This is a genomic window from Mesorhizobium sp. M2D.F.Ca.ET.226.01.1.1 (assembly GCF_004022705.2).
In the GTDB taxonomy this organism is placed as follows: Bacteria; Pseudomonadota; Alphaproteobacteria; order Rhizobiales; family Rhizobiaceae; genus Mesorhizobium.
In genome coordinates, this window is the sequence record NZ_RZOY02000007.1 from 168,086 (window position 1) to 281,014 (window position 112,929).

Sequence of the window (112,929 nt, forward strand, 5' to 3'; positions counted from 1 at the left end):
GATGAAGCCGGCCGCACCGTAGGACAGCGCCTCGGAAATGATCTTCGGCTCCTCATAGCCCGACACGATCACCACCGGCAGCCGCGGATAGCGGGTCCTGAGCTGTAAGAGCCCCTCGAAACCATGCACGTCGGGCATGCTGAGATCGAGCAGCGCGAGGTCGAACGGCTTGGCGCCGGCGAGCAGTTCGATCGCCTCGGCGATCGAGCGGGCCTCGACGGTGTCGACATCCGGATAGGCCATCTGCACGGCGCTGTGCAGCGCCTCGCGAAACAGCGGATGGTCGTCGATGATCAGGAAGCGGGCGCGATCGCTGGGAGCGGTCATGACAGGGATTCAGACGTCGGTTCGGTTTCGGTGGCCAGAGGATAGTCCCCTGAAGATGTCCAGATTATTGCCAAATAGTACATCGCCCAATGGCAAACGACGGTGCCGCCGGAACGGTAGCCCCTGTTTCGCCGGCGCAGCGCCTTGCCCAGGCGCCGAAATCGGTTGAAGGTGCAGGCGACTTCGCACCTCACAGCAGAGACATGACATGACAGATTACGTCCTTCCGCCGCCCGCGATCGCCTCGGTAGCCATCGCCGGTTCGGCGGAGCGCTTTGCCGTGCGCCGCATCTTCTGCGTCGGCCGCAATTACGCCGCGCATGCGCGCGAGCTCGGCAACGACGAGCGCGATCCGCCCTTCTTCTTCACCAAGCCCGCCGACGCGGTGGCCGACAGCGGCGCCGAGATCCCCTACCCGCCTTTGACCTCGAACCTGCATCACGAGATCGAATTGGTCGTCGCCATCGGCAAGGCCGGCTTCCGCATCCAGCGCGCCGATGCGCTAACCCATGTCTGGGGCTATGGCGTCGGCGTCGACCTGACCCGCCGTGACCTGCAGGACCAGGCCAAGAAGGCGGCGCGTCCGTGGGACTGGTCGAAGGCGTTCGACCAATCCGCGCCTTGCGGTCCGCTGGCTCCGGCCGCGAAAACCGGGCATCCGGAGAAAGGCCGCATCTGGCTCGCCGTCAACGGCAGGGTGAAACAGGACGGCGACCTTGCCGAGCTGATCTGGCCGGTCGCCGACATCGTCGCTATCTGCAGCGAAGCGGTCGAGCTCCAGCCCGGCGACCTGATCTTCACCGGCACGCCGGCGGGCGTCGGCGCGGTTCAGGCCGGAGAAGAAATCACCGGCGGCGTCGACGGCATCGGCACCATCGAGGTCACCATCGGACAGCCAAGGGCATGAGCGATCTCGTCCTCCACAATTACTACCGCTCCTCCACCTCCTACCGGGTGCGGATCGCGCTGGCGATGAAAGGGCTCGACTACACCTATGTGCCGCATCATCTGCGCCACGGCGAGCATCTCGAGCCCGCCTATCTCGCGGTCAACCCGCAAGGGCTGGTGCCGGCTCTGGTGCTGGATGACGGCCGGCTTTTGACCCAGTCGCTGGCCATCATCGAATATCTCGACGAGATCGAGCCCGAGCCGCCGCTGCTGCCGAAGGACGCGCTGGGACGCGCCCGCGTGAGAATGCTGGCGCAGATGATCGCCTGCGATATCCACCCCGTGAACAATCTGCGCGTGCTGACCTCGCTGCGCACGCTCTTCGGCGCTGGCGACGAGGATGTCGTCAATTGGTTCCGGCACTGGGTGAACGAAGGTTTCAAACCGCTTGAAAAGATTCTCGCCTCGTCGCCCGAAACCGGCGCGTTCTGCCACGGCGATGTTCCTGGCTTGGCCGATATCTGCCTTGCCGCGCAAGTCACCAACAATGCGCGCTTCGGCGTCGATATGGCGCCCTACCCGGTGATTGCGCGCATCCACGCCGCCTGCATGGCGCTGCCGGCATTCCAGAAGGCTGCGCCGCAGAACCAGATCGATGCCGAATAGGGAAGCCAGGGACGCGGACGAGGCAAAGACGCTCGCCGACATCGAAGAGTATGGCTGCCACATTCTCTACGTCCTGGAGGAGGACGACCATCCGCCCTTCGCCTACTCGGTCGGGATCGAGCACAATTTTGACGTTCCTGAACTGGTCGTCATCGGGCTCAAGCCGGAGCTCTCGCAGACCATCATCAACGAATATTGCCGACGGGTGCGCAGCGGCGAGAGGTTCAGCGTGGGTGAGCGGGCGTCGGGTTTCCTGGGAGGCGGCTTCGACTGTCAGTTCGGTGCGGTCCATCCCGACCATTACCCGGAGCATTTCGGCTGGGACATCTGGTTCTACGACGGACCGGATTTCCGGATTATGCAGCTTATCTTTCCGACAACGGCCGGTGTTTGGCCATGGGATGCCGAAGCCGATGAATGGTTTCGCCAACGGCAGCCGCTGCTTGACACCCCGCCCTAACTAGCGCCCTAACCTTAGCGTCGCGGCCAGAACGCCAGTGCAGCCAGGCCGATGCCGGCGTGCTTGCGCCCGACGACACGCGGCTGGCCGATTTCCACCAGCGCCGGTTTAGCCGCGCAACCCGCGGGCCCCGACACTGGCAGAATCGATTTCCGGTCGACCAGCGGTGGAATCGGCTATCGTCGCCTCAAAACGCGTCAATGGTGGGAGTTGCCGATGAAGGCCGTCGTCTTTGAGAAATTCGGCGAAGCGCCGGCGATCCAGACTGTGCCGGATCCGAAACCGGCCGCCGACGGTGTGGTCATCAAGGTCGAGGCGACCGGCCTTTGCCGCAGCGACTGGCATGGCTGGATGGGGCATGACGCCGGCATCACGCTGCCGCATGTGCCCGGCCACGAACTGGCCGGCGTCGTCGTCGCCGCCGGCAAGCAGGTCAGCCGCTGGAAGGCCGGCGATCGCGTCACGGTTCCCTTCGCCGTCGGCTGCGGTCGCTGCTTCGAATGCACCTCCGGCAACCATCAGGTCTGTGAGCACCAGACGCAGCCGGGCTTCACCGGCTGGGGTTCATTCGCCGAATATGTCGGCATCGAGCATGCCGACACCAATCTCGTGCGCCTGCCCGAGGAGATGGAATTCGCCACCGCCGCCAGCCTCGGCTGCCGGTTCGTCACCTCCTTTCGCGCCATTGTCGACCAGGGGCGGGTGACACCCGGCGAATGGGTGGCGGTGCATGGCTGCGGCGGCGTCGGCCTGTCGGCGATCATGATCGCCAGCGCCATGGGCGCCAACGTCATTGCGATCGATCTGACGAATGACAAATTGGACTTCGCCAAGAAGATCGGCGCGGTGGCGACCATCAACGCCTCGACGACGCCAAACGTGGTCAAGGCCGTCAAGCAGATCACCAATGGCGGCGCGCATATGTCGATGGACGCGCTGGGGCACCCGACCACATCCTTCAACTCGATCTCGAACCTGCGCCGCCGCGGCCGCCACGTTCAGGTCGGGCTGATGCTGGGCGAACATTCCCGCCCGCAGGTACCGATGGACAAGGTGATCGCCTTCGAGCTCGAAATCCTCGGCAGCCACGGCATGCAGGCCTATCGCTATTCGGCGATGATGGAGATGATCCGCACCGGCAAGCTGAAGCCCGAGCTTCTGGTCGGCAAGAGGATCAGCCTCGAGGAAGCGCCCGCGGCCCTGATGGCGATGGGCGGCTTCGAAGGGATCGGCATCGGGGTCGTGACGAAGTTTCAATAGGCGTCTACCGCGCGAACTTCTTCGCTCCGAATACGCAGGCCACGACACCCAGCGTGACGACCACCATCATCGGGCTGACCTTTTCGTGCAGCAGGCTTGCCGCCAGCGCCAGCCCGAAAAAGGGCTGCAGGAGCTGCAACTGCCCGACGGCGGCGATGCCGCCTTGCGCGAGGCCGCGATACCAGAAGATGAAGCCGATCAGCATGCTGAACAGCGAGACGTAAGCGAGACCGACCCACGCGCCTGAGCCGACGCCGGCGAAGGAGGCCGGCAGCGTCACCAAAGTCAACGCCAGCATGACCGGCAGCGACAGCGCCAGCGCCCAGCAGATCACCTGCCAGCCGCCGAGCCGGCGCGACAGCGCGGCGCCCTCGGCATAGCCGAGCCCGCAGACGATAATGGCGCCGAGCATCAGGCCGTCTCCGACTGGTGACGCGGTCACGCCTTGCGACAGGGAAAAGCCCGCGACCAAAGCGCTGCCGATGCAGGAGAACAGCCAGAAGGCCGGACGCGGACGATCGCCGCCGCGAAGCACGCCGAAGATCGCGGTGGCCAACGGCAGCAGACCGACGAAGATGATGGAGTGCGCGGTGGTGACGTGCTTCAAGGCCAGCGCCGTCAGCAGCGGAAAGCCGACGACGACGCCGAGCGCCACCACGACGAGCGAGGCGAGATCGCCGCGCTCCGGGCGCTTCTGGCGGAACACGAGCAGCATCGCCAGCCCGAGCAGGCCGGCAATCGCCGCACGTGCCGAAGTCAGGAAGGTCGGATCGAAATCTGCCACCGCCACATGCGTTGCCGGCAGCGAGCCGCTGAAGATCAGCACGCCGATGAACCCGTTCAGCCAGCCGCTCGCAGTCTTGTCCATTCGAAGCTCCGTCGTTTCGCTCTCTATCGGCTGGCCGCTATGGTCTCGCCAGAGACAATGGAGTACAATTCCGCAAAACTGTAATGGCATTGCGAGCAGTACGGATGGCGGATACTCCTCTCGAGATTGACGGCGCGCGCACGCTTGTCGAAAGCGTGATGGCGACGATCCGCCACCGCATCGCGGCGCGCACGCTGACGCCCGGCGCGCGCCTGCCGTCGATCCGGGCGCTCGCCAAATCCCTGCAGGTTTCGAAGTCGACCGCGGTGGAGGCCTATGAGCGGCTTGCCGCGGAAGGCGCGATCCGCTCGCGCCCGGGTTCCGGTTTTTTCGCCGCCGGCCAGCTTGCGCCGCTGTCGCTCGCCGAGATAGGCCCGCGCCTCGATCGAGAAGTCGATCCGCTTTGGGTCTCGAGGCAGTCGCTGGAGGCCGGCGATGAGATGCTGAAGCCCGGCTGCGGCTGGCTGCCGGCGTCCTGGATGCCGCAGGCTGCCTTGCGCCGGGCGCTACGCAGCGAGGCCCGCGCGGACGACGTGGCGCTTGCCGATTACGGCACGCCGCTCGGCCTGCCGCCGTTGCGCCAATTGCTGGCGCGGCGCATGGCCGAACATGGCGTCGAAGCCTCGCCCGACCAGATCATGCTGACCGATTGCGGCACCCAGGCGATCGACCTTTTGTGCCGCTTCCTGATCGAGCCCGGCGATACGGTTCTGGTCGACGACCCCTGCTATTTCAATTTTCACGCCCTGCTGCGCGCCCACCAAGCCAAGGTGGTCGGGGTGCCCTATACGCCTTCGGGACCGGATATCGAGCGCTTCGCTGCGGCGCTCGCCGAGCACCGGCCGCGCCTCTACATCACCAATTCCGGCATCCACAACCCGACCGGCGCGATCCTGTCGCCGGTCACCGCGCATCGGCTGCTGAAACTCGCCGACCAGGCGGAACTCACCATCGTCGAGGACGATATCTTCGCCGACTTCGAACATAGCCCCGCCCCAAGGCTCGCCGCGTTCGACGGGCTGCAGCGCGTCGTCCAGATCGGCTCCTTCTCAAAAACGCTGTCGGCCTCGGTGCGCTGCGGTTTCATCGCGGCGCCACCCGACTGGATGGAGGGCCTGACCGATCTCAAGATCGCAACGACCTTCGGCGGTGCGCGGCTGTCGGCCGAACTCGTCCTGACCCTCTTGAAGGACGGCAGCTACCGCAAGCATGTCGAGCAGTTGCGCACGCGCTTGTCGCTCGCCATGGCCGAGACGGCTGGCAGGCTGAAGGTGATGGGCATCGCGCCCTGGATCGACCAGGCTGCCGGCATGTTCCTGTGGTGCCGCCTGCCTGACGGCATCGACGCGGCCGATGTCGCCCGCCACGCTCTGTCGGACAATGTCGTGCTGGCGCCAGGCAATGCTTTCAGCCTGTCGCACACAGCCGGCCGTTTCATGCGCTTCAACGTGGCGCAATGCCAAAATCAGCGGATCTTCCAGATACTCGAAAAAGCGATGGCGGAGTGTCGTCGGAAAGCCGCGTAGATGGCGTAGCCTGTTCGGCGAACATCAGCCGGTGAACCGACAGCGCAAGGTCTGTCGAGAATCGGGTCAGGCCGAGTCGAGAACGGTGGATTCCGAGAACCGAAGCGGAACGTACTTTTCGTACGTGAGCACCAGAAGCGCAAGAAGCCGCCGTTCTTAGGCCGGCCTCACCCAAATATCGGCAGACTAGGCCCGCTTGCGGCGCTCATACATCATCACCAGCGTCTCCGCGGTCAGCGCCGGCTTCTGCTCGCCCTCGATCTCGACGGTGTTGGCGGCCTTCATCAGATACTGGCCGGGGCCGCGATCCTCCATGGAAAGCAGCGTCGTGCGCAGCCGGATGCGCGCGCCGGCCTTGACCGGCGCCAGGAAGCGCACCTTGTCGAAGCCGTAATTGAAGGCGGCCTGGGTGTTTTCCGGCACGATGCCCATCTCCAGCGCCAGCGCGCCGATGATCGACAAGGTCAGATAACCATGCGCGATCGTGGTGCGGAACGGACTCTGCCGTTTTGCCCGCTCAGGGTCGACATGGATCCACTGATGGTCGCCTGTGCACTCCGCGAACTGGTCGATGCGCTGCTGGTCGACCGTCGTCCAGTCGGACACACCGAGCTCCCGTCCGGACATCGTGCGCAACTGTTCGAAAGTCGGCGGCGTTTTCGGCCGTGTCTCCGTCATTCCTGCTTTCCCATCACTCCTGCATGTCTCCCGACCATGAAGCGGCGGCCTCTGTCAATTCGTGGCCACGCAATTTTCGCAGGTAGAGTTGATGCTTTCGCGCCAAGCCAGAACGCATTGGCGCACAAGCCGGTTGCGTATCAGCGCGGCCTGAATTGCAAGTCAGGAATACAGGATACCTATTTCTGTTCGTAGCCGGCGCGGATTTCGACCATCGCATCCCTGATCCGGTCGAGCAGGATCTCGACCGATTCGGTGCTGGATTTTCGCACCAGGTCAGCCACTTCGCTGGCATTCTTCAGCGTCGTCTCGAACGACCTGCGGGCAAATTCGGCCTGCTTGCTCATCAGCTCCTGCGGATTGCCGGGCGTCTGATAGTTCTGCGCCATCCGGGTGACCTCGTGCATGGCGTTCTGCACCATCTCATGCTGTCTCGCCAGCACCGAGGATGCGCCGGCCGCGCTCGTCCTGGCCGATTTTTCCAGCGCTTCGAGGTTCTTTCGATGATGATCGAGGGCCGCCTGGACATCGACATTCGGCAGCTTGAGATCGCGGCCGAACCTGCTGAACATGTCGAGGAACGAGTCGGATTCCGGTTGTTTTGCCATGCCTTGCCTCCCGTTTTACCACTCTCGCAGCGTCCCTGGAGCAATTCCAGAAAAAGTGTGTAGCGGTTTTTTCGTCCGGAATTGCTTCAGACCTAAGGCAGAATAGTGCGCCGTGGGCCAGCGTCAATTGACTAGAAAGAGCCGCTCCGCCGTATAGAGCGCCAGGCCGGCGAGCCCGCCGATGATCATGCCATTAAAACGGATATATTGCAGGTCCTTGCCGATGTTCATCTCGATCAGCCGCGTCAGCTGCGCCAGGTCCCAGCGCTTGACCTGATCGGCGATGAATTTCGACACGCCGCTCTTCTGGCTCTCGACGAAGGAGGCCAGCGCGACGACAAAACCCTGGTTCATGTCGGCCCTGATCTGCGCATCGTCGGCCAGATGCCGGCCGATCTCGACGAACATGTTGGCGAGGTGCTCGCGGATCGTCGAATTCTCCGCATTGGCGTCCTGCTCGATGAACAGCCGCAAGCTCGTCCACGCATCGCCCGCCAGCGCCCTCACCTCCGGGCGGCCGAGAAAATCGCGCTTCAGCTTCTCGGCACGCCTTGCATATTGCCTCGAGGTCCTGAGCCGCTCGATGAAGGCGAGCGCGAAACGATCGAATTCGGCGCGCATAGGGTGATCGGGATCGGCCCTCACCTCATCCAGCAGCGAGCCCGCCGAAGCGACGATCTTTTTCAAGAGGTAGGCATCGGCGCGGAACAGGTTGAACAGCGACGGCAATTCCTCGCGGATCTTTTCGCGCATCGTCGCCAGCGCCTGCTCGTCATTGAGGAAACGCCCGACGACCCGGGTGAACTCGTCGAACAATCTCTGATGGCGACGATCGTCGGTCAGCGCCGATAGAAGGTCGGCGGCCAAAGGCGCTAGCGGCACCTTTTCGATCTGCTCCAGCATGCGACTGGTGACGAAATCGCGCAGCCCGGACTGCTCCACCGCCGTCAGCGTCTGCGGCACCAGGCGGGCGACGAAGCGCGACAGGCCGGCGGCGCGCTCGGCGTCGGCCAGCCAGTCGGCGACCAGCGCGGCGAAGTCGACCTCGGTGAGCTTTTCGCGAACCGGCTCCGGCGCCAGGAAATTGGCCTCGATGAAGCGGCCGAGATTGTCGGCAATCCGGTGCTGGTTCTCCGGGATGATGGCCGTGTGCGGGATCGGCAGCCGGAGCGGTCGCCTGAACAGCGCCACCACAGCATACCAGTCGGCGATGCCACCGATGGTCGCCGCCTCGGCGAAGGCCGCGACAAAGCCAAGCCACGGATAGGTAGCCTGGAAGGATTTCGCCAACCCAAACACGAGAATGCAAAGGCCGAGCGCGACGGCGGCGATGAATTTGGTCCGCCGCAATGCCGAGAGCTTCGCCTGCGCGTCGGCGTCGAATCGAACCGGCGCGAGAGCCGGAGCTGATTGTGACATGGAAAGGCTGTTTCCTGTTTGCATCTGCATCTATCTAGGGCCTGCGCCGGCGAAACGCTCGCTCGAAGCTTGAGAAGGCGTATCCGCGCGGGCGCGCACAAAAAGTTGACACGATTATTCAGCTATGTACCTGTCCAGTCTGGAATTGTTCCAAACTATGGGCCATATTCGGCCTTAAGCTAATATCTTCGCGAGGATACCATGCGGCTCACGCGCCAGACCAATTACGCGATGCGCATCCTGATGTATTGCGCCGCAAACACCGACAGGCTGAGCCGCATCCCCGAGATCGCCGCCGCCTATTCGGTGTCGGAACTTTTCCTGTTCAAGATCCTGCAGCCGCTGGTCGAGGCCGGCCTTGTCGAAACCGTGCGTGGCCGCAACGGCGGTGTCAGGCTCGGCCGTCCGGCCGAGCAGATCAGCCTGTTCGATGTCGTGCGCGTCACCGAAGAGAGTTTCGCCATGGCCGAATGCTTCGAGAACGACGCCGCCGAATGCCCGCTGGTCGACAGCTGCGCCCTGAATTCGGCGCTGCGCGAAGCGCTCAACTCCTTCTTCGCCGTGCTTTCCCGCTACACGATCGCCGATCTGATCGCCGCGCGCCCCAATGTCCGGCATCTGCTCGGCATCGACCTCCTGGAGCAGCGCGCGCCGGCGGCTTAAGCCGCCGATTGCGGCAGCACGAACGGCATATTCGCGGCAGGCAGCGCGCCGACCTTCAGCCTGCAGTCGAACACCTTTTCGATCAGTTCGTCGTTCAGCACATCCGCCGGCGAGCCTGCGGCAGCCAGCTCACCACGACGCAGCACGAAAATCCGGTCGGCATACATCGCCGTCAAATTGAGGTCGTGCAGGATCGCCACGACGCCGCCGCCGCGACGGGCGAAATCCCGCGCGATGTTCATGATGATGAGCTGGTGCTTGACGTCGAGGCTGGAAACCGGCTCGTCAAGGACGAGATAGCGCGGCCGCCCTTCGAGCACCGGCGCCCAGACCTGGCAAAGCACGCGGGCAAGCTGCACGCGCTGCTGCTCGCCGCCTGAAAGCGCCTGGTAGAAGCGGCCGGCAAATCCATCGAGATCGACCCGCGCCAGCGCCCGCTCCGGCAGACGCTGATCCTCGCCGGGCAATACGCCGGAGCGTCCGCCGATCAGGCCGAGGCGCACGATCTCGCGCACGGTGAAGGGAAAGGACAGCGCCGTCGATTGCGGTAACACCGCGCGCAGCGTGGCTGCCTCGACCGGCTTCATGGCTGACAGGTCGCGACCGTCGAGCGTGACGGTGCCGGTATAGGCAAGCTCGCCGGTCAACGCCTTGAGGAGGGTTGTCTTGCCGGACCCGTTCGGTCCGACGATGACCGACACCTCGCCCGGCCGCGCCGAAAAGTCGACATGCGAGACGATGCGCTTGCCGCCGATCGCCACCGAAATGTCGCGCGCTTCGATCATGGCAAACTCACAGATCAATGACGCCGCGCTTGCGCAGCAGGATCCACAGGAAGAACGGCGCGCCTGCAATCGCGGTGACGATGCCGATCGGCAGTTCGGCCGGCGCGACGATGGTGCGGGCAACCGCATCCGCCAGCAAAAGCATCGAAGCGCCGAGCAGCGCCGAGGCCGGCAGCAGGTAGCGATTGTCCGGACCGATCGCGAGCCGCAGGACATGCGGCACGACGATGCCGACGAAGCCGATGCCGCCGCTGACCGCGACCGAGGCGCCGACCGCCGCCGACACGCCGACGATGGCTATGTATTTTTGCCGCTGCACCGGGATGCCGAGATGGCCCGCGGTCGCCTCGCCGAGCGCCAGCGCATTGAGGCCGCGCGACAGGAACGGCATCGCCGACAGCGCCAGCACGATCACCGGCCCTACGGTGCCGACCTTCTGCCATGTCGCGCCGGCCAGCGAGCCGAGCTGCCAGAAGGTCAGGTCGCGCAATTGCCGGTCGTCGGCCATGAAGATGAGAATGCCGGTGAGCGCCATGGCAAGGGCACTGATAGCGATGCCAGCAAGCAGCATCGTAGCGACCGACGTGCGGCCCTGCCGTGTGGCGATGGCATAGAGCAGCCACGTCACCGCCAAGCCGCCGAAAAACGCCATCAGCGGCAAGGCAAACGTTCCGAAGGCCAGGATGGCAGGCGCAAGCCAGGTTCCGCCAAGCACGATGACGGCGACCGCGCCGAGGCTCGATCCGGCTGAGATGCCGATCAGGCCGGGGTCCGCAAGCGGGTTGCGGAACAGGCCCTGCATCACCGCGCCGGAAACCGCGAGCGCGGCCCCGATCAGCACGCCGAGCAGAACACGCGGCATACGGATGTCATAGACGATCAGCCGGTCGCGCGCAGCAAGCGCGCCATCCGATGGCATAGCGCCGGTGAACCAGTCGCGGATGACGCGGACGGCCGACGCATCGGAAGCGCCCGCCGTCAGCGAAAGGAACCCCGATAGTGCCAGCGCAAGGCACAAGAGCAGGATGACGGCCCTTGCCCGCGCCGAGCGGTCGCCATCGGCTGCCCTGCCCGCGGCGCAAGCAACAGATTGTTCGGCCATCGCCGCTCAGTCCGTGACCTGGTTGCCATAGAGCGAGACTGCAAGATCGTGGATGGCGTCCGCCGTGCGCGGCCCGAAGCCGAGCAGGTAGCCGCCCCACATGCTAATCATCTTGCGGTTCGCGCCTGCCGGCGTCGAGGCGACGGCGGGGTTGGCAAACAGCTCCTCTTCCGAGATCGGCGGTCCACCGCCCTTCATCGTCAGGATCACATCCGGCTTGGCGCTGACGATCGCCTCGTCCGTCATCCCCTTGTAGCCGGAAAAGCCCTCGACGGCGTTGACCGCGCCGGCCAGCCTGATGATGCCGTCGGCCGCCGTGTCGCTGCCCGCGGCAAGGATCTTGCCGCCTTGCGTCGACAGCACGAACAATACGCGCTTGCGCTCCTTCATCGCAGCCGTCTGCTTTTCGGCCGCCGTCAGCTTCGCGTCCGTCTCCGCGACGAGCTTCTCCGCCTTGGCGTCGACCGCCAGCGCCTTGCCGACGACGCGGATCTTTTCGAGGATGCCCTCATGGTTGTAGCGGTCCGGCACCTCGATGAAAGGAACGCTCGACTTCTTCAGCACGTCGACCGCTTCCTTCGGGCCGCTGCCCTGCAGCGCCAGGATACCGGTCGGATTGACCGACAGCACGCCTTCCGGCGACAGCGCCCGCATATAGCCGACATCCGGCAGTTTCGCCGCCGCCTCGGGATAGTTGCTGGTCGAATCGCGGGCGACGAGACGGCCTCCCTCACCAAGCGCATAGACGATCTCGGTGATCGAGCCACCGATCGAGGCGATGCGCGAAGTGTCGGAGAAGACGGCTACGCCCTCGTTGGCCCCGGCCGGCGCCGCAGTGACAGCGAGCATAACGCCGAGCATCGGCGCGAGCGCCGTACGAAAACGGAAAACGATGCGCATCGGGTCTTCCCTTATGCTGCGGTCGGGCTGGGAATGCGGGGCAGGTTCTCGGCGAGAAAACGCCAGTCTTCCCGCTCGCCTTCGCCTTCATGACGCTTGCCGAAGAACTGGATGATCATGCCGCCATTGGCGTCATAAGCCTCGAGCGAGGTGACATGGCCGTCCTTGGTGGGCTTTCGCACTGCCCAGACTTCATGGATGTGATCGGTCCGCAGATGCAGATGGAATATCTCGTCGAGGACGTTGATCCACGGCCCCATCGGCTTGACCGATCTGATCGGGCCGGAATGGATCTGGATGCAGCCGCGATTTCCCACGAAGCACATGATCGGCATTTCGCCTTCGGCCGCGTGATGGAACATGGCGCTGACGGCCTCCTTGTCGAGCAGCCACGCATAGTCCTGGCCCACCATGCGCACCGCCTCGCGGCGGCTGAGCTTCAGCGTCTTAAGCATGCCGAAAAACTGATGCACGTCGGTGAGCCGGCTCCAGCGATCGCGCAGATCGTCGATCGAGGCGACCGACCTTTGAGCCTCGCCCTCGCCTTCCGCGGCGACTGGGAGGATCGCGACGGTCGGTTCCTGGTTCGACGATTCGAGGCACGCCACCAGCTTCTGGTAGGCATAGAGGTTCGATGCCGGCCGCAGATGCACCTTGTGCACCGCCTCGCCCGCCGCATCGAAGAACTGCAGACTGCGGCGGATCTCGCCATCGTCGCGCTTCTCGACGGCAAAGCCATGGGCCCAGACCTTCGGGAAAATGCGCAGGTCGATGTTTTCGCCGAGCACCATGGCGTTATGGTTGCCGGTGACGACCTTGTCGTAGACGCCGATCTTTTCGTGCACGGCGCTTTCGTTGCGGGTCAGCGCCATGACCTCGCCGACCGCTTCGAGGCCGGTCAGCAGATCATTGACACGCGGCTCGACGCGCACCGCGCTGATGCCGCATTGCGCTGCCATAAGTTCCGCTTCGGAAATGGCCAGTTGCGCCGAGAGATCGCGCTCCCGCATTTTCGGATTTTCTTCTCGCGCCCGCCGGATCTCTTCCGGGGATGGTTTTACGCGCTGGTCCATGTCGTTCACCTGCAATGCATGATGTCTGCTCGTCCGCCGCTTCGGGTCACTTGTTGAGGATCAGCTTGCCCTGGCGGGTGATCTTCAAACGATAGAGCGCGCCGTGATGCTCGATGCCGATCTCGTGCTCCCCCTGAAACAGCGTGTTGCTGGAGAGCGTCCTCACCACCATCGGCACCCGTTCATAGCGCATCTGCGTGTCGTCCGAACGGCGGACGCGATAGCGGAAGTCATTGGGATTGTGCGTGTTCATCGGGTCGGTCCTTTCCTCTGACGGCCACCTTGGCCGCAGCCTCGTAAAATGCCGATTCAATTCTTGACTCAAATAATCATGTTTACTAGTCAGTGCATTACCGGACTAAATGAGTCAACATTAACACGCCGGACATGATCAAAAATGCGAGCGAGCCACCGGCCAGCCAGCTACGAGCCTGAAAATTTGGAGTTGGGGCATGGAGTTGGTGACTTGGGGACGGACGGGCCTGGCGGGCAATAACGCGGGTCCGGGCTTCCGATCGATGGCAAAGGCAATCGGAGCATTGATGGCCGGAGCGGCGGCGATCGCGCTCAGCGCGTTGGCCGCACAAGCTCAACAGGCCGCGCAGCCGGCAGCCAGCCAGCCGGCCGGTCAAGCGAAGAAAACCAATGAGAAGGCTTCCGGCGACGAAACCCTTCTCGATAAGATCCTCGTCATCAGCCGCACCGGCGAAACGGCTATCCAGTCGCTGGCCTCGACCAGCCATGTCGACAAGGAACAGCTCGACCGCCGCATGGCGACGACGCCCCACGAAATGCTGCTCGGCGTGCCAGGTGTCGCCGTCCAGGCCGACGCGCGCCGCGTCAGCTCCAGCATCAACATCCGCGGCCTGCAGGATTTCGGCCGCGTCGCGGTGATTGTCGACGGAGCCCGGCAGGATTTCCAGCGCTCCGACCACGGCACCCAGTCGACCTTCTATGTCGACCCCGAGCTCATCAAGTCGGTCGACGTCATCCGCGGGCCGGTCGCCAACACTTACGGCTCCGGCGCCATCGGCGGCGTCGTCTTCTTCGACACCAAGGACGCAGCCGATTTCCTCAGGCCGGAGGAGACCTGGGCCGGCTCGCTGACCGGGCGCTATGAAAGCAACGGCAAGGGCTGGACCACCAGCGCCACCGGCGCCTACCGGATCAACGACAACTCGGATGTTCTCGGCAACATCGTCTACCGCGACTACGGCGACTACAAGAACGGCAGCGGCGACACCGTTGCCGGCACCGGGTTCGATGTGCTGAGCGGCATGCTCAAGACCACTATACGCACGACCGAAAACAGCGAATTGAAGCTCGGCTGGGTCGGCTCGAAGGACGGCTGGATCGAGACCAGCGGCAGCGTGCCTGCCAACGACGTTGATCTCAAGTCGAACACCTTCACCGCCCGCTACAACATCACCGATGACGCCAAGAGTTGGCTCGACCTCCACATCAACGCCTCCTACAACAAGACCAATCTCGACCTGACGACGCTGATCCCGCAGAAGCGTTTCGATCCCTCCACCGGCCTGCCGGTGGTGCTGCCGGCCGGTTCGCTGTCCACCTTCGATGTCGGCACGACCGGCATCGACATCTGGAACACGTCGCGTTTCGAGACGGCGAGCGTCGCGCATGAGCTGACCTATGGCGGCGACTGGATCGGGGACAATGTCGAGACCGGCGGCAGCGCCGGCGGCGACAGCTTCTATACGCCGTCGGGCAAGCGCAACGTCTCCGGCGCCTACATGGAGGACAAGCTGACCTGGGAATGGCTCGAGGTCATCGGCGGCCTGCGCTACGACAATTACAGCCTCAAGGATTCCAAGAACGAGACATCCGGCGACCGGGTATCGCCGCGCATCACCGTCGGTGTCTCGCCCTTTGAAACCGTCGGCCTGGCCGGCCTGCAATTCTATGGCACCTATGCCGAAGGCTATCGCTCGCCCTCGCTGACCGAGACGCTGATCAGCGGCAACCATCCGGCCGGCGTCAGCTTTCCGTTCCTGCCCAACCCGAACCTCAAGCCCGAGACCGGCAAGACCGTCGAGTTCGGCGTCAACTACAAGCAGAACGACATCATCGAGGCGGGCGACGCGCTGCGGCTCAAGGCCGCCTATTTCAACAACAATGTCGACGACTACATCGACGGCGTGACGCCCTCGCCCTTCGACCCGACCAGCGGCTGCCCGTTCGGCCCGGGCATTCCGATCTGCTTCCAGTACCAGAACTTCGCCAAGGCCAAGATCAATGGCTTCGAGCTGGAAAGCGTCTACGGCGCCGGCTGGGGCTATGCCGGCCTGTCGGCCTCGATCATCAACGGCCACACCATCTCCTATGAGGGTGTGCACGCCGATCTGGCCACCATCCCTTCCTCGCAGGTGACGGCCCAGCTCGGCCTGCGCTTCCTCGAGGACAAGCTGACCGTCGGCGGCGAGGTGCAATACAACGGCAAGCCCAAGGGCAATCCGGTGGCCAAGGACTTCACCCTGGTCAACGCTTTCGCCAGCTACCAGGCGACCGACAATCTCAAGCTCGACTTCCGCGCCGACAATCTGTTCGACGTCAAATACAACAACCCGCTCAACGGCAGCACGACCGCCGTCCTCTACGAACCCGGCGTCACACTGAAGCTGGCGGCAACCATGCGCTTTGGGGGCTAAGGGATGAAAAGCTCGACGACACCGCTTCGCCTCTTGACCTCGGTGCTGGCGATGTCCGGCGTGGGCCCAGTCCGCGCCGGCTCCGGCACTCAGTCTTGAGCTCAATGCCGCGCAGCCTTCCTAAAAAGGCTGCCGGCTGACCTTCGTCGTCAACAACGCGCTCGGCGCCGACCTGTCCAAGGCGGCTTTCGAGATCGCGTCGTTCAACGCGGCCGGCGTCGTCGACCGCCTCACCGTGCTCGATTTCAAGGACCTGCCGGCCGGCAGGACCAAAGTCACGCGCTTCGACCTTGCCGGGGCCGACTGCGGCAAGCTCAGCCGCGTTCTGATCAACAGCGCCACCGAATGCGCCGGCACCGGCGTCGAGCCGGCGGCCTGCATGCGAGCGTTGAAGACCTCGACGAAGACCGGCATCGCTTTCGGGGTCTGAACCGGCCGTGGGGATGGAGCCGGCACTAGCGCGCAACGCTGTCTTCTGGCCTTTGCCAGGGATCCGTATCACGAAGCTTGCGGCAAGCGATCTTGATTTGACAATTTCCCGCTTGTCGCGGCAGTTTCCGCCCCGCGCCATGCAGGACACCAGCGACATCCCGGATACCGACAGCGTTTTGACGGCGGCTCCCAGCGAGGCGCTGGCCGGACCACGCCCGCGCGGCGAACATGGCAAGTGGACGATGGCGATTGCCGCCTCATGCCTGGTCCACGGCGCGGTGGCCGCGGCCTTCCTGATCTCGCCGGGTTCGAAGGCCAATCTCCCGGATCCGACGCAGGCGGAAGGCAGCGACCGATCCGGCGCCAACGTTGCCGGCAGTGCCCTCGACCCTGAGCAGCAGTCGATCAACGTCGCCTTGGTGCCGCCTCGCCGGCCGCCGGCGAAACCGACGCCACCAGCCGAAGCGGCACCGCCGGCTGAAAAGACGCCGCCGGTCGAAGCGGCAAAAACACCAGCCGAGCCCAACAAACCCGCGGTCGATCCGGACATAATCGTTGCCGACGCGCCTCGGAACGACTCTGACAGCGTCGCGCCGGGCGCGAAGCCGACTGAGGCTGCCCCTGCTCAACAGCAGCAAAGCGCCAGCCATCCGCCGACGCCGGCACAGCCGCCGGTCCCCGCCGCAAGGCCGGCGGCCGCCAACCCGCTGACGGCTGAAAAGAGCGGCGCCGCGGATGGTCAAACCCGGTCCGAGCCGACGGTCAGCAAAGGCAAGAGGCAGAACGAGGCGGGCACCAAGGCGGAAGACAATTACCGCAGCGATGTGATCCGGAAGCTCGGCCGTGTCTACCGGGCCGTCCCGCCTTCGCTGCAGGCGTCGGCACGCAGCAACACGGTCGTCACTTTCGTCATCGGCAAACAGGGCACCATAGACGAGCTGCGTATCGTCGAAAGCTCAGGTTCGGACACTTTCGATCAGATCGTCCTTGGCTTCGTGCGCAAGGCGGCGCCCTTCCCTCCCATCCCGGCGAAGATCGGAAACCGCCTGGAATTCACCGGTGCGATCGGCCCGTTTTGAAAGCCCCCGCCCCCAAATCATCACCCTCGACTCGCCATTTCGAAAGGAACCTGATGTTCATCGCCATGAACCGCTTCAAGGTCCAGAACGGCTCGGAAGAAGCCTTCGAGGACGTCTGGAAGAATCGCGATTCCAGCCTCTCCGAAATGCATGGCTTCAAGGAATTCCACCTGCTGCGCGGTCCTGTGAACGAGAGCGAGGGCTACACGCTCTTCGCCTCGCATACCGTCTGGGCAAGCCAGGACGATTTCGTCGCATGGACCAAGTCGGAGAATTTCCGCGCCGCCCATCGCAATGCCGGCGGCTCGAAAGTTCACTATCTCGGCCATCCGCAATTCGAGGGCTTTTCGGTCGTGGAAGGCGCCTGAAACGCGCCTTTCGATAGATCGTTTTTGCCCTGCGCCTAAGCTGCGGCAAGCAAGCTGGCGTTGCCTCCCGCCGCCGTCGTGTCGACGCAGACCGCGCGCTCATGCGCGTAAGCCGCCGGGTTCAGCACTTCGCTGACCAGCGGCACGATCGGCCCGGCGCGGTCGGCGATCACCTTGCGCACGATGCGCGCCGCTTCCGGCGTGCCGGAGAAGGCGACGACGTCGACTTTCAGCGAGCGCGCCTCGACCGGGTCGGGCCGGCCGTCGATCGCCGCCAGCGGCAGGCCCTTGCCGGTCAGCGCCGACAGGGCCGCCGGCGCGGCGGGCGCCACCGCCAGCACCGCATTGCCGGCCGCGAGGGCCTGGATCGTCTGGGCAAGCAGCGTCTCAGCGTCCGGGCCAAGGCAAAGCACCCGGCCGCGCGGCGCTAACGACAGCGTGTTAGCCTCGCCCGTCGGTCCCGGCAGGTCGACCTGGCCGAAATCGAGGCTGGCAGCGGCAGCGATCGCCGCAGCACCCTTGCCGCGCAGATGCTTTCTCAGGATCGCGACGCGATCAGGACGCGTCGACCAGCCGCCCAGCGTCGGATCCGGCAGATTGTCGGCAAGCTCGGTCGCGGTGACCTTGTGGCCGTCGCCGACGTCCGTGCCGGCTTCCGGCCCCTTGCGGAAGCGGCGCAGATAATGCGGTCCGCCAGCCTTCGGCCCGGTGCCCGACAACCCCTCGCCGCCGAAAGGCTGCGAGCCCACGACAGCGCCAATCTGGTTGCGGTTGACATAAATGTTGCCGGCATGAATGCCGTCGACGAAATGCTGGACGCGCCCCTCGATGCGGGTGTGCAGGCCGAAGGTGAGGCCATAGCCTTTGCGGTTGATGGCGGCGATCACCTGGTCGATTTCGTCGGCGTCGAAGGTCGCGACATGCAGCACGGGGCCGAACACCTCGCGCTCCATCTCCTCGATGCCTTTGACGCGGAAGACATGCGGCGCGACAAAGCGGCCATTCTTCGGCGCTTCCAGCTTGGCGATCAGCCGTCCCTCCTGTCCCTTCTTCTTGCAGTATTCGCTGATCGCACTTTGAGCCTCGTCGTCAATGACCGGGCCGACATCGGTCGAGATCAGCCACGGATTGCCGACGTTGAGCGCTTCCATCGCACCCTTCAGCATCTCCAGCATCTTCTTCTCGACATCCTTCTGTACGTAGAGCACGCGCAATGCCGAGCAGCGCTGGCCGGCACTCTGGAAGGCCGAGGCGAGAATGTCGCGCACCGCCTGCTCCGGCAGCGCGGTGGAATCGACGATCATGGCGTTGAGCCCGCCGGTCTCGGCGATCAGCATGGCGTCCGGCGCCGCCGTCTCGGCCAGTTGCTTTTCGATCAGCTTGGCGACCTCGGTCGAACCGGTGAAGCACACCCCTGCAATGCGCGGGTCGGCGGTGAGCGGCGCGCCGACCGTCGGCCCGTCGCCCGGCAGAAGCTGGATGACATCCTCCGGCACGCCGGCCTCGCGCAGCATTTCCACGGCGCGGAAGGCAATCAGCGGCGTCTGCTCGGCAGGCTTGGCGATCACCGAGTTGCCGGTGACCAGTGCCGCGGCGATCTGGCCGGTGAAGATCGCCAGCGGGAAATTCCATGGCGAGATGCATACGATGGCGCCGCGCGCCTCGGTGCCGGCTTCCGCATTGGCCGCCTCGGCCGCGTAGTAGCGCAGGAAGTCGACCGCTTCGCGCACTTCGGCCACACCGTCGGCCAGCGACTTGCCGGCCTCGCGCGTCGCCAAGGCGAAGAACTCAGGCGCGTTGGCCTCGTAGAGATCGGCGGCGCGGTTGAGGATCGCGGCGCGCTCGGTGACCGGGCGCTTCGCCCAGGCCGGCTGTGCCTCGACCGCGATGCGCACGGCGGTTGCCACCTGCTTGGTTGCGGCCTCATGCACGGTGCCCACGACCTCGTCCGGTTTCGCCGGATTGACGATCTGGCGCGGCTTGCCGTAGCCGGCGGCGCGCGTGACCGGCTTGGCGTGCCAGCGGTCCGCTCCGGCGAACTCCGCCCTTGCTTTGTCCAGGGCCGCAAGCGTCACCGGATCGGTGATGTCAAAGCCCCTGGAATTGCGGCGTCCGGCGCCGAAGATCGCGGCGGGACGCGCGATCGCCGGATTGGCGGCGGGGCCTTGCCTCTCGACAGCCTCGAGCGGGTCGCGCGCGATCTCCTCGGGCTCGACCTCCTCGTCGGTCAGTTGGTGCACGAAGGAGGAGTTGGCGCCGTTCTCCAGCAGGCGCCGCACCAGATAGGCGAGCAGGTCGGAATGCGCGCCAACCGGCGCATAGATGCGGCAGCGCGTACCCTCGGCTTTGCGCACCGTCTCATGCAGGGCCTCGCCCATGCCGTGCAGGCGCTGGAACTCGAAGCTGTCGCGGTCCTTCGCCATCGACAGGATGGCGGCGACTGTGTGCGCGTTATGCGTGGCGAATTGCGGATAGATGCGGTCGGTCATCGACAAAAGCTTCTTCGCGCAGGCCAGGTATGAAACGTCGGTATTGGCCTTGCGTGTGAAGACCGGATAGCCGGAGAGCCCGAGCGTCTGCGCCCGCTTGATTTCCGTGTCCCAATAGGCGCCCTTCACCAGCCGCACCATGATCCTTCGGTCATATTTTTTCGCGATCGCATAGAGCCAGTCGATGGCGAAGGCTGCACGCGGCCCATAGGCTTGTACGACAACCCCGAAACCGTCCCAGCCGGCGAGCTCCGGCTCGGCCAGCACCTTCTCGATGACATCGAGCGACAGGTCGAGCCGGTCGGCTTCTTCGGCATCGATGTTGAGGCCCATGCGCGAATGCCGGGCGGCAAGCGCCAGCGACAGAAGCCGCTCGGCCATCACCGGCAGCATCCTCTCCCGCTGCGCCACCTCGTAGCGCGGATGCAGCGCCGAGAGCTTGACCGAAATGCCGTGATTGTAGCGGATGTCGGGGCCGTTCGAGCCGGAATCGAGCGAGGAGATCGCATCGGCGTAGGCCCGGTGATAGCGCAGCGCGTCGGCTTCGGTGCGGGCCGCCTCGCCCAGCATGTCGAACGAATAGAGATAGCCCTTCTGCGTCATGGACCGGCCGCGCCTGACGGCTTCGGCAATGCTGCGGCCGAGCACGAACTGCTCGCCCATCTCGCGCATCGCCGCCGCGACCGCCTTGCGGATCACCGGCTCGCCAAGCCGGCGCACCATGGCGCGCAGCGTGCCTTCGATGCCGCCCTCGCCTTCGTCGAGCACGCGGCCGGTCAGCATCAGCGCCCAGGTCGAGGCGTTGACGAAGATCGAGCTCGAGCCGCCCGAATGCGCCGACCAGTCATGCGGCGCGATCTTGTCGGCGATCAAATCGTCCATCGTCTCGGTGTCGGGCACGCGCAGCAGCGCTTCGGCCAGGCACATCAGCGCCACGCCTTCCTTGGTCGACAGGCCGTAGGCCGAGAGGAAAACCTCCATCAGCCTGGGATCGGTCGAGCGGCGCACCGCGCGCACCAGCTCGGCCGCGCGAGCCGAGATCGCCTTGCGCTCCTCGACTGACAAGCCCGCCGCCGCCGACAGGCGCTTCACCGCCTCGTCTTCGTCGGGCAAATAATTGGCGCGGATCTGCTGGCGGATGGCGTCGAGCGGCATGTCGGATCCATGAAAGCGAGCGTGAGCGGGCGATCCGGCGGCCACCGGACCGAATGGCGCAAGCTAGCATAGCTTCGAATTTCAGTCGGTCCAAAGAAATCGACAAGACAGGCTGATTGAACTATCATAGAGGCCCAGTTCCCATCATTTCGACTGCCAAATCGGTGACCGAAGACCAATTGGACCGCATCGACCGCAACATCCTGTCGGCACTCGGGCGCGACGGCCGGCTTTCCATGTCTGAACTGGCCGGCAAGGTCGGCCTGTCGAAGACACCGGTGCAGGCGCGCGTCAAGCGATTGGAGAAGGATGGCTACATAAGAGGCTACCGCGCCATCATCGATCGCGAGCGCATGGGCGAAGGCCATGTCGCCTTCGTCCAGGTGAAATTGTCGGACACGCGCTCGGCGGCGCTCGATGCCTTCAACCGCGCGGTGCAGGGCGTGTCGGAGATCGAGCAATGCCACATGATGGCATCGAGCTTCGACTACCTCTTGAAGGTTCGCACCACCGACATCGCCGCCTACCGGCGCGTGCTCGGCGAACGCATCTCGGCTCTGCCCCACGTCGCACAGACGTCTACCTTTGTGGCGATGGAGACGGTCAAGGATCGCTAATCCGAAAGCGTTCTTAGAAACGCCACCAAGGCCGCGCGTTCGCGTTCGGACAGGTCGAGCGGGTGCACTTCCGAAACGCCTTCAACGGCAAGCGGCGCTTTCGAATAATGCGCCACCACCTCGTCCAACGTCTCGAACTGCCCGGCATGCATGTAAGGCGGCCGATCCGCCGCGCCGCGCAGTGACGGCGTCTTGTAGGCCCGCGCGATTTGTGGCCCGTCCTTCACCATGAAACGCAGCTCCCGGCAGGCGCTTTCATCGCCGTCGCGGAATTTGCCGAGACAATTGAACGGGTCGGCCTGCACCTGCGTCACGGCATCGACACGGCCTCGGTCCAGCGGCAGTTCATCGACCGGCGGTACGCCAGTGTTGTGGAACGCGTTGTCGGTGAAGCGCGGGCCGTTGTGGCAGGTAACGCAATTGGCCTTGCCGATGAACAGTTTCAGCCCAAGGATTTCCTCCGCCGAAAAGGCAGCGTCGGCCTCCGGCTTGGCGCCGGTTGCGAGATCGATGGCAAAGCGGTCGAAGCGCGTCTGCTGGGGCTCGATCGAGCGCTCGAAGGCGGCGATCGCCTTGCCGATATTGGCATAGACAAGGTTGACGTCGTCCTGCTGGGCAGCGGACATCGAATTCCAGGCCGCCTTCTCGGCATCGCTGCCGAGCGGACTGGCATTGGCCGGCACGTTGGAAAGGTCCGGCAGCGGTCCGAAGATGCGCTCATAGCGCTCGCCGAATCGTTTTTGCATGTAGTGCGCGAAAGCGGCACGGTTGCCGGCCTGCTCCAGCGGGTTTTCAAGCGGCGTCAGCGCCTGCGCCCACAGGCTGTCGCGCCTGCCGTCCCAGAAGAACCACGGATTGCGCGCCACGCCGGCCAGCGGCATGGTGCGGCGGTTGGTGTGGCCGACGCCGACCGCCTGCGGCAGGTCATCCTGGAACTGGCGTTCGATCTTGTGGCACGTCGAGCAGGACACCGTGCCGTCGCGGCTCATGCCGGCATCGAAGAACAGCGTCGAGCCGAGTGCTGCGGCCGCCGGCATATCCGCGTACTGGTTGGTGGTGTCCGCCTTGAGCGAAGGCAGCGTGTTCAGCGCCAGTGATGCGATGGTCTTCTTCTCGGCGTCGCTGAACTGCGGCTCACCGCAGCCGCCCAGCAAAGCGAGAGCGGCCAAGGCCAGCAGGCATGCAACGCTCGTCAGACGCCTCATCACCTGCTCACAACACGATGTTGAAGACGACGGAATCGGAGCCGGCCGCCGCCGAGATGCCAAAGCGCAACTGCCACCAGCCGCTCATGGTGAATTTTATGCCGTCGATGCGGTAGCGCCCGTCGCCCAGATAATCTGTCGCCTGGGGGCTGGTCGGCAAGCCGTGATCGTGCTGCGGCATGCCGCCGGAAACGGTGATGGCCGCGCCCTCCACCGGCGCGCCTGCGGCGGTCTTCAGCGTCAGCAGCCAGGACTGCAGCTCGCCCTGGCGGATGACGCCGCGCTCTGGCTCGAAGCTTGCCTCGAAGAGGCGGTTTGCCGTGCTTTTCGAGCGCGAAATGTCTGGACCAGGCGTCGGTTGCGGCAGCATCAGGTAGACGGCGGCCACGATACCCACCAGCAGGACTGCCAGACCGAGACCAGCAAGAATGTAACGCCATATCGATGCCAAACCCGTTCCTCTTCGGCTGCTAACGTCGCGGGCCGCGCATCGCGTCCCGCCCTGCCTGTGGGAAATCGCTTCTGGCGCAAAATTCAGCCTTCGCCAAGCATGGCGCTGCCGGCCGCAAAAAGCTACAGCAACAAAGTGTTGGAGCAATTCCAGGAAAAGTGCGCAGCGGTTTTCCGTCCGGAATTGCGTAAAAAAACTCGGCAGGAACGGGCCGCATGGCAGTCAACGGTATCGCGTCGATCGGCGAGTGCATGATCGAACTGTCGGGACAGGCCGGCGCCAACTGGCGCATGGGTTTTGCCGGCGACACCTTCAACACGCTCTGGGCATTGCATGCGCTGAGCCCGGATCGGCCGGCGACCTATGTCTCGGCCTTTGGCGACGACCCCTTCTCGCGCGACCAGATCGCTTTCTTCGCCGAAAACGGCATCGGCATAGGCGACAGTCCGATCATTGCCGGCGCGCGCCCCGGCCTTTACGCCATCACGCTCACGGGGGCCGAACGCGCGTTCACCTACTGGCGAAGCGATGCGGCCGCGCGCCAGCTCGCCTCCGATCCGGCGGCGCTCGCGAAAAGCCTTGAAAACCAGGCACTTGTCTACTTTTCCGGAATCACTCTGGCAATTCTGGACGCGGCCGCGCGCAAAACCCTGCTTTCGGCCGTGGCGACTGCCCGTAAGGCCGGCTCGCTCGTCGCCTTCGACCCGAATTACCGGCCTCGCCTGTGGCCGAGCCGCGAGGCGGCGCAGGCCGCGATCCTGGAGGCGCTTGCGACTTGCGACATCGCGCTGCCGACTTTCCCCGACGAGCAGATGCTGTTCGGCGACGAGACGCCCGAGATCACGGCCAAGCGCCTCGGCAAATTGACCGGCGAGGTCGTGGTCAAAAATGGCGAGCAGCCGGCCTTGATTGCTGTGACCGGCGCTTCGCAAACCGTCGACGCGATTCACGTTGCCGCGCCGGTCGACACCACCGGCGCTGGAGACTCTTTCAACGGCGGCTATCTCGCCGCGAGACTTGCCGGCCATGCGCCCGCCGACGCGGCGCGTCGCGCGCACAAAGTCGCCGCCGCGGTCGTGCAGGTTCGCGGCGCGTTGGCCCCGTTCGAGACGCTGAGGACGGCTTTCGACAGTTAAGTGTTGCCGAAGCTTAAGCGGACATCACTTCAATATCGATGAACTCAGGGCAGACGGAACCTATATTCGGTCACCTGATGATAGATCTGTCCCGGCCACAGCGTTGCCTGCGGGAAATAGGGCCGGTTGGGCGCGTCCGGCCAGGTCTGCGCTTCGAGGCAGAGGCCTGAAAACGCCTTGTAGCGGCGGCCGTCGAGTCCCGGCGATGTCGGCGCCACATACTGGCCGCTGTAGAGCTGAAGGCCCGGCTCCGTGGTCCACACTTCCATCTCGACGCCGGAAGTGGCGCCTTGCACCCAGGCCGCCTGATGCAGCGGTCCACGGTTGGAGGCCAGGCAGTAGTTCAGGTCGTAGGCAAGTTGCTCGCCTTCTATTTCCATGCGCAGCGGCCGTGCCTGGCGGAAATCGTAAGGCGTGCCGTCGACCGGTTTCACCACGCCGGTCGGGATCATCTCGGCGTCGACCGGGGTGAACGCGCCGGCATTCAGCATCAGCCGGTGGTCGAGGATGTCGCCGGCTCCGCCATCGTCGAGATTGAAATAGGAATGCTGCGCCAGATTGCAGAGCGTCGGCTCCTCGCAGGTCGCGGTCAGTTCCATGCTGAGCGTGCCGGGGATCTTCAGCCGGTAGGTGCAGGTGACATCGAGCGCGCCGGGAAAGCCCATTGCGCCGTCCGGATCGTGCAAGGTCAGCGTCACGAAATCGCGGCCGTGCAATGAGACGGTCCATGGCCGGTGGAAAAAGCCTTCCGAGCCGCCATGCAGCGTGTGCTTGCCGAGAAAATTCTGCTCGGTCTGGTAGCGGTTGCCGGCGATGGTGAAACGGCCGCCGCCGATGCGGTTGGCGAAGCGGCCGACGACGGCCCCGAAGAAGGCGCGGTCAGTCTCGTAGGGCTCGAAGCGGTCGTAGCCCAGCACCAGCGGCGCATCATGGCCGGAAAGGCGCAGGTCCTGCACGATCGCGCCAAGACCGATGATGTTGGCGGTGAGGCCGCCCCCCCGGATTGTAAACCGGCGCACGGCCTCGCCCGCCTGCGTCGTGCCGAAGACCTCGCCGTCTTTCATCGCCATGCCCGAAATGTCATTTCCTGATCGGCGGATTTAGACCGACGGCGTGGCATCCGGCAAGGGCAGGCCAAACCCCTGCCCTTGCCGGGATCGATATCAGAGGCCGAGGCCGCCGATGCAGACATATTTGGTGTCGAGATAGTCCTCGATGCCTTGATGCCCGCCTTCCTTGCCGAGGCCGGATTCCTTGACGCCGCCGAACGGCGCTTCCGGGGTGGTGATCAGGCCTTCATTGACACCGACCATGCCGTATTTCAGCCCTTCCATCACCCGGAAGGCGCGGCCGAGATCGCCGGTGTAGAAATAGCAGGCAAGGCCGAACTCGGTGTCGTTGGCCAAGGCGATCGCCTGTTCCTCGGTCTCGAACTTGAACACAGGAGCGACCGGCCCGAAGATCTCTTCCTTCATGAAGCGCATTTTCGGGGTGGCGTCAGCGATCACCGTTGGCTGGAAGAACGAGCCGCCCAGCGCATGGCGCTTGCCGCCGGCAACGACCTTGCCGCCCTTCGACGTCGCGTCGGCGATCAGTTCCTCGACCTTCTCCACCGCCTTCTCATCGATCAGCGGTCCCTGCTGCACGCCTTCCTCGAGGCCGGAGCCAACCTTCAACGCATTGCTGGCGGCGGCGAGCTTCTCGACGAATTTGTCATAGACGCCGGCCTGCACCAGGAAGCGGTTGGTGCACACACAGGTCTGGCCGGAATTGCGGTACTTGGCGGTGATGGCGCCGGTCACGGCACGGTCGATGTCGGCGTCGTCGAAGACGATGAACGGCGCATTGCCGCCAAGCTCCATCGACACTTTCTTGACCGTCACCGACGACTTCTGGATGAGCAGCTTGCCGACCTCGGTCGAACCGGTGAAGGTGATCTTCGACACCCGCGGATTGGCGCAGATTTCATCGCCGATCTCGGCGGCCGAGCCGGTCAGGATGTTGACGACGCCCTTGGGGAAGCCGACTTCCTCGGCGAGCGCGCCCCAGGCGAGGCCGGAATAAGGCGTCTGCGTCGCCGGCTTGACCACTGCCGTGCAGCCCGCGGCCAGCGCCGGGCCGAGCTTGCGGGCCAGCATCGAGGACGGGAAGTTCCACGGCGTGATCGCGGCGATGACGCCGACCGGCTCCTTGGTCACCAGGATGCGGCGGTCGCCCCACGGCGACGGCACGATGTCGCCATAGGTGCGGCGGCCTTCCTCGGCGAACCACAGGATGTAAGCGGCGGCGGAGCCGATCTCGCCCTTAGACTCGAACAGCGACTTGCCTTGCTCGATCGTGAGCAGCTCGGCCAGCACGTCCTGATTGTCCATCATCGCGTCATGCAACTTGCGCAGAAGCTTCGAGCGCTCGAGCGCGGTGGTCTTGCGCCAGCTCTTGAAGGCTTCGTTTGCCGCCTCGATGGCGCGGCGCGTTTCGGCCTTGCCGGCCTTCGGCACGGTGCCGATCTTGAGACCCGTTGCCGGATTGTTGACGTCGATGGTCTGGCCGCTGTCGGCCTGCACCCATTCGCCGTTGATGAGATTGGCCTGGCGCATGAAATGGCTGGTTTTCTGAAGCATGGTCTGGCCTCCGTTCGGCGCGCTGATCGCGCCGCTTTTTCTGTTATCCGTTGGAGCGTGCTTTAAGAGCCGCACGCCGGCGCATTGCTCTTACCTAGGGAAAGGCGGGCAGGCAATCACAAGATGGCATATAGGGGTTGGGCCAGCAAAATCGAGCGTGGACCGGCCTGCTGAAGCCTATCCGAAGATATGCACCACCACCGTCAGCCAGAACGACGTGGTCAGCACCGCGCTCGCCGTGGCAAGCGTCATCTGGTTCGAGGCCAGCGCCTGGCCGGTATTGAACTGGACGGCGATCAGATAGGAGTTGATGCCCGACGGGAGTCCTGCAACCACCACCGCGACCTTGGCCGTCAGCGGCGGCAGGCCAAGCAACCAGACGAAGGCCAGCACCAGCGCCGGCATCAGGAACAGTTTCAACCCCGACAGCGCCAGCGCCGGCCGGATATTGCCCGAGATGCCGAAGCGGCGCAGGCTGAGCCCCATGGCGAAGAGCGCCACCGGGCCGGCCGTGGCGGCGAGCGTGTCGACCAGCCGTTCGACGAAGTCGGGCAGCGGCAAGCCGGTCAGGCGCCAGGCAAGCCCCGTCAGAATGCCGATGATCAGCGGATTGATGAACAGCCGCCTGAGGAAGCTTTTGATGACGCGCAGCGGATGCACTGTCTCGCCGCTGCCGCGCCCGAACATTTCGAACAGCACGATCGAGGCCATCATCATGATCGGCAGGTGGATCGAGACCAGCAGCGACAGCACCTCGAAGCCGCTCGCGCCGAAAACGCCGAGGATGAAGGGCGCGCCGAGCAGCACGACATTGGAATAGGCCGAGGACACGCCGCCGACGATGCCCGCGCGTGCGTCTCGCCCGAAGACGCGCGTGGTGACCAGATGGCCCGCGGCCCAGGTGATGGCGACGGCGGCGAAATAGGCGCTCCACAGGGACCACGGCGTGACGCCATGGAAAGCCGACTTGACCATGGTTTGGAACAGAAGCAGCGGCATCGCCACGTTGACGGCGAATTCGGAAATGCCCTCTCCGCTCGCCGGCTTCAGATAGCCGGTCAGCCCGGCCAGATAGCCGAGCCCGACGAGGCTGAAGACGAAAAGGACGGTTTCGGTGAGCGGAGTCATTTCTTGGGCGGAGACATTTTTTCCCGTGATAGGCGAGCCCCGACCGCCACGCAATCGCCGCGCCGCGCCGGCCGTCCGCTCCTGTGCTTGTTTTCCGTCGGGCTTTGCGGTCCCTATATGCCGATCACGGCCTGGCCCCGCCGGGCTGCCAAGGGACTTCTGATGCTGCGAATTGTTCTGGCGCTTTTTCTCCTGACGGCTCCGAGCCTTGCCCACGCAACCGACGCCGGGTGGGCGCTGCTGCGCGACGGCGGCCGTGTCGTGCTGCTTCGCCATGCCTTCGTCACCGGGGCGACCGACCCGGCGAATTTCGACATCGGCAATTGCGCGACCCAGCTCAACCTGTCGGAGCGCGGCAAGCAGGAGGCGAGCCGCATCGGCGCGCTGTTCGCGGCCCGCGCGGCGCCGATCGATCACGTGCTTTCCAGCCGCTACTGCCGCTGCCTCGATACTGCCCGCATCGCTTTCGAAGCCGAGCCGCAACCTTTCGCGCCGCTCGATCTGCTGAAAACCGACCCTAGCGAGAAAGCCGCGCAGATCGCCGCGATCATGAAGGAGATCCGCGGCTATTCCGGTTCAGACAATCTGGTACTGGTCACGCATCTCGAAAACATCCAGGCGCTCACTGGCATCGCGCCGCGCGAGGGCGAGGCCGTGGTGGTGGCGCCGGACGGCGACGGCCTCAAGGTGCTGGGACGCGTGACTTTCTGACGGCCGGTTATCCGTTTTTAAGGCGCTTTTGTTGCAGAAATGCCACCGGCGGCGGCCGCAAACGCAAATCCGCAAGCCCGGCGCACTGCTTTTGGATTGCGTTCGCAAAGCCGGCATCCCATCTGCGGCCGGCGCATCAGGCCTTTTCCTGCCGGGAAAAACCGATTAGACAGCGCCCAAACAAGATGCGGACAGATTCCGCCCGCAACCCGAAGGAAGAGACCTTGTCCACCACGTTCGAGAAAGTCGCCAAGATCATTGCCGACACCAGCGAGATCGATATCGACACCATCACGCCCGAAAGCCACACGATCGACGATCTCGGCATCGACAGCCTCGATTTCCTCGACATCGTCTTCGCCATCGACAAGGAATTCGGCATCAAAGTGCCGCTCGAGAAGTGGACGCAGGAAGTCAATGACGGCAAGGCTTCGACTGATGACTATTTCGTCATGAAGAACCTGTGCGCCAAGATCGACGCGCTGGTCGCGGCCAAGAACGCCTGATGTCCAGAGAGCGCGTGAACTTGACGCGCTCAGCGCATGACCCCGAAATCGGCATCGATTTTCGGAAAGGATCATGCGCAAAGTCAAAAAGTCGCCTGACCCACAACAGCCGCCCATGAGTTCCCACGACGTTGTCATCACCGGCATCGGCCTTGTCTCTTCGCTGGGAGAAGGCCCCGACGCGCATTGGCAGAAGCTGATGCAGCCCGGTTTCCAGCCGGTGCTCGAGGCCGAACGCTTCGCGCCCTACACCATCCATCCGCTACCCGAGATCGACTGGAACCTGCAGATCGCCAAGCGCGGCGACCAGCGCCAGATGGAAACCTGGCAGCGCCTTGGCACCTATGCCGCCGGGCTTGCGCTGGACGATGCGGGCATAAAGGGCAATGACGAGCTTTCCACGACCATGGACATGGTTGTGGCGGCCGGCGGCGGCGAGCGCGACGAGGCCGTGGATGCCGCCATCCTGGCTGCTTCCGAAAGCCGCAACGACCGCGACGTGCTGCTCAACGAGAAACTGACCACGGAATTGCGGCCGACTTTGTTCCTCGCGCAGCTCTCCAACCTGCTCGCTGGCAACATCTCGATCGTCCACAAGGTGACCGGTTCGTCGCGCACCTTCATGGGCGAGGAAGGCGCCGGTGTCTCGGCCGTCGAGACGGCAGCCGCGCGCATCCGCTCGGGTCAGTCCACCCACGTGCTGGTCGGCGGCGCCTTCCAGACCGAGCATTCCGACATGCTGCTCGGCTATGAGCTTGCCGGTTACCTGCATCGCGGCCCGTGGAAGCCGGTCTGGCAGCGCCAAGGCAGCGAAGGAGGGGGCGTGGTGACCGGCTCCGGCGGCGCTTTCCTGGTGCTCGAACAGCGCGAGCATGCGCAAAGCCGCGGCCGCAAGATTTATGCCGAGCTTGGCCCCGTCGTTTCCGGCCGCGCCAGGCGCCGGCGCGGCGAGTTGAATGCCGAGATCGCCGCGCTGCTAAAGCAGGCTCGGCTGCCCGACGGCGACCTGCTTACGATTTCCGCCGCCTCCGGCGCGCACGCCGCCACCGCCGCCGAAAAGGCGGTGCTCGACGCCAATCCGGCTTTGGCCGCGCGTGCCTTTTCGACATTGACCGGCCATATGAAGGAAGCGCAGTTTCCCTTCGCCGTTGCGCTGGCGGCAATGGCCGTCGACCGCAAGGCCGCCTACCCTGTCTTCGATGCCACAGTGGAGCGCCCATTCGCGGGCGCCCCGGCTTCCGTCCTTGCAACGGCGATCGGCTATCACCAATTCGAAGGCCTGGGGCTGGTTAGAGCCGCTTAGAACGAGGCAGACAAAAGCATGGCCAATCTCCGCGATCATATGGGCAGGCCGATCGTCGCCGTGACCGGCATTGGCGTCGTCACCTCGCTCGGCGTCGGTAAAAAGGACAATTGGGACGCGCTGACCTCCGGCAAATCCGGCATCCATCCGATCACCCGCTTTCCGGTCGACCAGCTCAACACCCGCATCTCCGGGATGGTCGACTTCCTGCCGTCGAGCTCCAAGGGCGCCAGTCACCTCACCTACGAACTGGCTGAGACCGCGGCGCAGGAAGCAGTCTCGGAAGCCGGCCTCGATTCCGGCGATTTCGGCGGCCCGCTGTTCCTCGCCTCGCCGCCGGTCGAACTCGACTGGGCCGACCGCTTCTCGCTCTACAATTCCGACAAGCAGGATGCCGGCGCCGAGCGGCTGCTGCGAGTGGCCCGCGCGCTGAAGGAGCTCGACGTTTTCGAGACCACGCAATTCGGCTCGATCGCCGATCGCTTGGCCGACCGCTTCGGCACGCGCGGCCTGCCGATCACTCTGTCGACCGCCTGCGCTTCGGGCGCCACCGCCATTCAGCTCGGCGTCGAGGCGATCCGCCGCGGCGAGTGCGACAAGGCGCTGTCGATCGGCGCCGACGGCTCGGCGACCGCCGAGGCGCTGATCCGCTTCTCGCTGCTCTCGGCGCTCTCCACCCACAACGACATCCCGGAAAAGGCCTCAAAGCCTTTCTCCAAGGACCGCGACGGCTTCGTGCTGGCCGAAGGCTCCGGCGCGCTGGTGTTGGAATCGCTGGAAGCGGCCCTCGCGCGTGGCGCAACGATCCTCGGTATCATGCGCGGCTGCGGCGAGAAGGCCGACGACTTCCACCGCACCCGCTCCAAGCCCGACGGTTCGCCGGCGATCGCGGCGGTGCGCGCCGCCCTTGCCGACGCCGGCTTGAGCGAAGACGAGATCGACTACGTAAACGCGCACGGCACTTCGACGCCTGAAAACGACAAGATGGAGCACCTGTCGCTGTCGACCGTTTTCGGCGAGCGCATCGGCTCGATGCCGATCTCGTCCAACAAGTCGATGATCGGCCACACTCTGTCGGCCGCCGGCGCCGTCGAGGCCGCGTTCTCGCTGATGACGATGCGCGAAAGCGTCATTCCGCCGACCATCAACTACGACAATCCCGATCCGGCTATCGTGCTGGACGTCGTGCCGAACAAGAAGCGCAACGCCGAGGTCGGCACCGTCCTTTCGAATTCCTTCGGCTTCGGCGGCCAGAACACCTGCCTTGTCATGGCGCGGGAACCGGTCTAAGCGGACGTTTTCCCGCTTTTCACGAAACCGACAGGCCCTATGCGCGCATTGCAACTTATCGAGGACCGCCGTCTCGAAACGGTGGACCTGCCGCCTCCCCCGCCGCCTTTGCTGGGCGAAGTAACACTCCGCATCAAGGCGGTGGCGCTCAACCACATCGACGTCTGGGGCTGGCGCGGCATGGCCTTCGCCAAGCGCAAGCTGCCGCTGGTCGTCGGCGCCGAAGCCGCCGGCGAGGTCGAGGCTGTCGGCCCCGGCGTCTCCAACCTGCTGCCGGGACAATTGGTGTCGATCTATGGCGCGCGCACCTGCGGGCTGTGCCGGGCCTGCCGCGAAGGCCGCGACAATCTCTGCGAGCACGTCTCGGGCGTGCACGGCTTCCATCTCGACGGCTTCGCCCAGGAAAAGATCAACCTGCCGGCTCGCCTGCTGGTACCCGCTCCGCCCGGCGTCACCGAGATCGGCGCAGCGGTCGCGCCAGTGACCTTCGGCACGGTCGAGCACATGCTGTTCGACAACGCGAAGCTGGAGCCCGGCGAGACTATCCTGGTCCATGCCGGCGGCTCCGGCATCGGCACTGCCGCCATCCAGTTGGCCAAGAAGATGGGCTGCACGGTCATCACCACGGTCGGCTCGAACGACAAGATCGACAAGGCCAAGGCGCTTGGCGCCGACCATGTCATCAACTACCGCGAGGACCGGTTCGAAGGCGTCGTGCGCAAGCTGACCAAGAAGAAGGGCGTCGACGTCGTCTTCGAGCATGTCGGCGCCGACACCTTTGCCGGCTCGATGCTGTGCCTGAAGCGCGGCGGCCGCCTCGTCACCTGTGGCTCGACCTCCGGCGTTTCGACGCAGGTCAATTTGATGCAGCTCTTCCAGCAGCAGTTGAAGCTGCTCGGATCCTTCGGCTGCCGCATGGAGAACATGGCCAACGCCATGCAGAAGATGGCGGCCGGCCTCGTTGCCCCGGTGATCGATACCGAGGTGGGTTTCGACGACATCGACGCGGCGCTGAAGCGCATGGAAGGCCGCGACGTGTTCGGCAAGATCATCCTGCGCGTTTCCTAAAGCATTTCAGGAAAGGCGGATGGTCGGCAAGGTGTTCAGGAGAGCCCGCCGGGACTTCATGTTCCGCTACGGCCTGCGGCTGCGCCAGATGGAGCACTGGTTGGTCGCCAAGCTCGCCATGGTGCTGCTGTCGATACTGCGCCTGCTGCCTCCGGACAGCGCGCTCAACTTCGCCGACCGTGCCGCCCGCCGCATCGGCCCGATGGTCGGGCGTCACCGCGTGGCGGTCGACAATCTGCGCCTTGCCTATCCCGAAAAAAGTGACGCCGAGATCCAGGCCATCGCGCTCGACATGTGGGGCAACATGGCCCGCCTCGCGGCCGAGTACATCTTCCTCGACGCGCTCTTCGACTTCGATCCAAACGCCTCGAAGCCGGGCCGGGTCGAGGTCCGCGGCGTCGAGCATTTCGTCGAGATCGCCGGCGAAAACAAGCCGCACATCCTGTTCACTGGCCATCTCGGCAATTTCGAGCTGCTGCCGGTGGCCGCCGCCACCTTCGGCATGAACATCACGGCGCTGTTTCGGCCGCCGAACAACCCCTATCTCGCCGACTACATCCACTCGACGCGCCGCTCCTCGATGGGCGCGCTGCTGCCCTCCGCCACCGGCGCGTCCTTCGCCCTTGCCGCCATCCTGGAGAGCGGCGGCAATATCGGCATGCTGGTCGATCAGAAATTCTCGAGCGGCGTGGAGACGACTTTCTTCGGCCGCCTATGCCAGAGCAACCCGATGCTTGGTATGCTCGCCCGCCACTATGACTGTGACGTCTATCCCGCCCGCTGCGTCAGGCTGCCGGGCAATCGCTTCCGGCTGGAAATCGAAGACAAGCTAACCTTGCCACGCGCCGAAGACGGCAGCGTCGACGTCGCCGCCACCACCCAGCTTCTCACCGACGTGGTCGAACGCTGGGTGCGTGAGGACCCGGGCCAATGGATGTGGTTCCACAAGCGCTGGGAAATCAGCGGCCGCCGTCGCAAGCGCGGACAGGCGAAGGCGACGGCCGGCGAGTAACCGGCCGGTGCTGCCCACCCGGATCTAAAGCATGTCTCCCGAAAGTGGGAACCCGTTTCGGGATAAAGACATGCGTAAAATCAAAGACCAAAGCGCATGGAGAATCTGAAAGATGGCGACGCGCTTTAGTTGGTGACGACGATCCGCGTGTTGCCGAAGCCGACTTCCTTGACCATCGTATAGAAGGTCGCGGCATTGGCCGGATGCAGGCGCACGCAGCCATGCGACGCCGGGCGTCCCAGATGTCTCACCGCCCCGGTGCCGTGAATGGCGAAGCCGCCGTGGAAGAACACCGAATAGGGCATCGGCGAGTTGTCATACTTGCGTGAATACCACATCCGGGCGGTCCATTGCGGCCGGTAGCTGCCGCGCGGCGTGAAATAGCCAGGGCGCGCCGTCGACACGCTCCAGCGATAGAGCACCTGGCCGTATTTGCTCACGGTCATGGTTTGCGACGAGACGTCGATATTGGCGACCAGCGTGGCCGCCCGGCTTCCAATGGACATGCCGAACAACGCGCTTGCCAGCACGGTTGCCATGAGAACGAACTTTTTCATGCGATCAAACCCCTTCGATTGCCCCTGCCATTCGCGCGGTTTTTCCATCTTTTTGCCGGCAGATGCGTTAATTACCACACACTCGTTGACGATTCCGCCAATCCAATCCGGTGAATTTGAACGATTTTCCCGGTATAGTTGCCGCCCCGACACGCACTCCCTGAGGTTTAAGCCTGGCGTTGGGCCATGCCCGGATCGTCGTGTGGCAATGCGGAACTGCTTGCTTGCAAAAGTGCGGCGTTCCTCCTTCAATCCGCCGAATGAGTGAACGACTTTTCAAGAATGAGCGACTTCTCGGGGCGGTCGAGGACCGGTCAGACGACCTGGTTGCGCTGACCGCCGACCTGATTCGATTCCCGACCGTCAATCCGCCGGGCGAGGCCTATCGGCCATGCGCCGAGTTCCTTGGCGCGCGTCTGAAGAAACTCGGCTTCGAAACCGAATTCATCCGTGCGGAGGGCGCCCCCGGCGACAGCGATCGCTACCCGCGGGTCAATGTCGTCGCCCGCTTCGACGGCCGTTCGCCAGGTCCCTGCGTGCACTTCAACTCGCATATCGACGTGGTCGAGGCCGGCGACGGCTGGACCGTCGATCCCTTTGCCGGCGTGGTGAAGGACGGCAGGGTCTATGGCCGCGGCGCTTGCGACATGAAAGGCGGCCTGGCCGCCTCGGTCATCGCCGTCGAAGCCTTCATGGCAGCCTATCCGGACTTTCCCGGCGCCATCGAGATCTCGGGCACGGCGGATGAGGAATCGGGCGGTTTCGGTGGCGTCGCCCATTTGGCAAGGCTCGGCTATTTCTCGAAGCCGAAGGTCGACCACGTCATCATCCCGGAGCCGCTGAACAAGGATCGCATCTGCCTCGGCCATCGCGGCGTCTGGTGGGCCGAGATCGAGACCAAGGGCGAGATCGCGCATGGCTCGATGCCGTTTCTCGGCGACAATGCGGTGCGCCATATGGGCGCCGTTTTGCAGGCTTTCGAAGAGGAACTCTTCCCTGCGCTCGACCGCAAGATGACGCGCATGCCGGTAGTGCCGGAAGGCGCCCGGCGCTCGACCATGAACATCAATTCCATCCATGGCGGCCAGACCGAGGATTTCCGGCCCGGACTTCCCTCACCCAATGTGCCGGATTGGTGTCGGCTCACCATCGACCGGCGCTTCCTGCTCGAAGAGGACATCGCCACTGTCAAGGGCGAGGTCACCGGCATCCTCGAACGCCTGAAGCGCGAGCGCAAGAAATTCGACTACGAGATCCGCGACCTGATGGAGGTGCTGCCGCTGATGACCGAGCGCGACGCGCCGGTGGTGAAGGCTGTCGCCAAAGGCATCATGGAAGTGTTCGACCGCGAGCCCGACTATGTGATCTCGCCCGGCACCTACGACCAGAAGCATGTCGCGCGCATCGGCCACCTCTATGATTGCATCGCCTATGGCCCGGGCATTCTCGACCTCGCGCACAGGCCGGACGAATGGGTAGGGATCGCCGACATGGTGGAATCGGCGAAGGTGATGGCGATCGGCCTCAACATTTTGCTGAGAGGGACAACGGACTGAGCGCGGCGCCGGCAGGAAAAACGTTCCTCGAGGAACCGCCAGGAAGCACGAAACGCAATTTACTCGCACGCGAAATCACGCTTCTATCCGCCGGCTTGAGCAGATTTGAGCAATGGGAGTTCAGCGATGAAACTGTGGAAGACCACCCTAGCCGCGGCCGTCCTGTCGCTTGCCGCCGCCACGTCGGCCTTTGCCGCCCGCACCGATCTCACGCTCGGCATCGTGCTCGAGCCGCCGCATCTCGATCCGACCGCCGGCGCGGCCGCGGCCATCGGCGAAGTCACCTATGCCAACGTCTTTGAAGGGCTGACGCGCATCGACGACAAGGGTCAGGTTCAGCCCGGTCTGGCCGAGAGCTGGGCCGTCTCCGACGACGGCAAGGTCTACACGTTCAAGCTGCATGCCGGCGTGAAGTTCCACGATGGCTCGGCCTTCAGCGCCGACGATGTGAAATTCTCGCTGGACCGGGCGCATGCCAAGGATTCGCTCAATCCGCAAAAGCAGCTCTTTGCGCATATCACCGATGTCACGGCGGTCGATCCGGCGACCGTCAAGGTCACCCTCGACGTGCCGCAGGGCAATTTCCTCTACAACATGGCCCTTGTTGCGGCGGTGATCGTGGCGAAGGGATCGGCCGACGGCAATAAGGACAAGCCGATCGGCACCGGTCCATTCAAGCTCGATCACTGGGCCAAGGGTTCCGAGATCACGCTCGTCAAGAACCCGGGCTACTGGGGCACACCGGCCGCGCTCGACAAGGCGACATTCCGCATCGTTCCCGACGCCGCCGCGGCTGTCCCCGCCTTGCTCTCGGGCGACATCCAGGCCTTCGCCAACATGCCAGCGCAGGACGCGCTTGCGCAGGTCCAGTCCGATCCGCGCTTCAGCGTCGTGATCGGCGCGACCGAGGGCGAGACGATCCTGTCGATCAACAACAAGAAGCCACCCTTCGACAAGCTTGCGGTGCGGCAAGCGCTCGCCTCGGCGATCGATCGCGGCGCCATCATCGCAGCCGCCTCGAACGGCCTTGGAAAGCCGATTGGCTCTCATTTCTCGCCAGGCGATGCGGGCTATGTCGATCTCACCGGCGTCTATCCGCACGACATCGCCAAGGCCAAGGAGTATCTGAAGGAAGCGGGGCTGGAGAACGGCTTCTCAGCCACGATCAAGCTGCCGCCCGTACCCTACGCACGCGACGGCGGCCAGGTGATTCAGTCCCAACTGAAGGACATCGGGGTCAATCTGCAGATCATTCCGGTCGAATGGGCGGAGTGGCTGAGCCAGGTCTTCACCAACAAGGACTACGACCTGACGATTGTTTCCCATGTCGAGCCAAACGACATCGATATCTATTCGCGGCCCGGCTACTATTTTCAGTACGACAATCCGAAGTTCAACGATCTCATCAAGGCGCTCGACACCACGGTTGACAAGGACAAGAGGCTGGAGCTGCTGGGCGAGGCGCAGAAGATTCTCGCGCACGACGTGCCTGCCGTCTACCTTTTCGAGCTGCCCAAGATTGGCGTCTGGGACGCCAAGCTGCAGGGCATGTGGACCAACTGGCCGATCGAGGCGGATGATCTCACCAAGGTGAAGTGGAGCGAGTGAGGTCTGTCGGCCAAGGGCAAACGTTGCGCTCCGTCGCCATCTTTGCCCAGTCTCTGCACCCGGCAACCTAACCATTCCGCAATGACCGCCTATCTCCTCAAACGCCTCACCATCGCGGCCCTCACCCTGGTGCTGGCCTCGATGGTCGTCTTCGCGGTCATGGAGATCCTGCCCGGCGATCCGGCACGGCTGATGCTGGGCCTGAATGCCAGCGCCGACCAGGTAGAGGTGCTGCGCAACCAGATGGGGCTGAACGCGCCGCTGCTGCTGCGCTACCTGCACTGGGTGGCAGGGCTGCTCAGCCTCGATTTCGGCCGCTCCTACACCTATTCGGTACCCGTCATCGACCTGGTGCGCGAGCGCATCGCCGTGTCCCTGCCGCTGGCGCTGATCGCACTGGCGCTCTCGACCATCATCGCCATTCCGGTCGGCGTGTTCTCGGCCAGCCGCCAGGGCCGCGCCGGCGACACGCTTGCTATGGGCGCCGCCCAGCTCGGCGTCGCCGTGCCGAATTTCTGGTTCGCGCTGATGCTGATCTATCTCTTCGCCGTCTGGCTGCGGCTGGTGCCGGCCGGCGGTTTTCCGGGTTGGAGCGCCGGTATCTGGACGGCGTTGAAATCCCTGATCCTGCCCGCCGTGGCCCTGGCCTTGCCGCAGGCGGCAATCCTGGCGCGCGTCGCCCGCTCGGCGCTGATCGAGGTGCTCAACGAGGACTATATCCGCACCGCGCGCGCCAAGGGCCTGCCCTATCGCGCCGTTCTGTGGCGCCATGCGCTGCGCAACGCCATGATCCCGGTGCTCACCATCCTCGGCCTGCAATTCGCCTTCCTGCTCGCCGGCACCATCATCATCGAGAATGTCTTCTACCTGCCTGGCCTCGGCCGGCTGATCTTCCAGGCCATCACCCAGCGCGACCTGATCGTGGTCGAGAGCATCGTCATGCTTCTGGTCGCCGCCGTGATCCTGATCAACCTCCTGGTCGATTTCTCCTACGCCATCGTCGACCCGCGTCTTAGAGGCCGGCAATGACCATGCGCATCGACCTGCCCGAGGAAACGCTTGCCGGCGTGCTGGCCAAGGCTTTCGGCAACCGCTCCTTCCTGATCGGGCTAGCCATCACACTGCTGGTCGTGGTGGTAGCGCTCATCTCCTTCGTCTGGACGCCCTACGACGTGACCAGGCTGGTGATCGCCGACAAAACGCAGGCGCCGTCTTGGGCGCACTGGTTCGGCACCGACCATTTCGGCCGCGACATCCTGTCGATGATCATGGTCGGCGCCCGCAATTCGATCGCCGTCGCGCTGGTCGCCGTCGGCATCGGCATGGGCCTCGGCGTGCCGCTCGGAGCCTTCGCCGCCGCGCGCGGCGGGGTGGTCGACCAGGCGCTGATGCGCGTCAACGATCTCGTCTTCGCTTTCCCGGCGCTGCTTTCGGCAATCATGATCACCGCGATATTCGGCCCGGGCGCCGTCAACGCCATCATCGCCATCGGCATCTTCAACATCCCGGTGTTCGCCCGCGTAGCCCGCGCCGGCGCGCTGGCCATCTGGCCGCGCGAATTCATCCTTGCAGCGCGCGCCGCCGGCAAGGGCATGACGCGCATCGCCGTCGAGCACATCCTGCCCAACATCGCGACGCTGCTCTTGGTCCAGGGCACCATCCAGTTCGCGCTGGGCATCCTCGCCGAAGCCGGGCTCTCCTATGTCGGCCTCGGTGCCCAGCCGCCGATGCCGAGTTGGGGCCGCATGCTGTTCGACGCCCAGACCCGCATGGTGACCGCGCCCTGGATGGCGATCTTCCCCGGCATGGCGATCGTCGTCACCGTGCTGGGGCTGAACCTGCTCGGCGACGGCATCGCCGACATCCTCGATCCGAAATCGCGGCGGCGCCGATGAGCCTGCTCGAGATCGAGAACCTGTCGCTGACGATCGGCGCCACGCCGATCCTGAAAGGCGTCGAGCTGACCATCGCGCCCGGCGAGGTTGTCGGCCTGGTCGGTGAATCCGGCTCCGGCAAGTCGATGACGGCGCTGACCATCATGCAGCTTCTGCCGCATCTGGCGCGCACCGAGGGCCGCGTCATCTTCGACGGCATCGACATCCTCAAGGCGACCGAGGACCAGATGTGCGCCTTGCGCGGCGACGATATCGGCATGGTTTTCCAGGAGCCGATGACGGCGCTCAACCCGGTCAAGACCATCGGCGAGCAGGTCGCCGAAGGCATACGTTGGCACACCAAGGCGGGCCGCGCCGAGGCCGAGGAGCGCGCGCGAAAAATCCTCGACCGCGTCGGGCTGCCGGAGGCCAAATTCCCGCTGTCGCGCTACCCGCACGAACTGTCCGGCGGCCAGCGCCAGCGCGTCGTCATCGCCATCGCCTGCGCGCTCAAGCCGAAGCTGCTGATCGCCGACGAGCCGACGACCGCGCTCGACGTGGTGCTGCAGGCACAGATCCTCGATCTCCTGCGCGATCTGGTCCGCGAGAACCGCATGGGGTTGCTGCTCATCTCGCATGACCTTGCCGTCGTGACCGAGATGGCCGATCGCCTGACCATCCTGCGCCATGGCGAGGTGACGGAAGCCGGCGACACGGCGCGCACGCTATCCGAGCAGCAGCATCCCTACACGCGAGAGCTGGCATTGGCTTCCATGCATGTGCCGGCGCGTCCGAAAAAGCATCTTGCCGGCTCGGCAAAGCCCTTGCTCGAAGTCGATGGCGTCGGCCGGGACTATCCGAGCCGGCGCGCATCCCTGTTCCGTCCGGCGCAGCCGATCCGCGCCGTCGACGATGTCTCGCTCACCATCGAGCCCGCGCAATCGGTGGCGCTCGTCGGCCGCTCGGGCTGCGGCAAGTCCACGCTTGCCCGCATGATCCTCGCCCTGGACAAGCCAACGGCGGGCACGATCCGCTTTCGCGGCGAGGCCATCACAGGCAAGCCGGAACAGGCGCTAAAGCCGGCCCGGCGCGACATGCAGGTCGTGTTCCAGGATCCCTACGGCTCCTTCGATCCGCGCCAGAAAGTGGAGAAACTGGTGGCCGAGCCGCTGCATCTTCTGGAAAAGCAGCTGGCAAAGGCCGAGCGCCGCGAGATGATCGCGCATGCGCTCGATGAAGTCGGGCTCGGGCCGCGCGACATGGGCAAATACCCGCATGAATTCTCGGGCGGCCAGCGCCAGCGCCTGTCGATCGCCCGCGCCATCATCACCCGCCCAAAGCTGGTGGTCGCCGATGAGCCGGTCTCGGCTCTCGATGTCTCGATCCGCGCCCAGATCCTCGACCTTTTCGCCGAGCTCAACCAGAAGCTCGGCATCGCCTATCTCTTCATCACCCACGACCTGACCGTCGCCCGCGCCATGGCGGACGAGGTGCTGGTCATGCATGAAGGCAAGATCGTCGAACGCGGCAAGACCGGCGATGTGCTCGACCATCCGCGCTCGGAAGCGGCACAGGCGCTCGTCGCGGCGGCGCCCGACCTTCACCGCGCGATCGCGCGCAAAATGCAGGAACAGGGCTAAGCAGCCGGTAACCGGCCGGGCCGGCTATTCCTCCGGCTTCACCAAATCGACAGGGCTGATATCGAGCAGGTCGAGCGTGCGGCGCAGGAGCTTCACCTCGCTCTCCGCCAGCTTGGAGTCGGCCTTGGCGATCTCGGCCATGTGGCGCGCAAGCAGCTTCCGGCGCTCGACATCGAGATCGCGGAACAGCGCGATCGCCTGCGAGCCGTTGGTCTCGTAGCCATAGTCGTTGAGATATTCGATGACGCTGTCGATCGAGGTTTCCGGAATGCCGAAGGCTTCCTTGCAGATGCGCCGGAAGACGACCATCTCGCTTTCGGAAACCGAGCCGTCTGCGAGGATCATCCGGAACAGCATCAACAGTTCCGCCGACAGCACCGGATCGTCCGCCACCTTGCGAACGCCCGGGTCGCCATCGAAGATCGAACGTATCTGGTCGAGCAGCGCCATCGCCACCAAGCTCCCTTTGCTATTCCGTCGGGATTGTTAGCTTGGAATCGCTCTTGCGCAAACGGGGCGAGCGTGGTGGAAGCTGCGGTTTCCTTCCTTTGTGCCCCTCCTCGATGATCGACCTTACGCTGCAGACTGTCCTTATCCTCGTCGGCGCGGCTTTTGCCGCGGGCTTTGTCGACTCGATCGCCGGCGGCGGCGGGCTGATCACGATCCCGGCGCTGCTGCTCGCCGGCTTTTCGCCGGTCGCAGCACTCGGCACCAACAAGCTGCAGGGCATGTTCGGCTCCGGTTCGGCCACCATCCATTACGCGGCGAACGGCAAGGTCGACCTGCGCCGCCAACTGCCATCGGCGCTGCTGGCGCTTGCAGGCGGCGCGGTCGGGGCGCTTTTGGCGACGGTCGTGCCCGGCGATTTCCTGCGCGCCCTGCTCCCCCTGCTTCTGATCGCCATCGCGCTCTATTTCGCGCTGAAGCCGAACATGGACGACGTCGACCGCACCGAGCGGCTGTCGCCTTTCCTGTTCGGGCTGATCATCCCGCCGCTGGTCGGCTTCTATGACGGTGTCTTCGGTCCCGGCGCCGGCTCCTTCTACATGCTGGCCTTCGTCACGCTGGCCGGCTACGGCGTGCTCAAGGCGACGGCGCACACCAAGCTCCTCAATTTCGCCTCCAACATCGGCGGTTTCGTCGTCTTTGCAGCCGTCGGCGTCATCAACTGGAAGATCGGCCTGATGATGGGCGTGGCGCAGTTCATTGGCGCCCGCGTTGGTGCCAGCCTTGCCATTCGCATCGGCGCCAGGCTGATCAAGCCGCTGCTGGTGGTCGTCTGCCTGGCGCTAGCCGCGAAGCTGCTGGCCGACCCGGCCAATCTCTTGCGCCAGCTAATTGGTAAGTGACCGCACCGCTGGTAGAATAAGCGCGCGCGAATCATGTTGGAGGGACTAGACATGAATCTCAGTGCACCGACCCAAATCGTGTTCATTATCTCGTTGGTCATCGCCGTCATCGGCCTTCTCGCCGCTCTTGGCGTTCTTGCATTCATTCCGCTTGCGTCCGTTTGGATCATGCTCATTGCCTATATCGTGCTTGCCGCCGGCTGCTTAATGCGCGGCGCTTGAAATTCGCAGATCTCAGGCAACTCGGAGCGCCCGGCCCTGCCGGGCGCTTTTGATTTGAGGACGTGGTCTGCTAGGCTTGCGCCATGTCCGACGAGACGGAGCGCCATCGGCAGGATAACCGCTGTCTCGCCCTCCATTTCGAGATGGTGCGGCGCAAGCCCGCCGCCTCGCTCGCAGGCATCGTCACGGATATCTGCGGCTATCGCGAGACAAGGCCCGGCCATTTCCGCATCGTCGAATATGCCTCACTCACCGTGCCGCTGGTGATCAGCTTTGCCGAAGCCTTCGCCATCGGGCTCGGCCACACGCCTGGCGACAATGACCGCTACGCCAGCTTCGCCGCCGGCCTCTATGCCGGACCTGTCGTAATCGAATCGTTCGGCGGCGCCTGCTGCGTCCAGGTCAATTTCACGCCGCTTGGCGCCAGACGGTTCTTCGGCCTGCCTATGAGCGAGTTGCGCGACCGCATGGTCGGGCTCGACGATGCGCTGGGCTTTGACGGCATGGCATTGCGCGAACGGCTTGGCGAGGCGTCGGATTGGGACACACGCTTCGACATAGCAGAAGGCTTTATTAGCCGCCGCGTTGCGGAGGCGCATGCGCTTTCGCCGGAAATCGCCTGGGCCTATCGGACGGTCATCGCGTCAGGCGGCCGCATCCGCATTGCGGCGCTCGCCGGCGAGATCAGCTGGAGCCGCAAGCATCTGGCGGCAAAGTTCACCGGCGCGATCGGCATCGGCCCGAAGACATTGTCGCGCATCGTGCGCTTGAATCGCGCGCTCTCGCTGTCGAAGCAGCAGGACGATGACTGGGCGGGCATCGCCGCCGATTGCGGCTATGCCGACCAGGCGCATCTGGTGCGCGAGTTCCGCCAGCTTGCCGGCGAAACGCCGACCGGGCTCGCGGCGCTGATGTAGCCCTAGCCGAGGTAACATTTCTTCAAGACGCCCACACGGCCATGATGGACATTGGGCCGATCGACGCGAACAAGGAGATCGTCATGCCCTCGTCAACCGAAGCACCCCGTATCTATCCCGCCCTGCGCTATAGGAACGCCGCCAAGATGATCGACTGGCTCGGCGAAGCCTTCGGCTTCCAAGTGCGCGCCCGCTATGGCGAGGGCGACATCGTCCACCATGCGGAACTGACCTTCGGCTCCTCGATGATCATGCTAGGCACCGCGCGCGACGACGACTACGGCAAGATGGTCGGTGATCCAAGCGGTGGCGGCGGCAAGTCGATCTACATCGCCGTCGATGACGCCGACGCGGCCTATGCACGGGCGAAAAGGGCCGGCGCCAAGATCATCCAGGAACTGGTCGACCGCGACTATGGCAGCCGCGAGTTCATCTGCCTCGACCCCGAAGCCAATGTCTGGTCCTTCGGTACCTATTGGCCGAGGGCGGCGGAGAAGTAGGCTTAAGCGGCCTGGCGCCTCTCTCGTACATAGGTCACTTCATGGACGATCTCGCGCCCGTCGAATGAGTTTTGCGAGGGAGGCGACGTGTAAGACAGCGTATGTTCGTCGACACTGCAGAACCGCACCTGCTCGGTGCCACTCCATGCCTGATTCCAACTCATGTCGACATGGTGAACGACCCGGTCCGGTTCGACCGTATAGCTGCCCGAGTAGGCGAACATCGATTCGAACAGCGCGATCTTCTCTTCGTCCGATGGTGGCAACCGCTCGGGCCGAGTGCGATTGTTCCTGAGGATGAAAAATATGACGCGCTCCGGCGTATAGATGACGATGCCTTGCGGATCCTGGCCGAGCGCCTCTCGCCGCTCCCCAGTTGCGACGTCTCTCGTCATCCACGACGTCATCTTCCAACTGCCGAGGAGCAGATCAGGGTTAAGCTGCCTTGCTTGTGAGCCTTGAGCCATTTCATATCCCCAATATCTCTGGTTGGTGAACTCTATTCGATCTGCGTGGTCTCCGTTGCTGCGTCCATCTTCCCGCAAAAGCCGCCCATCGGCCAGCGGCATCGCTTTTTGCCGACGTTAGCGAATGGAAAGTGGAACTTCGATCCGCCTAACGCGCCAAGCCGAAAATCGCGTCGCAGTCGAGATGCCTCTCCAGCTCGGCAGCGACCTCATCCAGCGCCTTCTCGACCTCGGCGCGATAATCGATGCCACCGCCTTTGACGCCAAGGCTCTCCAGATAGGCTGCGCGAAAAGCGTCGGCGGAAAACAGCCCGTGCAGATAGGTGCCGATCACCTTGCCGTCGGCGGAAACGGCGCCGTCCTCGGCGCCGTTGAGGATCGTCGACGGCCGCGCCGTGTCCGGGCCGGTGGTGCGGCCGAGATGGATCTCGTAGCCTTCGAGAGGCAGATCGAACTGCACCGAATGCGCGCTTGAATTGCGCACCGTCTTTTCCGGCTCCATCACCGTTTCGATATCGAGCAGGCCGAGGCCCTGTGCCTCGGTCACACTGCCTTCGATGCCGTCGGGATCGCGCACCATGCGGCCGAGCATCTGGTAACCGCCGCAGATGCCAACGACATGGCCGCCGCGCTTGCGGTGAGCGAGAAGATCGTGGTCCCAACCATTCTCGCGGAATTTGATGAGATCACCGATCGTCGACTTCGAGCCGGGGATGACAACCAGCCCAGCGTCCTCCGGCAGCCTTTTGCCCGGCGGTACGAACACCACCTCGACCTGCGGCTCGGCTTTCAGTGGATCGAGATCGTCGAAATTGGCGATGCGCGCCAGCATCGGCACCGCCACCTTCAGCGCCCGTTTCTCGCCGGAAGCGAGGCGTTCGAGCACGACCGAATCCTCGGATGGCAGCCGGCCGGCCGCCTTCAACCATGGTACGACGCCGAAGCAGCGCCAGCCGGTGAACTTTTCGATCGCCTTGATGCCGTCGTCGAACAACGAGACATCGCCACGGAACTTGTTGATGAGGTAGCCGGCGATCATGCGCCGGTCGTCCTCCGGCAGGATAAGATGCGTGCCGGCGACGGAGGCGATGACGCCGCCACGATCGATGTCGCCGACCAGGATCACGGGCACATTGGCGCGCGTCGCAAAGCCCATATTGGCGATGTCGCGGGTCCTGAGATTGATCTCAGCGGGTGAGCCCGCGCCCTCGACGATGACCAGGTCGGCGCCCTGGCCAACCTTGGCCCAGGAATCGAGCACCGCCTCCATCAGTCCGGCTTTCATCGTCTGGTAGTCGCGCGCCCGCGCCTCGCCAAAAACCTTGCCCTGCACCACCACTTGCGAGCCGATATCGCTCTGCGGCTTGAGCAGCACCGGGTTCATATGCACCGTCGGCCGAACCCCGCAGGCCAGCGCCTGCAGCCATTGCCCACGGCCGATCTCGCCTTCGCCGGCCTCGCCGGGAATGTCGGCGACGGCGGCATTGTTCGACATGTTTTGCGGCTTGAACGGCCTGACCTTCAGCCCGCGATTTGTGGCCGCGCGGCAAAGCCCGGCCACCAGAACGGTCTTGCCGACATCCGAACCAGTGCCCTGCAGCATGATCGCCTTGGCCATCAGCCCCTGCCTCTCAAGTCGATCATCGGGCCGATCGTCGACTTCTGCGCCAGCGGCCCACCGCGCCAAAGATAGAGCGCCATCAGCGGTTCCTTGCCGGTGCGCATGGCATGGCTGACATTCGATGCGTGGTGGATCACCTCGCCGGCGCCGCGACTATGAAAGTCTCCCTCGCCCATCCGCCACTCCGTGCCGCCGGTCAGGGGGATATAGATCTCCTCGGCGATGTGGTGGTGGTCGGGATAGACGATGTTCGGCCCGAGCATCAGCAGGCCGCCCGCGACCTCGTCATTGACGAAATGCCCGCGCGTGCCGAACACTTCCAGCCAACCGTAATTGTCGACAAAACCCTGACCGAAATCGGCAGCGGTATAGGTCTGTCCCCAGCGCAGTTCGTCCCGATGGTCGGCAACGAACCGCGTCAGCGGCTTGGCGTCCGCCGGTGCAAGCTCGGCGATGCGATCGAGATAGCGGAGGGAGCCAAGCGCGCGCGGTTCTAACGGGCGGACCGGCATGTCCCAGCCGACGCGCGCGACTTCGTGCGCGACCAGATCACTGCCGACGCCGGCAAGATAGCCGTGGAATCGCTCCAGCAACTCATCGAAAATTGTCGGCACGCAAGAGCTCCGTTAGTCATTCCATGCACAGCCGGTTCTCAACGGCCCGGGTTGCGCGGCGGCATCATTGGTCTAGATTGAACGGCGCGCAAAGCCAAAAACGACAGGCCAGAAGGCCTGAAACGACAGGGAGCACGCCATGGACGCGGCAGTCGATGCGGGCACTGGCCAGTTCGAACTCACCGAGGAACAGCGCGCCATCCAGGAGATGGCCCAGGCCTTCGCGGCGGACCGCGTCGCGCCCAACGCGCTCGATTGGGACAAGGCAAAGCACTTTCCCGCCGATGTGATCCGCGAGACCGGCCCGCTGGGCCTCGGCGGCATCTATGTGCGCGACGATGTCGGCGGCTCGGCGCTTGGGCGGCTCGATGCCGTTCTGATCTTCGAGGCGCTTGCCCACGCCGATCCGGCCTTCTCCTCCTTCATTTCCATCCACAACATGGCGGCCTCGATGATCGACCGCTTTGGCTCGGACGAGCAGCGCCAGCGTTTCCTGCCGAAACTGACCTCGATGGAGTGGCTGGCGAGCTATTGCCTGACCGAGCCGGGCTCGGGCTCGGACGCCGCCGCGCTGAAGACGCGCGCGGTGAAAAGCGGTGACGACTACGTGCTCAACGGCGCCAAGCAGTTCATTTCCGGCGCCGGCGACAGCGACCTCTATGTCGTGATGGCGCGCACCGGTGCCGATGGCCCGAAAGGCATCTCGACCTTCGTGGTGCCGAAGGACGCGCCCGGCCTCTCTTTCGGCGCCAACGAGCACAAGATGGGCTGGCACATGCAGTCGACCCGCCAGGTCATCTTCGAGGATTGCAAGGTGCCGGCCGAGAACCTGCTTGCGGCGGAAGGCGCCGGCTTCGGCATCGCCATGGCGGGACTCGATGGCGGCCGCCTCAACATCGCCGCCTGCTCGCTGGGCGGCGCGCAGTCGGCGCTCGACGAGGCGCTCGCTTACACTTCGGAGCGCAAAGCTTTCGGCTCGAAGATCAACCAGTTCCAGGCGCTGCAGTTCAGGCTTGCCGACATGGAGACGGAGCTGCAGGCCGCCCGCATCTTCCTCTACGCCGCCGCCTCGAAGCTCGACCGCAAGGCGCCGGACGCCGGTAAATGGTCGGCGATGGCCAAGCGCTTCGTCACCGATATCGGCTTCGACATTGCCAACCAGGCGCTGCAGCTGCATGGCGGCTACGGCTATCTGCACGATTACGGCATCGAGAAGCTGGTGCGGGATCTCCGCGTCCACCAGATCCTCGAAGGCACCAACGAGATCATGCGCGTCATCATAGCGCGGGCGCTGATTGGGCGCTAATCAGACTTTTGGGAGAGAGACAAATGAGCACCATCGCCTTCATCGGCTTGGGCAATATGGGCAATCCGATGGCTGCCAATCTGGTCAAGGCGGGGCATGCGGTGCTGGGCTTCGACCTTGTGCCCGAAAACCTTACGGTGGCGAAAGAGCACGGCATTACCGTCATGGCCAATGCCGTCGCTGCGGTGAAGGACGCGGACGTGGTGATCACCATGTTGCCTGCCGGCAAGCATGTGCTGTCGGTTTACGAAGACATCGCGCCGAAAGCCAAGAAAGGCGCGCTGTTCATCGATTCCTCGACGATCGATGTCGAATCGGCGCGCAAGGCGCATGCCATTGCCGCCAAGCATGGCCTGCCCTCGATCGACGCGCCTGTCTCGGGCGGCACCGGTGGCGCGGCGGCCGGCACGCTGACCTTCATGGCCGGCGGCTCCGATGAGGCTTTCGCCACCGCCGAACCGATCCTGAAGCCGATGGCCGGGCGCGTCGTCCATTGCGGCGGCGACGGCGCCGGCCAGGCGGCCAAGATCTGCAATAACATGATCCTCGGCATCTCGATGATCGGCGTCGCCGAGGCCTTCGTGCTGGCCGAAAAGCTCGGCCTGTCGCACCAGGCGCTGTTCGACGTCGCCTCCACTTCGTCCGGCCAATGCTGGTCGCTCACCACCTATTGCCCCGTGCCCGGTCCGGTGCCTGCGTCGCCCGCCAACCGCGATTACAAGCCCGGCTTTGCTGCTGCTCTGATGCTGAAAGACCTGAAACTGTCGCAGGAAGCCGCGCAGAGCGCGGGCGCCGTGACCCCGCTCGGCGCCGAGGCCACGCAACTTTATGCGCTGTTCAACGCGCAAGGGCATGCCGGCGTCGATTTTTCCGGCATCATAAATTTCCTGCGCGGCAATAAAAGCTAAGCACCTGCTTTCGAACGGTTATTAGCGGATTTTTTCGACCCAAAGCCGGCAAATTTAGATTTGCTTAAGGTCTCGCTAACTCACCGGTAACGATGTGCCTTTAAAACGGATTGCGAGGCGGACATCGCGTCTGCCCGGCGCTCCGGATCAGGTCTCGCGTACCGGAGCCCGTAAGTTTCGCAAGTATTCTTGTCGCGAAACGCCATGCGTATTTGGCAAAGCCGCGTTCCCGTTGGGGCGCGGTTTTTGCGTTTTGGAGACATCACCCACGGCGTTCAGGAATGGACCGGGTGCCCATTGAGGAGCGCCCGGTCAATATCCCCTCAGCGCTTCCGCAAATCAGCGTCCGCGAGATCGAGCGCTTTGGCGATCCGATCACAGGCCATGTCGATCGTGTCGCGCGTCCAGATCAGCGGCGGCGACAGGATCATCGTGTCGCCGGTAGCGCGCAGCATCATGCCGTTGGCGATCGCATGGTCGCGCACGACGACCGCCGCACTTCCGGACGGCAGATAGCGTTCCTTGGTCGCCTTGTCCTTGACGATCTCTATCGCGCCCATCAGGCCGATCGAACGCACCTCGCCGACCAGCCTGTGCCCGGCGATCCGCTCCTGCAGGGCCTGCGCGAAATAGGGTCCGGTGTCGTTCTTGACGCGCTCGACCAGCCCTTCCTTCTCGATGATCTCGAGGTTCTTCAGCGCCACCGCGCAGGCCACAGGATGACCGGAATAGGTGTAGCCGTGATAGAACTCGCCGCCCTTCTCGACCAGCGTCCTGGCCACGCGATCGCCGACCAGCAGCGCCGACAGCGGCTGGTAGCCGGAGGTCAGCGCCTTGGCGGTGGTGATGGTGTCGGGCTCGATGCCGAAGGTCTGCGCCGCGAACCACTCGCCGGTCCGGCCATAGCCAGTGATGACCTCGTCCAGCATCAAGAGCACATCGTATTTGCGACAGATGCGCTCGACTTCCGGCCAATAGCTCATCGGCGGGATTTTTACGCCGCCGGCACCCATCACCGGTTCGCCGATGAAGGCGGCGACCTTGTCGGCGCCGGCTTCGAGGATCGCGTCCTCGACCGCCTTGGCCGCGCGGATGCCGAAATCATGGTCGCTCTCGCCGGGCAGCGCCAGCTCGTAAGCATAAGGCATCATCACATGGACGATGTTGGGCACCGCGCCGCCGAGCTGCTTGTGCATCGGCTCCATACCGCCGAGCGAGGTGCCGGCGATGGTCGAGCCGTGATAGGCCGACTTGCGCGAGATGACGCGGTTCTTCTCGGGCTTGCCTTCGAGCGCCCAGTAGTGGCGCACGAGCCTGAGGGCCGTGTCGTTGGCTTCCGAACCGGACGAGCCGTAAAAAACCTGGCTGACATGCTTGGGCGCCAGCTCGGCCAGCTTCTTGGACAACAGCACCGGTGTCGGCGTCGAGCATTTGAAGAAGGAGTTGTAGTAAGGCAGCTCCTTCATCTGCGCGTAGGCCGCCTCGGCCAGCTCGTCGCGGCCATAGCCGACATTGACGCACCAAAGGCCCGCCATGCCGTCGAGGATTTCGGTGCCGTCGGCATCGTAGATGAACGGCCCCTTGGCATGAGTGATGATGCGCGAGCCTGCCTCGCGCAGCTCCTTGTGGTCGGTGAAGGGGTGAAGGTGATGCGCGGCGTCGATCTGCTGAAGCTGCTTCAGCGAATAGTTCTGATAGGTCATGGATTTGATCTTTCCTCTTGAATCAATCCGGCAACGGCCGGGGCGGATTCTCAGAGGAAGGCGGGCGGCGAATAGCCGATGCGGGCGCACAGCCGCAAAAGCTCGGCGCGAAGGGTCCGCGGTGACGGCGTCACCGCGACCCCGAAGGCGCCAGATGTGCTGAAGCGGATCATGGCGGCAGCTTATGCCGCCCGAGGCCTAAAATTCAAGCCACCCCAGTCATGCAGTCTTACGGAGCGACCGCTGCAGAAAGATGTAACGCATCGCCGTTTGCGCCGCCTGCGGCCGGCGGTCGCCGCGCCCGCCATGGCCGCCCTCGGTCTCCTCGAAGAACAGCGTCCGGCCATGACCTGCCTCCTGCAGCCGCGCCGCCATCTTGCGTGCATGTCCGGGGTGCACGCGGTCGTCGGCGGTCGAGGTCATCAGCAGCACCGGCGGATAAGCGACGTTCGCCTCGACATGCTGATAGGGCGAATAGGCGCCAAGCCATTCCGCCTCCTCCGGCTTCGACGGGTCGCCATATTCGGCGATCCACGAGGCGCCGGGCGGCAGTTCGGTGTAGCGCAGCATGTCGAGCAGCGGCACGTCGATGATGACGGCGCCGAACAGCTCGGGCCGCTGCGTCAGCGAGGTGCCGGTGAGCAGGCCGCCATTCGAGCCGCCCTGGATGCCGAGCTGCGCCGCGGTGGTGATGCCGCGCCCGACCACATCTTCGGCGACCGCCGCGAAATCGTCGAAGGCGTTCTGGCGCTTGCCCTTGAGCGCCGCTTGATGCCAGGCCGGACCGAACTCGCCGCCGCCGCGGATATTGGCCTGGACATAGGCGTTGCCCTTGTCCAGCCAGAGCTTGCCGCGAATGCCGGCATAGCCGGGCAAAAGCGGCACTTCGAAGCCGCCATAGCCGTAGAGCAGCGCCGGCGCCGGCCCTTTCTGGTCGCGCCTCCGCACCACGAAGTAGGGGATCATCGTCCCGTCCTTCGAGCGCGCTTCGAACTGCTCCGAAACATACGGCGAGGCATCGAAACGGGCCGGCTGCGATTTCACGGTTTTGAGCGTCTCGCCATCGTCATCCGACCAGATGATCGAGCTCGGCGTCAGGAAATCGGTGAAGGAGAACGACACGCTGGAGCCGAAATGCTCGGCATGGCTGATGCCGACATTGCCGTTCTCGGGTAGAGCCACCGCCTTAAGCGACCAGCCATTTGCGGCGCGGTCGCAGGCGATGACCTTGCCGCGCACATTGTCCATCAGGTTGATGAACAGCCGGTCTTGCGTCCTCGCCAGCCCGGCGATCGAAACGCGATGCGCAGGCGCGAGCACGGTCTCGAATGGACCGAATTTGCCGGTCGCGATCCAGCGATCGAAATCGACCGAGTAAAGCCCGTCGGGCAGGCAACGTGTGCCGTCAGGTGCCGTCCACGGGCTGCGCACGCCGAAGACGAGCTGGCCTTTGAAGATCGCCGTGTCGGTGGCGTCGTCCGGCAGCGGAATGCGCCTGTTTTCGCCCGAAGCCAGGCGCAGGAAACTGTGCGAGGTGAAGAAGTCGAGCGTCTTGCCGAGCAGCACATGCCGCTTGTCGCCGTCATATTCGACACCGCCGCCGACCGCGAGATGCTGCTTCTCGCCTTCGAAGATCGGCGTCGCATCCTCGAGCTTCGTGCCGCGTCGCCAGAGTTTGATGACGCGCGGATAGCCGGACTGGGTCTTGTCCTCTTCCTCGAAAGCCGCCGAGACGAGCACCGCGTCCTTGTCCAGCCAGGAAAAGCCAGACTTGGACGCCGGAGCGCGAAACCCGTCCTCGACGAAGGATTTCGTCGCGATGTCGAACTCGCGCATCTCGCTGGCGTCGCCGCCATCCGGCGACATAAAGAGCAGGCAGCGATCGAAATCCGGATAGAGCCGGCTGGCGCCGCCGAACACCCACTTCACGCCTTCTTTCGCCGACAGCTGATCGAAGTCGATGATCGTTTCCCAATCCGGCCTGTCGGTCTTGTAGGATGAGACCGACGTCCGCCGCCACAGGCCGAGCGCATTGGTCTTGTCCTGCCAGAAATTATAGACGTAACCGGCAAGTGCGGCCCCGACCGGCATGTTGTCTTCGGCCGTCATCAGGTCGAGGGCGGTCTCGAACGTCGCCTGATAGGACGGATCGCCCTGCAGTTCGGCGACCGTCAACGCATTCTGGCGATGGACCCAGTCGAGCGCTTCCTTGCCGTTGCGATCCTCCAGCCAAAGGAAATTGTCTTCGGCCTTGTCGGCCAGGTCAGGCTGCGCTTGTGCGTTCGATTGGGTCATGCGGTCTCCGGAATTTGTCACGCTCGGTGCCACAAACATTGTCATGGCGCTACCGACATTCAATTGCAGCCGGTAAAAAGGACGAACGAAATCGTGCCATCGAGTGGGACCCCTCGTGCAGCGGCTATACATAGCGACGGAGAAGTTTGGCCCATCCGACGGTCCTCGTTGGGAGAGCTACGTCGCTTGGTCAGGCCTGACGCAACTGAACGAGGTGGTCACACTCGATGGAATGCTCTGCCCGGCAGCACTTGGCGAGATAAAGGACAGCTACTGGCCTCACATCGTCAACGAAGACTTCATGCTTGGCTTCTTCGTTGATCTGGATTTCCTCCTCTCTGAACTTCCGGATACGCAAGGCCTCAATATCCTCGGCGTGATCCGAAAACCATCGATCGATGTGCGCTCGCTCGAGTGGGGCGGGTTTGCGTTCCTCGGTTACGACCTCATGGACAAGGTCGTTGGCAACAGCGCGTTGAGCAATTGCGGCGGCTTTCCGGACGTTTTCGCGAACACGGAACTATCCAATGTCGGGCTGTTGGAGGACTTCGATCGCGCAGTCGAAATTCGCGATCTGCTGCACAGTACACATCCCGAAGAGCGACACGCCGACTGCGATCTCTGGGCAATCTTCCGACGGCAAGAGCGCTGAGCCGCCTAGACGACCCGCCGGCGAAAAATGGTCGCCGCCGCCAGCGCTGCGCAGATCGCGCCGAGCGCGACCGGCAGTCCGGCGGCGCCGACGACGTCCATGACACCGCCGGTGAGCGGCGGCACGAGGATGCCGCCGAAACCCCACATCAGCGAGAAGGCCGCATTGCCGGCGACCAGCGCCGAGCCGGTGAACCGTTCGCCGAGCTCGATGATCGACATCGTGTAGATGCCGTAGGACACCGCGCCCCAGACGAAGACGCAAACCCAGATCAGCGGCGTCTCGATCAGGGCCGGCAAAAGCACGCAGCCGAGGATCGTCACGGCGACGCAGCCGAAGCGCACCAGGCGCGCCGTCAACCGTTCGGCGAGCAGGCCGAGCGGCACCTGCATGGCGATGTTGCCGGCGATCATCACCGAAAGCAGCGCCGACATGCGCGCTTCGGGAATACCGTAATGCGTCCCATAGACCGGCAGCAGCGCCAGGATCGCCTGCTCGAAACCGGCGGCAACGATCACCGCCGACAAAAGCAGCCAGGCCATTGGTATGAAGCCCAGCACCGAAACCTTGTTCTCGGCCTCCTCGACCTTAGGCAGCCGGCGCACCACCGCGGCCAGGCAGCCGCCGCAGAACAGAAAAGCTCCGATGCCGACCAGGAAAGGCGGCCAGCCTTCGGTCCCGACAGCAAGTAGGCAGAGCGGCCCGGCCGCGAAGCCGGCCGAAATGATGGTGGAATAGATGCCCATGACGCGGCCGCGCCGCGCCGGCGGCGCCAGCGCGATCACCCAGATTTCGCTGAGCACGTAGAGCGGATTGGTCACCACGCCGATCAGGAAGCGCAGCGGGAACCACAGATAGACATTTTGCGTCCAGCCGACCAGTGCCAGCACCAACGCCGAGAGCGCGGCGCAGGTCAGCGCGGTGCACCCTGCCCCGAACCGGCGCGCCAACGCCGGGATCAGCGGCGAGGACAGGATGAAGCCGACCGGCGTCATCGCCGCCGACAGTCCGATCATCGCCGGCGAAACGCCTTGCCCCTGCAGGATGAAGCTCAGCAGCGGATAGGAAAGCCCCTGCGCGATGGCGAACACCGACACGGTCGCAATCACGCCGGTGATCGCGGCCCACTCTACGCTCTCGCTGCTCTTTGAATCCGCCAGAGCCATCGTTTCCTGCTCCAATCGCCTGGAGGCTTAGCCGTTGTGGCGGGTCGCCGTAAGGCCCACAGCCGGCGAAAGCGGATGCTCCAGCCAAACCCTGTCAGGAGCGCCGGCGCCGCAGGGAACGCTCGCGCACCCTCCCCCTCCGGCATGTCGCTTCCCTCGCCCTAGTGGTCGCCGCCTCCTCACCGGCTGCATGGCCGTCGGTCCATTATGCCGGCCGAATACGGACCCTGACGAGGCATTTCATGACCGCTGCCCTCCATCCCGCCGAACCGGCCCTGGCAACCGATCGCACCCGCCGTGGCGGCCGCGCGGGGAAACGCGCCGGCGGCTCGGCCGTCTTCGAGCAGCCCGCTTTCCGGCAGTTGAAGAACCCGCTGACGCCGACCAAGTTCGTCTCCGACGACGAGTTGGAATCGATCCACCTCGCATCGCTGCGGGTGCTGAAGGAGATCGGCGTCGATGTCCTGCACGACGAAGCCCGCCGCATCATGAGGGCGCATGGCGCGGATGTGCGCGAAGGCTCGGAGCGCGTGCGCTTCGACAGCGACATGATTCTCGAGCTCGTCTCGCACTGCCCGTCGGAATTCACGCTGCATGCCCGCAACCCGGCGCATAATCTGCGCTTCGGCGGCGACAACGTCATCCTGTCGATGATGGCCTCGGCGCCCAACTGCTCCGACCTCGATCGCGGCCGCCGGCCTGGCAACCAGGCCGATTACCGCAACTTCTTACGCCTGGCGCAGATGCACAATATCCTCAACTGCACCGGCGGCTATCCGGTCGAGCCGATCGACATCCATCCCTCGGTTCGGCACCTGGAATGCATCCGCGACCTCGCCATGCTGACCGACAAGGTCTTCCACATCTATTCGCTCGGCAAGGAGCGCAACGTCGACGGCATCGAGATCACCCGCATCGCCCGCAGCATCACCCGCGAGCAGCTGATGCAGGAACCTTCGGTCTTCACCATCATCAACACCAATTCGCCGCTCAAGCTCGACGTGCCGATGATGGAAGGCATCATCCAGATGTCGAGCATGGGCCAGGTCGTCATCGTCACGCCGTTCACGCTATCGGGCGCCATGGCCCCGGTCACCGTCGCCGGCGCGCTGGTGCAGCAGAACGCCGAGGCGCTCTCCGGCATCGCCTTCGCGCAGATGGTGAAGAAGGGCGCTCCGGTCGGCTATGGCGGCTTCACCTCCAATGTCGACATGAAATCCGGCGCGCCGGCTTTCGGAACGCCCGAATATATGAAGGCGCAGCTCGTCGGCGGCCAGCTCGCCCGCCGCTATAACCTCCCCTATCGCACCTCCAACACCTGCGCCGCCAACACGGTCGACGCACAGGCCGCCTATGAAAGTGTGTTCTCGCTCTGGGGCGCGATCCAGGGCGGCGGCAATCTGATGATGCATGGCGCCGGCTGGCTTGAGGGCGGCCTGCGCTGCTCCTATGAAAAGACCATCCTCGACATCGACCTGTTGCAGATGGTGGCCGAGTACCTGACGCCTCTCGACCTCTCCGAGGACGCGCTCGGCTTCGACGCCATCCAGTCGGTAGGCCCGGGCGGCCATTTCTTCGGCACCCCGCACACGCAGGCTCGCTACAAGACCGCCTTCTACTCGCCGATCGTCTCCGACTGGCGCAACTTCGAGACCTGGACCGAGGCGGGCTCTCCGACGGCGATGGAACGCACCAACAAGGTGTGGAAGGAGCGCCTTGCGTCCTACGAGGAGCCGTATATGGATCCGGCCATCCGCGAGGAACTCAACGACTTCGTCGAGAAGCGCCGCGCCGAAGGCGGCGCGCCGACGGATTTCTGATCTGCGTTCGGGCGGGCAACTGCCCGCCGCTCATCCCCGTTTCTGACTCCACATTGCATAAGACGGATCTATCTACATGAAATCCCACGTTAAAGCGGTTGTCATCGGCGGCGGCGTCGTCGGCTGCTCGGTGCTCTATCATTTGGCCAAGGCCGGCTGGACCGACATCATGCTGATCGAGCGCTCGGAGCTCACCTCCGGCTCGTCCTGGCATGCGGCGGGCGGCTTCCATACGCTGAACGGCGACCCGAACGTCGCCAAGCTGCAGGCCTACACGGTCCAGCTTTACAAGGAGATCGAGGAACTCTCCGGCCAATCCTGCTCGCTGCATCTGACCGGCGGCGTGATGATGGCCGACACGCCGGAGCGCATGGACTTCCTGCGGCTGGCCCACGCCAAGGGCCGTTATCTCGGCATGGACACCGAGCTGATCACGCCATCGGAGGCGAAGGCGATGTTCCCGCTGATGGACGAAAAGAATTTCGTCGGCGCCATGTGGGATCCGGTCGAAGGCCATCTCGACCCATCGGGCACCACCATCGCCTATTCCAAGGCCGCGAAAAAGCTTGGCGCCGAGATCGTGCTTCGCAACCGCGTCGTCGATCTCACGCAGCAGCCGGACGGCACCTGGAACGTCGTCACCGAACAGGGCACGGTGCACGCCGAACATGTCGTCAACTGCGGCGGCCTGTGGGCGCGCGAGATCGGCCGCATGGTCGGCGTCGAGCTGCCGGTGCTGGCGATGGAGCATATGTACCTGCTCACCGAGCCGATGCCGGAGGTCGAGGAATTCAACAAGTCAACCGGCCGCGAGATGATCGGCGTGCTCGACTTCAAGGGCGAGATCTACACCCGCCAGGAGCGCAATGGCATCCTGCTCGGCACCTATGAAAAGGCCTGCAAACCTTGGTCGCCGGTGAACACCCCGTGGGATTTCGGCCATGAACTCTTGCAGCCCGACATTGACCGCATCGCGCCATCGCTGGAGATCGGCTTCAAGCACTTCCCCGGCATCGAAAAGGCCGGCATCAAGCAGATCATCAACGGCCCCTTCACCTTCGCGCTTGATGGCAACCCGCTGGTCGGCCCGGTGCAGGGCCTGACCAATTTCTGGTGCGCCTGCGCCGTCATGGCCGGCTTCAGCCAGGGCGGCGGCGTCGGCCTGGCGCTTTCCAACTGGATGGTGCATGGCGATCCGGGTTTCGACGTGTGGGGCATGGACGTCGCCCGCTTCGGCGAATGGGCGACGCTGCGCTACACCAACGCCAAGGTGCGTGAGAACTATTCGCGCCGCTTCTCGATCCGCTTCCCGAACGAGGAACTGCCCGCCGCCCGTCCGGCGCAGACCACGCCGCTCTACGACACCATGCTCGCCAACAACGCGGTCATGGGCGATAGCTGGGGCCTGGAAACCCCGCTCTGGTTCGCGCCGAAGGGCACCGAGCCGAAGGACATCGTCTCCTTCCACCGCTCGAACGACTTCGGCCCGATCGGCGAGGAAGTGCGCGCCACGCGCGATGGCGTCGGCGTCACCGAGATCGCCAACTTCGCCAAATACGAGGTCTCGGGTCCCGGCGCCGAGGATTTCCTCAACCGGCTGATGACCAACCGCATGCCCAAGGTCGGCCGCATCGTGCTGACCCCGATGGTCAACGAGTTCGGCAAGCTGATCGGCGACTTCACCATCGCCAAGTCGGGCGAGGACCGCTTCATGATCTGGGGCTCTTCGGCCGCGCAGAAATACCATATGCGCTGGTTCGAAAAGCATCTGCCGAAGGACGGGTCGGTACGCATTCACCGCTTCGACCAGACGCTGGTTGGCCTATCGATCGCAGGGCCCAAGTCGCGCGACCTTTTGCAGAAACTGGTCGATGTCGAGGTCTCGACCAAGGCCTTCCGCTTCATGGACTTCCGCGAGATGGCGGTCGGCGGCGCGCCCTGCATGGTCAACCGCATCACCTATACCGGCGACCTCGGCTATGAGATCTGGATGGCGCCGGCCTATCAGCGCCTCGTCTACAAGGCGATCAAGGACGCGGGCGCGGAATTCGGCATCGTCGACTTCGGCATGCGCGCGCTGCTGTCCATGCGCCTGGAAAAGAACTTCCCGACGTGGTTCCGCGAGTTGCGTCCGATCTACGGCCCGTTCGAAGGCTCGATGGATCGCTTCATCAAGCTCGAGAAGAACGACTTCATCGGCCGCGAGGCTTCCGCCAAGGAGCATGCCGAAGGGCCGAAGCTGCGCCGCGTCTCCTTCATAGTCGACGCGGCCGATGCCGATGTGATGGGCGATGAGCCGATCTGGGCCAAGGTCAGCAAGGACTACGGCACGGTGGAGAAGCCGCATGGCTACGGCGCTCCGCGCTTCGACACGTCGGGCAAGGAAGTGCGCGGCTCCAAGGCGGCCGAAGGGGCATCCGCCGTGCGCGGCATCGTCGATGGCGACTGGCGCGTCGTCGGCTGGGTGACCTCGGGCGGCTATGCGCATTACGTCCAGAAGTCGATGGCGCAGGGCTATGTGCCCGCCGCCCTCGCCGAGGACGAAAGCGCCGGCCTGTTCGAGATCGAGATCCTCGGCCACCGCCGCCCGGCCCGCATCAATGTCGAGCCGCCCTTCGATCCGAGCGGCGAGAAGATGCGGACCTGACGCGCCCTATTGTTGGATTGCGCCGGTTGCTATGGCATGGTCGAGCCCACTACCGGCGCATCAGAACGAGAAGACGATCCCCTTGCGGCAGTTAGAGAAATGGACCGACTGGCTCTGCGATGAACGGGTCGGTCCCTTCAGCGCCGCGGTCGCGTTTACCCTCGTCTACTGCCTGATCCAGATCGTGGTGATGGCGCTGGTGTCCCACGTCGTGGGCACCGGCGTCGGCGTCGACGATTCCGAGCAGTTGATGGAAATGCGGTTCCTGGCCGCCGGCTACGGCAGCTCGCAGCCGCCTCTATACACCTGGCTCGCCATGCTCGCGGCCTCGCTGGTCGGGACCAGCGTCCTTGCCCTCAAGATCGTAAAATACGGGCTGCTCGCCACGGGCCTGATCGCGTATTTCACCGCGATACGCCGCTTTGGCTATTCGAACCGCGCCGCTGCCGCCGGTCTGTTCGGGCTGCTTCTGTTTCCCCAGATTTTTTGGGAGATGCAGCACGCGCTCACCCACTCGGTCGCCATATTCTGTTTCACCTCGGTGATGCTGTTAGCGCTGGTCGAGGTCAAGAAGCGCCGGTCGGCCATCGCTTATGCGCTGTTTGGCCTCGCGACGGCGGCGGCGATGCTGTCGAAATACAACATCGTCATCTTCCTTGCCGCGCTGTTCCTGGCGGCACTGTCGCTTCGCGAAACGCGTGAGGCGATCTTCGACCGCCGCTTCCTGATCAGCGTGGCCGTGGCGATCCTCGCCTGCCTCCCGACGCTTCAATGGAACATCGCGCACCCGGATGACCTCCTGGCGCACAGCGGCGGGTTCGGCGCTGGCCAAGGCGACAGCGTCATGGAGACGGCGGCGCTCGCCCTGCGGGGACTTGGCAACGCGATGCTCAATTTCGCGGGTCTGCCGATAGCTATCGTGGCCGTCGCGTTTTTCCTGGTCGCACGGAAAGCCGCGACAACCCCACAGCCGATGCGCTGGCCCGAAAAGTTGCTGTGGCGCACGATCGCCCTTGCCGTGCTGGTCACGCTGGTGGTGGTTCTGGCCGGTGGCGTCACCCAGTTTCGCGATCGTTGGGTGCTGCCCATATTCGTCCTTTTGCCCGCCGCCCTTGCCATGCGTTTTGACGCGATCGGCCAAAGGGGCGGAAAAGCGCAAGCGACCATCGTCTTTGTCGGCGCGGTCCTCGCGATCCTTGTGCTGCCGGTAAGCTGGTACATGCACGTGAACGGCGGCGACAGCCGCGGCGGCATCGTACGCATGGACTACCGGTCGCTTTACGACCAGATCAGCGCCGACGGTCCGGTCAAGACCGTGGTCTCGAGCTGGTTCTGGATCGGCAATCTGCGCCTCGTCGACGCCGACCTCATCGTGCTCGATGACGAGATACCGGACTTCGCCCGCTTCATCCGCGAACCGGCGGTGCTTGTGCTCGCCAATGACAGGGAACCGCCCTCGGATGTTTTCGTGGAGATGGCAAAAGCCGGCTACGCGATGGACACCGTCCACCGCCGTATTGAGGTGCCGCAGGCGCTCGGCTTCCCGCCGCGCCAGGTCATCGTTACCAGACTGCACAAGACAGCCGGGCAGTAGGGGGAACGAATGGATTCGCAACGCTTCGGCCGGCACCGCAAGATCATGCCCTTCGAACCCGGTTCGGTCGAAGCGCTGCGCGAGGCTTCGCGCCAAAAGGCGGCTTCGCTCAACCAGCATGTGCTGGGCTACGGCGCGACAGCCGAAGCCGAATGGGCGGCGGCCGGCATCGCAGCGCCCAACCTGCCCGCCATGCGCAAATACCGGCTGGAGCGCATCCGTGCCGAGCTGAAGCGCCGCGACTATGCCGGCGCCCTGCTCTACGACCCGGTCAACATCCGCTATGCGACGGACTCGACCAACATGCAGCTCTGGGTCGCCCACAACCCGACCCGCCACTGCTTTGTCGCCACCGAGGGGCCGGTGGTGTTGTTCGACTATTTTTCCTGCGAGCACCTGTCGGACCATTCGGGTGTCGTCGACGAGGTGCGGCCGGCGGTGTCTTGGATGTATCTCTACAGCGGCGAGTTGACTGATGAGAAGGTCCGCCGCTGGGGTGCCGGCATCGCGGAGCTCATGGCTGAGTTCGGCGGCAATCGCCGCATCGCCGTCGACCACATCAATCCGGAAGGCGTCGAAGAACTCGCCCGCCGCGGCATTTCCGTGGGCAATGGCGAGGCGGTGATGGAGAATGCGCGGCTCATCAAATCGCCGGACGAAATCCTTGCCATGCGCCGTTCGATCATCGCCTGCGAGGCGGCGATGGGCGAGATGGAAGCGGCGCTGAAACCCGGCATCTCCGAGAACGAGCTATGGGCGGAACTGCATCGCGGCAACATTGCGCGCGGCGGCGAATGGATCGAAACGCGGCTTCTATCGTCGGGGCCGCGCACCAATCCCTGGTTCCAGGAATGCTCCTCGCGCGTCATTGAGAATGGCGACCTCGTCGCTTTCGATACAGACCTGATCGGCCCATATGGCTTCTGCGCCGACCTTTCGCGCACCTGGCTTTGCGGCGACAAGCGGCCGTCGAACGAGCAGCGTGACCTTTTCCGCATCGCTGCCGACCAGATCGCCCACAACACGGGTCTGATGCGGCCGGGCATCTCTTTCCGCGATCTCGTCGAGCGCTCGGCCGTGCCGCCGGGCGACTGTTTCCCTGCCCGCTATGGCGTGCTCTACCATGGCGTCGGCCTGGCCGACGAATATCCGACACTGCCGCACGCAAGCGACTGGACGGACGACACGCCGGACGGCGTGCTTGAACCCGGCATGGTGCTTTGCGTCGAAAGCTATATCGGCAGGCTGGGCGGGCGCGAAGGCGTCAAGATCGAGGAGCAAATCCTGATCACCGAGACCGGCAACGAGAAGCTATCAGCCTACCCGCTGGACGAGCGGCTGCTCTGACGCGCCGCCTTCGACCGCCGCGACGGCCTCGCGCATCGCGGCGATGATCGGGGCCGGCGTGGTCCTGGCGGTGATGTAGGGCAAGCCCTTGCGCCGCGCCGTCCAGCCGACGACCTTGACCTCCCGCGCAGCCGGCTCGAAACGCTGCGCCAGCGCCCAGCTCTGGCAGTCGATGGCCGCGATATCGGCCCTGCCCTCCGCGATGGCGACGATCGACGACCGGTGGCCGCCGCTTTCACTGCGCGAGGCAAAGATATCCAGGCTTTCGCCCATCGCTTCCAGGTCGCGCGTCAGCCCGATGAGGCCGGACATCGAATCCGGATTGTTGAAGGTGAAGCGCCTGCCGCGCAGAAGATCGATCGGGATAAGCGCCTTGCCGTTCTGCGGCGAGGCGACCGAGGATCCGCCGCCCGCGGCCATGACCACCGCGCTGGAATAGAGTTCGCCCTGCCCGCCTTCGAAGGCATCGTAGTTCGGCTGGGCAACCACCCGCACATGCCGGGCAAGGCCGAGCTCCATAGGCCCCCAGCAGGTCTGCCCGAAAAGCAGCGCCGGGCTCAGCCAGAGTTGGTGAAAATCGAGCTCGTCCGGGGGCAGCGTCGCCGGGTCGGGCGCGATCAGCTCGCCTGCATCGTCGAGGATGCCGCCGGGCACCGCCGGCAGCTCGCGATTGCTGCGCACGACAGACTCCGGCGCATCGATGCCGCGTTGCCGGAAGGCCTCGCGAAGAAGCGCCCACTGCGCGTCGACTTCGCCACGCGCTTCGGACCAGTCATACATCGGCAGGGCCGCAACGAACTTGCTCATGTCGAATAGCTTTCAAAGGCAGGCGAGCTTCGGCGCCTGCGTTCCGCCGCGAAAAAGCGGTCGCGGAAAGTAGAGATTACTCCTTCGGCGGCTCCGCCGGAACTGGCGCCGTTCCAAGCCCGTTGACATTGCGCGCCCTGACGCGAGGCTTGAAAGCACGGCCAGGTTCGGGCGAACGGCGCAATACCGGATGGATGACCGGCTCCTTGGCCTTGAAGGCGAAGGATTTGATCAGGGCCAGATAGTTCGGATAGACATAGCCATTGTTCATCCGCAGCCATTCTTCGCGGCGCTCGCGAAACAGCTTCGGCAAACTGTACCACGCAACCGTCGGGCTCTTGTGATGCACGAAATGCAGGTTGTTGTTGAGGAACAGGAACGACAGCGGCGAGCGTTCGACGATGATGGTGCGCCCTTCCGGATGTTCGGACCACTGGTGCTCGGCATAGGTGCGCACCGAAATCAGCGACTGTCCGAGCCAGACCGGCACCAGCACATACAGCCAGAGCGGAATGCCGAAGCCGAAGGTCACGATCGGCGCCACCGCGGCAATGCCGATGGCATGCAGCAACCATGCCTTGCGGATTGCCTTGTCGCCCGCTGCGATCTGCTTAGCGTCATCGATGAAGAAGCCGACCGAGGACAGCCACGGGCCGAGGATCAAGCGGCCGACCATGGTGTTGTTGACCTTGAGCAGTAACTTCATCGTTGGAGGCAGTTCCTCGTGCATCCAGAGCGCCTGGTAATAGCTCTCCGGGTCGTCGAGCGGATCGGTCAGCCGCTCGTCGGCATGGTGGCGAAGATGGATGGTCTTGAAGCGCCGGAACGGCCAGACAAGTCCGATCGGCAGGAAGACGAAAGCTTCGTTGATGCGGGCGCTGCGGGTCGGGTGGCCGTGCAGCACCTCATGCATCAGCGAGGATTGCAGCGCCAGGATCAGCGCCAGGGCGATCAGTGCGATCAGCGGGTGGGCTGGCCAGAGGAGCAAGCCGGCGGCGAGCCATGCGCCGTAGCAGAAGAGTGCGAGGAATACCGTCGGCCATTCGATTGCCGGTGTGCTGCTGCGTCTCTTGTTCATGCCGGTATTCATGCCTGCCATGCTATCGACCACTGCCTTTCAGTCGCCGGAACCCCTCGATTCCTGACAGTATTGTGTCAGGAGCCTACCGTGACATCAACGCGACAATGCGCACAAACTGTTGCGAATGCGCATTTTTGGCCGCATATGTTATACATTGTAAACAAATATTGGGATTCATTTCCGCCTGAGCCACGTTCAGCACGGTTCCGGCGCAAATTTATCCTCCCGCAAGCAGGAGCGGCCTGATGGACAAGCGCGATCTGTCGACGATCTTCAGGGAGCGGCTGAAATTGCTCTTGACACGCTCTGATCTCAACCAGTCGGCTTTCGCGACGGCCGTCGGCATCGACCGCTCCGCGCTGTCGCAACTGCTTTCCGGCGCCTCGACCCGCCTGCCCCGCGCCGAGACGCTGCTTAACATCGCTGCCGAGTTCAAAGTGTCGCTCGACTGGCTGCTTGGCCTAAGCAACGATGAGGGGGTGACCGGCGAAATCCGCGAAAGCCTGGAGATCGAGGAGGCGCCGGACGGCTTCGACCGCACGCTTTTGGCCAAATGGCATGCCGAGGCGGCCGGCACCAAGATCCGTTATGTGCCCGCCGGCATTCCCGACCTTTTGCGCACCGAGGCGCTGATCGACTACGAGGCCGGCATCGCCAACAAGAGCCGCGAGGCGCAGGCCGGCGAGACGCAATACCGCATCGACTATACGAGGCGGCCGGAGACCGACATGGAGGTCTGCATGCCGCGCCACACGTTGGAGATTTTTGCACGCGGCCTAGGCGTCTGGGACCGCTTCCCGGAGGCCGAACGGCGCAAGCAATTGCTGCACATGGCGGCGCTGCTCGACGACCTTTACCCGACCTTCCGCCTGTTTCTCTATGACGGCCGCATGCGCTATTCGATCCCCTATACGATCTTCGGCCCCTATCGCGCCGCGATTTATGTCGGCGACATGTATATCGTCTTGAGCGCCACGCAGCCGATCCGCACGCTCACCAGCCATTTCGACAATCTGATCCGCGCCGCCGACATCAACGCGCATGAGGCGGCGAGCTTCGCGCAGAAGTTGGCCGCAATGTCCTTCCCGTCAGGCTCTGGCTGATCGCCGGGCGCGCTGTCATCGTGACGGTCGGCCGATGTCGTGGCCGCCGATCATCCTTTCAGGGAAATCCATGCAAGAACCGCGTCGCCTCGTCGTTCCTCCTCAGTCGGGTCAGTCCATGTGCGTCAGGCGCGGCGATCTGATCCGCATCATCGATCCCAAGGGCCAACAGGTCTCGGACCTCTGGGCCTTCTCGACCGAAGGCAGGCTCGACTGGCTGAGCACGTCGCAAACCCGCGACATCACTGAGCGGCTTTTTCCCAGACCGGGCGACCATTTCTATAGCGCCGCCGGCAAGATCATGCTGACGCTGGTCGAGGACGCCTCTCCCGGACCGCACGACATGCTTTACCCGGCCTGCGACAGCGCGCTCTATGAGCGGGCCGGTCTGCCCAACCACCCGAACTGTCGCGACAATCTGATGACGGCGCTGAGCGCGGAAGGCATCGAACTGCCCTTCGCGCCCGATCCGGTTGATCTCTTCCAGAACTCCCTGCCGCAACCTGACGGGACTCTGGTGGTCGAGGCCTCGATCAATCCGCCGGGCGGTTACGTCACGCTGCGCGCCGAACAGGATCTGCTGCTTGTCGTCACAGCCTGCTCGGTCGACCATCACCCGACCAATGGCGACGCCTGCACCGAGATCGAGGTCGAGATCACTCCGGCTTCGTAAGGCCATCCTGGCCGCAAACTCATTGACTGGACATAAAGACTTCTTTATATCGTTATTTGAATTTCCCGATATGAAAGCCACGGCCATGACCACGACCAATCCGATCGATGCGCTGCTTGCCGAAAAAGGTGTGCTTCTGGCCGACGGCGCCACCGGCACCAACCTGTTCGCGATGGGTCTCGAGGCCGGCGAAGCGCCTGAACTGCTCAATGAGACCTCGCCCGGGACCATTGCCAGCCTGCATCAGAACTTCGTCGACGCCGGCGCCGATATCATCCTCACCAATTCCTTCGGCGGCACCCGCCATCGCCTCAAGCTGCATCACGCGCAGGACCGCGTGCATGACCTCAACAGGCGCGCCGCCGAAATCGCCCGCTCCGTCGCCGACAAGGCCGGCCGCAAGGTGATCGTCGCCGGCTCCGTTGGCCCGACCGGCGAATTGCTGGTGCCGCTCGGCGCCATGACCTATGACGATGCGGTCGACGCCTTCGCCGAACAGATCGAGGGCCTCAAGGCCGGCGGCGCCGAAGTCGCCTGGATCGAGACCATGTCGGCACCCGACGAGATCCGCGCCGCGGCCGAAGCCGCCATCCGCGTCGGCCTGCCCTATACCTATACCGGTTCCTTCGACACCGCCGGCCGCACCATGATGGGCCTGCTGCCGAAGGACATCCACGGCGTCGCCGACGGCCTGTCGCAGGCCCCGCTCGGTGTCGGCGCCAATTGCGGCGTCGGCGCGGCCGATATCCTTGCCTCGCTGCTCGACATGACCGAGGCGAAGCCGGAGGCGACAGTGATCGTCAAGGGCAATTGCGGCATTCCGGAATTCCGCGGCAGCGAGATCCACTATTCCGGCACGCCGGAGCTGATGTCCGACTACGTCCGGCTGGCGGTCGATGCTGGCGCCAAGATCGTCGGCGGTTGCTGCGGCACTTCGTTCGCCCACCTTGCCGCCATGCGCAAGGCGCTCGACGGCCACACCAAGGCTGAGCGCCCGACGGTCGCGACGATCGTCCAACGCATCGGCCCGATGCGCAACAAGACGGCAAGCGCGAGTGAAACCGGCGAAGGCCGGCGCGAACGTCGGCGCGGCCGCGCCTGACTGGCCTGATTTATTCGCTGCTTTCGGCGTAGCGCGACAGCGCCGTATTGAAATCGACGACGTTCTGGCTGTCGGAGCTCATCGTCGCCAGCGCGCCCGACGTGCCTGGGTCGCTGATCTGCTCCAGCATCGCGCGGAAACGGTCGTTGTTGAGCGCCGAGAGTGCAGTGTTGCGGGCGGCGTCGACATCGCTGCGGAGGCGCGTCGATTCCGACGTCGGAGTGCGCGCCGGCGTTGTGTTTGCCGTCGCCGCCGCGTTCCAGTTCGTGGTGATATGCAATACCTGCCCCTCAAGCTCGTCTATCAGCACGAACTAACAAGAGTTAATTGCGACGAGGTTCCGGAAAAGCCACGCAATTTAACGATCGCACAAATGGGCCGGCAGGATCCTGCCGGCCTTCGTTATTCGGTTCCTTCCCTTCGGCTCTCTACTTGTTGCTGTCCAGCGATGCAGCCAGGCGCACCAGCGACAGGAACTCCGCCCTGTAGCCGAACGGATCGGCGCCGCGCGCGGCGTTGGCGATCTCCGCGATCCGGTCATAGCCGAAATTCGCCGTCTGGTCCTCGTCGCGCAGCTTCTGCCCGAAGGCGGCGACCGCGACCGAGAAGCGCTGGTCCACGCCGGCCGCGTCGAAGGACTTGACCTCGTTGGTGGCGGTCACCGCCGTGGTGATCAACTTCGAGACGTTCTCGTTCGGCAGCTTGTAGCGGATCTTGACGAAGGCATATTCGTCGGCATTGGCAACGCCGCCATTGTCGACCTTGGCCTGGCCGTAGCGCAGCGGATCGACCTGCTCGCCGCCGCTGCCCTTCGGCGTGATCTCATAGACCGCCGTCACCGAATGGCCGGAGCCGATATCGCCGGCATCGACGCGGTCGTTGTTGAAATCCTCGCGCTTGAGTGCCCGGGTCTCATAGCCGACCAGCCGATATTCCGACACGGTCGCCGGATTGAACTCGACCTGGATCTTGACGTCCTTGGCGATGGTGAACAGCGTCGAGGAGGCATCATCGACCAGCACCTTTTGCGCTTCGGCAAGCGTATCGATATAGGCAGCCGTGCCGTTGCCGTTCTGGGCGATGGTCTGCATCATCTGGTCGTTCAGATTGTCGTGGCCGAAGCCGAACACCGACAGGAACACGCCGGTCTTGCGCTCTGTTTCGATCAGCCGTGTCAGGTCGTCGTCATCGGTCTGGCCGACATTGAAGTCGCCATCGGTCGCAAGCATTACCCGGTTGACGCCGTCCTTGACGAAGGATTGCTGCGCAAGCTTGTAGGCTTCGCGAATGCCTGCCTCGCCGGCCGTTGAACCGCCTGGCTCCAGATTGTCGATGGCCGCGAGGATCTTCTGCTTTTCCGCGGCCTTGGTCGGCATCAGCACCGTGCCGGCATTGCCGGCATAGGTGACGATGGAAACGGTGTCGTCAGCCTTCAGCTTGCTGATCAGGAGCCGGAAGGCGGATTTGAGCAGCGGCAGCTTGTCTGGCTCGTCCATCGAGCCCGAGACGTCGATCAGGAAGACCAGATTGGCCTTGGGCTGCTCGGCCGGCTTCACGTCAAAGCCCTTGATCGCGACATGCATGAGCTTGGTGTGCTCGTTCCACGGCGTCGGCATGACGGTGACGGTCGAGTTGAACGGCGTTGCCGCCGAATCCGGTCCCTTCCAGTCATAGGGGAAGTAGTTGATCATTTCCTCGACCCGCACCGTGTCGGCCTGAGGCAGCGAGCCTTCCTTCAGCGAGCGCCGCACGAAGGAATAGGAAGCCGTGTCCACATCGATCGAGAAGGTCGAGACAGGATCCTGCGCGGTCTCATGCACCGGATTGGTCTTGAAGGTCTCGACGCGGTCGCGGTTTTCCTCCTGCGGCTGCATCTGGTCGGCAGGCATCGGTGCGGGCTGCACCATCAGCTTGGAATCGGCGACGGCGCCAGCCGGCGCCTCGGCGGACTGCATGGCGGTTGCAGGCGCCTGGGCATTCGCGCGTCCGCCGCCGGCGAATTGGTCAACCTCCGCCGGTGCAGGCGGGGTCGCAGGTGCTGCCTTCGGCGCCAGTTCCTGCTTGGCGTAATCTTTCAACGCGCCGTCTTCGCGCTTTGCCAAGTCGTTTGATTGGCTCAGTTCAGCGGTCGGCTGCGCTGTCGGCGCAACCTTCGCCTGATCCTCAACGCGTCTTTCGCTGTCGGTGTCGGTCTTCTTCGCTTTTGCGGGCGCTGCTGCCAGCGGCTCGTTGATCGCGGATTGTTCCGGCACAGGCTTTTGCGCAACCGGCTTGTCGGCCGCCGTCTCGGTGACCGTGCCTTTGCCGCCGATGACCGGCGGCTGTTCCTTCAACATCTCGAAAGCGGCATAGCCGGCGATGGGCAGCGCGACCAGCGCGGTGATGGCCGGCGTGGCAATGAGTTTCCGTTGCATGATTTCCCTCCAGAGCTTTCTTGCTCGCTCCGTGAGACGAAGGCCTGCGAATGTTCCTTGGGGGACCGTCGAAAATTTTTCATCGAGGTCGAAGGCCTGCATGGCGGCGGCGAAGGCGCGCGCCTTTGCCGCATCGTCCGGCGCCGGCACTGCGAGATTGCGCAGCCCTTCGAGTTCGTTGTCGTCGACCATGGTCACACTTCCCCGGCTGAACGCATCAGCAGCTTCAGCCGTTTCTTCGCTTCATGGATGTGCCAGGAAACCGTCGTCTCCGAGATCGCCATCACCTCCGCCGCCGCCGCATGATTGAGACCTTCGCCATAGACGAGCAGCACCGCGTCGCGCTGCTTGTCCGGCAGCATGCGCACCGCCACCCACAGCGCCTCGGCCGGATCGTCGGTCTCAGCTGGTGCCTCGCCCGCGATCGACGCATAGGCGCCATAGGCATCCGTCTTGGCGGTGTCGCGGGCGCGCTTGCGCATCATGTCGCGCGAAGCATTCAGCGTCATGGCATAGAGCCATGTCGTGAAGGCGCCGCTGCCCTGATAATCGCGGATCGCGCGGCCGAGTCGCACGCAGACATCCTGGGCGATGTCCTCGGCATCGGCTTTGCGGCCGCACCAGCGATAGGCGGCGCGATAGACGAAGCCATAGTGCCTTTCGAGCAGTTTGCCGAAAGCCCCCCTGTCTCCGCCCCTCGCCCGCCCGATCAACTCGGCATCGGAGGCTTCGCTGTCGTCCAGCATCATCGCCATCATTTGCCTGTTGGACGAAGGCTAATGGCCAATCCTTGGGGCGATGAAAAGATTTTTTTGCGGCAAGACTTTTCCTTCTCCCCGTTCACGGGGAGAAGGTGTCCGAAGGACGGATGAGGGGCGGCGCGAACGTTCGAAGACTCGCGCTACACGGTGTCCTCTCAGTGATCTGCGGGCTCAGCCCAACGTCTCTTTGAAAAACGTCGTCAGCCGCTTCCAATGCCTCTCAGCCCCCGCCTCGTCATAGACGCTATGATCCGGCACGCACCAGCCGTGGCCGACGCCAACATAGTTCTCGATCGTGTGGTCGACCTCGGCCACCCTCAACACCTCCGCAAGCCGCGCCGACTGTTCCGGCGGGAAGCTGCGGTCGACGGCTGCGACGCCGACATAGACGCGCGCCTTGATCGAGGCCGCCTTGCGATGCGGGCTGTCGGGCGCGTCGCTGGCGAGATTGCCGCCATGGAAGCTTGCAGCCGCAACGATCCGAGCTGGATAACTCGCCGCCGCGTTCAACGCCCGCGCGCCGCCCATGCAGTAGCCGACGACGCCAACGGGTCCGGTAATCCCTTCGGCGGTAAGCGCATCGAGGAAGGCGGCGCCATCGCGGATGGTCATGTCCTGCGTCGTGCCGCCGCTCAACGCAGAGAGCGCGGCCTTGCTCTTTTCCTCGGCAAAGGCGGTCTTGGGATCGAACGGACCGTAGGGCGCATTGCGGTAAAAGAGATCGGGCACCAGCACGGCGTAGCCAAGCCCGGCGATGCGCTCGGCCATCTGGTCGAGCGCCGGACGCGGACCGAAAATATCCATGTACAGGATGATTCCGGCCTTGGCCGGCGCGGCCGGACGAAACAGCCGCGCTTTCGACGTACCGTCCTGGGTCTTGATCTCGACGTCCTGCTTCGTCATTGCGCGCTCCGCTTGTTGCCACGCGATAGATATCCGCGCCGCCAGTCAGGGCAAGCCACGACATCTCAATCGTGGTCAAGTTTCCGTGCGGCTCAGAAAAATGCCTACAGGCCGGCGAACGCTGCCATATGGAAGGCCTGCACGTCACGCGGATAGCGATAGCTCGTGCCATAGGGACAGGCGTTGCGGTCAAGGCAGCCGCCTGTCTTGCAGGGCGACCCGCGAGGGCCGCGCACATGATCGAGACAGGCCTCATGGGCAAAGTCCTGCGCCGAATAGGCGTCGACCGGACAGGATTTCAGGCAGGGTTTTTCGACACATGTGTCGCAAAGGTGAATCGCTTCGTGAGCTTGGGGGAGAGAAATCTCGTCCTCGAACAGCAATGCGCCACGATAGGCATGCCATAGCCCATATCGCGGGTGCATGAGGATGCCGAGCGGCGACGGCTTCAGCCCTTCCGCGCGCATCGCCCATTGCTGGAACGGCAGATAGGGCCGATCCGAAGGCGACACGGCGCGGGCGCCGAATTCCTTCGCCACGGCGCCGATAACCTCGCGCGACCAGCTGTCGAGCGGATTGGCGATCCCCCTCGCCTGCCGTTCAAGCCAGCGCTGGAAATGCGGCCAAGGCGCCGCGCCCGCTTGCCCGACCAGCAGGGCGGATCTGGCCAGCGCAGCGGACCCTACGGCTGGCGCCGTCTCATCGTCGCCAAAGTTGAAGCCGCCGCGAAGGATCAGGCCGTGGGCCGCGAGCGCGGTCGCAATCTCCTCGACCGGGTCGCGCACAACAATCATCCCTTCCGGTCCGGGTCGGAGAACGCGCTCCGCCAGACTTCCTTGTGGATGATGTCGGCCACTTTAGCCCGGCCTGACTCGGGCTCCTTTCAAGTGAAGGCGTCGGGCATCGAGCCCTTCTTCTTGGCGATGAATTCCTTCAGCGCTTCGTCGATCGCCGGATCGAGATGCGGCGCTTCGTAGCTTTCCAGCCAACGGCGGGCGAGCTCGTTGGCGCGCTGCGGCGCGGTCTTTTCGCCTTCGGCCAGCCACTGCTCGTAGGAATTGTTGTCGGCGATGTTGGAGCGGTAGAAGGCCGTCTGGAAATTCGCCTGGGTGTGATCGCAACCGAGATAATGGCTGCCCGGACCGACCTGGCGGATGGCGTCCATCGCCTGGCCGTTTTCCGACAGGTCGACACCCTCGGCAAACTTCTGCTGCATGCCGAGCTGGTCGATGTCCATCATGAACTTTTCGTAGCAGGAGGCGAGGCCGCCCTCGAGCCAACCGGCCGAATGCAGCACGAAATTGGTGCCGGCAAGGATGGTCGAGTTGAGCGTGTTGGCGCTCTCATAGGCCGCCTGCGCATCCGGGACCTTCGAGGCGCAGAGCGAGCCGCCGGTGCGGAACGGCAGGCCGAGCCGGCGCGCCAGCTGAGCAGCGCCATAGGAGACCAGCGACGGCTCCGGCGTGCCGAAGGTCGGCGCGCCCGACTGCATCGAGATCGATGAGGCGAAGGTGCCGAACAGCACCGGCGCGCCGGGGCGGATCAGCTGCGTGAACGAGGCGCCGGCCAGCACTTCGGCCAGCACTTGCGTCAGCGTGCCGGCAACCGTCACCGGGCTCATCGCGCCGGCAAGGATGAAGGGCGTGACGATGCAGGCCTGGTTGTGGCGCGAATAGACTTTCAGCGCCCCGAGCATGGTCTCGTCGAACACCATCGGCGAGTTGGCGTTGATCAGGCTGGTCAGCACCGTGTTGTTCTCGACGAAGTCGTCGCCGAACACCAGCTTGGCCATCGCCACCGTGTCCTGGGCCCGCTCCGGCGCCGTCACCGACCCCATAAACGGCTTGTCCGAATAGCGGATGTGGCTGTAGACCATGTCGAGATGGCGCTTGTTGACCGGCACGTCGACCGGCTCGCACACCGTGCCGCCCGAATGGTGGATCGACGGCGCCATATAGGCGAGCTTCACGAAATTCTGGAAATCCTCGATCGTCGCGTAGCGGCGGTTGCCGTCGAGGTCGCGCACGAAGGGCGGGCCGTAGACCGGCGCGAACACGGTCGCATTGCCGCCGATCTGCACCGAACGCTCCGGGTTGCGCGCATGCTGGGTGTAGATCGAAGGCGCGGTCTTCAAGAGCGAGCGGCAGAGCCCCTTGGGGAAATGCACGCGCTCGCCCTTGACGTCGGCGCCCGCTTCCTTCCACAGCGCCAGCGCCTCGGCATCATCGCGAAAAATGATGCCGATCTCTTCCAGCACCGTGTCGGTGTTCTTCTCGATCAGCGCCAGGCCTTCCTCGTTGAGGACCTCATAGACGTTGATCTTGCGCTTGATGTAGGTGAGCTGGGTGCCCGGACCGCCGCCCGAACGGGCCGCACGGCGTGCCGCCGCGCCGCCGCTGGCGCCGCGTCCGCGTCGTCCACCCGACGCTTCCTGCTCGACTGCCGCGTTATCGCTCATGATCGTTCTTCCTATAACTTGGCCTGAATTGGCTGGGCGGCCCATCGTCGCCGCTTCTTGCCGGATCGTAGCCATGCACCCTATTGGAAACGGCCAGCCAGCGCCAACGCCTGTCGCAAAATCGACAAGAAAAGCGCCAATTTTTCAGTCGCTTTCCTTTTGCGGGAAGTCGCAAATCAGCTATGGCTAGCTTGCCCTCGCGGGTTAGGTATTGGCGCATCGATTTTTAGGCTGCCGCAGTCATTCCGAGCAGCAAGGAGCCCGAGAAAAATGTCCGACGACGAGATCATCCTTTCCGAGCTTTCCGACGAGGAGCTTGTGCAGCAGATGCACGACGACCTCTATGACGGGCTGAAGGAAGAAATCGAGGAAGGCACGCATATCCTTCTCGAGCGCAATTGGGCGCCTTACAAGGTGCTGACCGAGGCGCTGGTCGAAGGCATGCGCATCGTCGGCGAAGACTTCCGCGATGGCATCCTGTTCGTGCCGGAAGTGCTGCTGTCGGCCAACGCCATGAAGGCCGGCATGGCGATCCTGCGTCCGCTGCTTGCCGCCACCGGCGCGCCAAAGCAGGGAAAGATGGTGATCGGCACCGTCAAGGGCGACATTCACGACATCGGCAAGAACCTCGTCGGCATGATGATGGAAGGCGCCGGCTTCGACGTCATCGACCTCGGCATCAACAACGCGGTCGAGAAATATCTGGACGCCATCGAGCAGCACCAGCCCGACATCATCGGCATGTCGGCGCTGCTCACCACCACGATGCCCTATATGAAGGTCGTCATCGACACGATGAAGGAAAAGGGCATCCGCGACGATTATGTCGTGCTGGTCGGCGGCGCGCCGCTCAACGAGGAATTCGGCAAGGCCGTCGGCGCCGACGCCTATTGCCGCGACGCGGCGGTGGCCGTGGAGACCGCCAAGGATTTCATGAAGCGCAAGCACAACGTTCGCGCTTCCGCCTGACCAAGGCATCAGGATGGATCAAAAAAGCCGCGCCTTGCAGCGCGGCTTTTTTGTTCCCAGATGATGGGAGAAGATCAGTTGACAGTGTCTTTGACCGCCCTTGCCGTCGATTTGACGTCCTTGCCGACGCCCCGGATGGTGTTGGCGCAGGCGGTGAGTGCAAGCGCGCAGGCCAGGATGGCGATCGGCGCGATGCGTAGCAGTTTCATGGACGGTGTCTCCCTCGACAGATATTAAGCCCCAGCGAAAGCCGGCCCGACTTGGTCAAGACGCAAAAAATGGAACCGAATCAAACAGACAGGCTGCTCGTCATCGCCTGCGGGATGATTGCGCGCGAAGTTTTGGCCGTCAAGCAACAGCTAAAGCTTGACCATCTCGAGCTGACCTGCTTGCCGGCCGAGTTCCACTTCTATCCGGATCGCATCGCGCCGGCGATGGACAAGGCGATCGAGAAGGCCAAGGCCGAAGGCTACGGGCGCATCTTCGTCGGTTATGCCGATTGCGGCACCGGCGGCCTGCTCGACCGCGTCATCGAGAAGCATGGCGTCGAGCGCATGGCCGGGCCGCATTGCTTTGCCTTCTACCAGGGCATGGATGCCTATACGAAGGTCGCCGAGGACGACATGATGTCGTTCTACATGACCGACTTCCTCTGCCGCCAGTTCGAGGCCTTCTTCATCAAGCCGCTCGGCTTGGACCGGCATCCGGAGCTGATCAAGGACTATTTCGGCAATTACGAGAAGCTCATCTATCTCGCCCAGACCGACGATCCCGAGCTCGACAAGGTTGCCGAAAAAGCCGCGGCCATGCTCGGCCTCGCCTATGAACGCCGCCCGACCGGCTATGGCGATCTGACAAGCGAGCTGGCGCGGGCGGCAGCCGGCGCCTGAGGGCTTCGCGCCTCCGCTTCGAGCGCCGCCAATACATCGGCAAAACTCGTCTTGCACACGAAGCCCAGTCGTTCCCTTGCACGCGACGGATCGTAAACACGGTCGATCGACGAGAACATCGTCCAGCCCTTCCTGGCGTAGAGGCGCGGATAATCCGGGAAATAGCGCGCGACAACCGATGGCGCGTCGGCGATTAGCTCGGCGCAATCCTCCGGTTTGAACGGCGTCGGCGCCGAGACGATAAAGACGTCGAAGCCCAGGCTCGGCGCCTTCTCCAACGCTGCGACATGGGCCTCCGCTGCATCCTCCACCGTCAGCCGCCGGAACAGCAATTCGTTCGCCTTGGTGTTGGCATCGGACTGCTCGATCGCATGCGCCATGTCGTCCGCTTCGGGAAAGAAGCGCGCCGTGCGCAGCACCACCACCGGCAGCCCGTGCTCGATATGATAGAGGCGGCACAGATGCTCGGCCGACAGCTTCGTCACGCCATAGATGTTGCGCGGCTCCGGCGACATCTCTTCCGTCAGCCAGGCCGCCTCGCGCGCGCCGCCCTGGAACCCGGCGCGGATCGCCCGCGAGATCATCAGCGACGTCGTCGAGGTGAAGACGAAGCGCCTCACACCACAGGCTACGGCCGCGTCGAGCAGGTTGAGCGTGCCTTGCACATTCGTCGCGACGAAGGCGCTGTTCTCGAAATGCTCGATATTCGGTTTGTGCAGCGCGCCGCTGTGAATGATGGCCTCGATGCTGTGCTTGCGGACGGTTCTCAGAACAAGATCGCGATCCGCGATCGAGCCGACGATCTGCGTGCGCGCCGAGAGAACCGGATCAAGGCCGATGACATCATGGCCGAGCGCCTTGAGTCTTGGCTCAAGCCCACTGCCCAGCCAGCCGGACGATCCCGTGAGCAAGATCCGCATCGATCGAACACCATTTTTCCGAGCCCACGCTGTTAAGCACGGATGACAGCCGATCGCGAACCGGTAAGTTGTGCGCCAGTGGCAGAAAGAACTTTGTTCCAGCCATTGATTGAGGAAACAGATTTCATGACCCCACGCCTGCTTTTTGCCACCCTCGGCCTCATCGTCCTGACTTTGCCTGCTCATGCCGATGGCGAGGTACAGAAGCTGATCACCGCCGCCGATAAGGCGCGGCTGGACAAGTATGGCGAGACGCGCAAGGCAGCCCTCGATGAGGCCAAGGCCGGCGATCCGGCCGAGGTCAAGCAACTGGATGAACTGCTCGCCAAGCCGCTGGTCGCCTTCTCCGACAAGGATCTCACCGGCAACTGGAAGTGCCGCACCATCAAGGCAGGCGGTATCAGCCCACTCGTTATCTATGGCTGGTTCAAGTGCAAGGTCACCGACGATGGCTCCGGCTGGCGGCTTGCGAAGATCAGCGGCTCGCAGCGTACGACCGGCCGCTTCTTCGACGACAACGAGAAGCGCGCCATCTACCTCGGCTCGTTCTCCGTCAATGACGACAAGGCCAAGCCCTATAGCAGCGGCCCCGAAAGCGACCAGGTCGGCTACGCCTTCCGCAACAGCGCCACCGAATGGCGCATCGAATTCCCCGCACCCTATTATGAATCGAAACTCGACATCATGGAATTCAAGCGCTGAGCCGGGCCTCGGCGCCTGACTGAAGGCCTTCGGCACACCAAGGATTAACCCGCGCCGAATAGCATCCGCCGGTCTTCAGAGCAGGTGCTTGCCATGGCGGCGACGGAATCGAGTACGCGACCAATCGTGGTCGTCACCGAAGGTGGTCCGCATATCTGGGCCATCGTCAACGCGCTTGCCGACCGCGTCGGTCCGGTGAGCGTCATCCTCGAAGCCCCCGAATCCAAAAAGCGGCTGCTCATGGGCCGCGCACGGCGGCAGGGCTGGATCTCGGCCATCGGCCAGCTTGGCACCATGGTGCTGACCAGACTTGGCAAGCGCTTCCTTGCCGGCCATGCCGGGCGGCTGATCGCCGAGGAGAAGCTCGCGACCGAGCCGCGGCAAGGCCAGGCGATCATCCATGTGCCGTCGGCTAACGGCCCGGAATGCCTGAAGGAAATCAAGCGCATCAAGCCGGGTGTCGTCCTGCTCGCCGGCTGCAGGCTGCTGTCGAAGGATATGCTGGCAAAGATGCCTTGCCCGGTGCTCAACTATCACGCCGGCATCGCCCCAAAATATCGCGGCATGAATGGCGGCTACTGGGCGCTAGCCTCCGGCGATCAAGGGAACTTCGGCACTACCGTGCATCTGGTCGATGCCGGCGTCGACACCGGCGGCGTGATGAAGCAGGCGCGCGGCAAGCCCAAAACAGGCGACACCATCGCCGGCTACGCGCTGCGTCAGGCCGCCTTTTCGCGTGATATCTGCGTCGAGGCGATCGGCAATGCGCTCGCCGGCAGATTGGAAACGATCGATCCGGGCCTGCCGTCGAAGCAGTGGTATCACCCGACGATCTGGTACTATCTCTGGACCGGTCTGACCAAACGCGTCTGGTAACCAGCCGGCGACGAATTTCAGCATTCGCTTTGCGTCATCAGCAGCGTCGCTTTTGAAGGCGCGCGCGTCGTCCCATAACAAGCGGCCCAACGGCGCTTGCGGCAATGCTCGCAGCATCAAGGAGCAAGAGTTTTATGGCCGATTTGATCGTCGTCTATTGGCGCGACATCCCCGCCCAGGTCATCGTCAAGAAGGGCCGGCAGAACGCCAAGCGCGAACTGCCGCTGCGCTTCACCGAGGCGATCGACATGTGCGCCATGCGCACCGGCGCCGGCGGCACCGACGACTATCTGGCGGAATGGCGCAAGGCCGACCCGGTTCCGGTCGGCGATGACATCGAGGCCGAGGTCGAAAAGGCTTTCCAGGAACTCGACGCGAAATATGACCGCGAGCGGCTGGTCGCTCTGGTCAAGGCTGGCGGGAAAGAAAATGTCTGACAAGCAGCCGACGGTTACCCAGGCCACCTTGGTCAAGAAGGCAGCGCCGAAATCCGACTACAAGCCTGCCGACGTGTCGCCGCAGCGGCGCGTCCAGCGCACGTTTGCCGTGCGGCTTTGGTCCATCCGGCACTCGCGGCTGCTCGAATGGTTCTACAGCAGGTTCGCCGACGTCTTCCTGCTGCTCCACCCGCTGTGGAAAGGCATCGGCTATGGCCGTGTCGAAGCTCCGGTGAAATTTGTCGAGAAGCGCGTCAAGGGCTTCATGTTCGACTGCCGCATGTGCGGCCAGTGCGTGCTCTCCTCCACCGGCATGTCGTGCCCGATGAACTGCCCGAAGCAACTGCGCAACGGCCCGTGCGGCGGCGTGCGCGCCAACGGCAATTGCGAGGTCGAGCCGGACATGCCCTGCGTCTGGGTGAAGGCCTGGGAAGGCTCGCGCAACATGGTGCATGGCGACAAGATCCTCGACGTGCAGAAGCCGGTCGACCAGTCGCTGCGCGAAACCTCGGCCTGGCTGAGGGTGACCGCGCAGGCCGCCGCGGCGCGTGAAACGACCCAGAATCCCGGAGCTTCGGCATGAACGCCCGCCAGCTTGACGAGAACCCGGCCGGCATCCACCTGCCGCTCGATCCCCTGCCCGGCCACACGTCTCGCGGCCGGCTGGAGCGCGTGCTGCGCCGCGGCGAGTTCGCGGTGACGACCGAGCTCAATCCGCCCGACAGCGCCGATCCGGAAGACGTCTACAACCGCGCCAAGATCTTCGACGGCTGGGTCGACGCCATCAACGCGGTCGATGCCTCCGGCGCCAACTGCCACATGTCGTCGGTCGGCATCTGCGCGCTGCTTACCCGCATGGGCTATGCGCCGATCATGCAGATCGCCTGCCGCGACAAGAACCGCATCGCCATTCAGGGCGACGTCTTGGGCGGCGCCGCGATGGGCGTCGCGAATATGCTGTGCCTCACCGGCGACGGCGTGCAGGCCGGCGACCAGCCCGGCGCCAAGCCGGTGTTCGACCTCGATTCCATGTCGCTGCTCGAAACCATCCGCATCATGCGCGACAACGGCAAGTTCCTGTCCGGCCGCAAGCTGACGACGCCGCCGCAGGTTTTCCTCGGTTGCGCGGTCAATCCTTTCGCGCCGCCTTACGACTTCCGCCCGGTCCATCTCGGCAAGAAGATCGCCGCCGGCGCGCAGTTCGCGCAGACGCAGTATTGCTTCGACGTGCCGATGTTCAAAACCTTCATGCAGAAGGCCCGCGATCTCGGCCACACCGAAAAGCTGTTCCTGCTCTGCGGCGTCGGTCCGCTGGCTTCCGCCAAGACGGCGAAATGGATCCGCTCCAACGTGCCGGGCATCCACATCCCCGACGCGGTGATCAAGCGGCTGGAAGGTGCGCAGGATCAGAAGAAGGAAGGCAAGCAGCTCTGCATCGACATCATCAACGAGGTGAAGGAAATCCCGGGCGTCGCCGGCATCCACGTGATGGCCTACCGCCAGGAGGAATATGTCGCCGAGATCGTCGATGAATCCGGGGTGCTGAAAGGCCGCCAGCCCTGGCAACGCGAAATCCGCCGCGACGACCAGATCGTCGCCGAGCGTCTCGACCACATACTGCACGACGAGATTACCGAAACCCAGGTGGACATGGTGAAGACCGCGCATTGATGTATGTCGCCCAAAAGTGGGAACCGGTTTTGGGACAACGACATACATGAACTTAGAGTCTAGGTGGCAGTCACCATCCGCTTGAACCAAATCAGATAACGATATAAAGAACTCTTTATATCCCGACGGAGAGATCGCATGACCCGCACCATCGTCGCCTCGGCAACCCGAGAAATCGTCATCGGCTTCGATCAGCCCTTCTGCGTGATCGGCGAACGCATCAACCCGACCGGCCGCAAGAAGCTGGCCGCCGAAATGGTGGCTGGCAATTTCGAGACCGTCATCAAGGACGCGCTGGAACAGGCCGCCTGCGGCGCCACCATGCTGGACGTCAATGCCGGCGTCACCGCCGTCGACCCCAACGCTACCGAGCCGGCGCTGCTGGTGCAGACGCTGGAGATCGTGCAGGGCCTGGTCGACCTGCCACTCTCGATCGACTCATCCGTCACCGCCGCGATCGAGGCGGCGCTGAAGGTCGCCAAGGGCCGCCCGCTGGTCAACTCCGTCACCGGCGAGGAAGAAAAGCTCGAGGCCATCCTGCCGCTGGTCAAGAAATACAACGTCCCGGTTGTTGCCATCTCCAATGACGAGACCGGCATCTCGATGGACCCGGACGTCCGCTTCGCCGTCGCCAAGAAGATCGTCGAGCGCTGCGCCGACCACGGCATTCCTTCGCATGACGTCGTCGTCGACCCGCTGGTCATGCCGATCGGCGCGCTGGGCGATGCTGGCCACCAGGTGTTCGCGCTGCTGCGCCGCCTGCGTGAGGAGCTCAAGGTCAACACCACCTGCGGCCTCTCCAACATCTCCTTCGGCCTGCCGCACCGCCACGGCATCAACGCCGCCTTCATCCCGATGGTGATCGGCGCCGGCATGACGAGCGCCATCATGAACCCGGTGCGTCCGCAGGAAATGGAAGCCGTGCGCGGCGCCAATGTGCTCAACGGCACCGACGAGAACTGCACCAACTGGATCCGCACCTACAAGGACTACAAGCCGGCCGAAGGCGGCCACGCGGTCGCTGCTCCGGTTGCGGTGACCGCGCCAGGCGACGGCGCTGCCGCCGGCGGCCGCCGCCGCGGCGGTCGCGAAGCCCGCATGGCGAGGGGATAAGCGCGCAATCGTGAGCCGCATCGCAAACAGCGCTGGTCCGATCGCATCGTGGATGCGGTCGGACAGCTCTGCTTTGCGTTCAGGCCGCGCCCAATATGGCGTCGAACAGCGCCATGCCCGCCCACGATCCGAAAATGCCCGTGACGCCGCCGACGATGAAATCATCATCATAGGCGGGCCAATATGCATGCAGCGCCAAGGTTCCGACGACCGCGCCGAGAATCCCGGTAGCAAGATATTGCGGATTGCGCAGCCACGAACCCTTGATCACGCGCACCATGGTGAACGCGGTGAGGACGGCGGAGAGCAGCAGATCCGACATGGTTGGCCCCTGGACCAACCGACTCTCCGCCCAATAGTAGAACGATCCGTTAAACGGCATCGGCAATTGCCATCGAGACGCGTGCCAGCATGAATCCTCCGCCCAACATCACCGATCCGCTCGTGCTGTTCATGCCGTCCGGGAAGCGCGGCCGGTTCCCGGTCGGCACGCCGGTGCTCGATGCCGCGCGCCAACTCGGCGTCTATGTCGAGAGCGTGTGCGGCGGCCGCGCCACCTGCGGGCGTTGCCAGATCGAGGTGCAGGAAGGCAATTTCGCCAAGCACAAGATTGTTTCGTCGAACGACCACATTTCGCCCAAGGGCGCCAAGGAAGAGCGCTATGAGCGCGTCCGCGGCCTGCCCGAGCGCCGTCGCCTCTCCTGCTCCGCCCAGATCCTCGGCGACCTCGTCATCGACGTGCCGCAGGACACGGTCATCAACGCCCAGACAATCCGCAAGGACGCCGACACCAGGGTGATCGCCCGCGATACGGCGATCCGCATGTGCTATGTCGAGATCGAAGAGCCCGACATGCACAAGCCGCTCGGCGACCTCGACCGGCTCAAGATCGCCTTGATGAAGGACTGGAACCTCAAGAACCTCGAATTCGACTTCTACCTCATGCCGCAGGTGCAGGGCATCCTGCGCAAGGGCAACTGGACCGCAACCGCCGCCATCCACAAGGATGCCGACAGCGACATCGCGCGCGTCATCGCTCTGTGGCCCGGCCTGAAGAACGAAGCCTACGGCCTCGCCTGCGACATCGGCTCGACGACCATCGCCATGCATCTGGTGTCACTGCTCTCGGGCCGCGTCGCCGCGTCCTCCGGCACCTCCAATCCGCAGATCCGCTTCGGCGAGGATCTGATGAGCCGCGTCTCCTATGTGATGATGAACCCGGACGGCCGCGAAGGCATGACGGTCGCCGTGCGCGAGGCAATCTCAAGCCTCGTCGACAAGGTTTGCGCCGAAGGCAACGTCCAGCGCGCCGACATCCTGGATTCCGTCTTCGTCGGCAATCCGATCATGCATCATTTGTTCCTCGGCATCGATCCGACCGAGCTTGGCGGCGCGCCGTTCGCGCTCGCCGTCTCGGGCGCGGTGCGCATCAAGGCATCCGACATCGGCCTCAAGCTCAACCAGGGCGCCCGCCTCTACATGCTGCCCTGCATTGCCGGCCATGTCGGCGCCGATGCGGCCGCCGTCACCCTGTCGGAAGGCCCGCATCGCCAGGACGAGATGATGTTGATCGTCGACGTCGGCACCAATGCCGAAATCGTGCTCGGCAATTCCACGCGCGTCGTCGCGGCCTCCTCGCCCACCGGTCCGGCCTTCGAGGGCGCGGAAATCTCAGGCGGCCAGCGCGCGGCGCCCGGCGCCATCGAGCGCGTGCGCATCGATCCCGACACGTTGGAGCCGCGCTACCGCGTCATCGGCTCGGAACTGTGGTCCGATCAGCCCGGCTTTACAGAGAGCGTGCAGGCGACCGGCGTCACTGGCATCTGCGGCTCCGGCATCATCGAAGTGATCGCCGAGATGTATCTGTCGGGCATCATTTCGGAGGACGGCGTCGTCGACGGATCGCTTGCCATGCGCTCGCCGCGCATCGTGACCAACGGCCGCACCTTCTCCTATGTGCTGAAGGAAGGCGAGCCGAAGATCACCATCACCCAGAACGACGTGCGCGCCATCCAGCTTGCCAAGGCGGCGCTCTATGCCGGCACCAAGCTTTTGATGGAAAAGCAGCACACCGATCATGTTGACCGCATCCATTTCGCCGGCGCGTTCGGTTCCTTCATCGATCCGAAATACGCCATGGTGCTCGGCCTGATACCTGACTGCGATCTCGACAAGGTCTCGGCCGTCGGCAACGCCGCCGGCGCCGGCGCCCGCATGGCGCTCCTCAACCGCGGCTACCGCCGCGAGATCGAGGAGACGGTGAGCCGGATCGAGAAGATCGAGACGGCGCTGGAGCCGAAATTCCAGGAGCACTTCGTCTACGCCATGGCGCTGCCGAACAAGGTCGACCCCTTCCCCAAGCTGGCCGCCGCGGTGAAGCTGCCGCCGCGCAAGGCGATGAGCGAGGACGGCGGCGCCGGCGACGCCACCCCGCGCCGGCGCTCGCGCGAGGAGCGGGCTGCAAGGCGTGGCCGCGACTAGAGCAAGCTCAAGCGAGCAGCGAGCTCATTCTGCCGCGCCTGCGGCCCCGGCGTTTCTTGCCTTCACGGCACCCTTGGGGCGTTGCGGGTGCAGCAGAGCGACCAGCGGCTTTTCGACGAGCAGATAAAGCACTGCCGAGAAGGCAAGCGTGCCGACCAGGATCATTGCCGGCTGCAGTGCCGCCGGGGTCCCGATCCTCAACACGACACCGGTCGCCAGGACGCCGACCACCACATGCCATAGATAGATCGAATAGGACGCATCGCCGAGAAAGCTGGGCAGCGCAGCAGGCTTGAACGGCCGGGCCCGTTCGGCAAAGACAGCGCCGGCCACGATCAATGTGGCCGGAAGCCCCCAGCGCAAGACGCGAGCCATATCCGCCTCGAGCAGTGGGCTGGCCGCAAGCAGCAGAAATCCCGCGCCAGCCATCGCCAGCGCCGCTCCGAGCGGAACCCTGGCGCCCTGGAGCCACAACCGCCCCACGGCAGCTCCGGCCGCGAACTCGAGCACGACAGGATCGGTGAAGGCACGTGCATATCCCGCCGCGAAAGCGAAATGCAGCGCGACGATCGTCACAAGCGCTCCCACGAGAACGCCAAACCGCCAGCGCTCCCCGAGGAACAGAGCCAGGGTGAAAAGCAGATAGAACATCATTTCATAGCAGAGCGTCCACCCCTGTAGGACAACCGGATGCAGCGCGTTCTCCTGCAGCACCGGCACGAAGAACAGCGAACCGACGAAATTCGAGACACTGAGGAAGTGGCCGTAAAAGAACTGCGACTTGAGCAGGATGCCCGCCGCGGTCAGAAGCGTGACGATCCAGTAGAGAGGCACGATGCGGGTGAAGCGGCGGCTCATGAAACGCCAGGGATCGGCCGGCCGGCCGGCGGTCGTCACCCACATGATGAAGCCGCTGATGACGAAAAAGATATCGACGCCAGCTGCTCCGACATCGAACGGGCCGCCGAACTGCTCGCTGACGTGGAAGCAAACCACAGCGCATGCGGCGAGGCCCCGCAGATATTGAATACTGTGGATGCTGGTCACGACGCTCGAGTCCAGATCGAGCCACGCTGCAGTGCATGCAGTCGGTATCGCATTGCAGAATACCTATGAAGCCGCGCACCGCTGTCAACCGCTTATGGCGCGATGCAGGTAAGAACCGGCACGCCTGGCCTGCCAACGTCGTTTGCATGCAATGTTTCGGAACCGCGCGTTCCTGAAACCGAAACGCTGTTTTCGCGAAATCGATCCGATACACGCGTCAGCCATTTAACGGGCACCGCATCGCGGCCGGGATAGCTCGGCCACCGCTGCTCTTAAAGGGAGATGAAAATGTCGATGTTTGGAAATCTCAGCCGCTTCGGTGTCACCATCAGGCAGGCCCATGCCAGGAACAAGGCGATCCGCGCGCTCAACGATCTGCCGGCGCATGTCCGGAAGGATATCGGTTGGCCGGCCTCGCCGCCGAGCGACCCGCAGGCAGCACTGCACAAGCTGCTTCTGGGCACGCCGCGCTGATGACCTTCGCCGACAAATGCAAGCTGCTCGGCAACCGCCGGGGCCAGAACGCGGCCCTGGCGACCGGCGACAACAAATTGCGCGCGGCACTGCTGCCGAAGCGGCGCTAAAGCATGATCCCGAAGCGGTTAGGCTCGGCCACTCACCGTAACTTTCCGTCCGGCATTGCGCGGACCAAGACTTGGCACCATCGGATCACGCCGATGTGCCAGCGGCGAAACCTTGACATTTTTAACGGCGGTACGATCTTCGAGGAGCGGGGGGAAATCTCTTAGTCGGCTCTGCCGAGATCCGTGTATCCGCATGCCCAGTTTGAAAAGCCATCTCGTTTCATTCGTTCTGCGGCACAGCCGCAAGAAGGCATTTTCCAGTCCCGAAAACCTGCAGCGCTGGATCGCTTACGCCCGCAAGACCGAGGACCATCATCCGCCGGCCTTGCTCAAGGCGCGGCTGGACATCACCGAGACCGAAATCGGCGGCTTTCCCGTCTATGAGATCGCCCCGAAGGCAGGCGAGCGCCGGCGCATCCTCTACATGCATGGCGGCGCCTTCGTCTTTCAGATCACGCCCTACCATTGGGGGCTGATCGCCGAGATGGCCGAACGCCTCGGCTTCGGCATAACCGTGCCGGTCTACCCCATCGCGCCGGAGCACGATTTTCACGACATGTTCGGCATGGTCGGCGATGTCTACCGGCGCATGCTCGATGTGACCGACGCCGAGGACATCGTCTTCATGGGCGATTCCGCCGGCGGCAACATGGCCGTCGTGCTGACCATGATAGCGGCCGAGGAGGGCCTGCCCTCACCGTCACGCCACGTGCTGATCTCTCCCGGCCTCGACATGTCGCTGTCCAATCCGGAAGTGTTCGAGGCCGAGCGCAACGATCCGTGGCTCGGCATTCCGGGCGGACTGGAGGCGATCCGGCTCTACAGCGCCGGCATCGATCGTTCCGACTGGCACATTAGCCCGCTCTACGGCGATCTCTCGGTGCTGCCGAAGACATTGCTGCTCACCGGATCCCGCGATCTGCTCAGCCCCGACAATCTGATCTTCGCCGAACGAGCGCGCGCCGCCGGCGTCGAGGTCGACGTGGTCTATGAGGAAGGCATGTTCCATGTGTGGCCGCTGATCGAAATGCCGGAAGCGCGCCGCGCGCGCGACAGCATCGTCGACTTCCTCACGGCTCCTTCGCCGCGACTGGCTCAAGCGCGACGCAGGACGAAAACCATTTTCGCAGAGCGCCCGGCCCCGGCGGCCGAATAACTCAGAACTTGCCGGTTTCGCGGAACAGTTCAAAGGTCGCCCGGATATGGTCGGCGACCGCCTTCACCGGCGCGCTGGCGTCGGGGGCCACCACCATGGCAAGATTATAGGTGCCGATCTCCGGCATGCCGTCCTTGGCGCCCAGCGACACCATCTCGTCGCCGAGGAACGACTTCGGCAGTGGCGCCACCGCAAGGTCGGCCATAATGGCGGCGCGCTGGCCTGCCGTATGGGCACTCATATAGGCGATGCGGTAGTTGCGGCCCTCGCGTCCGAGCGCTTCGAGAGCGCCGGCCCGCCAGGCGCAACCCTCTTCCCACAGCGACACCGGCAACGGTTCGCGCAGATGTGCGCAGCCGCCCTTGGCGCCTGCCCACACGATCGGCTCGGTCAACAGCACCTCGGCGCCGATCGCGCTGGTCTTGTAGGAATTGGTCAGCAGCGTGATGTCGAGCGCGCGGTCGTCCATGCGGCGGCGCAGGTTGATGCTCTGGTCGATGGTGACGTCGACCGCGATCGAGGGATGCGACTGCGCGAACCGCTTCAGCACATGCGGCAGCACGCGCTCGCCATAGTCGTCCGGGGAACCGAGTCGCACCACGCCGACAATGTCGGGAATGATGAACTTAGACACCACCTCCCGGTTGATCGACAGCAGCCGGCGTGCGTAGCCGAGCAGCATCTCGCCATCCGTGGTCAGCGTCACCGAACGCGCGTCGCGCGCGAAAACGGAACGGCCAAGGATGTCCTCCAGCTTCTTGATCTGCATGGAAACGGCCGACGGCGTGCGGAACACCGCATTGGCGGCGGTGGTGAAACTGCCGGTCTCGGCGATCGCCACGAAGGTGCGAAGCACGTCGAGATCAAGCAGCGGCAAAGGATGATTGAGCGGGGCATTCATGGGAGACAGCCTTCAATTTTTCTGATGCAATCCATCATTCCATTTCGTTTGATTGAACATCACTCCAGGCGCATAGTCAACTCGATCGATGCAGGCTGCTGCCAAAAGCAGCCATCAAACGACCCTGACACAGTCCTGCAATCGACATGAAATGAAGCTGAAACAGACCTGACCTAACGCAATGCCGGGCGCCTCCCTGCCCGCATAGAGGAGAAAGAAAATGTCTATCCTGTCGTCCATCGGTCGGCTTGCGACCGAATTCAGCGCGGCCCGGGCCCGCTACCAGACCGAACGCGCCATCCATGCGCTGCCGATCGAACTGCAGAAGGATATCGGCTGGCCTGAAGCGGCCGACGTCAAGACCAGCTCGCGCCACGGTGTCGGAACCTGGGCCGGAGCGAAGTAATCACGTGTGTATGGAATTCTGAAGGCCTGCCGCGTCAGCTCGGCAGGCCTTTTGTTTTTATAGCTTTTTTGTTTGCATTCAAACGACCTTTCCAGCCATGCGGCCGCTGCATGACGCATATGAACCACTCGCATAGCGGGTTAATTTTCAGGTCAAACCACTGTAAATAATAAAAAATTTTATGCAGCCTGCTCAAAAACGTCGCAAATCATGTCGCTTTTCATATCAAGCGCTTCGTTTTTGCGATTTAGTTTTTGCTGAAGCGAGCCTATATCGGCGTCAGCAAAAAACGAGCTGCCCCACTCCTTAAGCGAAGGCGACCCGTCTGAGCAACCAAATGGAGATGATGATGAAGCTCTTTGCCCGCCTGTTTGCCCGCCGCGAAATGAACCTGACGACCGCTCTGGAGCGTCAGCGCCTCGCCAAGACCATGCCCGGCCAGACCGGCGCCGTGGCCGCTGCCCGTCTCGGCTTCGTTGCCTGAGACGATCCAGCACCAAGCTGAGTTCAACGCCGCCCGGCTCCGCCGAGGCGGCGTTTTTATTCGGTGCAGCCACTTACCGCCAGCGCATCGACGCGCAGCGGTTGCACGCATTGCCCATTTGCGACCCATGTCGCAAATATAATCTTCGTTTAGCCGCCTACCCGATTGACAGGAATGGTTTTTCCTGATGACGCTATGCTGTTCGCGACATCCTGTTCGCGTCATGGCTGCGTGAGGTTTCCCGTGAATGCCGTAAAGCATCCGGTCACAAGATCGTTTGTGTTCTTCCTCGTCCCTGATTTCACCATGATCGCTTTCGCGACGGCGCTCGACCCCCTGCGTTCGGCAAACCGGATGCTAGGATACGAGGCCTACCGGTGGCGCCTGGCCAGCATCGACGGCAAGCCGGTGCGCGCCTCGAACGGCGTCGAATGCGCCGTCAACACCTCGCTGGAGGAAGAACGCAAGAAGATGGCCGGGCCGGACCGGCCGAACATGGCCATCGTCTGCAGCGGCATCAATGTCGAGCGCTACCATAACAAATCGGCCTTCGCCTGGCTGCGCGAGGAGTATAATCGCGGCGTCGCCGTAGGCGGCCTTTGCACCGGCGCGCATATCCTGGCCGCCGCCGGCCTGTTGTCCAACAAGCGCTGCGCCATCCACTGGGAGAACCTGCCGGGCTTCTCCGAGGCGTTCCCGAAAGCCAACGTCTTTGCCGACCTCTTCGAGGTCGATCAGAACGTCTACACCTGCGCAGGCGGCACCGCCGCGCTCGACATGATGCTGAAGCTGATCGGCGACGATTTCGATGAGAGCTTGGTCAACCGCGTCTGCGAGCAGGTGCTGACCGACCGCGTGCGCAGCCCGACCGACCGCCAGCGCCTGCCGTTGCGCGCCCGCCTCGGCGTCCAGAACTCCAAGGTGCTCACCATCATCGAACTGATGGAGGCCAATCTGTCCGAGCCGCTGTCGCTGATCGAGATCGCCGACCATGTCGATCTCTCCCGCCGGCAGATCGAGCGCCTGTTTCGCACCGAGATGGGCCGCTCGCCTGCGCGCTACTATCTGGAGATCCGGCTCGACCGCGCCAGGCACCTGCTCATCCAGTCGTCGATGCCGGTGGTCGAGGTGGCCGTCGCCTGCGGCTTCGTCTCCGCCTCGCATTTCTCCAAATGCTACCGCGAGCTCTATGCCCGCTCGCCGCAGCAGGAGCGCGTCGACCGCAAGCAGCTGCTGGCGGCTTAAGCAGGCAGCAAACGCAGCCGTCTAAGCTGGCTGCGTCTGCGCTGTCCGCATCGCCTCGATACGGATGTCTTCGGTGAGCTGCGCCTTGAGCTCCGAGAATTCCGGGCTCGTCTTCAGCGTGTAGTGTCGCGGATGCGGCAGGTCGACCGGCACGTCCGATTTGATACGTCCAGGCCGGGCACTCATCACGATCACCCGCGACGCCATGAAGATCGCCTCTTCAATGTCGTGGGTGACGAACAGCACCGTCTTCTTGCGCCGCTCCCAAATGCCGAGCAGCAATTCCTGCATCAGCCCGCGCGTCTGGTTGTCCAGCGCACCGAACGGCTCATCGAGCAAAAGGATCGCGGGATCGTTGGCCAAGGCGCGGGCGATCGCGGTACGCTGCTGCATGCCGCCCGAAAGCTGCTTCGGCCAATGGTTCTCGAAACCTTTGAGGCCGACCAGATCGACATAGGAGGCGACGATCTCGTTGCGCTCGCGCTCGGGCCTGCCTTGCTCGCGCAGGCCAAAGCCGATGTTTTCGGCGACCGTCAGCCAGGGAAACAGCGTGTAGGACTGAAACACCATGCCGCGATCCGGTCCCGGCCTTGTGACCGCCTTGCCATCGAGCAGAACGCGACCCGTGCTTGGCGCCTCCAATCCCGCGACGATCCTGAGCAATGTTGACTTGCCGCAGCCGGACGGGCCGAGAATGGTGATGAAATCATTGGCCGCGACGGCAAGATCGACCGGCTGCAGCGCCTGCACCGGTTGACCGCCCCTAACTCCGGCAAAGGTCCGCGAAACGCCTTCGATCAGCAGCTTGCTCACGCCAGGCTCCATGGAAAAAGCCAGCGGTTGAGCGCCTTGAAGGCGAAGTCGGACAGAAGCCCGATCAGCCCGATGACGATAATGCCGAAGATGATCTGCCCGGTCGCCAGCCGCGACTGGCTGTTGATGATCATGTAGCCGATGCCCGACGATGAGCCGATCAGCTCGGCGACGATGACGTAGGTCCACGCCCAGCCGAGCACCAGCCGCAGCGTCTCGGCGATCTCCGGCGCATTGGCCGGCATGATGACGCGCTTGACGATGCCGTTGTCGGTCGCCCCCAGTGTATAGGCGGCTTCGACCAGGTCGCGGCGCGTAGCGCCGACCTTGACCGCAACGATCAGGATGATCTGGAACACCGAGCCGACGAAGATCACCAGGAGCTTTTCAAATTCGCCTATGCCGGCCCACAGGATGAGCAGCGGGATGAAGGCGGATGCCGGCAGATAGCGCGCAAAGGACACAAACGGCTCGAGGAAGGCTTCGACCGGCTTCCAGGCACCCATGGCGATGCCGATCGGGACCGCCACGATCGAAGCCAGCGCGAAGCCGCCGAAGACCCGCCAGATGGTGATCAATATGTCGAGCCAGAATCGATCCTCGGTGAGCAGCCGCCAGCCGTCCTTCAGCATCGACAGCGGATCGGCGAGGAAGATACGGTTCACATGGCCGCCGAGCGTGATCCATGCCCAGAACACCACGAACAGTATGAAGAAGGCGATGCCGAGCACGGTTCGCGTGCCCGGCTGAACGGGGTGCAAGGGACGCAGCATCAGGCCCTGTCCTTAAAGCATGTCTCCCGAAAGTGGGAACCCGTTTCGGGTAAAGACATGCGCAAAGTCAAAGCTAAAGCGCGAGGAGCGTATCCGGAGGATCGCGGCGCGCTTTAGAGAAAAGGGATCGGCGGCCTGACGCCGCCGATCGGGTGATGCGCGATCAGTTGGCCACCGCGCTGGTATCGGCAAGCGTCGTCACATCCGGGACTTCCTTGATCAGCCCCATCTGCAACAAAAGCTCGGCCGCCGTCTTGGAGAAATCCTGGAACTCCTTGGTGAAGAACTGCTTGTTCTCTTCTCTGTCGGCCCATTTCAGGTACTTGGCCGAATCCTCGAACTCCTTGGCCGACTGCTTCACGTCGGCGCCCATGATCTCATAGGATTTATGCGGATCCTTCTTGATCAGCTCGAGCGCGTCGAAATAGCTGTCGGCGAGCGCCTTTGCTGCATCGGGATTGGCCTTGAGGAAGTCCGGCGTGCAGCCGACGGTGTCCAGCACCATCGGGTAGTCGAGCGTGGTCGCCAGGATATGGCCCTGGTCGGCCTTGTCGCGCACCGCCGAAATGAACGGCTCGTAGGTCACGGCGGCATCGTTCTGGCCGGCCAGGAAGGCCTGCGCCGCCGCGTCCGGCTCCAGATTGACGACGGTGACGTCCTTGGTCGACATGCCGTTCTTGTTGAGCACCCAGGCGAGCAGGAAATAGGGCGACGTTCCAGGTGCCGATGAGGCGACGTTCTTGCCCTTGAGGTCGGCGACGGACTTGATGTCGTTGCGCACGACAATGCCGTCAGCGCCGTAGGACTTGTCGAGCTGGAAGATCTGCTTGGTGGTAACGCCGCTGGCGTTCCACACCATCCAGGTTTCGACCGTGGTCGCCGCGCATTGCAGGTCGCCGCTGGCGATCGCCAGCGGGCGACTCGCCTGCGGCACTTTCTTCAGCGTGACGTTGAGCCCATGCTTTTCGAAAAGCCCGGCCTGCTTGGCCAAAGTCAGCGGCGCGAAGCCGGTCCAGCCGCTGATGCCGATGGTGAGCGAAGTAGCGGCCATCGCCGGCGCGCCGAGCACGGCGGCCGCCGTCAGCGCTGCCGCGAAAATGGTGGTTCTTTTCATCGTTGGTTCCCGTGTTTTTTGGTGGAGCACAATTGTCTCACAGACGCCAAAAGGCTTGTCAATGAAGCGACGTTTCAACGAAATGTCATCCTGATCGCGTGTAAGGTCATGCCGGATTCTCTATCCGTCAAGGCACGCCCCAGCCGCGGTTGCGCCACATCTTCTCGCCGGCAAGGCAGTCGGTGGCCGGCTTGTCGTCAGCGAGCAAGACCGGCACATGCGCGGCCTCTTCCGCCGCCCAATGCGGCGAAGCGGGGCCGGCGAGCTCGAGCACCAGCTTGCGGCGGATCGCTTCGGGGAACTGCGTCCAGTCATTGACCGGGATCATGAAGGCGCCCGGCCCGCCGATGACGCAGTCGCTGTAATAGCGGTCGAGATTGTCGACGTCGAAAGCGCCGCCGATCCCACCCCGGGTCATCAGCGGCAGCCCGTTGATGGTGATGCCTTGCTTGACCACCCCGTCGCGCGTGAGGTTGACGGGCGCGCCCTGGTTGTTGGGCCCGTCGCCCGAAACGTCGATAACGCGCTTGGTGCTCTCAAAACCACTCTCGGCGAACAGGTCGCTGCCGAAGATCAGCGCCCCGGAGATCGAGGTACGCCGGGCGCTGTCCGGCGGCTTGGCGTCGAGCTGCGCGACGAATCCCTCGGCGTCGGCGCGGTTGGCGATCACCGTCCACGGCACGATGACGCGCTGCCAGGTCGTGCCCGCCCATTCGACATAGGTGACGGCGATCTTGCCATAGGCGCCGTCAGCGATGGCTTTCAGCACATTGTCATGCGTCAGTGCCGCCGCGAAGCCGTGGCGCTGGATTTCCAGCTCGGCCGGCGACATCGAAAGCGAAACATCGACCGCCAGCACCAGTTCGACATCGACGGGTTCGGCGGGAGACGCTGCTGGTGTCAGCCAAAGCGCCAGCGTCAGGGCGGCGCTGCCTTGGACGATATGCCTTGCGCGGGCATAAGCGGACATGGCGGAAGGTTAAGCGAAAATCGCCGCGCGCAAAAGCCGGCACTTCCGAGCCTTGTTTTCCGCCGGCGCGGGACGTCAAAAATACCGCGCCAGGTTCGAACGGATGCGTTCCAGCACGGTATCGCCGGAAAGGTCGGGCACGAATTTCGCGCCGGTGATCGCTTCATAGGCCTGGATATAGACCGCCGAGGCCTGGTTGATGATCTCGTCGGGAATCTGGGGGATGGGGTCCTTGTAGGGATCGCACCGCGCCGACACCCAGGAGCGGACGAAATCCTTGTCGAAACTCTGCGGCCGCCCGCCGCTTGCGAAAGCCTCGTCGTAACTCGCCGCGATCCAATAGCGGCTGCTGTCGGGCGTGTGGATTTCGTCCGCCAGCACGATGGTGCCGTCCGACGCGGTGCCGAATTCATATTTGGTGTCGGCCAGGATCAAGCCGCGTTCGGCGGCGCGCTGCTGGCCGCGGGCGAACAGCTGCTGCGCATAGCGTGATACGGTGTCCCACTGCGCCTGCGTGAGAAGCCCCTGGCCGATGATCTCGGCTTCCGACAGCGGCTCGTCATGGCCGCCATGGGCAGCCTTGCTGGTCGGCGTGATGATTGCTTGCGGCAGTCTTTCATTGTCGCGGAGCCCGTCGGGAAAGCTGTGGCCGTAGAAGCTCCGTTCGCCTTTCCGGTATTTGGTCAGGATCGAGGTGCTGGTGGTCCCCGCCAGATAGCCGCGCACGACCATTTCGACGGGCAGCATGTCGAGCCGCGTGCCGAGGACGACATTGGGGTCGGGATATTCCAGCACGTGGTTGGGACAGATGTCGGCGGTCTCCTCGAACCAGTAGCGTGCCGTCTGAGTGAGCACCTCGCCCTTGAACGGGATCGAGGCCAGGATGATGTCGAACGCGCTCAGGCGATCCGTGGCGATGATGATGCGGCGCCCGTCCGGCAGATCGTAATTTTCGCGCACCTTGCCGTGATAGTGATTGGGAAGCTCAGGAATGAAGGCGTCGGAGAGGATGCGCATGGGGCGTGTTGCTTTCGCGGGCTTCTGATCGGGCCACATAAGCCGCTGGCCTCGCGCACATCAAGCCAAGCGTGATGGCCTTCCAAAAGAAGGCCGAGCTTCAGTTGCCGGAGTTGCGCCGATCTCAGCTCCTCGGCTTGAGGTTCTCCGGGTCGTAGAGCGGCTTGTAGCCGACGCCGGCCACCTCGACCGGATAGGTCTCGCCGAAATACTCGACCTGCAGCTTGCGGCCTTCTTGGGCATAGGCCCAGGGCAGATAGGCGAGCGCGATGTTCTTGCCGATCGTCGGGCCGTAGGCGACCGAAGTGGTGAAGGAGCGGCGGCCGAGCTCGTCGACCAGTGTCTCGCCGCTCGCCGGGTCCATCACCGGCATGGTCCCGACCGGATAGCGGGCGACGCCCTTGGAATCGATGTTGTCGGTCATCACCAGCGTGCACAGCATCGCCGGCTGGTTCGCGCGGGCGCGATATTCCAGATGCTTGGCCTTGCCGCAGAAGTCGTTCTCCTTGACCTTCGGACGGGCAAGGTCGGCCTCGAGCAGATTGTACTCGGTGAGCAGATCGGCGTTCTGCAGGCGCAGGCTCTTTTCCATGCGGCGCGTGTTGGCATAAGTCTCGACGCCGAACGGCATCACGCCGGTGGAGCGCAGCGCGTCCCAAACGGCAAGGCCGTCCTCGTAGCGCATATGCAGTTCCCAGCCCTGCTCGCCGACATAGGAGATGCGGAAGGCCATCACATCCTTGCCGCCGATCCGGATCGGCTTGATCGCGGCGAAGGGGAAATTCTCCGGCGTCAGCCCGTTGGGATCCTCGACCACCTTCTGCAGGGTCGTGCGGGCGTTCGGTCCCCAGATGCCGATGGTGACGTATTTTTCGGTCACGTCGGTGACTGTGACGTCGAAGCCTTTGTCTTGCGCGGTGCGCTGCATGTAGCGGAAGTCGCGCGGGCCAGCGTCGGCGCCGTCGATCACCCGGCAGCGATCGGGCATGCGGATGACGGTGAAGTCGGCGCGCACCATGCCTTCCTCGTCGAGGAAGTGGGTGTAGATGCCCTTGCCGATATTGTTGTCGCCGCCGATCTTGGCGGCGCACAGCCACTCCAGCAGCTCGACATGGTCGGGGCCTTCGACGTCATACATTGAGAAATGCGACAGGTTCACGATGCCGCAATCCTCGCTCATCGCCAGGTGCTCGGCATTGGAGACGCGCCAGAAATGGCGGTTGTCCCACTCATTCTCGCGCACCGGCACGCGGTTGCCATACTTCTCCAGCAGATGCTCGTTGGCGGCATAGCCATGGGCGCGCTCCCAGCCGCCCAGTTCCATGAAATAGCCGCCGAGCTCCTTCTCGCGCTCCCAGAAGGGCGAGCGGCGGATGTTGCGGCCCTTGGAGAACGGCTCGCGCGGATGCACCGCCGGATTGTAAACCTTCATCGCCGTCTCGGTGCAGCGATCCCAGATGAACTGTTCCTGAGTCTGGTGCGGGTAGAAGCGTGAATAGTCAATGGCGTGATGGTCGATCGAGGTACGGCCGTCGGTCATCCAGTCTGCGATCAGCTTGCCCATGCCCGGGCCGTCCTTGACCCAGATGGCGACGGCATACCACAGGCCCCTCACCTTTTGGCTTTCGCCCATCGACGGGCCGCCATCCGTGGTCACCTGCAAGAGGCCGTTGAAGGAATGGCCTTCATTGTAGCCGAGTTCGCCGAGGATCGGCGTCAGTTCCATGGCGCGCTCCAGCGGCGCCATGATCTGCTCCATGTCGAGATCGCGCTGCGAGGGCGAAAGCCGCGCCTCATGCTTTTCGAGCAGATCGCGCGGGTGGCACAGGCGCGGATTGTTCTCCTCGTAGTAGCCCCATTCGATCTGGCCGCCCTCCGCGGTCTTTGGATCGCCGGTGTCGCGCATATAGGCCGAGTTGCCCTGGTCGCGCAGCAGCGGCCAGCCGATCTCCTTGCCGGTGCCGGCAAACTCGTTGTAGGGGCCGAAGAAGGTCAGCGGATGGTCGATCGGCATGACAGGCAGGTCTTCGCCGACCAGCGCCGCGGTGAGCCGGCCCCAGATGCCGGTACAGACCACGACATAGTCGGCCTCGATCGTGCCGCGCTCGGTCACCACGCCCTTGATGCGGCCGTTCTCGACGATCAGGTCCTTGGCCGAGGTGTTGGCGAAGGCCTGCAGCTTGCCGGAAGCGACACCTTGGTCGACCAGCTTACCGGCCACCGTCTGCGACCGCGGAATGACGAGGCCGGCATCCGGATCCCATAGGCCGCCCAGCACCATGTGCTCCTCGATCAGCGGGAACCTTTCCTTGATCTCGGCCGGCTCGATCAGACGCGCGCGGGTGCCGAAGGATTTGGCCGAGGCGATCTTGCGCTTGATCTCGTCCATGCGGGCATCGTCGCCGACGCGGGCCACTTCCAGACCGCCGATGCGGGCGTAGTGGCCCATCTTCTCATAGAAATCGATGGAGTAGAGCGTCGTCCAGCACGAGAGGAAATCGTGGCTGGTCGTGTAGCAGAAATCCGAGGCGTGCGCCGTCGAGCCGATGTCGGTCGGGATGCCCGACTTGTCGATGCCGACAATGTCGTCCCAGCCGCGCTCGATCAGGTGATGCGCGACCGAGGCGCCAACTATACCGCCCAGGCCGACGATGACGACCTTCGCCTTTTTCGGAAACTCTGCCATTGCCCGCGACTCCAAAGGGATAGACGGGCGCGTTTGCGCCCCTTCGAATGGCGCACAATATGCAGAGGACGCGGATCGGGCTACCGCCTGTTTGCGACACGTCGCAGGTACGCCGCGACCCCGCGTCCGGACTTGGCTCGGAATGGAATTCTGTTCAGGCGAAGGCCCAGATGTCCTCGGCCTGGAAGCCGACCTGGTAACCGGCGGTCTTGAGCTTGACCACAACCTGGCCGATCTCGGCGGCAGGCAGCGCGCCGACCTCTATCTTGATCATGCCGGGGCGGTAGCGCTCGAGGTCGAGCTGCTCGAATACCATCCAGTCGGCGCCTTCGCAGTCGACCAGGAAAGCGTCGATATGGCTGATGCCGTTGCGGTCGAGCAGCGTCTGCAAGGTCTCCGACGGCACCTCGATGTCCTTCAGGTGCGGCGCGAACTTGTTGAAGTTGGCGTCCGCCTCGCCCCAGGCGTTCTTGCCCGACATCAGATTGGTGTCGGTCACCGAGGAGCAGCCGATGAACTCGATCGGCAGCGTGCCGGATTCGAGGGCCGCGGCATCGAAGGTATGGACGGTGATAGTGCCCTTGGTTTTGGTCACCGCCACCGGCTCGATGACGAAGCGCGTCGTATCCGGATAATTGGCCCGCAGCCGCTTCTGGTTATAGGGGATCGGCTCGACCAGCATGGCGCGAGCCCCGGGGATCCGGTGCAGCCACGGCGTCACGTCGTCAAACAGCGCGCCGTCGCAGGCGCCGACATTGACCATCTGGAACGGCCGGCCGCCGAAGCGCGCTTTGAGCGCAGCCTTCGCAAGGAATTTCGTGCCGTGCAGCGCCGGTCCGCGATCGAGCAGGCCGGCCGGCAGACCGAGCGACAGAAGAATGCGCGCTAGGCTGGACAGCGAGCTCATGACTTGTCTCCGGGAATGGCCTGCAGCGCCGTGCGATGCCCGCCAGGGCTCGCCGCTGCCCACAGTAACATCAGCGGCGCGGCGAGCAGCAGGAAGGATGGCAGGAGATTGGGGAAGTAGATGCGGGTGTCGTGGATCGGGAATACGGTGAACTTCGCCAGCACGCCAAGGACCAGCGCCGCAAGCAAAATGCCGGCGCGGCGGTCGAGCCGGAAGCCGGCGCGGTTCAAACCGAACCAGCCGGCCAGTGCCAGGACCGAGACACCGACCCAGCTGTTGATGGTGACGGCGCGAACCACCGAGGCGGCAAAGGCCTTGAGATAGGCCGTCATCGAGAACGGCGGTTCGAACCCGTCCATATTGTAATGCTGCTCGATGCTGGAGAACCACAGATGCGGCCACCAGCCCGGGTGTTGCGCCCAGTGCGAGATGGCGAAATAGGCGACAAAGGAAGCAACGAAACCGGCCAGTGCACCCCATGCCTTCTCACGGAAAGCGACGAGCAGCACGGCGAAGATGGCGAGGAAAACGATGTTGTCGGGCCTGGCCATGAAGGCCAGGAAGAGCAGGACCGCCGTCGCCGCCTCGCCCTTGCGCACATAGGCGAAGAGCCCGCCGATGAACAGCGCCGAGCATAGCAGATCAGGCGTAGAGGCCCGCGCCGCATCGCCGAAATCGGCCATGATCAGGATAGCGCCGACGACCGGCGCCAGCGCCAGCGCGCCTTCCGCGCGCAGCCAGGCGAGCGTGATGGCGCCGAACAACAGCACCGAGAAGACCTGAACCAGCCGCATCGCCTCCACAGGCGAGACGACGTGACTCAGGCTGGACAGGATCTCCGCATAGAGGAACTTGATCCGGTACATGCCGAGCAGTGAATGGAAGTCGGTGGCATTCTCCGCCATGTGGCTGCGGAAGCCACCGCCATCGTCGGTCAATGTCTTGTAGTCGCTGGCCGACACGCCAGCCTTGACCGCATTGTAGGCATAATCATGCAGCCCCTGCGGATCGGGATACGCGCCCTCCTCGGCGGTCGCCAGATAGGGCAGCATGTCCCAGTTGGCCTCGGGCATGAACCAGGCGGTCGCGGCTATCAGCAGGATATAGAGCGAGAAGGCGACCGCCCCGATCGATGCCGCCCATTTCGCGTAAGTCCCCTCACCCCACGCCAGGCCGGCGCCGGTCAACCGTTCCAGCGGATCAGTCGGAGCGGACGGCCTGGTCAGCATCCGCTATTTACCGACCTGGCTTTTCACGAAATCCTTCACGATCGCCACGATGCCGCGCGACAACAGGCTGTCGAAGGCATCGACGAAGCGGTCGACATGCTCGCGCTGGCAGATCAGCGGCGGCTCGAGCCGGATGACGTTGCGGTTGTATTCGGTGAAGGCGACGAGCACGTCGTAGTCGCGCAAGAGCAGCGACCCCGCGAAGCCCGAAAGCGAGCCCTTCAGCTTGTCGTCGAGCACGCTCACCACCGGTCTGAGCACCATCGGCAGGGTCTGCGAAAAATCGTGGAACTCGAGCCCGATCATGAAACCCTTGCCGCGCACGTCCTTGATGATCTTGGGGTATTTTTCCTTGAGCGCCTTGAGGCGCTGCAGAAGGTACTCGCCGGTCGAAGCGGCGTTGTCGATCAGCCCCTCGTCATAGAGGACATTGATGCCCTCGATCGCGGTGACGCAGGCCTCGCCCATGCCGCCGAAGGTCGCCATGGCGTGGATCATCGCCGTCTTCGGCGTGCCATAGGCCTTCATATAGACGTCGCGCCTGGCGATCATGGCGCCGACCGCCGCTTTGCCGGCTCCCAGCGATTTCGCCAGCGCCGTCACATCCGGCACCACGCCGTAATGCTCGAAGGCGTAGAAGCGGCCCGAGCGGCCATAGCCGCATTGCACCTCGTCGGCCACCCACAGAACGCCATAGCGGTCGCAAAGTGCGCGCAGCTTCTGCCAATATTCGGCGGGCGCCTGGATGATGCCGCCGCCGCCCTGGATGGTTTCGAGCACAATGACGCCGATCTCCGGATCGCTCCTAAACAGCCGCTCGACGGCGTCGATGTCGGCGAAAGGCACGCGCACGACATTGTCTGCCACCTTGAAGTCGGCGCGGTAGAGCTGGCCGTCGGTGATCGCGAGCACGCCCTTGGTCTTGCCGTGGAAGGAATTCTCCGCATAGACGACCTTAGGCCGCTTCGGACCCGCCGCGCGCTCGGCGAGCTTCACCGCCGCTTCCATGGCTTCCGAACCGGAGGATCCCAAAAACACCATGTCGAGGTCGCCCGGCGAGCATTTGGCGATGTTGTGCGCGAGCGCCGCCGCATATTGCGACATGAAGGCGATCGCGATCTCCTGGCGCTTCTCCTCCTGGAATTTCTTGCGGGCGTCCAGGATGCGCGGATGGTTGTGGCCGAAGGCCAGCGAACCGAAGCCGCCGAAGAAGTCGAGGATCTTGCGGCCGTTCTGGTCGATATAGAACATGCCCTCGGCGCGTTCGATCTTGACCTTGTGGAAGCCGAGCAGCTTCATGAAATGCAGCTGTCCGGGATTGAGATGCGTCTTGAACAGGTCGGTGATGCGGGCGACGTCCATCGCCTTGGCCTGCTCGACGCTGATCAGGTCGGGCTTGGCGATCGAAGCGGGCGACAGTGCCGGCGCTTCGACCAGCGTGCGCGCGCCTGTCTGTTCCGGCTTGGCCATGACAGTCATCTGAAAATCTCCCCTTCGACGCCTATTCGGCAGGCACGTGCTTGGTGGCGACGGCGTGGCCGTCCTTCTTGGCGCGGTATTCGCTATAGGCGGCGATCAGCATGTCCTCGTCGCGATATTGCGGCACCCAGCCGAGCTGGCGCTCGGCCTTGGACACGTCGAGCACGCATTCCTCGTCGGCGATCAGATATTGCTCCGGGTCCATGATCGGCATGTTGAGCAAATCGAGCAGGTCGAGCGTGCGCTTGACCGCCCAGCCGGGTGTCGGCAGCAGGATCGACTTCGAGCCGGCATGGCGGATGAGATCGCCCAGCAGCTTTTTCACCGGCGGCGGATTGAGCGAGCCGAGATTGTAGGCCTCGTTCGGCACGCCTGCCTTCCAGGCAGCGCGGGCGGCTTCGGCGCAGTCGAACACCGAGATGAACTGATAGGGATTCCGGCCCGAGCCGATCATCGGCACCGGCAGGTTCCAGTCGATCAGCTTGAACAGTTTTTCCAGGATGCCGAGGCGGCCGGGGCCGATGATCAGGCGCGGTCGGAACAGCGAGATCGACATGCCGCGCTTGCGCCATTCGGCGGCGAGTTCCTCGGTCTTCAGCTTCGACAGCCCGTATTCGCCAAGCGGCGAGACCGGATGGTCCTCGGTCATCGGCAGGACCACCGTGTGGCCGTAGATCATGTCGGTCGTGTAGTGGACGAGCCGCTGCGCACCGGCCTTGTCCATCGCCTGGATGATGTTCTCGGTGCCGTGGAAATTCACCGGGAAGAAGAAATCGTGCCGCTTGGCGCGCACCTGGATCGGCGACAGCATCTTGGCCGATAGGTTATAGACCATGTCGTCGGACTTGAGCCCGACAGCCGCGACCGAGGCCGGATCGGTGACGTCGCAGGTGATGAAGCGCACCGAGCGGTAATGCGGCAAGTCGCTCTTGGCGATATCGGCGACGACGACGTCCTCGCCATCGGCCACGAGCTTGGGGGCAAGGTGACGGCCGACGAAGCCGTCGCCGCCGAAAATCACATGTCTCATCGAACGATCTCGCTTGTGCCGATCTTGCGGGGAGTGATGGAAGCGGTCTGCTCCTCATGTCCGCGCCCGCCCATTTCTCTGCCACTCTGGGCGATCAGGATCGTGCCGACGCAGATGCAGGCGATGCCGGCGATGCGCCAGCCGTTGAGGTCCTCGCGGAAGACGAAATAGGCAAAGATCGCCACGGCGACATAAGCCAGGCTGAGGAAGGGATAGGCGAAGCTGAGCTCGACCTTGGACAGCACGTAGAGATGCGACGCCATCGAGATGACGAAGGTGCACAGGCCAAGGAACACCCAGGGGCTGAACACGATCTGCAAAAGCTTGACGAGCGGATTGACGCCTTCGAATGAGATCGGTCCCATCGACATCATGCCCTGCTTCAGCATCAGCTGTGCCGCCGCATTGGTCATGACCGTGAAGAGAATGAAGATTATGTATTTCATTGTTGCCACCCCGCCCTTGAGCGGTCCTATTACAAACCCGCAAATTTTTCGTGAAGTCGCGACAGTGTTTTGAGTGAACCAGTATTTAACACTTCGTCCACCGTGATTTACTCAAATTTTATCATTCCGCGGCCTCGACACTCCCTTGTCCGATATCCAGTTTCATGGCCGTCCTCGCCCAGAAGCTCGACATAAAAGCCGGATCGCGCAGCGCCTCCAGCCGCTGCCATTGCGGAAATGACGCGGCGAATGTCTCAGCCCCCATCCGCGCGTCCTTGTAGGGATTGATCGCCCCGCCCGCCTCGACTGTGATGCGATCGAGCTCGGCGAGCAGCCGCAACGTCCTTTCGCCCCGGTTGGGGAAATCGAGCGTCAGCGTGTAGCCAGGGCGCGGGAACGAGAGCTGCGCCGGCGAGCGGACGTCGCCGAAGCGCTTGAGCACGGTCAGGAACGATCCCTGCCCCGCCCGCCGCGCCGCCTCGAGCAGCGCAGACACGATGCGGCGCGCATTGGCCGACGGCACCACGCTCTGATGCTGAAAAAGCCCGCGCGGCCCGTAGAGCCGGTTCCAGTCGCGAACGCCGTCGAGCGGAAAGAAGAAGCCTTGATACCCCGCCTGGCGCGGAACCGGGGACTTGCCCTTTTTCCAACGGTAGGCCGCGTTGAAGACAGTGAGGAACGGCCGGTTCAGAACGTTGAACGGCGGCTGCACCGGCACCGAAAGCCGGCTGCCGGCATTCGCGGCTGCGTGCGAGCCATGCTCGGCATGATTGCCGGTGAACAGAAGTCCTCGCCCGCGCCCATGGCCGCCGGCAAGCTGGTCGATCCAGGCGACGGCATATTCGTTGTCCTGGTCGGCGGCCTCGGCGAGATCGAAGAATTCTCCGAGATCGCGAAACCGCGCGGCGCTTTCTATAATGTCGAGCGACGGCACCCGCATCAGCTTGATCGATGCCGACAGGATCAGTCCCGTCAGCCCCATGCCGCCGATCGTTGCGTTGAACAGGCGGAGATTGTCGGCCTGCGAGCAGCGATAGGTTCGGCCGTCGGACCGAAGCAGCGTCAGGGCCTCGACATGGTTGCCGAAGGTGCCGCGTCGATGATGGTTCTTGCCGTGCACATCGTTGGCGATCGCGCCGCCCAGCGTCACGAATTGGGTGCCCGGGACCACAGCCGGAAAGAAGCCATAGGGCGCGGCGTGAGCGATGATGTCGCAAAGCAGCGTGCCGGCCTCCGCTTCGATCACGCCGGTCTCGGCGTTGAAGGAACGGATGCGATTGAGCGGCCGCATGTCGACCACCATGCCGGCATCGTTCTGGCAGCTGTCGCCATAGGAGCGTCCATTGCCGTAGCCGAGCAGCGATCCGGCTTTCGCTTCGCCGCGCTTAAGCAGGGCGATCGCCTCATCCGCTGGGATCGCCTTGCGCGCCGGCGGCGTCGCCCGTCCGAAGCTGCCGAAGCGCTTGGCGTCCATCACCAGCCTCCGGCGACGAGGAAGACCGCGCCGATGGCGACGACGATCTGGCTGCGCCAGTCGCGGATGATGAAGACGACCGGATCATCATGCATCTCGTCGCGCCGGGCGAGGATCCAGACGCGCATCGTGAGATAGAGCACGATCGGGGCCAGCGGCCATATCAGCCAGGGATGCGGGTAGAGCTCGCGCACCGCCGGGCTGTCCATATAAAGCGCCAGCACCAGCGCCGAGGAGAAGGCCGACGCCATGCCGGCCTGTGCGACAATTTCCTGGTCCTCGGTGCGGTAGCCGCGACCGGCGATGCGCTCGCCCGGCGGAATGGCCGTGGTTCGCAATTCGACGAAGCGCTTCACCAGCGCCAGCGAAAGGAAGAAGAAGATCGAGAAAGCGAGCAGCCAGAAGGAGACATCGACGCCGGTGGCGGCCGCGCCTGCCAGCACCCGGATCGTGTAGAGGCCGGCAAGCGTCAGCACATCGACCAGGAGCATGCGCTTGAACGACAGCGAATAGGCGGTGGTGACCGCCATGTAGCCGGCAAGCACGCCCAGGAATTCGATCGGAAGGAAAAGGCTCGCGGCGATGCCGATCGCGAGCAGCACGGCGATCGCGCCGATCCCGAACGGGATCGACAACGCGCCGCTGGCGAAGGGCCGGCTGCGCTTGGTCGGATGCTTGCGGTCGAGCGCGAGGTCGAAGAAATCGTTGAGGATGTAGATGGCGGACGCCACGGCGCTGAAGGACAGGAATGCCAGCAGGCACTCCCAGATCATGTTCGGATTGAAATATTCGTGCGAGAGCACCATCGGCACGGCGATCAGCGCGTTCTTCAGCCACTGATGCATGCGCAGCATCTTGACGTAGGTCCTCAGCGTCGGCTTCGGCGCCGGCACGGCCTCGGCCTGATGCGCCGCCTGCCAGTGCCGCGCGCTGCGGTCGGGCGCCACCACCAGCGCGTTGCGCGCGGCGTCGAATACTTTGAGGTCATGGCGGCTGTTGCCGGCATAATCGAAGCCCGCATCGCCATAGGCGGCGACAAGCGCTGCGCACTTACGGCCCGAGGTCATGTTGTGCGGGCCGTCGGTCGCCAGCACGTGATCGAAAATGCCGAGATGCGCCGCGATCGCTTCCGCGAACTTGCGCGGCGTTCCCGTTGCCAGAACGAGCTGGCGCCCTTCGCGATGATCGTTCTGCAATCGCTCGAGCAGGTCCTGGCGATAGGGCAGCGAGGCCGGATCTATGTCGACGCGCCTGGCGATCTCCTGCTTCAGCCGCGCCGGGCCGCCGGTCAGCCAGAGCGGCAGCATAAAGAGATAGAGCGGATTCTTCTTGAGGAGGATGAACAGGCCTTCCCACAGAAGGTCGGTTGCAATCAGCGTGCCGTCGAGATCGACCGCAAGCGGAATTGCGTTCCTGTCCGACCTCGCGTCCATTGCCCTGCCCCGATCAAGCGCAGGATCCTGAAACTCCGATCTCGGAAAGGACCACGCGCCAATTCAACCCACGCCCTGTGCCGGCGTCCTCTGGTTGGATATAGCGGGAGATGACGCAGCGAACGTTAAAACGCCCGGTTGCAGCGCATTGTCATACCGGTTTTTCGGCGTCATCGTTAAGCGACGCCTACCCGAAACGATAAAAGGCCGGACATCGGTCCGGCCTTGGCCAATCCTGCAACGCCAACTCGTGGCGAGGCTTACTTGATACGGGCCGCGCCGCCCGAAATTTCGACCGTTTCCGAACCGGTCAGGGCTTCGAGGTCGCCATTGGGCAGGGTGACGAAGCAGCCGTTCGGGCAGAACTCCACCGTCTCGCCTGCACCGAGCGTCAGCTCGCTCTTGGCGCCGCCCTCGGTCACGACCAACGTCCGCGTCTGAGAGTCCTTATTGATCGCGCTGGCGGCGAAAGCCGAACCGCCCAGTGCCAGCAAAGCGATGGCGGCAACGACAGACTTCCACATTTCAATTCCGGTGTTTCACACACCGCCTCTGTTCAAATTTGCAAGGCATTCTCGCCCTTTGCATCGAAGCTTATATGAGATGTTACCTGAACCGCAACTGAATGCCGCATTCATGCCACAATCGGTTTCGGCAGCGGAGACAACACCGCAAAAGGTGTTCGGGTCAGGCCGAGTCGGAGTCGAACACGGGCGCGAAGCGACCAAACAAGGTGGGTTCCGAGAACCGGAGCGGAGAGTACTTAAAGTACGTGAGCACCGGAAGCGGAGGAAACCGCCATTTGCAGGCCGGCCCCACCCGAATGTCGATGCACCTTAGCTGGGATCGGGCTTCCGCCCCTTGCGCTTCATCTTGGCCAGCCGCTCCCGCTCGGCCGCGGCTTCCTCCTCCAGCCTCTGGCGCTCGGCGAATTCGGCCTCGATCTTGTCGTCGTCGATCGGCCAGGCTTCGTGCTTCTTGGTCTCGACCACGGCGCGCGGTGTCGATGGGATCTCGATCTGCTCCCCCTCGAAGATATCGAAGATGGCGAAGCGGATATCGTTCTGCACGACGCTGCTGTTCATGATGTCGGCCACGAACACACGGACTTCGAACTCGAGCGCGGCAGGCCCGAAATTGGCGAAGAGAATGAACGGCTCGGGATTCTTCAGCACCATCGGATGGGCGCGCGCAATGTTGGTCAACAAGGCATGGACGCGCTTGACGTCGCTGCCATAGGCGACGCCGACTTTGATGTCGACGCGCCCGAGCTTGTTGCGGTGCGTCCAGTTGCCGACCGCATTGTTGATGAGGTTCGAGTTGGGCAGTATCACCGACTGCCGCTGGAAGGTCTCGATCTCGGTGGCGCGCACGCTGATCTTCCTGACCGTGCCGCTGACGTCGCCGGCGACGATCCAGTCGCCGACCTTGAAAGGCCGCTCGGCAAGCAGAATCAGGCCCGAAACAAAATTCGACACGACATTCTGCAGGCCGAAGCCGATGCCCAGCGAAAGCGCGCCGGCGACCAGCGCCAGGTTGGAAAGATCGATGCCGGCCGCCGAGATACCGACCAGGCCGGCAATCGCCACGCCGGCATAGCCGACACCGAGCCGGATCGAATTGCGCACGCCGGGATCGACCTTGCCGCGCGCCATCACCGAACCGTCCAGCCAGCCCTGGAACCAGCGCGTCAGGAAATAGCCGATGACGAAGACGACGATGCCGCTGAGGATGCCGAGGAAGGAGATGGTCACCGAGCCGATGGTGACACCGGTCGCAAGCTTGTAGGCCCAGGCCTCGATATCGCCCGGCTGAAAACCCCACATCAGAAGGATCAGCGGCAGGAACACCAGCACGATCATCAGGTTGATGGCGATGCTGACCACCAGGCCGAGTTGGTCGAGGGCGGTATCCTCGTAGCTGGACTTTTCCGAAAGCCAGCGCCCGACCGAAGTGTCGGCGAAGCCGCCCTCCTCGCCGATCGCGCGCGCCGACAGGAAGCCGATATAGGCCGTCACCAGCGCGGTGCCGGTGACCACGACCTGGAACGAGACGAAAAGCGCCACGCCGATATAGCCGAGCAGCGCCGCGGCGATGGTGAACAGGCCGAGCCCGATGGCGATGAAGCGAAGCCAGGCCGGCCACGGGCGCCATGAACCGTCGGCCGCCCTGAACGGCCGCAGCAACCCCATCAGGATCAGGATGACGCCGACGATGATGGTGGCGACGAAACTCCTGGCGATCGTCAGCGAAAGCGGCGACCCCATCTTCTCGTTGACCACCGACAGGAAGTAGTTGAGGCCCAATACGATGGCCATTGCCGTTGCCAGACCAACGAGCCAGCGCGCCGGACCGGTCGCAATCGGGATCAGGCGCCAGTTGGGCAGGCGTGGCTCGAGCGCCGCATTGGTCAGCCGGTTGACGCAGAAGACCGTGCCGATCACGGTCAGCAAGGCGTTGAGGAACGTGCCGATATCGCCACGCAACACGGTGTAGTAGTTGAAGAAGAACACGGCCGAGGCGAAGAAGGCGCCAAGCGCCGCGGTCGGCAGCAATGTCGACCAAAAGGCGACGGAAAGCCGGCTGAGATAGGATGGCTCTTCAACGGTTGGATCGGGCTCGAAGATGCGGCCGAACAGGCGCCTGCCGCCGATGAAAAGCACCGCCGCCAGCACTAGCGCCATGAACGTCGCGGCAAGAATTGCCTGGAACTTGAACTTGAGCGCGAAGCTCAGCCAGGACGACACCGCCTTATAGAGGGCCGTGAACTGCTCATGCGCGTCGGAAAACGCCTGCGGGCTCAGCGCTTCGGTCAGGTCATAATGTTTGGTGATGACACTGCGAAAAAGCTCGCTGCGCATGACCGCGATCTTGTCGACCAGCCCGTTGACGCGGATCGACAGGTTTTGCGCGCTGGCAACGACCGCGTTGATCTCGGCCTTCTCCGCGGTAAGCGCGCCGCGTTCGTTGCTCACGATCGCCGGCTCGGGTGGCTGCCCTTGCGCCGGCGGCGGTCCGAGCACTTGGATGCGGTTGTTGATGTCGTTGAGGCGTTGCCGGAATGCGAGCGCGCTGGTCAGCGCCGCGCGCGAAATATCCTCGAGTTGCAGCCGGATGTCGACCAGCCCCGCATCGTCCTGGTCGGGGTCGCTCAGTTTCTTCTCCAGGCCGTCGGTCTTGGTCGTCAGGTCCTGGATGACCTTGGTCTGGTCGGCGATGAGTTGCGACGAACCATGGCCGATCGCCTGCGCCGACGCTTCGAGCGCCGGCTGCCCGAAGACGGCGACGATGACGACCAGAACCAGGCGTAGCAGGCGCAAGAACATGAGTTTGCTGACGACTCGCAGCCGAAAATCCTCGAAATTCCCGCCCTTGATAAAGACCGGCCTATCAAGCGGCAAGCCGTCCCGATCGTGCCGGTGAAAGTCGGCCTGTCGAAAAGCGATGGCGCAATCTTGGCTTTGCGCTTCCCGCCTGCTCTATAGTCTGCCGCCTCGCATCATAAGGACGATAGTTAGAATGGCGGAATATTCAGCCTTTTCGCTGCTCAAGAACGCGCTGACGGGCAACAAGGATTGGAAACCCGCCTGGCGCAAGCCGGACCCCAAGGCTTCCTATGATGTCATCGTCATCGGCGGCGGCGGCCACGGCCTTTCGACCGCCTATTACCTTGCCAAGGAACATGGCATCACCAATGTCGCGGTGCTGGAAAAGGGCTGGCTGGGCTCCGGAAATGTCGGCCGCAACACCACGGCGGTGCGCTCCAACTATCTCCTGCCGCAGAACACCCGCTTCTACGAACATTCGATGAAGCTGTGGGAGAACCTTTCGCACGACCTCAACTACAACGTCATGTTCTCGCAGCGCGGCTGCCTCAATCTCGCGCACACGCCCGCCCAGCTCGACGACTACGCAAGGCGCGGCAACGCCATGCGCCATCTCGGCGTCGATGCCGAACTGATGAGCGTCGATCAGATCAAGCGGCTCGTGCCGGCGCTCGACGTCTCGGGATCGGCGCGCTTCCCGGTTCTCGGCGGGCTGATGCAGCGGCGCGCCGGCAGCGCCCGCCACGACGCCGTCGCCTGGGGCTATGCGCGCGGCGCCGACCGGCGCGGCGTCGACATCATCGAGAACTGCGAGGTCACCGGCTTCCTGCGCGACGGCGGCCGCATCACCGGCGTTTCGACGACGCGCGGCGAGATCCGTGCCAGGAAGGTCGCGCTGGCGGTTGCCGGCAGCACCGGCCGCGTCATGCAGCTTGCCGGTATCTCGCATATGCCGATCGAGAGCCACGTGCTGCAGGCCTTCGTCTCGGAATCGCTGAAGCCGATCATCGACACCATCCTGACCTTCGGCATGGGCCACTTCTACATTTCCCAATCCGACAAGGGCGGCCTCGTCTATGGCGGCGACCTCGACGGCTACAACAGCTACGCCCAGCGCGGCAGCCTGCCGATCGTCGACGAGGTGATGAGCGAGATGCTGGCGCTGTTCCCGGGTCTCGCCCGGGTGCGCATGCTGCGCTCCTGGGGCGGGCTGTGCGACATGACGATGGACGGCTCGCCGATCATCACCACCGGCCCGCTGCCGGGCATGTATCTCAATTGCGGCTGGTGCTATGGCGGCTTCAAGGCAACGCCCGCCTCGGGCTGGTGCTTCGCCTACACCATCGCCAAGGACGAGCCGCACGAGTTCAACGCGCCCTTCACGCTCGACCGCTTCTACCGCGGCCTCGTCATCGACGACAAAGGCCAGGGCGCGACGCCGCGGCTGCACTAGGGAACCATGATCCAAAAAAGTGGAAGCCGGTTTTTGGAAAAGATCATGGTTGAACAAAAAGATACATAAAAGATGCTGATCACTTGTCCCTATTGCGGCCCGCGCGACGTCATCGAATTCACCTACCAGGGCGACGGCAACCGCGAGCGGCCGCAGCCCGCCTCGCAGGACCTCGATGCCTGGACCGCCTATGTCTACGACCGGCTGAACCCGGCCGGCGACCACAATGAGATCTGGCAGCATTCCGGCGGTTGCCGCGCGCATCTGCGGGTGGTGCGCAACACGCTCACGCATGAAATCCGCAGCACCACCTTTGCCCGTGGCGGCCACAAGGCGGAGGGCCGCTCATGAGCCCGCGCCGCACCGAAACCGGCGGCCGCATCGACCGGCTGCGCACCATCCGCTTCACCTTCGATGGCGCGACATACACCGGCCATGCCGGCGACACGCTGGCCTCCGCGCTGCTTGCCAATGGCGTGACGCTGTTCGGCCGTTCGTTCAAATACCATCGCCCGCGCGGCCTGCTCGCCGCCGGCGTCGAGGAGCCGAACGCGCTGGTGACGGTGCTGCGCGGCGAGGTGCGCGAGCCGAACATCGCCGCCACCATGGTCGAAATCTATGACGGGCTCGTCGCCGTCAGCCAGAACCGCACGCCCTCGCTCGCCTGGGACATCGGCGCGATCAACCAGCTCGGCGGCAAGATCCTGTCCGCCGGCTTCTACTACAAGACCTTCATGGGCCCGGTGATCGGTCCGCTGAAGGGCACGCGCTTCTGGATGTTCTGCGAGCATTTCATCCGCCGCGCCGCCGGCCTCGGCAAGGCAGGCACCGCTCCCGATCCGTCACGTTATGAACGCATGAACGCGTTTTGCGACGTGCTGGTGGTCGGCTCCGGCCCGGCCGGCCTGATGGCGGCGAAGGCCGCCGCCGACCAGGGCGCGCGCGTCATCCTTGCCGATCTCGAAGCCAATTTCGGCGGCTCCGCCAACTGGTCAGGCGAAACCATCGACGGCATGCCCGCCGCCGACTGGGCACAGCGCACGGTCGGGCAGCTCGCAGGCAACGACAATGTGCGGCTTTTGCCGCGCACCACAGTGTGGGGCTATTACGACGGCAACACTCTGGCCGCGCTGGAACGGGTGACCGACCACAAGGAAGTGGCCGCCAAGGGCGAGCCGCGCCAGCGCTATTGGGCCATCCGCGCGGGCACGGTGGTGCTTGCCACCGGCTCCTTCGAGCGGCCGCTGGTGTTCCCGGGCAACGACCGTCCCGGCGTCATGCTGGCGCATGCGGCCGAGCGCTACGCCAACGAATATGGCGTGCTGCCTGGACAGCGCATCGCGCTCTTCACCAACAATGACAGCGCCTACCGTTCTGCCCTTGCCTTGAAAAAGGCAGGCGCCGCAATTGTCGCCATAATCGATGTCCGCGGCGACGTCTCGAACGAGATGCGCAAGCTGGCGAGCGAGGCCGAGGCCGAGCTGCTCGCCGGTCACGCCGTGGTTGCGACCGAAGGCGGCAAGGCGCTCACCGGCCTCAACGCGCAGCGCTTCGACGCCACGAGCGGTGCGCTCAGCGGCGACGAGCGCAGCATCCATGCCGACAGCCTTTTGATGTCGGGTGGCTGGTCGCCGACCATTCATCTCGCCAGCCAGGCCGGCGCGAAGGCCGAATGGGATCCGGCCAGGCAGGCCTTCCTGCCGCCGAAGCCGACGCAGCGTTGGATCGGCGCCGGCGCTTTCACCGGCAGTTTTTCGACCGTGGAAGCTATTGCCGAGGGCCGCGCTGCGGGTCTTCAAGCGGCCGGCGGAAGTGCTCCCCTGGCGTCTTTGCCCTTCGTCGAAGCGGCTCCGGGCGATCCCGATCCGGCGCCGGTCTTCGAGATCAAGGCCAAGGGTAAGAGCTTCGTCGACTTCCAGCACGACGTGACCGCCGAGGATGTTCGGCTCGCGCATCGAGAGGGCTTCGTCTCGGTCGAGCACCTGAAGCGTTACACCACGCTCGGCATGGCGACCGACCAGGGCAAGAACTCCAACGTGCCGGGTCTCGCCATCATGGCCGAGGCGCTCGGCAAGCCGATCCCCGAGGTCGGCACGACACGCTTCCGCCCGCCTTACACGGCGGTGTCGATCGGCTCGCTGGCGGCCGAGCGCTTCGGCGATCTCAAGCCCGAGCGGCTGACGCCGATGCATGACTGGCACATCGCGAATGGCGCAAGGATGTATTCGGCAGGCCTCTGGTACCGGCCGATGATCTACGGCCTCCCCGGCGAGACGGTCGAGCAGGCTTATGTGCGCGAGGCCAGGGCGACGCGCGAAAGCGCCGGCATCGTCGACGTCTCGACGCTTGGCAAGATCGCGGTGCAGGGACCGGACGCGGCCGAGTTCCTCGACCGCGTCTACACCAACATGTTTTCCACTTTGGCCGTCGGCAAGGCGCGCTACGGACTGATGCTGCGCGAGGACGGCCTTGCCTTCGACGACGGCACCACCTGGCGGCTCGGCGAGCAGGAATTCCTGATGACCACCACCACCGCCAATGCCGGCAAGGTGATGCAGCATCTGGAGTATTTCCTCGACGTCATCTGGCCGGAGTTGAAGGTGACGGTCACCTCCGTCACCGACGAATGGGCGGGCGCTGCGATCGGCGGTCCGAACGCGCGGGCAATCCTTGCTTCCTGCGTCACCGGCACCGCCGTCGACAACACCACGCTCCCCTTCATGGGCATCGTTCATGGCCGGATCGCCGGCGTGCCGGTGATGATCTGCC

Annotated in this window: 106 protein-coding genes and 1 pseudogene (2 of these 107 only partly in view); 54 read left to right on the forward strand and 53 right to left on the reverse strand. The window is 63.9% G+C overall.

The genetic code is table 11. From position 1 onward, the window contains the following. Nucleotides 1-327: the start of a response regulator transcription factor gene (locus EN869_RS17970; RefSeq protein WP_167498672.1), read on the reverse strand. 357 nt of this gene lie to the left of the window's left edge; the window shows 327 of its 684 coding nt (coding positions 1-327); its start codon is at nucleotides 325-327; the stop codon falls past the left edge of the window. Nucleotides 328-535: 208 nt separating this feature from the next. Here EN869_RS17970 and EN869_RS17975 point away from each other — a divergent pair, with 208 nt between their 5' ends. From EN869_RS17975 to EN869_RS17990, 4 genes are all read left to right on the forward strand, one after another. Further along, entirely contained in the window at nucleotides 536-1,234 is a 699-nt protein-coding gene (locus EN869_RS17975) for a fumarylacetoacetate hydrolase family protein (protein WP_127227086.1), read from the forward strand. Continuing rightward, nucleotides 1,231-1,881, forward strand: coding sequence for a maleylacetoacetate isomerase (maiA, locus tag EN869_RS17980; protein ID WP_127227085.1), 651 nt, complete (start codon nucleotides 1,231-1,233; stop codon nucleotides 1,879-1,881). The genes EN869_RS17975 and maiA overlap by 4 nt, the downstream gene beginning before the upstream one ends. Further along, a complete protein-coding gene (locus EN869_RS17985) occupies nucleotides 1,871-2,341 on the forward strand; it encodes a DUF4262 domain-containing protein (RefSeq protein ID WP_127227084.1) in 471 nt (156 codons plus the stop codon). The genes maiA and EN869_RS17985 overlap by 11 nt, the downstream gene beginning before the upstream one ends. 216 nt (nucleotides 2,342-2,557) lie before the next feature. Then, nucleotides 2,558-3,601, forward strand: a complete 1,044-nt coding sequence (locus tag EN869_RS17990) for a zinc-dependent alcohol dehydrogenase family protein (RefSeq protein WP_127227083.1) — start codon at nucleotides 2,558-2,560, stop codon at nucleotides 3,599-3,601. A gap of 4 nt (nucleotides 3,602-3,605) precedes the next feature. Here the strand turns inward: EN869_RS17990 and EN869_RS17995 are convergent, their stop codons facing one another. Then, complete coding sequence (locus EN869_RS17995) at nucleotides 3,606-4,469, reverse strand: DMT family transporter (protein ID WP_127227082.1); 864 nt, start codon at nucleotides 4,467-4,469, stop codon at nucleotides 3,606-3,608. A 104-nt stretch (nucleotides 4,470-4,573) separates the two neighbouring features. Between EN869_RS17995 and EN869_RS18000 the strand changes: the two genes are divergently transcribed. Further along, on the forward strand, nucleotides 4,574-5,995 hold the full coding sequence (locus EN869_RS18000; protein WP_127227081.1) for a PLP-dependent aminotransferase family protein: 1,422 nt from the start codon (nucleotides 4,574-4,576) through the stop codon (nucleotides 5,993-5,995). Nucleotides 5,996-6,181: 186 nt separating this feature from the next. Here EN869_RS18000 and EN869_RS18005 read toward each other — a convergent pair whose 3' ends face one another. The 3 genes from EN869_RS18005 to EN869_RS18015 form a co-directional block, all read right to left on the reverse strand. Next, nucleotides 6,182-6,673 (reverse strand): MaoC family dehydratase, encoded by a 492-nt coding sequence (locus tag EN869_RS18005; RefSeq protein WP_127227080.1) that lies wholly within the window; start codon nucleotides 6,671-6,673, stop codon nucleotides 6,182-6,184. Nucleotides 6,674-6,852: 179 nt separating this feature from the next. After that, nucleotides 6,853-7,281, reverse strand: coding sequence for a TIGR01841 family phasin (phaP, locus tag EN869_RS18010; protein ID WP_127227079.1), 429 nt, complete (start codon nucleotides 7,279-7,281; stop codon nucleotides 6,853-6,855). A gap of 123 nt (nucleotides 7,282-7,404) precedes the next feature. Next, the gene (locus tag EN869_RS18015; RefSeq protein ID WP_127227078.1) at nucleotides 7,405-8,700 is read right to left on the reverse strand and encodes a DUF445 domain-containing protein; all 1,296 of its coding nucleotides are present in this window, start codon (nucleotides 8,698-8,700) and stop codon (nucleotides 7,405-7,407) included. 201 nt (nucleotides 8,701-8,901) lie between these two features. Between EN869_RS18015 and rirA the strand changes: the two genes are divergently transcribed. Further along, on the forward strand, nucleotides 8,902-9,363 hold the full coding sequence (gene rirA, locus EN869_RS18020) for an iron-responsive transcriptional regulator RirA (RefSeq protein WP_127227077.1): 462 nt from the start codon (nucleotides 8,902-8,904) through the stop codon (nucleotides 9,361-9,363). On the opposite strand, the gene EN869_RS18025 is transcribed toward rirA, so the two are convergent. The 5 genes from EN869_RS18025 to hemP are packed head-to-tail and all read right to left on the reverse strand — an operon-like array spanning nucleotide 9,360 to nucleotide 13,476. Then, entirely contained in the window at nucleotides 9,360-10,148 is a 789-nt protein-coding gene (locus EN869_RS18025; RefSeq protein WP_127227076.1) for a heme ABC transporter ATP-binding protein, read from the reverse strand. The genes rirA and EN869_RS18025 overlap by 4 nt on opposite strands. Before the next feature lie 7 nt (nucleotides 10,149-10,155). Further along, nucleotides 10,156-11,250 carry an iron ABC transporter permease gene (locus EN869_RS18030; protein WP_127227075.1) on the reverse strand — a complete coding sequence of 365 codons (1,095 nt, stop codon included), beginning with the start codon at nucleotides 11,248-11,250 and terminating at the stop codon, nucleotides 10,156-10,158. A 6-nt stretch (nucleotides 11,251-11,256) separates the two neighbouring features. Continuing rightward, nucleotides 11,257-12,150, reverse strand: a complete 894-nt coding sequence (locus EN869_RS18035) for a hemin ABC transporter substrate-binding protein (RefSeq protein ID WP_127227074.1) — start codon at nucleotides 12,148-12,150, stop codon at nucleotides 11,257-11,259. 11 nt (nucleotides 12,151-12,161) lie between these two features. After that, nucleotides 12,162-13,223, reverse strand: coding sequence for a hemin-degrading factor (locus EN869_RS18040; protein WP_127227073.1), 1,062 nt, complete (start codon nucleotides 13,221-13,223; stop codon nucleotides 12,162-12,164). Between the two features lie 46 nt (nucleotides 13,224-13,269). Then, complete coding sequence (hemP, locus tag EN869_RS18045; protein ID WP_127227072.1) at nucleotides 13,270-13,476, reverse strand: hemin uptake protein HemP; 207 nt, start codon at nucleotides 13,474-13,476, stop codon at nucleotides 13,270-13,272. A gap of 265 nt (nucleotides 13,477-13,741) precedes the next feature. Between hemP and EN869_RS18050 the strand changes: the two genes are divergently transcribed. From EN869_RS18050 to EN869_RS18065, 4 genes and pseudogenes are all read left to right on the forward strand, one after another. Further along, the gene (locus EN869_RS18050; RefSeq protein ID WP_245489333.1) at nucleotides 13,742-15,892 is read left to right on the forward strand and encodes a TonB-dependent hemoglobin/transferrin/lactoferrin family receptor; all 2,151 of its coding nucleotides are present in this window, start codon (nucleotides 13,742-13,744) and stop codon (nucleotides 15,890-15,892) included. A gap of 3 nt (nucleotides 15,893-15,895) precedes the next feature. Then, nucleotides 15,896-16,322 (forward strand): annotated as a pseudogene (locus EN869_RS18055) (hypothetical protein). A gap of 139 nt (nucleotides 16,323-16,461) precedes the next feature. Beyond that, nucleotides 16,462-17,403 carry a TonB family protein gene (locus EN869_RS18060; protein WP_127227070.1) on the forward strand — a complete coding sequence of 314 codons (942 nt, stop codon included), beginning with the start codon at nucleotides 16,462-16,464 and terminating at the stop codon, nucleotides 17,401-17,403. A 53-nt stretch (nucleotides 17,404-17,456) separates the two neighbouring features. Then, complete coding sequence (locus tag EN869_RS18065) at nucleotides 17,457-17,771, forward strand: antibiotic biosynthesis monooxygenase (protein WP_127227069.1); 315 nt, start codon at nucleotides 17,457-17,459, stop codon at nucleotides 17,769-17,771. Nucleotides 17,772-17,806: 35 nt separating this feature from the next. On the opposite strand, the gene putA is transcribed toward EN869_RS18065, so the two are convergent. Then, nucleotides 17,807-21,415, reverse strand: a complete 3,609-nt coding sequence (gene putA / locus EN869_RS18070) for a bifunctional proline dehydrogenase/L-glutamate gamma-semialdehyde dehydrogenase PutA (protein WP_127227068.1) — start codon at nucleotides 21,413-21,415, stop codon at nucleotides 17,807-17,809. Nucleotides 21,416-21,579: 164 nt separating this feature from the next. On the opposite strand from putA, the gene EN869_RS18075 reads away from it, so the two are divergent. Beyond that, on the forward strand, nucleotides 21,580-22,032 hold the full coding sequence (locus tag EN869_RS18075) for an Lrp/AsnC ligand binding domain-containing protein (RefSeq protein ID WP_127227067.1): 453 nt from the start codon (nucleotides 21,580-21,582) through the stop codon (nucleotides 22,030-22,032). Here the strand turns inward: EN869_RS18075 and EN869_RS18080 are convergent. Beyond that, entirely contained in the window at nucleotides 22,029-23,237 is a 1,209-nt protein-coding gene (locus tag EN869_RS18080; protein WP_127227066.1) for a cytochrome c peroxidase, read from the reverse strand. The two genes, EN869_RS18075 and EN869_RS18080, sit on opposite strands and share 4 nt — an antisense overlap. Before the next feature lie 7 nt (nucleotides 23,238-23,244). Beyond that, entirely contained in the window at nucleotides 23,245-23,625 is a 381-nt protein-coding gene (locus tag EN869_RS18085; RefSeq protein WP_245489332.1) for a FixH family protein, read from the reverse strand. 278 nt (nucleotides 23,626-23,903) lie between these two features. Between EN869_RS18085 and EN869_RS18090 the strand changes: the two genes are divergently transcribed. After that, on the forward strand, nucleotides 23,904-24,824 hold the full coding sequence (locus EN869_RS18090) for a sugar kinase (protein WP_127227064.1): 921 nt from the start codon (nucleotides 23,904-23,906) through the stop codon (nucleotides 24,822-24,824). Nucleotides 24,825-24,868: 44 nt separating this feature from the next. On the opposite strand, the gene EN869_RS18095 is transcribed toward EN869_RS18090, so the two are convergent. The 3 genes from EN869_RS18095 to EN869_RS18105 all read right to left on the reverse strand — a co-directional run bounded on the left by EN869_RS18095 (nucleotide 24,869) and on the right by EN869_RS18105 (nucleotide 28,573). Beyond that, nucleotides 24,869-25,894, reverse strand: coding sequence for an aldose epimerase family protein (locus EN869_RS18095; RefSeq protein WP_127227063.1), 1,026 nt, complete (start codon nucleotides 25,892-25,894; stop codon nucleotides 24,869-24,871). A gap of 93 nt (nucleotides 25,895-25,987) precedes the next feature. Then, entirely contained in the window at nucleotides 25,988-27,445 is a 1,458-nt protein-coding gene (locus EN869_RS18100) for an NAD-dependent succinate-semialdehyde dehydrogenase (RefSeq protein ID WP_127227062.1), read from the reverse strand. A gap of 177 nt (nucleotides 27,446-27,622) precedes the next feature. Further along, nucleotides 27,623-28,573, reverse strand: a complete 951-nt coding sequence (locus EN869_RS18105) for an AEC family transporter (RefSeq protein ID WP_127227061.1) — start codon at nucleotides 28,571-28,573, stop codon at nucleotides 27,623-27,625. Nucleotides 28,574-28,735: 162 nt separating this feature from the next. Here EN869_RS18105 and EN869_RS18110 point away from each other — a divergent pair, with 162 nt between their 5' ends. The 6 genes from EN869_RS18110 (at nucleotide 28,736) to EN869_RS18135 (ending at nucleotide 34,463) form a co-directional block, all read left to right on the forward strand. After that, the gene (locus EN869_RS18110; RefSeq protein WP_127227060.1) at nucleotides 28,736-29,284 is read left to right on the forward strand and encodes a histidine phosphatase family protein; all 549 of its coding nucleotides are present in this window, start codon (nucleotides 28,736-28,738) and stop codon (nucleotides 29,282-29,284) included. Nucleotides 29,285-29,508: 224 nt separating this feature from the next. Then, on the forward strand, nucleotides 29,509-29,790 hold the full coding sequence (locus EN869_RS18115) for an acyl carrier protein (protein ID WP_040981809.1): 282 nt from the start codon (nucleotides 29,509-29,511) through the stop codon (nucleotides 29,788-29,790). 115 nt (nucleotides 29,791-29,905) lie between these two features. Then, nucleotides 29,906-31,093, forward strand: a complete 1,188-nt coding sequence (locus EN869_RS18120) for a beta-ketoacyl-ACP synthase (protein WP_127227059.1) — start codon at nucleotides 29,906-29,908, stop codon at nucleotides 31,091-31,093. 18 nt (nucleotides 31,094-31,111) lie between these two features. Beyond that, a complete protein-coding gene (locus tag EN869_RS18125) occupies nucleotides 31,112-32,383 on the forward strand; it encodes a beta-ketoacyl-ACP synthase (RefSeq protein ID WP_127227058.1) in 1,272 nt (423 codons plus the stop codon). A 39-nt stretch (nucleotides 32,384-32,422) separates the two neighbouring features. Next, the gene (locus tag EN869_RS18130) at nucleotides 32,423-33,451 is read left to right on the forward strand and encodes a zinc-binding dehydrogenase (protein ID WP_127227057.1); all 1,029 of its coding nucleotides are present in this window, start codon (nucleotides 32,423-32,425) and stop codon (nucleotides 33,449-33,451) included. A 19-nt stretch (nucleotides 33,452-33,470) separates the two neighbouring features. Continuing rightward, nucleotides 33,471-34,463 (forward strand): lipid A biosynthesis lauroyl acyltransferase, encoded by a 993-nt coding sequence (locus EN869_RS18135; RefSeq protein ID WP_127227056.1) that lies wholly within the window; start codon nucleotides 33,471-33,473, stop codon nucleotides 34,461-34,463. Nucleotides 34,464-34,588: 125 nt separating this feature from the next. On the opposite strand, the gene EN869_RS18140 is transcribed toward EN869_RS18135, so the two are convergent. Next, on the reverse strand, nucleotides 34,589-35,020 hold the full coding sequence (locus EN869_RS18140; RefSeq protein WP_127227055.1) for a L,D-transpeptidase: 432 nt from the start codon (nucleotides 35,018-35,020) through the stop codon (nucleotides 34,589-34,591). A 260-nt stretch (nucleotides 35,021-35,280) separates the two neighbouring features. On the opposite strand from EN869_RS18140, the gene EN869_RS18145 reads away from it, so the two are divergent. From EN869_RS18145 to EN869_RS18165, 5 genes are all read left to right on the forward strand, one after another. Further along, entirely contained in the window at nucleotides 35,281-36,576 is a 1,296-nt protein-coding gene (locus EN869_RS18145; RefSeq protein ID WP_127227054.1) for an acetylornithine deacetylase/succinyl-diaminopimelate desuccinylase family protein, read from the forward strand. Nucleotides 36,577-36,702: 126 nt separating this feature from the next. Beyond that, nucleotides 36,703-38,184, forward strand: coding sequence for an ABC transporter substrate-binding protein (locus tag EN869_RS18150; RefSeq protein ID WP_127227053.1), 1,482 nt, complete (start codon nucleotides 36,703-36,705; stop codon nucleotides 38,182-38,184). An 81-nt stretch (nucleotides 38,185-38,265) separates the two neighbouring features. After that, nucleotides 38,266-39,213: an ABC transporter permease gene (locus EN869_RS18155; RefSeq protein ID WP_127227052.1), complete on the forward strand. Its 948-nt coding sequence runs from the start codon at nucleotides 38,266-38,268 to the stop codon at nucleotides 39,211-39,213. Beyond that, complete coding sequence (locus EN869_RS18160) at nucleotides 39,210-40,079, forward strand: ABC transporter permease (protein ID WP_127227051.1); 870 nt, start codon at nucleotides 39,210-39,212, stop codon at nucleotides 40,077-40,079. The genes EN869_RS18155 and EN869_RS18160 overlap by 4 nt, the downstream gene beginning before the upstream one ends. Then, nucleotides 40,076-41,698: a dipeptide ABC transporter ATP-binding protein gene (locus tag EN869_RS18165; protein WP_127227050.1), complete on the forward strand. Its 1,623-nt coding sequence runs from the start codon at nucleotides 40,076-40,078 to the stop codon at nucleotides 41,696-41,698. Before EN869_RS18160 ends, EN869_RS18165 begins: the two co-directional genes overlap by 4 nt. A gap of 24 nt (nucleotides 41,699-41,722) precedes the next feature. On the opposite strand, the gene EN869_RS18170 is transcribed toward EN869_RS18165, so the two are convergent. Further along, nucleotides 41,723-42,154: a TerB family tellurite resistance protein gene (locus EN869_RS18170; RefSeq protein ID WP_127227049.1), complete on the reverse strand. Its 432-nt coding sequence runs from the start codon at nucleotides 42,152-42,154 to the stop codon at nucleotides 41,723-41,725. Nucleotides 42,155-42,261: 107 nt separating this feature from the next. Here EN869_RS18170 and EN869_RS18175 point away from each other — a divergent pair, with 107 nt between their 5' ends. The 4 genes from EN869_RS18175 to EN869_RS18190 all read left to right on the forward strand — a co-directional run bounded on the left by EN869_RS18175 (nucleotide 42,262) and on the right by EN869_RS18190 (nucleotide 44,686). Then, complete coding sequence (locus tag EN869_RS18175) at nucleotides 42,262-43,047, forward strand: TSUP family transporter (protein ID WP_127227048.1); 786 nt, start codon at nucleotides 42,262-42,264, stop codon at nucleotides 43,045-43,047. A gap of 51 nt (nucleotides 43,048-43,098) precedes the next feature. Beyond that, a complete protein-coding gene (locus tag EN869_RS18180; RefSeq protein ID WP_108702979.1) occupies nucleotides 43,099-43,269 on the forward strand; it encodes a hypothetical protein in 171 nt (56 codons plus the stop codon). Nucleotides 43,270-43,352: 83 nt separating this feature from the next. After that, entirely contained in the window at nucleotides 43,353-44,186 is an 834-nt protein-coding gene (locus EN869_RS18185; RefSeq protein WP_127227047.1) for an AraC family transcriptional regulator, read from the forward strand. A gap of 83 nt (nucleotides 44,187-44,269) precedes the next feature. Further along, nucleotides 44,270-44,686 carry a VOC family protein gene (locus tag EN869_RS18190; protein ID WP_127227046.1) on the forward strand — a complete coding sequence of 139 codons (417 nt, stop codon included), beginning with the start codon at nucleotides 44,270-44,272 and terminating at the stop codon, nucleotides 44,684-44,686. 2 nt (nucleotides 44,687-44,688) lie between these two features. Here EN869_RS18190 and EN869_RS18195 read toward each other — a convergent pair whose 3' ends face one another. Genes EN869_RS18195 through EN869_RS18205 form a run of 3 tightly spaced genes read right to left on the reverse strand, consistent with a single transcriptional unit; the run spans nucleotide 44,689 to nucleotide 47,388 of the window. Next, a complete protein-coding gene (locus EN869_RS18195; protein ID WP_127227045.1) occupies nucleotides 44,689-45,255 on the reverse strand; it encodes a lipocalin-like domain-containing protein in 567 nt (188 codons plus the stop codon). A gap of 46 nt (nucleotides 45,256-45,301) precedes the next feature. Next, a complete protein-coding gene (locus EN869_RS18200; RefSeq protein ID WP_127227044.1) occupies nucleotides 45,302-46,771 on the reverse strand; it encodes a cobyric acid synthase in 1,470 nt (489 codons plus the stop codon). Continuing rightward, nucleotides 46,771-47,388, reverse strand: coding sequence for a dimethylsulfonioproprionate lyase family protein (locus EN869_RS18205; RefSeq protein WP_127227043.1), 618 nt, complete (start codon nucleotides 47,386-47,388; stop codon nucleotides 46,771-46,773). The genes EN869_RS18200 and EN869_RS18205 overlap by 1 nt, the downstream gene beginning before the upstream one ends. A gap of 139 nt (nucleotides 47,389-47,527) precedes the next feature. Between EN869_RS18205 and EN869_RS18210 the strand changes: the two genes are divergently transcribed. Together EN869_RS18210 and mmsB are read left to right on the forward strand one after the other, a co-directional pair. Then, a complete protein-coding gene (locus EN869_RS18210; RefSeq protein ID WP_127227042.1) occupies nucleotides 47,528-48,694 on the forward strand; it encodes an isobutyryl-CoA dehydrogenase in 1,167 nt (388 codons plus the stop codon). An 8-nt stretch (nucleotides 48,695-48,702) separates the two neighbouring features. Next, the gene (mmsB, locus tag EN869_RS18215) at nucleotides 48,703-49,602 is read left to right on the forward strand and encodes a 3-hydroxyisobutyrate dehydrogenase (protein ID WP_348630810.1); all 900 of its coding nucleotides are present in this window, start codon (nucleotides 48,703-48,705) and stop codon (nucleotides 49,600-49,602) included. Nucleotides 49,603-49,925: 323 nt separating this feature from the next. Here the strand turns inward: mmsB and EN869_RS18220 are convergent, their stop codons facing one another. The 3 genes from EN869_RS18220 to EN869_RS18230 are packed head-to-tail and all read right to left on the reverse strand — an operon-like array spanning nucleotide 49,926 to nucleotide 53,600. Beyond that, complete coding sequence (locus EN869_RS18220; protein ID WP_127227040.1) at nucleotides 49,926-51,305, reverse strand: aspartate aminotransferase family protein; 1,380 nt, start codon at nucleotides 51,303-51,305, stop codon at nucleotides 49,926-49,928. A gap of 50 nt (nucleotides 51,306-51,355) precedes the next feature. Continuing rightward, nucleotides 51,356-51,478 carry a hypothetical protein gene (locus EN869_RS18225; RefSeq protein WP_041003987.1) on the reverse strand — a complete coding sequence of 41 codons (123 nt, stop codon included), beginning with the start codon at nucleotides 51,476-51,478 and terminating at the stop codon, nucleotides 51,356-51,358. 46 nt (nucleotides 51,479-51,524) lie between these two features. Next, nucleotides 51,525-53,600, reverse strand: a complete 2,076-nt coding sequence (locus EN869_RS18230; protein ID WP_127227039.1) for a prolyl oligopeptidase family protein — start codon at nucleotides 53,598-53,600, stop codon at nucleotides 51,525-51,527. Between the two features lie 115 nt (nucleotides 53,601-53,715). Between EN869_RS18230 and EN869_RS18235 the strand changes: the two genes are divergently transcribed. Then, on the forward strand, nucleotides 53,716-54,252 hold the full coding sequence (locus EN869_RS18235) for a hypothetical protein (protein WP_127227038.1): 537 nt from the start codon (nucleotides 53,716-53,718) through the stop codon (nucleotides 54,250-54,252). A gap of 5 nt (nucleotides 54,253-54,257) precedes the next feature. Here the strand turns inward: EN869_RS18235 and EN869_RS18240 are convergent, their stop codons facing one another. Further along, nucleotides 54,258-55,418, reverse strand: coding sequence for an MFS transporter (locus EN869_RS18240; protein WP_127227037.1), 1,161 nt, complete (start codon nucleotides 55,416-55,418; stop codon nucleotides 54,258-54,260). Between the two features lie 242 nt (nucleotides 55,419-55,660). Between EN869_RS18240 and EN869_RS18245 the strand changes: the two genes are divergently transcribed. The 4 genes from EN869_RS18245 (at nucleotide 55,661) to EN869_RS18260 (ending at nucleotide 62,826) form a co-directional block, all read left to right on the forward strand. After that, a complete protein-coding gene (locus tag EN869_RS18245) occupies nucleotides 55,661-57,238 on the forward strand; it encodes a trimethylamine methyltransferase family protein (RefSeq protein WP_127227036.1) in 1,578 nt (525 codons plus the stop codon). Nucleotides 57,239-57,314: 76 nt separating this feature from the next. Further along, complete coding sequence (locus tag EN869_RS18250; RefSeq protein WP_127227035.1) at nucleotides 57,315-59,885, forward strand: FAD-dependent oxidoreductase; 2,571 nt, start codon at nucleotides 57,315-57,317, stop codon at nucleotides 59,883-59,885. A gap of 31 nt (nucleotides 59,886-59,916) precedes the next feature. Further along, nucleotides 59,917-61,479 carry a glycosyltransferase family 39 protein gene (locus EN869_RS18255; RefSeq protein ID WP_167498673.1) on the forward strand — a complete coding sequence of 521 codons (1,563 nt, stop codon included), beginning with the start codon at nucleotides 59,917-59,919 and terminating at the stop codon, nucleotides 61,477-61,479. 9 nt (nucleotides 61,480-61,488) lie between these two features. Further along, nucleotides 61,489-62,826: a Xaa-Pro peptidase family protein gene (locus EN869_RS18260; protein ID WP_127227033.1), complete on the forward strand. Its 1,338-nt coding sequence runs from the start codon at nucleotides 61,489-61,491 to the stop codon at nucleotides 62,824-62,826. Here EN869_RS18260 and EN869_RS18265 read toward each other — a convergent pair. Then, nucleotides 62,794-63,633, reverse strand: coding sequence for a PhnD/SsuA/transferrin family substrate-binding protein (locus tag EN869_RS18265; protein WP_127227032.1), 840 nt, complete (start codon nucleotides 63,631-63,633; stop codon nucleotides 62,794-62,796). The two genes, EN869_RS18260 and EN869_RS18265, sit on opposite strands and share 33 nt — an antisense overlap. Before the next feature lie 76 nt (nucleotides 63,634-63,709). Then, nucleotides 63,710-64,711 carry a fatty acid desaturase gene (locus EN869_RS18270; protein ID WP_189341211.1) on the reverse strand — a complete coding sequence of 334 codons (1,002 nt, stop codon included), beginning with the start codon at nucleotides 64,709-64,711 and terminating at the stop codon, nucleotides 63,710-63,712. A gap of 248 nt (nucleotides 64,712-64,959) precedes the next feature. Here EN869_RS18270 and EN869_RS18275 point away from each other — a divergent pair, with 248 nt between their 5' ends. The 3 genes from EN869_RS18275 to bmt all read left to right on the forward strand — a co-directional run bounded on the left by EN869_RS18275 (nucleotide 64,960) and on the right by bmt (nucleotide 67,592). After that, nucleotides 64,960-65,817, forward strand: coding sequence for a helix-turn-helix transcriptional regulator (locus EN869_RS18275; RefSeq protein ID WP_127227031.1), 858 nt, complete (start codon nucleotides 64,960-64,962; stop codon nucleotides 65,815-65,817). 70 nt (nucleotides 65,818-65,887) lie between these two features. After that, nucleotides 65,888-66,490: an urea carboxylase-associated family protein gene (locus EN869_RS18280; protein ID WP_127227030.1), complete on the forward strand. Its 603-nt coding sequence runs from the start codon at nucleotides 65,888-65,890 to the stop codon at nucleotides 66,488-66,490. 85 nt (nucleotides 66,491-66,575) lie between these two features. Next, on the forward strand, nucleotides 66,576-67,592 hold the full coding sequence (gene bmt, locus EN869_RS18285; protein ID WP_167506921.1) for a betaine--homocysteine S-methyltransferase: 1,017 nt from the start codon (nucleotides 66,576-66,578) through the stop codon (nucleotides 67,590-67,592). A 10-nt stretch (nucleotides 67,593-67,602) separates the two neighbouring features. On the opposite strand, the gene EN869_RS18290 is transcribed toward bmt, so the two are convergent. The 6 genes from EN869_RS18290 to EN869_RS18315 all read right to left on the reverse strand — a co-directional run bounded on the left by EN869_RS18290 (nucleotide 67,603) and on the right by EN869_RS18315 (nucleotide 74,128). Further along, nucleotides 67,603-67,902: a hypothetical protein gene (locus EN869_RS18290; RefSeq protein ID WP_127227028.1), complete on the reverse strand. Its 300-nt coding sequence runs from the start codon at nucleotides 67,900-67,902 to the stop codon at nucleotides 67,603-67,605. A gap of 118 nt (nucleotides 67,903-68,020) precedes the next feature. Then, nucleotides 68,021-70,198 carry a VWA domain-containing protein gene (locus EN869_RS18295; RefSeq protein ID WP_127227027.1) on the reverse strand — a complete coding sequence of 726 codons (2,178 nt, stop codon included), beginning with the start codon at nucleotides 70,196-70,198 and terminating at the stop codon, nucleotides 68,021-68,023. Between the two features lie 2 nt (nucleotides 70,199-70,200). Then, nucleotides 70,201-70,761, reverse strand: coding sequence for an RNA polymerase sigma factor (locus tag EN869_RS18300; RefSeq protein WP_127227026.1), 561 nt, complete (start codon nucleotides 70,759-70,761; stop codon nucleotides 70,201-70,203). 177 nt (nucleotides 70,762-70,938) lie between these two features. Beyond that, nucleotides 70,939-71,670 (reverse strand): dienelactone hydrolase family protein, encoded by a 732-nt coding sequence (locus EN869_RS18305; protein ID WP_127227025.1) that lies wholly within the window; start codon nucleotides 71,668-71,670, stop codon nucleotides 70,939-70,941. A gap of 104 nt (nucleotides 71,671-71,774) precedes the next feature. Then, nucleotides 71,775-72,455 carry a 4Fe-4S dicluster domain-containing protein gene (locus tag EN869_RS18310; RefSeq protein WP_127227244.1) on the reverse strand — a complete coding sequence of 227 codons (681 nt, stop codon included), beginning with the start codon at nucleotides 72,453-72,455 and terminating at the stop codon, nucleotides 71,775-71,777. Nucleotides 72,456-72,553: 98 nt separating this feature from the next. Further along, on the reverse strand, nucleotides 72,554-74,128 hold the full coding sequence (locus EN869_RS18315) for a trimethylamine methyltransferase family protein (protein ID WP_127227024.1): 1,575 nt from the start codon (nucleotides 74,126-74,128) through the stop codon (nucleotides 72,554-72,556). 270 nt (nucleotides 74,129-74,398) lie between these two features. On the opposite strand from EN869_RS18315, the gene EN869_RS18320 reads away from it, so the two are divergent. Continuing rightward, nucleotides 74,399-75,097 carry a B12-binding domain-containing protein gene (locus EN869_RS18320; RefSeq protein ID WP_126099636.1) on the forward strand — a complete coding sequence of 233 codons (699 nt, stop codon included), beginning with the start codon at nucleotides 74,399-74,401 and terminating at the stop codon, nucleotides 75,095-75,097. 74 nt (nucleotides 75,098-75,171) lie between these two features. Here EN869_RS18320 and EN869_RS18325 read toward each other — a convergent pair whose 3' ends face one another. Continuing rightward, nucleotides 75,172-75,306, reverse strand: a complete 135-nt coding sequence (locus EN869_RS18325) for an entericidin A/B family lipoprotein (RefSeq protein WP_041003961.1) — start codon at nucleotides 75,304-75,306, stop codon at nucleotides 75,172-75,174. 51 nt (nucleotides 75,307-75,357) lie between these two features. Between EN869_RS18325 and EN869_RS18330 the strand changes: the two genes are divergently transcribed. Further along, nucleotides 75,358-75,987, forward strand: a complete 630-nt coding sequence (locus EN869_RS18330; RefSeq protein ID WP_127227023.1) for a DUF1638 domain-containing protein — start codon at nucleotides 75,358-75,360, stop codon at nucleotides 75,985-75,987. Here the strand turns inward: EN869_RS18330 and EN869_RS18335 are convergent. After that, nucleotides 75,939-76,907, reverse strand: a complete 969-nt coding sequence (locus EN869_RS18335) for an NAD(P)-dependent oxidoreductase (protein ID WP_127227022.1) — start codon at nucleotides 76,905-76,907, stop codon at nucleotides 75,939-75,941. The genes EN869_RS18330 and EN869_RS18335 overlap by 49 nt on opposite strands. Nucleotides 76,908-77,033: 126 nt before the next feature. On the opposite strand from EN869_RS18335, the gene EN869_RS18340 reads away from it, so the two are divergent. From EN869_RS18340 to EN869_RS18365, 6 genes are all read left to right on the forward strand, one after another. Beyond that, complete coding sequence (locus EN869_RS18340; protein WP_127227021.1) at nucleotides 77,034-77,609, forward strand: DUF4893 domain-containing protein; 576 nt, start codon at nucleotides 77,034-77,036, stop codon at nucleotides 77,607-77,609. A 93-nt stretch (nucleotides 77,610-77,702) separates the two neighbouring features. Further along, nucleotides 77,703-78,485, forward strand: coding sequence for a formyl transferase (locus tag EN869_RS18345; RefSeq protein WP_127227020.1), 783 nt, complete (start codon nucleotides 77,703-77,705; stop codon nucleotides 78,483-78,485). A 134-nt stretch (nucleotides 78,486-78,619) separates the two neighbouring features. After that, on the forward strand, nucleotides 78,620-78,922 hold the full coding sequence (locus EN869_RS18350; RefSeq protein ID WP_127227019.1) for a virulence factor: 303 nt from the start codon (nucleotides 78,620-78,622) through the stop codon (nucleotides 78,920-78,922). Further along, entirely contained in the window at nucleotides 78,915-79,505 is a 591-nt protein-coding gene (locus EN869_RS18355) for a methylenetetrahydrofolate reductase C-terminal domain-containing protein (RefSeq protein ID WP_127227018.1), read from the forward strand. Before EN869_RS18350 ends, EN869_RS18355 begins: the two co-directional genes overlap by 8 nt. After that, nucleotides 79,502-80,593, forward strand: a complete 1,092-nt coding sequence (locus EN869_RS18360; protein WP_127227017.1) for a methylenetetrahydrofolate reductase — start codon at nucleotides 79,502-79,504, stop codon at nucleotides 80,591-80,593. Before EN869_RS18355 ends, EN869_RS18360 begins: the two co-directional genes overlap by 4 nt. 138 nt (nucleotides 80,594-80,731) lie before the next feature. Then, nucleotides 80,732-81,706, forward strand: a complete 975-nt coding sequence (locus tag EN869_RS18365; protein WP_127227016.1) for a methyltetrahydrofolate cobalamin methyltransferase — start codon at nucleotides 80,732-80,734, stop codon at nucleotides 81,704-81,706. Between the two features lie 79 nt (nucleotides 81,707-81,785). Here the strand turns inward: EN869_RS18365 and EN869_RS18370 are convergent, their stop codons facing one another. Next, complete coding sequence (locus EN869_RS18370) at nucleotides 81,786-82,028, reverse strand: hypothetical protein (RefSeq protein WP_245489330.1); 243 nt, start codon at nucleotides 82,026-82,028, stop codon at nucleotides 81,786-81,788. Nucleotides 82,029-82,117: 89 nt separating this feature from the next. Here EN869_RS18370 and EN869_RS18375 point away from each other — a divergent pair, with 89 nt between their 5' ends. Then, a complete protein-coding gene (locus EN869_RS18375) occupies nucleotides 82,118-84,187 on the forward strand; it encodes an ASKHA domain-containing protein (RefSeq protein ID WP_127227014.1) in 2,070 nt (689 codons plus the stop codon). A gap of 24 nt (nucleotides 84,188-84,211) precedes the next feature. Here EN869_RS18375 and EN869_RS18380 read toward each other — a convergent pair whose 3' ends face one another. Further along, nucleotides 84,212-85,234 carry an acyltransferase gene (locus tag EN869_RS18380; protein WP_245512339.1) on the reverse strand — a complete coding sequence of 341 codons (1,023 nt, stop codon included), beginning with the start codon at nucleotides 85,232-85,234 and terminating at the stop codon, nucleotides 84,212-84,214. Between the two features lie 288 nt (nucleotides 85,235-85,522). On the opposite strand from EN869_RS18380, the gene EN869_RS18385 reads away from it, so the two are divergent. Continuing rightward, nucleotides 85,523-85,708: a hypothetical protein gene (locus tag EN869_RS18385; protein ID WP_127227013.1), complete on the forward strand. Its 186-nt coding sequence runs from the start codon at nucleotides 85,523-85,525 to the stop codon at nucleotides 85,706-85,708. A gap of 303 nt (nucleotides 85,709-86,011) precedes the next feature. Further along, nucleotides 86,012-86,974, forward strand: a complete 963-nt coding sequence (locus tag EN869_RS18390) for an alpha/beta hydrolase (RefSeq protein WP_127227012.1) — start codon at nucleotides 86,012-86,014, stop codon at nucleotides 86,972-86,974. 1 nt (nucleotide 86,975) lies between these two features. Here the strand turns inward: EN869_RS18390 and EN869_RS18395 are convergent, their stop codons facing one another. Continuing rightward, nucleotides 86,976-87,875 carry a LysR substrate-binding domain-containing protein gene (locus tag EN869_RS18395; protein WP_040981895.1) on the reverse strand — a complete coding sequence of 300 codons (900 nt, stop codon included), beginning with the start codon at nucleotides 87,873-87,875 and terminating at the stop codon, nucleotides 86,976-86,978. Nucleotides 87,876-88,095: 220 nt separating this feature from the next. Here EN869_RS18395 and EN869_RS18400 point away from each other — a divergent pair, with 220 nt between their 5' ends. The 3 genes from EN869_RS18400 to EN869_RS18410 all read left to right on the forward strand — a co-directional run bounded on the left by EN869_RS18400 (nucleotide 88,096) and on the right by EN869_RS18410 (nucleotide 90,010). Then, the gene (locus EN869_RS18400; protein ID WP_127227011.1) at nucleotides 88,096-88,281 is read left to right on the forward strand and encodes a hypothetical protein; all 186 of its coding nucleotides are present in this window, start codon (nucleotides 88,096-88,098) and stop codon (nucleotides 88,279-88,281) included. 349 nt (nucleotides 88,282-88,630) lie between these two features. Then, the gene (locus EN869_RS35510; protein WP_108702985.1) at nucleotides 88,631-88,765 is read left to right on the forward strand and encodes a hypothetical protein; all 135 of its coding nucleotides are present in this window, start codon (nucleotides 88,631-88,633) and stop codon (nucleotides 88,763-88,765) included. Nucleotides 88,766-89,071: 306 nt separating this feature from the next. Continuing rightward, nucleotides 89,072-90,010 (forward strand): GlxA family transcriptional regulator, encoded by a 939-nt coding sequence (locus EN869_RS18410; protein ID WP_254633786.1) that lies wholly within the window; start codon nucleotides 89,072-89,074, stop codon nucleotides 90,008-90,010. 21 nt (nucleotides 90,011-90,031) lie between these two features. On the opposite strand, the gene EN869_RS18415 is transcribed toward EN869_RS18410, so the two are convergent. The 15 genes from EN869_RS18415 to EN869_RS18485 form a co-directional block, all read right to left on the reverse strand. Then, the gene (locus tag EN869_RS18415) at nucleotides 90,032-90,823 is read right to left on the reverse strand and encodes an ABC transporter ATP-binding protein (RefSeq protein WP_127227009.1); all 792 of its coding nucleotides are present in this window, start codon (nucleotides 90,821-90,823) and stop codon (nucleotides 90,032-90,034) included. Beyond that, the gene (locus EN869_RS18420) at nucleotides 90,820-91,593 is read right to left on the reverse strand and encodes an ABC transporter permease (protein WP_127227242.1); all 774 of its coding nucleotides are present in this window, start codon (nucleotides 91,591-91,593) and stop codon (nucleotides 90,820-90,822) included. The genes EN869_RS18415 and EN869_RS18420 overlap by 4 nt, the downstream gene beginning before the upstream one ends. 166 nt (nucleotides 91,594-91,759) lie before the next feature. Beyond that, on the reverse strand, nucleotides 91,760-92,710 hold the full coding sequence (locus EN869_RS18425; RefSeq protein ID WP_127227008.1) for an ABC transporter substrate-binding protein: 951 nt from the start codon (nucleotides 92,708-92,710) through the stop codon (nucleotides 91,760-91,762). A 127-nt stretch (nucleotides 92,711-92,837) separates the two neighbouring features. After that, nucleotides 92,838-93,680 carry a DUF1194 domain-containing protein gene (locus tag EN869_RS18430; protein ID WP_127227007.1) on the reverse strand — a complete coding sequence of 281 codons (843 nt, stop codon included), beginning with the start codon at nucleotides 93,678-93,680 and terminating at the stop codon, nucleotides 92,838-92,840. Nucleotides 93,681-93,755: 75 nt separating this feature from the next. After that, nucleotides 93,756-94,697, reverse strand: a complete 942-nt coding sequence (locus EN869_RS18435) for a phosphoribosylaminoimidazolesuccinocarboxamide synthase (RefSeq protein WP_127227006.1) — start codon at nucleotides 94,695-94,697, stop codon at nucleotides 93,756-93,758. A gap of 124 nt (nucleotides 94,698-94,821) precedes the next feature. After that, complete coding sequence (locus EN869_RS18440; RefSeq protein ID WP_127227005.1) at nucleotides 94,822-97,383, reverse strand: FAD-dependent oxidoreductase; 2,562 nt, start codon at nucleotides 97,381-97,383, stop codon at nucleotides 94,822-94,824. A gap of 154 nt (nucleotides 97,384-97,537) precedes the next feature. Next, on the reverse strand, nucleotides 97,538-98,290 hold the full coding sequence (locus EN869_RS18445) for an FkbM family methyltransferase (protein ID WP_127227004.1): 753 nt from the start codon (nucleotides 98,288-98,290) through the stop codon (nucleotides 97,538-97,540). Continuing rightward, nucleotides 98,287-99,519: a hypothetical protein gene (locus tag EN869_RS18450; RefSeq protein ID WP_127227003.1), complete on the reverse strand. Its 1,233-nt coding sequence runs from the start codon at nucleotides 99,517-99,519 to the stop codon at nucleotides 98,287-98,289. The genes EN869_RS18445 and EN869_RS18450 overlap by 4 nt, the downstream gene beginning before the upstream one ends. A 3-nt stretch (nucleotides 99,520-99,522) precedes the next feature. After that, complete coding sequence (locus EN869_RS18455) at nucleotides 99,523-100,989, reverse strand: aspartate aminotransferase family protein (protein ID WP_189341213.1); 1,467 nt, start codon at nucleotides 100,987-100,989, stop codon at nucleotides 99,523-99,525. Nucleotides 100,990-101,020: 31 nt separating this feature from the next. Beyond that, the gene (locus EN869_RS18460) at nucleotides 101,021-102,028 is read right to left on the reverse strand and encodes an NAD(P)-dependent oxidoreductase (RefSeq protein ID WP_127227001.1); all 1,008 of its coding nucleotides are present in this window, start codon (nucleotides 102,026-102,028) and stop codon (nucleotides 101,021-101,023) included. Further along, entirely contained in the window at nucleotides 102,025-102,474 is a 450-nt protein-coding gene (locus EN869_RS18465) for an EamA family transporter (RefSeq protein WP_127227000.1), read from the reverse strand. The genes EN869_RS18460 and EN869_RS18465 overlap by 4 nt, the downstream gene beginning before the upstream one ends. Before the next feature lie 121 nt (nucleotides 102,475-102,595). Then, on the reverse strand, nucleotides 102,596-103,948 hold the full coding sequence (locus tag EN869_RS18470; RefSeq protein WP_127226999.1) for an FAD-binding oxidoreductase: 1,353 nt from the start codon (nucleotides 103,946-103,948) through the stop codon (nucleotides 102,596-102,598). Further along, entirely contained in the window at nucleotides 103,948-105,381 is a 1,434-nt protein-coding gene (locus EN869_RS18475) for a UbiA family prenyltransferase (protein WP_127226998.1), read from the reverse strand. Before EN869_RS18475 ends, EN869_RS18470 begins: the two co-directional genes overlap by 1 nt. 260 nt (nucleotides 105,382-105,641) lie before the next feature. Next, the gene (locus EN869_RS18480) at nucleotides 105,642-105,905 is read right to left on the reverse strand and encodes a hypothetical protein (protein WP_127226997.1); all 264 of its coding nucleotides are present in this window, start codon (nucleotides 105,903-105,905) and stop codon (nucleotides 105,642-105,644) included. 312 nt (nucleotides 105,906-106,217) lie between these two features. After that, nucleotides 106,218-108,707, reverse strand: a complete 2,490-nt coding sequence (locus tag EN869_RS18485; protein ID WP_127226996.1) for a mechanosensitive ion channel family protein — start codon at nucleotides 108,705-108,707, stop codon at nucleotides 106,218-106,220. A gap of 193 nt (nucleotides 108,708-108,900) precedes the next feature. Here EN869_RS18485 and EN869_RS18490 point away from each other — a divergent pair, with 193 nt between their 5' ends. The 3 genes from EN869_RS18490 to EN869_RS18500 form a co-directional block, all read left to right on the forward strand. Continuing rightward, the gene (locus tag EN869_RS18490; RefSeq protein ID WP_127226995.1) at nucleotides 108,901-110,160 is read left to right on the forward strand and encodes a sarcosine oxidase subunit beta; all 1,260 of its coding nucleotides are present in this window, start codon (nucleotides 108,901-108,903) and stop codon (nucleotides 110,158-110,160) included. Between the two features lie 72 nt (nucleotides 110,161-110,232). After that, entirely contained in the window at nucleotides 110,233-110,511 is a 279-nt protein-coding gene (locus EN869_RS18495; protein WP_127226994.1) for a sarcosine oxidase subunit delta, read from the forward strand. After that, a protein-coding gene (locus EN869_RS18500; RefSeq protein ID WP_127226993.1) for a sarcosine oxidase subunit alpha crosses the window boundary here: on the forward strand, nucleotides 110,508-112,929 show its 5' portion. 572 nt of this gene lie beyond the right edge of the window; only the first 2,422 of its 2,994 coding nucleotides appear in the window; it begins with the start codon at nucleotides 110,508-110,510; the stop codon falls past the right edge of the window. Before EN869_RS18495 ends, EN869_RS18500 begins: the two co-directional genes overlap by 4 nt.

Bases quoted from the DNA above. Each gene is read 5' to 3' on its own strand.
- EN869_RS18490 (WP_127226995.1), top strand. From the start codon at position 108,901: ATGGCGGAATATTCAGCCTTTTCGCTGCTCAAGAACGCGCTGACGGGC.
- EN869_RS18430 (WP_127227007.1), bottom strand. From the start codon at position 93,680: ATGTCCGCTTATGCCCGCGCAAGGCATATCGTCCAAGGCAGCGCCGCC.
- EN869_RS18125 (WP_127227058.1), top strand. From the start codon at position 31,112: ATGGCCAATCTCCGCGATCATATGGGCAGGCCGATCGTCGCCGTGACC.
- EN869_RS18485 (WP_127226996.1), bottom strand. From the start codon at position 108,707: ATGTTCTTGCGCCTGCTACGCCTGGTTCTGGTCGTCATCGTCGCCGTC.
- EN869_RS18230 (WP_127227039.1), bottom strand. From the start codon at position 53,600: ATGACCCAATCGAACGCACAAGCGCAGCCTGACCTGGCCGACAAGGCC.
- EN869_RS18470 (WP_127226999.1), bottom strand. From the start codon at position 103,948: ATGGACGCCAAGCGCTTCGGCAGCTTCGGACGGGCGACGCCGCCGGCG.
- EN869_RS18160 (WP_127227051.1), top strand. From the start codon at position 39,210: ATGACCATGCGCATCGACCTGCCCGAGGAAACGCTTGCCGGCGTGCTG.
- EN869_RS18190 (WP_127227046.1), top strand. From the start codon at position 44,270: ATGCCCTCGTCAACCGAAGCACCCCGTATCTATCCCGCCCTGCGCTAT.
- EN869_RS18015 (WP_127227078.1), bottom strand. From the start codon at position 8,700: ATGTCACAATCAGCTCCGGCTCTCGCGCCGGTTCGATTCGACGCCGAC.
- EN869_RS18425 (WP_127227008.1), bottom strand. From the start codon at position 92,710: ATGAAAAGAACCACCATTTTCGCGGCAGCGCTGACGGCGGCCGCCGTG.
- EN869_RS18035 (WP_127227074.1), bottom strand. From the start codon at position 12,150: ATGCGCATCGTTTTCCGTTTTCGTACGGCGCTCGCGCCGATGCTCGGC.
- EN869_RS18455 (WP_189341213.1), bottom strand. From the start codon at position 100,989: ATGGCCAAGCCGGAACAGACAGGCGCGCGCACGCTGGTCGAAGCGCCG.
- EN869_RS18140 (WP_127227055.1), bottom strand. From the start codon at position 35,020: ATGAAAAAGTTCGTTCTCATGGCAACCGTGCTGGCAAGCGCGTTGTTC.
- EN869_RS18050 (WP_245489333.1), top strand. From the start codon at position 13,742: ATGGCAAAGGCAATCGGAGCATTGATGGCCGGAGCGGCGGCGATCGCG.
- maiA (WP_127227085.1), top strand. From the start codon at position 1,231: ATGAGCGATCTCGTCCTCCACAATTACTACCGCTCCTCCACCTCCTAC.
- EN869_RS18300 (WP_127227026.1), bottom strand. From the start codon at position 70,761: ATGGCGATGATGCTGGACGACAGCGAAGCCTCCGATGCCGAGTTGATC.
- EN869_RS18250 (WP_127227035.1), top strand. From the start codon at position 57,315: ATGAAATCCCACGTTAAAGCGGTTGTCATCGGCGGCGGCGTCGTCGGC.
- EN869_RS18220 (WP_127227040.1), bottom strand. From the start codon at position 51,305: ATGACCTATCAGAACTATTCGCTGAAGCAGCTTCAGCAGATCGACGCC.
- EN869_RS18180 (WP_108702979.1), top strand. From the start codon at position 43,099: ATGAATCTCAGTGCACCGACCCAAATCGTGTTCATTATCTCGTTGGTC.
- EN869_RS18090 (WP_127227064.1), top strand. From the start codon at position 23,904: ATGGCAGTCAACGGTATCGCGTCGATCGGCGAGTGCATGATCGAACTG.
- EN869_RS18100 (WP_127227062.1), bottom strand. From the start codon at position 27,445: ATGCTTCAGAAAACCAGCCATTTCATGCGCCAGGCCAATCTCATCAAC.
- putA (WP_127227068.1), bottom strand. From the start codon at position 21,415: ATGCCGCTCGACGCCATCCGCCAGCAGATCCGCGCCAATTATTTGCCC.
- EN869_RS18030 (WP_127227075.1), bottom strand. From the start codon at position 11,250: ATGGCCGAACAATCTGTTGCTTGCGCCGCGGGCAGGGCAGCCGATGGC.
- EN869_RS18495 (WP_127226994.1), top strand. From the start codon at position 110,233: ATGCTGATCACTTGTCCCTATTGCGGCCCGCGCGACGTCATCGAATTC.
- EN869_RS18395 (WP_040981895.1), bottom strand. From the start codon at position 87,875: ATGAATGCCCCGCTCAATCATCCTTTGCCGCTGCTTGATCTCGACGTG.
- EN869_RS18480 (WP_127226997.1), bottom strand. From the start codon at position 105,905: ATGTGGAAGTCTGTCGTTGCCGCCATCGCTTTGCTGGCACTGGGCGGT.
- EN869_RS18325 (WP_041003961.1), bottom strand. From the start codon at position 75,306: ATGAAACTGCTACGCATCGCGCCGATCGCCATCCTGGCCTGCGCGCTT.
- EN869_RS18410 (WP_254633786.1), top strand. From the start codon at position 89,072: ATGATCGCTTTCGCGACGGCGCTCGACCCCCTGCGTTCGGCAAACCGG.
- EN869_RS18065 (WP_127227069.1), top strand. From the start codon at position 17,457: ATGTTCATCGCCATGAACCGCTTCAAGGTCCAGAACGGCTCGGAAGAA.
- EN869_RS18145 (WP_127227054.1), top strand. From the start codon at position 35,281: ATGAGTGAACGACTTTTCAAGAATGAGCGACTTCTCGGGGCGGTCGAG.
- EN869_RS18150 (WP_127227053.1), top strand. From the start codon at position 36,703: ATGAAACTGTGGAAGACCACCCTAGCCGCGGCCGTCCTGTCGCTTGCC.
- EN869_RS18295 (WP_127227027.1), bottom strand. From the start codon at position 70,198: ATGGTCGACGACAACGAACTCGAAGGGCTGCGCAATCTCGCAGTGCCG.
- EN869_RS18195 (WP_127227045.1), bottom strand. From the start codon at position 45,255: ATGCCGCTGGCCGATGGGCGGCTTTTGCGGGAAGATGGACGCAGCAAC.
- EN869_RS18320 (WP_126099636.1), top strand. From the start codon at position 74,399: ATGTCCGACGACGAGATCATCCTTTCCGAGCTTTCCGACGAGGAGCTT.
- EN869_RS18040 (WP_127227073.1), bottom strand. From the start codon at position 13,223: ATGGACCAGCGCGTAAAACCATCCCCGGAAGAGATCCGGCGGGCGCGA.
- EN869_RS18120 (WP_127227059.1), top strand. From the start codon at position 29,906: ATGAGTTCCCACGACGTTGTCATCACCGGCATCGGCCTTGTCTCTTCG.
- EN869_RS18200 (WP_127227044.1), bottom strand. From the start codon at position 46,771: ATGGCCAAGGCGATCATGCTGCAGGGCACTGGTTCGGATGTCGGCAAG.
- EN869_RS17990 (WP_127227083.1), top strand. From the start codon at position 2,558: ATGAAGGCCGTCGTCTTTGAGAAATTCGGCGAAGCGCCGGCGATCCAG.
- bmt (WP_167506921.1), top strand. From the start codon at position 66,576: ATGACCACGACCAATCCGATCGATGCGCTGCTTGCCGAAAAAGGTGTG.
- EN869_RS18005 (WP_127227080.1), bottom strand. From the start codon at position 6,673: ATGACGGAGACACGGCCGAAAACGCCGCCGACTTTCGAACAGTTGCGC.
- EN869_RS18105 (WP_127227061.1), bottom strand. From the start codon at position 28,573: ATGACTCCGCTCACCGAAACCGTCCTTTTCGTCTTCAGCCTCGTCGGG.
- EN869_RS18025 (WP_127227076.1), bottom strand. From the start codon at position 10,148: ATGATCGAAGCGCGCGACATTTCGGTGGCGATCGGCGGCAAGCGCATC.
- EN869_RS18155 (WP_127227052.1), top strand. From the start codon at position 38,266: ATGACCGCCTATCTCCTCAAACGCCTCACCATCGCGGCCCTCACCCTG.
- EN869_RS18355 (WP_127227018.1), top strand. From the start codon at position 78,915: ATGTCTGACAAGCAGCCGACGGTTACCCAGGCCACCTTGGTCAAGAAG.
- EN869_RS18210 (WP_127227042.1), top strand. From the start codon at position 47,528: ATGGACGCGGCAGTCGATGCGGGCACTGGCCAGTTCGAACTCACCGAG.
- EN869_RS18370 (WP_245489330.1), bottom strand. From the start codon at position 82,028: ATGTCGGATCTGCTGCTCTCCGCCGTCCTCACCGCGTTCACCATGGTG.
- EN869_RS18265 (WP_127227032.1), bottom strand. From the start codon at position 63,633: ATGAGCAAGTTCGTTGCGGCCCTGCCGATGTATGACTGGTCCGAAGCG.
- EN869_RS18315 (WP_127227024.1), bottom strand. From the start codon at position 74,128: ATGAGCGATAACGCGGCAGTCGAGCAGGAAGCGTCGGGTGGACGACGC.
- EN869_RS18360 (WP_127227017.1), top strand. From the start codon at position 79,502: ATGAACGCCCGCCAGCTTGACGAGAACCCGGCCGGCATCCACCTGCCG.
- EN869_RS18435 (WP_127227006.1), bottom strand. From the start codon at position 94,697: ATGCGCATCCTCTCCGACGCCTTCATTCCTGAGCTTCCCAATCACTAT.
- EN869_RS18440 (WP_127227005.1), bottom strand. From the start codon at position 97,383: ATGGCAGAGTTTCCGAAAAAGGCGAAGGTCGTCATCGTCGGCCTGGGC.
- rirA (WP_127227077.1), top strand. From the start codon at position 8,902: ATGCGGCTCACGCGCCAGACCAATTACGCGATGCGCATCCTGATGTAT.
- EN869_RS18260 (WP_127227033.1), top strand. From the start codon at position 61,489: ATGGATTCGCAACGCTTCGGCCGGCACCGCAAGATCATGCCCTTCGAA.
- EN869_RS18080 (WP_127227066.1), bottom strand. From the start codon at position 23,237: ATGAGGCGTCTGACGAGCGTTGCATGCCTGCTGGCCTTGGCCGCTCTC.
- EN869_RS18465 (WP_127227000.1), bottom strand. From the start codon at position 102,474: ATGAAATACATAATCTTCATTCTCTTCACGGTCATGACCAATGCGGCG.
- EN869_RS18335 (WP_127227022.1), bottom strand. From the start codon at position 76,907: ATGCGGATCTTGCTCACGGGATCGTCCGGCTGGCTGGGCAGTGGGCTT.
- EN869_RS18375 (WP_127227014.1), top strand. From the start codon at position 82,118: ATGAATCCTCCGCCCAACATCACCGATCCGCTCGTGCTGTTCATGCCG.
- EN869_RS18135 (WP_127227056.1), top strand. From the start codon at position 33,471: ATGGTCGGCAAGGTGTTCAGGAGAGCCCGCCGGGACTTCATGTTCCGC.
- EN869_RS18270 (WP_189341211.1), bottom strand. From the start codon at position 64,711: ATGAACAAGAGACGCAGCAGCACACCGGCAATCGAATGGCCGACGGTA.
- EN869_RS18400 (WP_127227011.1), top strand. From the start codon at position 88,096: ATGTCTATCCTGTCGTCCATCGGTCGGCTTGCGACCGAATTCAGCGCG.
- EN869_RS17975 (WP_127227086.1), top strand. From the start codon at position 536: ATGACAGATTACGTCCTTCCGCCGCCCGCGATCGCCTCGGTAGCCATC.
- EN869_RS18130 (WP_127227057.1), top strand. From the start codon at position 32,423: ATGCGCGCATTGCAACTTATCGAGGACCGCCGTCTCGAAACGGTGGAC.
- phaP (WP_127227079.1), bottom strand. From the start codon at position 7,281: ATGGCAAAACAACCGGAATCCGACTCGTTCCTCGACATGTTCAGCAGG.
- EN869_RS18255 (WP_167498673.1), top strand. From the start codon at position 59,917: ATGGCATGGTCGAGCCCACTACCGGCGCATCAGAACGAGAAGACGATC.
- EN869_RS18385 (WP_127227013.1), top strand. From the start codon at position 85,523: ATGTCGATGTTTGGAAATCTCAGCCGCTTCGGTGTCACCATCAGGCAG.
- EN869_RS18365 (WP_127227016.1), top strand. From the start codon at position 80,732: ATGACCCGCACCATCGTCGCCTCGGCAACCCGAGAAATCGTCATCGGC.
- EN869_RS18340 (WP_127227021.1), top strand. From the start codon at position 77,034: ATGACCCCACGCCTGCTTTTTGCCACCCTCGGCCTCATCGTCCTGACT.
- EN869_RS18350 (WP_127227019.1), top strand. From the start codon at position 78,620: ATGGCCGATTTGATCGTCGTCTATTGGCGCGACATCCCCGCCCAGGTC.
- hemP (WP_127227072.1), bottom strand. From the start codon at position 13,476: ATGAACACGCACAATCCCAATGACTTCCGCTATCGCGTCCGCCGTTCG.
- EN869_RS18185 (WP_127227047.1), top strand. From the start codon at position 43,353: ATGTCCGACGAGACGGAGCGCCATCGGCAGGATAACCGCTGTCTCGCC.
- EN869_RS18445 (WP_127227004.1), bottom strand. From the start codon at position 98,290: ATGAGCTCGCTGTCCAGCCTAGCGCGCATTCTTCTGTCGCTCGGTCTG.
- EN869_RS17995 (WP_127227082.1), bottom strand. From the start codon at position 4,469: ATGGACAAGACTGCGAGCGGCTGGCTGAACGGGTTCATCGGCGTGCTG.
- EN869_RS18460 (WP_127227001.1), bottom strand. From the start codon at position 102,028: ATGAGACATGTGATTTTCGGCGGCGACGGCTTCGTCGGCCGTCACCTT.
- EN869_RS18305 (WP_127227025.1), bottom strand. From the start codon at position 71,670: ATGACGAAGCAGGACGTCGAGATCAAGACCCAGGACGGTACGTCGAAA.
- EN869_RS18275 (WP_127227031.1), top strand. From the start codon at position 64,960: ATGGACAAGCGCGATCTGTCGACGATCTTCAGGGAGCGGCTGAAATTG.
- EN869_RS18390 (WP_127227012.1), top strand. From the start codon at position 86,012: ATGCCCAGTTTGAAAAGCCATCTCGTTTCATTCGTTCTGCGGCACAGC.
- EN869_RS18280 (WP_127227030.1), top strand. From the start codon at position 65,888: ATGCAAGAACCGCGTCGCCTCGTCGTTCCTCCTCAGTCGGGTCAGTCC.
- EN869_RS35510 (WP_108702985.1), top strand. From the start codon at position 88,631: ATGAAGCTCTTTGCCCGCCTGTTTGCCCGCCGCGAAATGAACCTGACG.
- EN869_RS18225 (WP_041003987.1), bottom strand. From the start codon at position 51,478: ATGATCCGCTTCAGCACATCTGGCGCCTTCGGGGTCGCGGTGACGCCG.
- EN869_RS18000 (WP_127227081.1), top strand. From the start codon at position 4,574: ATGGCGGATACTCCTCTCGAGATTGACGGCGCGCGCACGCTTGTCGAA.
- EN869_RS18175 (WP_127227048.1), top strand. From the start codon at position 42,262: ATGATCGACCTTACGCTGCAGACTGTCCTTATCCTCGTCGGCGCGGCT.
- EN869_RS18245 (WP_127227036.1), top strand. From the start codon at position 55,661: ATGACCGCTGCCCTCCATCCCGCCGAACCGGCCCTGGCAACCGATCGC.
- EN869_RS18345 (WP_127227020.1), top strand. From the start codon at position 77,703: ATGGCGGCGACGGAATCGAGTACGCGACCAATCGTGGTCGTCACCGAA.
- EN869_RS18095 (WP_127227063.1), bottom strand. From the start codon at position 25,894: ATGGCGATGAAAGACGGCGAGGTCTTCGGCACGACGCAGGCGGGCGAG.
- EN869_RS18165 (WP_127227050.1), top strand. From the start codon at position 40,076: ATGAGCCTGCTCGAGATCGAGAACCTGTCGCTGACGATCGGCGCCACG.
- EN869_RS18240 (WP_127227037.1), bottom strand. From the start codon at position 55,418: ATGGCTCTGGCGGATTCAAAGAGCAGCGAGAGCGTAGAGTGGGCCGCG.
- EN869_RS18060 (WP_127227070.1), top strand. From the start codon at position 16,462: ATGCAGGACACCAGCGACATCCCGGATACCGACAGCGTTTTGACGGCG.
- EN869_RS18475 (WP_127226998.1), bottom strand. From the start codon at position 105,381: ATGGACGCGAGGTCGGACAGGAACGCAATTCCGCTTGCGGTCGATCTC.
- EN869_RS17985 (WP_127227084.1), top strand. From the start codon at position 1,871: ATGCCGAATAGGGAAGCCAGGGACGCGGACGAGGCAAAGACGCTCGCC.
- EN869_RS18110 (WP_127227060.1), top strand. From the start codon at position 28,736: ATGCTGCGAATTGTTCTGGCGCTTTTTCTCCTGACGGCTCCGAGCCTT.
- EN869_RS18450 (WP_127227003.1), bottom strand. From the start codon at position 99,519: ATGCTGACCAGGCCGTCCGCTCCGACTGATCCGCTGGAACGGTTGACC.